This window comes from Streptomyces sp. NPDC045026 (assembly GCF_056432625.1).
In genome coordinates this window covers 220525-332519 of record NZ_JBWKIS010000002.1, presented here as the reverse complement: position 1 = coordinate 332519, position 111995 = coordinate 220525, and the positions used below count along the sequence as shown (strand labels likewise).

The window sequence follows — 111995 nt, the reverse complement described above, 5'->3', positions numbered from 1 at the left end:
TGGGAGACCGTCGACGAGCTGCGCGCCTGGCTCGACACGCACAACCGCCGCACCGGCGACGAGGCCCTCCTGCTGCGGGTGCTCAAGCTGTCCGAGGAGGTCGGCGAGGTCGCCGAGGCGGTCATCGGCGCGATGGGCCAGAACCCGCGCAAGGGCGAGAGCCACTCCTGGCAGGACGTCGAGTCGGAGCTCTGCGACGTCGTGGTCACCGCCCTCGTCGCCCTGCGCACCCTCACCCCGAACGCCCCCGAGGTGCTGGCGGCGCATCTGCGTCGGGTGGCGGAGAGGTCACTCACCTCATGACCGTCCGGCTGAACGACAGCTGCGGCGGCGTACCGCACCCGGACTTCCCCGCGGAGGGCCGGGGTTAGGCTCGATGTGGATCGCGGTCCGGACGGTCGCGATCACGGATCAGGCGGCCGGGGTCAGGGACCACCGGCACGGAAACGGGGGCCCGGCATGGGCAGGTTCGACGGTGGCGCGGTCATCGCGGTCAGCAGTAACGAGACGTACTCCTTCACCAAGCCGAACCGGGAGAGCATCACGCTGCTCGGCGGGCTCGGTGTGGAGGGTGATGTGCACGCGGGCGTCACGGTCAAGCACCGTTCCCGCGTCGCGAAGGATCCGACGCAGCCGAATCTGCGGCAGGTCCACCTCATGCACGAGGAGCTGTTCGCCGAAGTCGCCGAGCAGGGCCACGAGGTCGCTCCCGGCGACCTCGGGGAGAACGTCACGACGACCGGCATCGACCTGCTCGCGCTGCCCGCGGGCACGCTCCTGCACCTGGGCGAGGGCGGCGCGGTCGTCGAGGTCACGGGCCTGCGCAACCCCTGCCTGCAGATCGACCTCTTCCAGGACGGACTGCTCAAGCGGGTCGTCGGGCGCGACGAGAACGGGGCGGTCGTCCGCAAGGGCGGGATCATGAGCGTGGTGCGGACCGGCGGCGTCGTGCGCCCCGGCGACGCGATCCGCGTGGTGCTTCCGGCCGAGCCGCACGTCGCCCTGGAAGCCGTCTGATGACGCTCGAGCCGGAGATCCCCGTCGTCGCCCCCTACGAAGCAGCGTGGCCGGAGCGGGGCCGCGAGCTGTGCGCCGAACTCGGCGCGGCGCTCGGCCCGTTGGCGCTGCGGGTGGAACACATCGGCAGCACGTCGATCCCGGGGATGGCGGCGAAGCCGGTCTACGACCTCCAGGTGAGCGTCGCCGGCCTGGACGAGGCGGAGGCGGCTTTCGCGGGGCCCCTCGCGGAGCTGGGCTTCCGGCTCTCCCCCTACCGCCGGGACCACGTGCCGGCGGGCCTGGACGACCACCCGTCGCGCTGGGCCAAGCGCTTCTGGTCCCGCCGCGGCACGTCCGCCGAGCCGGTCAACCTGCACGTACGTCTCGCCGGCTCCCCCAACGAACGCCTCGCCCTGCTCTTTCGCGACTGGTTCCGCACCCACCCGGAGGCGGTCCCGGCCTACGCCCACTTCAAGTACGCCCTCGCCTCCCGGGTCTCCGACACGGGCACGTACGCCGATGTGAAGGACCCGGTGGTCGACCTGGTGGTGGCGGTCGCGGAGACGTGGGCGGCGGAGACGGGGTGGACGCCGGAGCCTGCGGCCTGACCCAACTCCCCCTGGCTGACTGGTGACTTCCCGGTGAACGGATACCATCGCGGGCACCGCACCGGGATGTCCGAGGAATGGGGAGTCGACCGTGGAGCAACCGCCGCGTCTGGGCGTCGCGATCGTGACGATGGGCAACAGGCCCAGGGAGGTCGACGCCCTCCTGGCGGCGGTGGCGAAGCAGGACGTGGCACCGGCGCGGGTCGTCCTCATCGGCAACGGCTCCCCGCTGCCCGACTTCACCGGGTCCGGCCTGCCCTTCACCGTCACGACCGTCGAACTCGACGACAACCTCGGCTGCCCCGGCGGCCGCAACGTCGCTCTGGAGCGGCTGCGTGACTTCGGCGACGTGGACGTGGCGGTGGAACTCGACGACGACGGGCTCCTCGTCGACGCGGACGTCTTCCGGACGGTCCGCGACCTGTACGCCGGTGACCCGCGGCTCGGCATCGTCGGCTTCCGCATCGCGGACGAACACGGCGAGACGCAGCGCCGCCACGTGCCGCGGCTGCGCGCGAAGGACCCGATGCGGGGCGGTGAGGTGACGGCGTTCCTCGGCGGCGGCCACGCGTTCTCGATGCGGATGCTCGCCGAGACCGGCGACTGGCCCGCCGACTTCTTCTTCACGCACGAGGAGACCGACCTCGCCTGGCGGGCCCTGGACGCCGGCTGGAAGGTCGTCTACGAGCCGTCGCTCCTGCTCCAGCACCCCAAGACGTCGCCCGCCCGGCACGCGGTCTATCACCGCATGACGGCCCGCAACCGCGTCTGGCTGGCCCGGCGCCGGCTCCCACTCCCCCTGATCCCGCTCTATCTCGGCACCTGGACCCTCCTCACCCTCGCCCGCACCCGGTCCGCCGGGGGCCTGCGCGCCTGGGCCGGGGGCTTCGCCGAAGGCGTGCGCACGCCGTGCGGGGACCGGCGGCCGATGCGCTGGCGCACCGCGTGGCACATGACGCGACTGGGGCGGCCGCCGGTGATCTGAGCCGGGACGGAGCGGCGGGGCGGGACGTGGTGCGTCGCGGGGCCGACAGGCGCACCCTGGTAATAGCAGTCCCGGAGGTGATCGCGATGTCGGCACAGACCGCTGTCGGATGGCATGTAGAGCTGGAATTCGAGGAAGACACACATCGCACGCGTGCCGCCGCGCTCGTCCGGCTCCCCGACGGGAGCGAGGTACGGGCCCATGGTTACGCGAGCCGCCACCCCTCCGACGCGAACCAGCCGCGGGTCGGCGAGGAGGTCGCGGGTGCGAGGGCGCTCAACGAGCTGGCGATGAAGATGCTGACGAAGGCACACGACGAGATCGACGAGGCATCGGGACGGACGTCGCACACGTTGCGGTGAGCTGATTGTCCCCAGAGCCTCCCCGAGCAGGGAAACCACCCACGGCAGTCGAGGAGTTCGCGCAGGTCAGGGACCTGGCAGGCAGACGAGTCGGGCTGTACGCCGGGTTTTGTCGCCCGGTCGCCTCGCGGCGGCCGGGGAGACGGCCATCCATCTAGGACCGGCGTTGCCGCCGGCCTCGTGCGGTCTACCCGCGGACTCGGGCGGGCAGCCCTCGAACGTCCGCGCAGAGCCGCCTCTTCTTGCGAGGAAGCGGCTCCTTTTGACCTTGCTCCAGGTGGGGTTTACCTAGCCGCCTGAGTCACCTCAGGCGCTGGTGGTCTCTTACACCACCGTTTCACCCTTACCGAGGGCCTTGCGGTCCCCGGCGGTCTGTTTTCTGTGGCACTGTCCCGCGGGTCACCCCGGGTGGCCGTTAGCCACCACCTTGCCCTGTGGAGCCCGGACGTTCCTCGGGAAAACCCCGGTGAAAGGGTCCTCACGCGGCCGTCCGCCCGGCTCGTCTGCCGTGCCGACCATGCTACCCGGCGCTCAGGCCGGGGCGAACTGAACCTTCGCCGCCCCCGGGTCGGCCTGCGTCAGCCGTACCCGCAGCCGCTCCCCCAGCGGCAGCGGAGCCGTACCGCCCTCGATGCGGGCGACGACCGCCGGGTCGGTCAACTGGACGGTGCCGACGGCCGGTTCGTGGTCCTTCACATCGACGACGCACGCCTCGAAGATGTCGCCGATCCGGTCCTTGAGGAGCGCCGCCTCGACGATGTCGACGCAGCCGCGCTCGACGGCGTTGGCCCGGCGCGTGCCCTCCGCCATCTCCTTCGGCAGGGCGGGCAGCGCGGCGAGCACCCACTCCGGGGGCGCGGTGCCCGCGCTCGCGGCCAGGCACAGTTCGGAGGCGTAGCGGTCGGAAAGGCGGCGCAGCGGGGCCGTGCAGTGGGCGTAGGGCGCGGCGACGGCGGCGTGGACGGTGAGGTCGGGGAGCGTGCCGCCGCTGAACACGGTGTAGCCGGCGCCGCGCAGGAGCGTCGTGCACTCCTGGAGGAAGGCCGCGTGGTGCGGCTTCTTCGGGTCGAGCGAGCGGATGAGCTGGGCGTACGGGACGTGGTGCGGCCAGTCGATGTGCAGGGCGCGGGCCGTGCGGCGCAGGCGGCCGACAGCACCGTCGGGAGCGGCCGGCAGGGTGCGCAGGATGCCGGTGCCCGCGGCGAGCATGAGGTCGGCGGCGGCCATGCCGGTGAGCAGGGAGATCTGGGCATTCCAGCCGTCGGCGGGGAGCGGAGCGCGGTAGCCGAGCTCGTAGCGGCCGTCGCGTTCGGTGATCTCTTGTTCGGGGACGTTGAGGGAGATGCCGCCGCGCTCGGTCTCCAGCTGTTCGCGCAGGCGTCCGATCTCGCGCAGGAGCGCTACGGGGTCCTCGGCGGTGCCGTCGTCGATGGCCCGCTGCACGCCCTCGTAGTCGAGCTTCGCGCGGCTGCGTACGGCGGCGCGGGCCACGTGGGTGGCGACGGTGCGCCCTTCGGCGTCGAGGTCGAGCGTCCACAGGACGGCGGGGCAGGTCTGGCCGGGGAGCAGGCTGGCGGCGCCCTCGCTGAGCACGGTGGGGTGCAGCGGGACCTTCTCGTCGGGGAAGTAGAGCGTGGTGACGCGGCGGTGGGCCTCGGCGTCGAGGGGGCCGCCGGGCGTGACGTACGCGGCGACGTCGGCGATGGCGTAGCGGACCCGGTAGCCGCCGTCGCGGCGCGAGAGGTGCATCGCCTGGTCGAGGTCGACGGCGGCCGGCGGGTCGATCGTGAAGAAGGGGATGTCGGTGGCGTCCGCCCGGCCGGTGGGTGACGGTGGGTGCGGGGCCGTCGCGGCCCGTTCCGCCTCCGCGAGGGCGTCGGCCGGGAAGGCCCCGGGGACGTCCAGGGTCGTACGCAGTTCACGTAGTGCGGCACACAGCTGGGCCTCGGCTGCGCCGCTCACACGGAGATGACGGCGGGGCATGCACCGAGCGTAGGACGGGGCGGGGACGTCGGCACCCCGTGATCCGCGGCACCGCGTGCTCCGCGGCACCCCATGACCGCGGCACCCCGTGTTCCCGGGCGCCCCGTGTTCCCCGCACCCCGGGTCCTCCGGCACCCCATGACCCCGGCGCCCCGTGACCGCGACACACGGTGATCCGCGGCGCCCCGTGCTCCGCGACACCCTGTGTTCCCGGGCGCCCCATGTTCCCCGGCACCCCATGACCGCGGCACCCCATGACCGCGGCACCCCTTGTTCCCGGGCGCCCCATGACCGCGGCACCCCGTGTTCCCCGGCACCCCCTCCCCTTCCGTACGCTTTCGCTGGGGCCGCACCCCCGAATCCGCATCACTGTCCCGAGGAGTCCGATCGTGCTCGTGCTGCTGCCGCCGTCCGAAGGCAAGGCCCCGTCGGGCCGCGGCGCCCCGCTGAAGCCTGAGGCGCTCTCCCTGCCGGGACTCGCCGGGGCGCGGCAGGCCGTGTTCGACGAGCTGGTCGAGCTGTGTGCCGCCGACGAGGACAAGGCGCGCGAGGTGCTCGGCCTCAGCGAGGGGTTGCGCGGGGAGATCGCGAAGAACGTGGAGCTGCCCACCGCGGGTGCGCGCCCCGCCGGTGAGATCTACACGGGTGTCCTCTACGACGCGCTCGGCCTCGCCACCCTGGACGCGGCGGCGAAGCGCCGGGCGGCGCGTTCGCTGCTGGTCTTCTCCGGTCTGTGGGGCGCGGTGCGGGTGAGCGACCGGATTCCCTCGTACCGCTGCTCGATGGGTGTGAAGCTGCCGGGGCTCGGGGCGCTCGGCGCGCACTGGCGCAAGCCGATGGCCGAGGTCCTTCCGGAGGCGGCCGGGGACGGACTCGTGCTCGATCTGAGGTCGTCCGCGTACGCGGGCGCGTGGAAGCCGAAGGGTGAGGTCGCGGGGCGTACGGCGACGGTGCGGGTGCTGCACGCGCAGACGGATCCCGTGACCGGCGTGGAGAAGCGTTCGGTCGTGTCGCACTTCAACAAGGCGACGAAGGGCCGGATCGTGCGCACGCTCCTGGAGACCGGCACCACGCCCGCGGACCCCGCCGAGCTGATCGAGGCGCTGCGGGATCTCGGCCATGTGGTGGAGGCGCAGGCGCCCGCGAAGGCGGGAACGGCGTGGGCGCTCGACGTAGTGGTCACCCAGATCCACTGAGTACCGACCAGATCCACTGGGCACCAACTCATACGCATTGCAGCATGCGCAACGCCCTTTGCGCATGCTGCACACCGCGGGGCAGGATGGTCCCATGACTGATTCCTCCGTGCTCGATCTCGCCCCCGTCGTACCCGTCGTCGTCGTGGAGGACGTCGCCGACGCCGTGCCGCTCGCGCGGGCGCTCGTCGCGGGCGGCCTGCGGGCGATCGAGGTGACGCTGCGGACGCCGGCCGCGCTCGACGCGATCCGCGCCATCGCGGACGAGGTGCCGGACGCCGTCGTCGGCGCGGGCACGGTCATCTCGCCGCAGAACGTCGCCGACTCCGTCGCGGCCGGTGCGCGCTTCCTGGTCAGCCCCGGCTGGACGGACTCGCTGCTCGACTCGATGAAGAGGTCCGGGGTGCCGTTCCTGCCGGGCGTCTCCACGACGTCGGAGGTCGTGGCGCTCCTGGAGCGCGGGGTGAGCGAGATGAAGTTCTTCCCCGCGGAGGCCGCGGGCGGTGTGCCGTATCTGAAGTCGCTGGCGGGTCCGCTGCCGCAGGCGCGGTTCTGCCCGACCGGCGGGATCTCGGTGACCTCGGCCCCGTCCTACCTCGCGCTGAAGAACGTGGGCTGCGTGGGCGGCAGTTGGATGTTGCCGGCGGACGCGGTGGCGGCGAAGGACTGGGGCCGGATCGAGGAACTGGCCCGCGAGGCGTCGGCTCTCCAAGGCGCCGGCCCCGGTAAATCCAGCCCGTCCGGCGCTTGAGGACCGGGGCCCGGGGCAGAGCCCCGCGACGTCAGCGCAGGTGCGCCGTCTCGTTCAAGAGCCGCACGCTCGCGTTGCCGTCGCCGTAGTACGCGACCGCCGACAGCGACGCCGCCGAGAGTTCCATCCGGAACAGTGACTCCGGCGGCGCGCCGAGCGCGAGCCGTACGAACGTCTTGATCGGCGTGACGTGCGTGACGAGGAGGACCGTGCGTCCCGCGTACTGCCCGACGAGCCGGTCCCGCGTCGTGGCGACCCGACGGGCGACCGCCGCGAAGCTCTCGCCGCCGCCGGTCGGTTCGGCCTTCGACGAGGCCAGCCAGGCGTTCATGTCGTCCGGGTAGCGCTCGCGGACCTCCCCGAAGGTCAGCCCCTCCCACGCCCCGAAGTCCGTCTCGCGCAGGCCCTCTTCGATGGTCACGTCGAGCCCGAGGCGGGCGGCGACGGTCCGCGCCGTCTCCTGGCACCGCTTGAGCGGCGACGAGACGATCGCCTGAACGGTGCCGCGCGCGGCGAGCGCCGTGGCGACCCGCTCGGCCTGCGCGCGCCCCGCCGCCGACAGCTCGGGATCGCTGCCGCCGGAGCCGGAGAACCGCTTCTCGGGCGTGAGCGCGGTCTCCCCGTGCCGCAGGAGTACGAAGGTGGCGGGCGCCCCGAGATCGGGAGCCGCCGACCAGCCCTGAGACGCGGTGCCCGCCACGTTCTGAGCGGCCCGCGTGTCCGTGCTGCCCCGCGTGCCCGTGTCGCCCCGTGCGTCCGTGCTGCCCCGCGTGCCCGCGAGTGCGGCCCGCGCCTTCGCCGCCCCGGCCGCCGCGTCCCCGGGCGGAGCCCCCCGGTCCACCTGGGGACGCGGCGCATCGAGCTCGGCGGTCGAGCGCGAGGCCTCCCACTGCTTGCCCCGCTTGCCCGCGTCCATCGCCTCGTTGGCGAGCCGGTCCGCGTGCTTGTTCCGCTCGCGCGGGATCCACTCGTACGTCACCTGCGACGCCGGGAGCACGGTCGCCGCCTCGGCGGCGAGCGGCCGCATGTCGGGGTGCTTGATCTTCCAGCGGCCCGACATCTGCTCGACGACGAGCTTGGAGTCCATCCGGACGTGCACCGACGCCGTCGGGTCGAGGGCGTGGGCGGCGCGCAGGCCCGCCACGAGCCCCCGGTACTCGGCGACGTTGTTCGTGGCGATGCCGATGTACTCGGCGGCCTCCGCCAGGGTCTCCCCCGTCGCCGCGTCGATGACGACCGAGCCGTAGCCCGCCGGCCCCGGGTTGCCCCGGGAACCGCCGTCGGCCTCGACGATGAACTCCCGCACCACGAAGGCTCCTACAGGCCGGACTCGGACGTGCGCACCAGGATCCGGTGGCAGTTCTCGCAGCGCACCACGGAGTCGGACGCCGCGGCCCGCACCTCGTTCAGCTCGGTGATGTTCAGCTCCAGCTGGCAGCCCTCGCAGCGGCGCTGGTAGAGGCGGGCCGCACCGACGCCGCCCTCCTTGATCCGGAGCTTGTCGTAGAGCTTCAGCAGGTCGGCGGGGACGGTACCGGAGATGACCTCGCGCTCCTTGGTGACCGAGGCGGCCTCGCCGTCGATCTCCTCGAAGGAGGCGTCGCGGCGGGCCGTCGCGTCGTCGATCTTGCCCTGGACGGAGGCTACCCGGCCGGTCAGCTCCTCGAAGCGCTCCTGCGCGGACTCGCGGCGCTCCATGACCTCGAGGACGACGTCCTCCAGGTCGCCCTGGCGCTTGGCCAGCGAGGCGATCTCGCGCTGGAGGTTCTCCAGGTCCTTGGGGGACGTGACGGCGCCGGAGTCCAGGCGCTGCTGGTCGCGGGCGGCGCGCTGGCGGACCTGGTCGACGTCCTGCTCGGCCTTGGTCTGCTCGCGGGCGCAGTCGCTCTCCTCCGTCTGCGCGGCGACGTGCAGGTCGCGCAGCTGCGTGAGGTCCTTGTTCAGCGACTCGATCTCGGCGTGCTCGGGCAGCGACTTGCGCTTGTGCGCGAGCTGCGACAGTCGTACGTCCAGGGCCTGGACGTCGAGAAGTCGGATCTGGTCGGCGGGCGCGGCGTTCAGTTGGGGGCTCCAGTTGGGATCGGTGCGGCGTTGGACGCCGCGTGGGCGGTCCAGGGGTCGGTGACCGTCTTCGAGACGTGGACGCGAAGTCCCCATCCGTTGCGGTCGGAGATCTCGTCGAGCTGGGCGGCCGCCAGCTCGCACCAGGGCTGCTCGGTGGCCCAGTGGGCGGCGTCGAGCAGCGCGAGGGGGCTCTGTTCGCGGGCCTCCGAGGCGGGGTGGTGGCGCAGGTCCGCGGTGAGGAAGGCGTCGACGCCCGCGGCGCGCACGTCGGCGAAGAGGCTGTCGCCGGAGCCGCCGCTGACGGCGATCGTGCGGATCGTCGCGTCGAGGTCGCCGGAGATGCGGATGCCCTGCGCGGTGGCGGGCAGCCGGTCGGCGGCCAGGCCGGCCAGTTCGCGCAGGGTGACGGGGTGTTCGAGTTCGCAGATCCGGCCGAGTCCGCGGCGGCCCGCGGGGTCGGTCGGGTCCGGTACGAGGGGGCCGGTGACGCGGAAGTCGAGGGCGCCCGCGAGTGCGTCGGAGACGCCCGGGTCGGCGCTGTCGGCGTTCGTGTGCGCGACGTGCAGAGCGATGTCGTTCTTGATCAGCGTGTGGACGACGCGGCCCTTGAAGGTGGTGGCGACGACGGTCGTCGTGCCGCGCAGATAGAGCGGGTGGTGCGTGACCAGCAGGTCCGCGCCCAGCTTCACCGCCTCGTCGACGGTCTCCTGAACCGGGTCCACGGCGAACAGGACCCGAAGGACCTCGGCGTCGGGGTCGCCGGCGACCGTGCCGACCGCGTCCCACGACTCGGCCCGCTCGGGGGGCCACAGCTTCTCGAGCGCGGCGATGACTTCAGACAGACGGGGCACGGTGAAAGGCTACCTTCCCTCCATGCCCCGTCGGCCCTGGCGCACATTCGGCCGCGGCCGGCAGCGGTACGGGCTCACGTACCGCTACCGGCCGGGGACGGTCGGCTACTTGGCGAGGTGGACGGCGGACCACTCGACGAGGTGAGCGACGGACTACTTGACGAGGTAGCCGTGCAGGTCGTCGAGGACCAGGTTCGCGGCGGTGACACCGAGCCCCAGGTACCAGGTCTCGTCCGGGACGTCCTTGGCCTGTCCGTTCTTCACGGCGCCGAGCTTCTTCCACAGCGGGTTGTCCTCGGCGGTGGCGCGGTCGGTCTTCTTCGCGTCGCCGTAGACGCCGGTGAAGATCCAGTCGGCGTCGGCCTGGTCGATCTTCTCCGGGCTGACCTCCGTGGCGAGGTCCACGACCTGCTGGTTCTTGGGGCGCGGGATGCCGGCGTCGTCGAGGATCGTGCCGATGAAGGACGCCTTCGCGTAGAGGCGGATCATGCCGGGCATGTAGCGCAGCATCGTGACGGTGGGCTTCTTCTCGCCGATGTCGTCGCCGAGCTTCTTCGCCTTCTTCTCGTACGCGGCGAGGTTCGCCTTGGCCTCGGCGGTCTTGTCGAGGGCGGACGCGTTGAGGAGGTAGTTCTCCTTCCACGTGAAGCCGGGGCGGATGGAGAACACCGTCGGGGCGATCTTGGAGAGCTGCGGGTAGAGCTTGGCGGCGCGCAGCTCGCTGCCGAGAATCAGGTCGGGGTGGAGATTGGCGATCGCCTCCAGGTTGAGGGAGTTGATCGTGCCGACGTCCTTGGGGGTGCCCGCCGTCTTCTTCAGGTAGGACGGGACGCCGTCGTCGCCCTCGGTGGGGGCGTAGCCGACGGGCTTGACGCCCAGCGACGCGACATTGTCGAGCTCGCCCACGTCGAGGACCACGACCCTCTTGGGCTGCGCCTTGAGTTCGGTCTTGCCCATGGCGTGCTCGATGGTGCGCGGGAACTGGCCGGCCTTGGCGGTCGTGCCCATCTTGGCGGTCTGCGAGGCCGCCTTGGCGAAGTCCTCGCCGCCCTGGGCGACGGCCTTGGAGCCGCTGCCGTTGTCGGACTTGCCTGAGCCGGCGGAGGAGCCGGAGCCCGAGTCGCCCGACCCGCAGGCCGCGAGCGACAGGGCGGCGGCCACGGCGAGGGCTACGGCGGCGGTGCCGCGGGTGCGAGGGCTTGTTCGCAGGGCCATGGGTGTTCCAGCTCCGAACTTCGTGGCGTCAGGCCGCCGTAAATATGGTTAGGCAAACCTAACACCAGGCACTTCCGGACGTGCCAGCACATCCGACCCACCCCTTTCAGGCAGATACGGACATGGCCACCCTTTGGTGTGAAGCCTGAGCCGCGAGTGCCACGGCAGCGCGTGCGAAAACTAGCTTCGGCTCGGACGAACCGGAGGTGAGTGATCCCCATGACGGCCTTGGCGATCGAGCCCACGACGGAGACGGAGAGCGGACCGGGCCCGGCGCGCGGACCGGCCCCGAAAAGCGGACACGAACCGGAGAACGGACAGGACCCGGAGCCGTGCGCGGCCGCGCACGCGGACCGGGACCAGGAGAACGGGCAGGCGCCCGAGCGCGGACCCGCCACGGATGACGGGCGGCCCCCGGAGCGCGGACCCGACACCGAGCCCGACACCGAGTACGGGCACGCCCCGGACCACCGACCCGCCGCCAACCACCGGCAGGCCCCCGACCACGGACCCGCCACCCATCATGGGCAGGCCCCGAACACCGATCCCGGACCCGGCACCGGTCCGCGGCCGGACGGCACCCCAGGACCGGACAGCGCGCAGGCCCCGGAGAGTGGCCCCGCTCCCGCTCCCCCAACGCCCCCTCCCCCCGCGCCCGCTCCCCCCACACCCCGCCCCGCGCCCGCCTCCGTCACCCCCCGCACCCCCCGCCCCGCGTGCGTCATCACCGCCGACGGGGCCTACGCCGCGCGGCTCGCGTCCGACGGGACGTCCTGGTTTCCGGAGCGGTGGACCTTGGACGGGCCGGAGCCGTACGCGGTGCCGTTGCCCGGGAACCAGCCGGAGGAGCCGGGGACCGAGGTCGTCCCCATGGGCGACGGGCGCGTCCTCATCCGGCGCGCGGTGGACGGCCGCCACTCGTTCTCCTTGCTGTACCCGACGGGTCCGCGAACGGGCGAGGTGCCTCTCGGGGCCGTGAGCGGGGGGCAGTTGACGCTGCTTCCGCCGGCGCCGGGCGGCAGATGCGCGTACGCCATCACCGTGGGCGAGCGGTCGACGGGTGTGTGGATGGTCGCGGGCGGGGCGTTCGGGCCCGAGTTCGTGGCCGAGGTCCCGGGGCGCTGTTCGGGCGGGGTGTGGCTGGACCGCGCGGGCCGGATGCTGGCGCTGGACCGCTCCCTCGACGGGGGTCCCGTCAAGGCGGTCGCGGTGGACCTGGGGCGGGGCGGCGAGGTCACGCCGCTGCTCCAGATCGCGGAGTCCAGCGCGGACAGGCTGGTGCTCGCCGATCCGGACAGCGGGCTGCTCCTGATCCGCTCGGACGCACCGTCGCCCGGCCATGAACGTCTGGGCTGGGGCGTGTTGGGCTCGACACTGCCGGTGCGCTTCCCCGAGTGCCTGCGTCTGACGGACTGCGCGATGACGCCGTTCGCGATCCAGCCGGGGCAGACCCTGATGCCGGAGAGCTGTGCGGTGGCGCTGCGGGTCGACGGCGCCGCGGGCACCTGGCTGGGCCTGTGGCGGCCCGCCGACCGCCGACTGCATCACCTCGCGCCCCCGCAGGGCTGGTTGGCGGGGGCGGGCCTGTGGACGCGCGACGGTGAGCTGCAACTCCCGTACGTCACCGAGTCGGTGCCCTGCGGGATCGCGCGCGCGTCGGTACCGGACCCCGACGATCATCCGGCCGAGCAGGCCCCGCAGACAGTGCCCGAGCCGCCCTCGGCGGCCCGTCCCGTGCCGCTCCAGCAGGCTCCTCTTGCCGGTCTCATGCGACGCGCGACAACCGCCGGGACAAGGGCGGCACCCGCCGGTTAGACTCGCCCGGCTGTTTGAAGGATCTTGTTACGGGGTGAGTTTTCGATGGCCGACACGATGAACGCGGAGATGACCACGGCGGAGTCCAGGGAGGCGGCGGACAGGTCCGCCGGTCCCGGCCGGCACCGTGGTGGTGTGTCCTCGCGGGACGAGAATGCGGCGCCGCACGGCCGGCACCGCAAGGTGCAGTCCGAGCAGGGCTGAACGGCATGACGGAGGGGCCCGGAACCGTATGGTTCCGGGCCCCTTCGCCATGGGTTCAGGCGTGTTTGAGGCCGAGCACCTCGGCCGCGGCGAACGTCTCGTTCGGCGGCCGGTCCGCGTAGTGCGGGGTGAGCAGCGCGTCCAGCTCCTCGTAACTGAAGGCGTCCTTCTCGGTGTCGAACTTGGCGGAGACCTTGGGGCGTTCGACGACGGCGACCAGGCCGCCGTGCACGACGAGCAGCTGGCCGTTGACGTTCCCGGCGGCCGGGGACGCGAGGTAGCCGACGAGCGGGGCCACGTGTTCGGGGGCCAGCGGGTCGAGCTCGCCCGCTCCGGGCTCCGCGAAGCCGGCGAAGACGTCCTCGGTCATACGGGTGCGGGCGCGCGGGCAGATGACGTTGGCCGTGACGCCGTACTTGCCGAGGGCGAGGGCCGAGGAGGTCGTCAGGCCGACGATGCCGCCCTTGGCCGCCGCGTAGTTGGGCTGTCCGGCCGAGCCGGCGAGGAAGGCCTCGGACGAGGTGTTGACGATGCGGCCGTAGACGGGTGCGCCCGCCTCCTTCGAGCGGGCGCGCCAGTGGACGGATGCGAAGTGGCTGGTGTTGAAGTGCCCCTTGAGGTGGACGCGGATGACCGAGTCCCACTCGTCCTCGCTCATCGAGAAGATCATGCGGTCGCGCAGGATGCCCGCGTTGTTGACGAGGATGTCGAGTTTTCCGTACGTGTCGACGGCCAACTGGACGAGCTCGCGGGCCTGTTCGTGGTCGGCGACGTCCCCGAGGTGGGCGACGGCCTGCCCGCCCGCGGCCCGGATCTCGGCGGCGACCTCCTCGGCCGGGGTGGCGTCGGCGCCGCCCGAGCCGTCGCGGCCCGGCTGCCCGAAGTCGTTCACGACGACGCTCGCGCCGAGCCGGGCGAGTTCGAGCGCCTCCGCCCGGCCGAGGCCGCGACCCGCGCCGGTGACGATCGCGGACAGGCCTTCGAGTGGCTGTGACATCAAAGTCCTCTCAGAGCACGGAGGTTCAGATTTCGATGCAGGTGCGCAGTGCCGCGCCCGTCCGCATCTGGTCAAGGGCTTCGTTGATCTCCGCGAGCGGTACGCGGTGCGTGATGAGGCTCTCCAGGTCGATGCGGCCGGCCCGCCACAGGGAGATGGCCCGCTCGTAGGAGGTCAGGACGTCGCCGCCGCCGTACATGGACGGCAGGATCTTCTTCTCGTCGAAGAACAGCTCGAACATGTTCAGCTGGAGGAAGTCGTCGAGGGCGCCCGCGCCGACGACGCACAGGGTGCCGCCGCGCCGCGTCGTCTCGTAGGCGGTGCGGGCCGTGGCGGACTTGCCGACGACCTCGAAGACGTAGTCGAAGCCCTCGCCCGCGGTGACGCGCTGCTTGGCGTCGGCGAGTTCGTCCGGGGACACGGCCTCGGTGGCGCCGAACCTCAGGGCTGCCTCGCGGCGTGAGGCGACGGGGTCCACGGCGACGATCTGCGCGGCACCCTTGAGCCGGGCGCCCTGGATCGCGGAGATGCCGACGCCGCCGCAGCCGATGACGGCGACGGACGAACCGGCCGCCACGTCCGCGGTGTTGATGGCGGCACCGAGCCCGGTGGTGACGCCGCAGCCGATGAGGGCCGCTATGTCGAAGGGCACGTCGTCGGGGATCGGCACGGCGCAGCCCGCGTCGACGACGACCTCCTCGGTGAAGGTGCCGGTGCCGGCGAAGCCGAAGACGTCACCACCGGGGCGCTTGAAGTTGGGGGTGCCCGCGTTCATGAAGCCGGCGAGGCAGAGCTGGGTCTGGCCGCGTTTGCACGCCGGACAGGCGCCGCAGGCCGGGAGCCAGCAGACGAGGACGCGGTCGCCGGGCTTGACGTTCGTGACGCCGTCGCCGACGTCGAGGATCTCGCCGGCGCCCTCGTGACCGGGGATGAAGGGGGCGGGCTGCGGCAGCACGCCGTTCATCGCGGACACGTCGGAGTGGCACAGTCCGGTGGCCCTGACCCGGATCTTCACCTTCCCCGGACCGAAGCCCACCGCCTCGACGTCGTCGAGTACCTCGAGTTTGTCCTGGCCTATCTCGTGCAGTACGGCTGCGCGCATGGCGTGCGGCTCCTCTCCCGATGGGTCCCGAAGGGCCTCGAAGGGCCCGGAGGTGTCAGGCGTGTTCGACGATGGTGTCGGCGAGTACGGGCGCCTCGTCCCGCTCGACGGCGGTGACCGTGACCTGGATCCGGCCCTTGGAGCGCCACATCCGGATCCGCAGCGTCTCGCCCGGGAAGACGACCCCGGTGAACCGCGTCGCGTAGGACCGCACGCGGGACACGTCGCCGTCGAGGAGCGTGTCGACGACGGCCTTGAGCGTCATGCCGTACGAGCACAGACCGTGCAGGATGGGCCGGTCGAAGCCGGCGAGCTTGGCGAACTCCGGGTCGGCGTGCAGGGGGTTCCAGTCGCCGGAGAGCCGGTACAGGAGTGCCTGGTCCTCGCGGACGGGGCGGTCGACGGTGCGGTCGGGTTCGCCGGTGGGCGCCTCGACGCGGGTGGACGGGCCGCGGTCGCCGCCGAAGCCGCCCTCGCCGCGGACGAAGATCTGCGCGTCGCTGGTCCACAACGGACCGTCGGCGTCGGCGACTTCTGTGCGCAGGACGAGGATGGCGGCCTTGCCCTTGTCGTAGACGGCGGCGACGCGTGAGGTGGAGGTCGCGCTGCCCTTGACGGGGATGGGGCGGTGCAGTTCGACGCCCTGGCCGCCGTGCAGGACGTGGGCGAGGTTGACGTCGATGCCGGGGGCCGAGAGGCCGCCGACGACGCCCATGCCGGCGCCCGCGACGGTGGCGAAGCTGGGCAGGACGTGCAGCCGGGACTCGAGGGTGTAGCGCAGCTCGTCGGGGTCGGTGGCGGGGGTGCCGGCGCCGAGACCCAGGTGGTAGAGCTGGATGTCCTTGTGGTCCCAGGTGATCTCGGCGGACCGGGGTTCGGCGGCTACGGCCTTGGCGGCGTCGATCGGCATCAGACTCAAGACTCCTTGTGCGGGGAAGACCTCGGTGCGGCCGTCCGCACCGTCGGTCGCACCGAGGTCGTTGCTGGGCCGGAGGAACCCCCGGCTGGGGGAACCCTGGTGGAACGCCACGCGCCCGTTCTAGAACGCGTTCCAGTCCGGCGATCCCATGTATAGCCAAGACCACGGCAGTTGGGAAGACTCCTGACGCCATGTCAGATACGGCGGGCTGCAGCACGGACGGGCGGCCGTGACATTTGTACTGCCCGGCTCCGTACAACCGGCATCTGCCGCGCCCGGCCCCCGGCCCGTAGCGTCCTTGCCATGACGATGACAGACGGGACACCGGTGGCCGTGTCCTTCACGGGGGCGGTCAAGACATTCGGCGCGGTGCGCGCCGTGGACGGGGTCGATCTGGAGATACGGCGCGGCGAGACCGTCGCGCTGCTCGGCCGCAACGGCGCGGGCAAGTCCTCCACGATCGCCCTCCTGCTCGGCCTGGACACCCCGGACGAGGGCACGGTCTCGCTCTTCGGCACCACGCCGGAGGAGGCGGTGCGCGCCGGGCAGGTCGGCGCGATGCTCCAGGAGGGCCGCGCGGTCCCCCGGGTCACGGTCCGCGAGCTGGTCTCCTTCGTGGCGGGCCGCTACCCGGCGCCGATGCCCGTCGCCGACGCGCTCGCGCTGGCCGGCATCCAGGACCTCGCGCAGCGGCGCGTCGACAAGCTGTCCGGCGGCCAGACCCAGCGGGTCCGGTTCGCCGTGGCCCTCGCCGGGAACCCGGCCCTGCTCGTGCTCGACGAGCCGACGGCCGCGCTCGACGTCGAGGCGCGACACGCGTTCTGGGCGTCGATGAGGGCGTACGCGCGGCGCGGTCACACGGTGCTCTTCTCCACGCACTACCTGGAGGAGGCCGACGCCCACGCCGACCGGATCGTGGTGATCGACCACGGCCGGATCGTCGCCGACGGCACCGGTGAGGAGCTGAAGCGGGCCGCGGGCGGCAGCCTCGTCTCGTTCGACCTGGCCGGGCGCGGCACGGAGGGCCTGTCGCTGCTGCCGGGGGTGACGGCGGTCGAGGTCCGCGGGGACCGGGCCAGGCTGCGTACGGACGACTCGGACGCGACGGTGATCGCGCTGGCCGAACTGAGCGCGATCCGGGGCCTGCAGGTCGCCCCGGCCTCACTCGACGACGCGTTCATGGCGCTGACCAGCGGCTCCGACGACCGCACGGAGAACACTTCCGGCAGCGGTTCCGACGACCGTACCGGCAGCGGTTCCGACACGGATCTGGAGACGGTTCGATGATCGACTACCTGAGGCTCGAAGTGCGCAGGACCCTGCGCGACACCATGTTCGTGATCTTCGGTGTCGGGATGCCGGTGATGATGTACCTGCTGTTCACCAACCTCGGCGAGAACGACCCGGACTGGAAGACGGTCTCCATGGTCGGCATGGCCGCGTACGGCGCGGTGGGCTCGGCCCTCAGCACCGGCGGCGGGGTCGCCGAGGACAAGACGATCGGGTGGCTGCGGCAGCTGCGGGTCACCCCGATGACGCCGCGCGAGGTGGTGGCGGGCCGGGCCCTGACCGGGTCGGTGACGGTCCTGCCGTCGATCGCGGCGGTGCTCCTCGCGGGCGGTCTGGTCAACGGGGTGCGGCTGGACGTGTGGCAGTGGGCGGCGATCGCCGTGCTGCTGTGGCTCGGCTCGATCCCCTTCACGCTGCTCGGTCTCGGCAACGGCTACCGGCTGACCGCGCAGACCACGGGTGTCGCGAACATGGTGTGCAATCTGGGGCTCTCCGTCCTCGGCGGCCTGTGGTTCCCGATCGCGCTCTTCCCCGGCTGGCTGCGGTCCGTGTCGTCGTACACGCCGACGAACCGCTTCGCGCAGCTCGGCACGGCCGTCGCCGACGGACACGCGCCGACGGCCGCCGCGGTCGGGGTGCTCGCCGCCTGGCTGCTGGCCTTCGGTTCGTACGCTGTGGTCTCGTACCGCAGGGCCGCGCGGACCGTCTGAACGACGGACCGCCTGAACGGGGAGCAGGGGAACCATGTCCTGGATGCACCGAGTCACCTGCCAAACGCACGAGCTGCGGGACGCCCGCAAGCAGTGGAAGGCCGACCGGGACGTATGGAAGGCGGAGTGGCGGGCCGGGCGCAAGGCGGGCCCGCCGGCGGAGACCATGGGGCCGCCGCCCAGCGGGTTCACGCTGCTGCCCTGGCTCCTGATGGGGCTCGGCGCGTTCTCGAACCTCCTCCAGGGCAAGACGGCCAACCCCTGGATCGGCGCCATCGGCCTGTTCGTCTTCAACTCCCTCTACATCGCCGTCGTGTTCAGCTCGTTCGACAAGCGGCGGCGCGAGGGCCGCTTCACCCGCCTGGCGCTGATCGCGATGGGCCTGCTCACCTGCGGGCTCGCCCTCACCTACGGCGGCAGCTGGCTGGCGTTCTTCCCGCTGTTCGGCCTCGCGGTGGGATCTGTCGTCCGGGGCCGCCGCCTCGGCCAGGTCGGCCTCGGCCTGAGCGTGCTCGGCGGGGGCGTCTCCTGGCTCAAGGAGGGCATGGGCTGGGACGCGATCAACATCGCGTACGGCACGTTCCTGTCGACGATGGTGACCGCCGCGATCCTCTCCCTGTCCGAGGCGGTACGTGAACTGCGGGCGGCCCGCGAGGAGTTGGCGCACCGGGCGGTGGAGCAGGAGCGGCTGCGGTTCTCCCGCGACCTGCATGACCTGCTCGGGCACACGCTGTCCGTGATCGTGGTGAAGTCGGAGGCGGCCCGCCGGCTCGCGCACCGCGACCTCGACGCGGCGCTCACGCAGGTGTCCGACATCGAGTCCGTCGGCCGGCAGGCGCTCACCGAGATCCGCGAGGCGGTCACCGGCTACCGGGAGGGCAGCCTCTCCACCGAGCTCGACCGGGCCCGCTCGGCGCTCACCGCGGCCGGAATCGAGCCCGTCGTGCGCCAGTCGGGCCCGCCGCTCGCCGCGCAGACGGAGGCGCTGCTGGGCTGGGTGGTACGGGAGGCGGTCACGAACGCGGTGCGCCACAGCGGGGCGGCACGCTGCGAGATCTCCGTGGACGGCACCCCGGAGCGCGTACGGCTCAGGGTGTACGACAACGGGCGCGGCGCCGCCGCCGAGCCGCCGGAGCCGGGCATCGGCGGCACGGGCCTGCGGGGCCTGACCGAACGCCTCGGAGCGGCGGGCGGCTCCCTGGAGGCGGGCCCGGCGGCGCGCGGCTTCACGGTGACGGCCATGCTGCCCGTCCTGCGGGACGGCGTGGAGCAGGACGAGGCGCGGGAGCCGGACCCCGTACGGGAGGCGGAACGCGCGGGGTGACGGCGCTCGGGGCGCTCCGCCCTGGGCCCGTGAACGAGATCTCACGCTACGGGTGCCGGATGGCCCGGAGATGTGGCGCGCAGCCGCTCGCACTCGGGGCGAGGACGCGAAATGCGGCTTGGTCAAGGCCCCGAGGACTTCCCCGCCGAGACGGCTACCGGGTCGTGAGCCACGCTGCGAGCCCACTCCCCGTCGTCGTGGCGAGGGCTGCCACCAGCCATCCTGGGACACGCTGAATCGTCAAGTGCACTCCGCCGCAGCGAAGTTCGAACCGGGTCTTGCTGTCGAGTCATGTCATGCCGGGCCGCGATGGCGTGTCATGCGTATGCGCGTCCGCCCCGTGGAATCGCCTTGCTGGCGCCGGAGTGTGCGTCTGATCATGGCCCTGTTGCTGAAGATGATCGACAACAGTGGGGTGACTCGATGGACGCCTTCTTCGATACGGGTCCGTTGGAGGGGCGGCTGGTGCGGCTGGAGCCCTTGGGCGTCGAACATGTTCCAGGGCTGGTGGAAGCGGCTCAGGAGGGTCGGGAACGATACGTGCTGACCAGTGTTCCTGCAGATGAGGGGGAAGCGCGGGAGTACGTCGCGAGGATGCTCACGGGGCGGGAGACGAACTCGGTGGTGGCCTTCGCCACGATCGACTGCTGCACGGGACGGGTGGTGGGCTCCACGCGATTCTGTAACTTCGAGAACTGGCGCTGGCAGGAGAAGTACCGGCGGCGTTCGCCCGCCATACCGGACGCGGTCGAGATCGGCGGCACCTGGCTCGCCCGGGATGCGCAGCGGACCGGGATCAATCGGGAAGCAAAGCTGCTGATGCTTGAGGTCGCCTTCGAGCGGTGGCAGGTTCACCGGGTCCGTTTCCGTACCGATGCCCGTAACGAGCGTTCGCGGGCTGCCATCACTGCGCTGGGCGCACAACTCGACGGGGTCCTCCGGGCAGAGACCGCTGGGTATGACGGGGCGATCCGAGACAGCGCAACGTACTCGATGCTCGCCTCGGAGTGGCCGGACATCCGCAAGGCGCTCGAAGCCTCCCTGCACCGCTGAGACAGACCTCGATTTATGCGTGACCTGCGGAAAATCGCAGTAGGGGAACAGCAAAGCGGCCCCAGGACCTTGGTCATCGGTGCCGGGGCCGCTTGTTCTGTTCAGCCCTTGGACGGAACGACGAATCCTCGTACCGGCCTGGGCTCCGGATTACGCGACGCCGGTTGCTGCGCACGCTTCCACGCTGCGACCAGTTCCGCGTATCGCGGGTTGATCCACTCGGACATGCGTCACCTCCACCGTCAGGTTACGGGCGGCTGGGGGTACGGCATGGGACGGATGGTGCGCTGAGTTGCCCGTCATCACCCCTCGACAGTAGGTAGCGGCGATCGCAGCTAGAAGTGACTGCGAGTACGGGTAAGTGACTGCGTCAAACAGGCCGGGGGACGCTATGGACCAGCACCCGCGAACAACCCTGACCGGCGGTCAGGGAACGTCCGGGCGGACGCGTGCGGGCATCATTTCGGGATACGTCTTCCGTACCATCCGCGAGCAGTTGGGGCACACACAGGACGCGCTCGCCGAAGCCTTCGTCGTCTCCCCCGACGCGGTCGCAGGCTGGGAATCGGGGCGGCGCCCGCTGACGTCGGTGCCGGTCGGGCAGATGCTTGTGCACCGCCACCGGCTCACGCGCATGGGCACAGCTCCCGCTCTGCTGGCTGCGCTTGAGCGGGCGATGGAGGCCGACGTACTGCTGGCCAGCGCCCTGGACGAGGACGCGCCCACAGAGACCAGTCCCCTCGGCGCCTGAGTGATGCCGCGCGACTTGGTCGAGGTACTGGCCTGGCCGCTGAACGGCGTCGCTCCTACCCCGCTGCGGGACCTCCCCGATCCGCCCCGCCCACGCCGCGGACCGGTACCGGCCGCACCCGAGTTACCCAAGGGTGAACGCGCACGGTTCTTCACACGCATGTGGCAGACCGCCGAACGGGCTCGCGGTGGCGACTTCCTGCTCCGCCGACAGGCCCTGTACCTCGCCGGCTACGACGACGCCGCCGACACGTCCGAGTGGTTGGCCCAGCAACAGCGGACCGAGCGGCCCGACGACTGGCTCACAGGTTGGCTCAACTCCCGCTCTGCGGCGGCGGTCGCTGCGCGCCCAGGTGACCGCGACAGAATGGGCTACTTCATCACTCGCACCCTCGGCGACGACGACGCGGCCGAGGCGGCGAACCTGAACTACTGGGCGTACTGGATCGGCGAGGCTCCGCACATCCAGCTCAGTGACGACTTCATCGCCTCACCCAATCCCGGTCCATGGCAGGGAGACCGACTCCTTCACCACCTGATTCGGGGGCTGACTCCGCAACACGGCTTCTTCGATCTCAACGTTCACACCCTGTGGACGCTGCTGGCCGTCCGCCCGAATCTGCTGCGCGGGAAGTCGTCGGCAGGACAGGCCCTGCGCGACAGGCTGCCGGTGATGTTGGATGACAGACAGCTCTCGGCGCAGGCGCGACGGGAGTTGGAGGGCATCCGCTACGCAATCCGCCTCACCGAGGCGTGAAAGGGGACACCGTGGCTGACCAGGACCTGACGGCGGTAGCGCATTTCCTGTACGAGGCGGGGACGCTGAAGACCGCACGTCGCACGGGCTGGTGGATGGCCGGGGTACGCGACCCCGAGAGTGTTGCCGAGCACGCGTGGCGCACGTCGATCATCGCCTCGGTTATCGCGACTCTCGAAGGCGCAGACCCTGCACGCGCCGCGCACATGGCGGTGTGGCACGACTCGCAGGAGACGCGTACAGGGGACATCAACCACCTCGGCAAGAAGTACGCGACGCCGGGCGACCCCGAGGCAGTGACCGCGGACCAGACGGCCGGCATGCCCGAGGTCCTGGCGGCGGCGGTGCGCGCGGTCGTTGCCGAGTACGAGGCGAAGGAATCACCCGAGGCCATCTGTGCCCGAGACGCCGACAAGCTGGAGTGCATGCTCCAGGGCTTGGAGTACAAGGCTCAGGGCAACACCAGCGCACAGCGGTGGATCGACAACTCCCGTGCCCGCATCGTCACGGAGTCAGGGCAGCGTCTGGCCGACGAGCTCCTGGCCCAAACTCCGCTGGAGTGGCTGCGCGCAGCTATGGGTGAGAAAGGCTGAGGCAGCAACGACGGAGAGCCCCCTACCACCCGAAGGCGTGAGGGAGCGTTGTTCGTTGCTCTCGTATGTCCCGAACCCCCGCCGCGCCCCCTCAACAGCCCACCACCCCTACCCTGTTCCCCGTGAACGAGATGCCCAGCGACTACCGGCCCGCCAAGTCCGTCCGCGTGCTCCTCGCCGAGGATCAGGGCATGATGCGGGGCGCTCTCGCGCTGCTGCTCGGGCTTGAGGAGGACATCGAGGTTGTCGCGCAGGTGGCGACTGGGGACGCGATCGTCGGTGCGGCCCTGGAGTCGCGGCCGGACGTGGCGCTGCTCGACATCGAACTGCCGGGCCGCAGCGGCCTGGACGCGGCGGCGGACCTGCGTGCGGAGTGCCCGGACTGCCGGGTCCTGATCCTGACGACGTTCGGCAGGCCGGGGTATCTGCGCCGGGCGATGGAGGCGGGTGCGGCCGGATTTCTGGTGAAGGACGGTCCGGTGGAGGATCTCGCGGAGGCCGTGCGGCGGGTCCTGCGTGGTGAGACCGTCATCGACCCGGCGCTCGCCGCCGCCGCGCTGAGCGCGGGCCCGAACCCGCTGACGGCCCGCGAGTGCGATGTCCTGAAGGCGTCGGTGGACGGTGCGACGGTCTCCGACATCGCGGGCAAACTGCATCTGTCGGAGTCGACGGTGCGCAACTATCTGTCCTCGGCCATCGGCAAGACAGGGACCCGTAACCGCATGGAGGCCATGCGGGAGGCGCGGCAGCAAGGGTGGCTCTGAACGCTCCTGCGCCACGGGCTCCGCCCCGGACCCGCTCCTCAATCTCCCCCAGACTCCGTCCGGGGGGACCCCCAGGGGCTTGATTTCCCGCCCCGCGGCATCCACGTCACCAGCAGAACCACCGCCACCAGCAGGATTCCCGCACCCCACTGGAACGCGGCCGCGTACCCGCGCGTGAGGTCCTCGGGCCCGACTCCCCCGGCGGACCGGCCGGCCGCCACGGTGGACAGGATCGCGAGGCCGAGCGAACCGCCCAGCGTCCGCGAGGTGTTGACGAGTCCGGACACCAGACCGGCGTCCCCGGGCGCGGCGCCCGAGGTGGCGAGCGAGGCGAGGGGTGTCATCGCGAGTCCGGCGCCCGCCATCATCACCATGCCCGGCAGCATGATCCCGGTGACGTAACTGCCGTGCGGGCCCATCGTCGACTGCCAGATGAACCCGGCGGCCGTGATGAGGACGCCGGACACTGCGACGGCCCGCGCGCCGGCGCGGCGCATCAGGCGCGGGGCGATCTTGGATCCGGCGACGACGGCGAGCGAGCTGGGCACCAGGGCGAGGCCGGCCTCGATCGGGCTGTAGCCGAGGACGTTCTGCGCGTACAGGGTCATGAAGAACCACATCGCGAAGCTGCCCATGCCGCACACGAACATCGCCGCGTTGGCCGCGGCGACCGCACGGACGCGGAACAGGCCGAGCGGCATCAGTGGGAGGCGTGTGCGTGCCTCGACGGCGAGGAACGTCGCGATCAGCGCCAGGGCGATGCCAAGGGGCACGAGGGTCGCGGCGGCGCCCCAGCCCTCCGCCTCGGTCTGCACGACGCCGTAGGCGAGGGTCGCGGTGCCCGCCGTGACGAGGACCGCGCCCGGCAGGTCGAGGCGCCGCTCGCCGCCCGCCTTCGACTCCTGGATCCAGCGGGCGGCGGCCGCGAGCACCAGGGCGCCCAGAGGGACGTTGATCAGCAGCACCCAGCGCCAGTCGAGGCTCTCGGTGAGCACGCCGCCGACGAGGCCGCCGGCCGCGCCGCCGCCCGCCCCGACGGCGGTCCACGTCGCTATGGCCCGCGCGCGGGCGGCGCCCTCCGGGACGGCGGACGTCAGGATGGTGAGTGTCGACGGCGCGAGGACCGCGGCGCCGAGTCCCTGGACGGCGCGCGCGGCGAGGAGCTGCCAGCCCTCCTGCGCGACGCCGCCCGCGAGCGAGGCGAGCGTGAAGAGCCCGAGCCCCACGAGGAACATCCGCTTGCGCCCGAACAGGTCACCGGCCCGCCCGCCGAGCAGCATGAACCCGGCGAACGCGATCGAGTAGGCGTTGACCACCCATTGCAGCCCGGTGGCGCTGAGCCCCAGGTCCGCACGCATGGACGGCAGGGCGACGTTGACGACGGAGACGTCGAGGACGACGAGGAACTGTCCGGCGCAGGCAGCGGCCACGACGAGCCAGGTGGGCGGCGCGGCCTTGCGGGCTATCGCGATGTCGGCAGGGGCTTCAAGCATGAGTGTCATGGTCGCAGGCGGGGGACGGGCCGTACATCCGGATTTCGGCGCACCGGTCCTCATACGGAGGACCTAGGGCCGCCGCAGCATGGTGACCACCGCCGCGCCGCCGAGTCCGATGTTGTGGGCGAGTCCCACGCGGGCGTCCGTGACCTGGCGCGCCCCGGCCTCGCCCCTCAACTGCCAGGTGAGTTCCGCCGCTTGGGCGATGCCGGTGGCGCCGAGCGGGTGGCCCTTGGAGATGAGGCCGCCCGACGGGTTCACGACCCAGCGTCCGCCGTACGTCGTCGCGCCCTCCTCGACGAGCTTTCCGGAGGCGCCGGGCGCGCACATGCCGAGCGCCTCGTAGGTGAGCAGTTCGTTGACGGAGAAGCAGTCGTGCAGCTCGATCACGTCGACGTCCTCGATGCCGAGCCCGGACGTCTCGTAGACGCGGGTGGCGGCGGCGCGTGACATGGGCTGGCCGACGACGTCGATGCAGGAGCCGGAGGCGAAGGACTCCCCCGTGTCGGTCGTCATCGCCTGGGCTGCGATCTCGACGGCCTTGTCGCCCAGGTCGTGCAGCTCCACGAACCGCTCCGACACGACGACGGCCGCCGCCGCGCCGTCCGAGGTGGGTGAGCACTGGAGCTTGGTGAGCGGCGCGTGGATGGTCTTCGCGGCGAGGATCTCGTCGACGGTGTACGGGTCCTGGAACTGGGCGTACGGGTTGTTCACGGAGTGCCGGTGGTTCTTGGCCCCGACGGCGGCGAGCTGGGCCTCGGTCGTGCCGTACTTCTCCATGTGCTCGCGGGCCGCGTCGCCGAAGACCTGGGCGGTGGGCGGGGACATCTCGAAGCCGTGCTTCGCGGCCATGATCCCGTAGTGGCGGGCGACCGGTGAGGTCTTGAAGTCTCCGCTGTCGGCTCCCCCGCCGAGCGCGCCGCGCTGCATCTTCTCGAAGCCGAGCGCCAGCACGCAGTCGTTGATGCCGCCCTCGACGAACTGCCGGGCGAGCATCAGCGCGCTCGAACCCGTCGCGCAGTTGTTGTTGACGTTGTAGACGGGGACGCCGGTCAGGCCGAGTTCGTAGACCGCGCGCTGCCCGGCCGTGGAGGCCTGGAAGCAGTAGCCGACGGGGACCTGCTCCACGTCCTCGTATCCCACACCGGCGTCCGCGAGGGCGGCCGCGCCCGCCTCCTTCGCCATGTCCCAGTATTGCCAGTCACGACTCTCGGGCTTCTCGAACTTGGTCATTCCGACGCCGACTATGTACGACCTCATGGCTGTGGAACCCTCCTGCCACTAACTGACGATGCGTCAGATAGTGGCAGGAGCGGCCTCATGAGGGAAGGGCTTCCCCGGCTTCCCGGACGGCGGGCCCTAGCGGAAGGCCGCGTGACCCGTGAGCGCCTGGCCGAGCGCGAGCGTGTGCATCTCGGTCGTGCCCTCGTAAGTGAGCACGGACTCCAGGTTGTTGGCGTGGCGGATCACCGGGTACTCCAGCGAGATGCCGTTGGCGCCGAGGATCGTGCGGGCGGTGCGGCAGATCTCAATGGCCTCGCGGACGTTGTTCAGCTTGCCGAAGCTGATCTGCGCGGGGTGGACACCGGCGGGCGAGTCCTTGAGGTCGGCCAGGCGCAGCGCCGTCAGCGTCGCCTTGTGGAGTTCGAGCGCCATGTCGACGAGCTTTTGCTGCGTGAGCTGGAACGCGGCGATCGGCTTGCCGAACTGCTCGCGCTGGCCCGCGTACGTGGCGGCTGCCTGCCAGGCCGAGCGCGCGGCGCCGGTGACGCCCCAGACGATGCCGTAGCGCGCCTCGTTCAGGCAGGTCAGCGGCGCGCCGACGCCCCGCGCCTCGGGAAGCACGGCGGACGCGGGCAGCCGTACGCCGTCCAGGACCAGCTCACTCGTCACGCTCGCCCGCAGCGACATCTTGTGCTTGATCAGCGGGGCCGAGAAGCCGGGGGTGTCGGTGGGCACGACGAAACCACGCACCCCGTCCTCGGTCTGCGCCCATACGACGGCGACGGCCGCGACCGAGCCGTTCGTGATCCACATCTTGCGGCCGTCGAGGACCCAGTCGTCCCCGTCGCGCCGGGCCCGCGTCGTCATGGATGACGGGTCGGAGCCGTGGTCGGGCTCGGTCAGGCCGAAGCAGCCGATGGCCTCGCCCGCCGCCATGCGCGGCAGCCACTCCTGCTTCTGCTCCTCGGAGCCGAAGCGGTGGATCGCGAACATGGCCAGCGAACCCTGCACGGACACGAAGGAGCGCAGGCCCGAGTCCGTCGCCTCCAGCTCGCGGCACGCGATGCCGTACGCGCGGGCCGACATGCCGGCGCACCCGTAGCCCTCCAGGTGCATGCCGAGCAGGCCCATCTTGCCGAATTCGCGGGCGAGTTCGGGCAGGTTCGGCAGCTCCCCGCTCTCGAACCACTCGGCGATGTGCGGCTCGACCTTGTCGTCGAGGTACTGGCGGACCGTGTCGCGTACGGCCCGCTCCTCGTCGGTCAGGAGCGATTCGAGGTTCAGCGGGTCGACGGGGTCGAGGGCGGCGAACGGCATGATCAGGCTCCTTGAGGGTGGTCGAGCAGGCGGTCGATGGCGGACTCGTCGTAGCCGAGTTCGGTGAGTACGTCCCGGCTGTGCAGGCCGAGGGTGGGCGGGGCGGTGCGCACCGCGGGGCGCTCGCCGCGGAAGGTGACGGGGAAGGCGACCTGCTGGAGCGGGCCCACGTCCGGGTGGTCGACCTTCTGGACCATGCCGAGCGCCTCGGTCTGCGGGCAGTCGTAGACCTCGTCGAGGGTGCGGATCGGCGCGACGGGGACGCCGCGCGGCTTCAGCAGGGCGCACCAGTTGGCCACGCTTTCGTCGACGAGGACGGACTCCAGTTTGGCGTTGAGGGCCGTGCGGTGCGTGACGCGGGCGCGGTTGGTGGCGAAGCGCGGGTCGTCGGCCCACTCCGGGTGGCCGAGCGCCTCGCTCAGCTTGCGGAAGAGGCCGTCGCTGCCGACGGCGATCACGAAGTGGCCGTCGGACGCCGGGTAGGCCTGGTACGGGACGAGGCTCGGGTGGCCGGAGCCGAGGCGGGTGGGGCGCTCCCCGGTGGCGAAGTAGCCGGTCGCCCAGTTGATGTGCAGGGCGAGCTGGGACTCGTACAGGGAGGTCGTGACGTACTGGCCGTGGCCCGTGCGCTCGCGTTCCACGAGTGCCGCGTTGACGCCGATCAGGCCGAAGAGGGCGGCGCCGAGGTCGCCCATCGCGTAGCCGGCCTTGACGGGCGGCCCGTCGGGTTCGCCGGTCAGGGACATCAGGCCGGCCGACGCCTGGGCCACCATGTCGTAGCCGGGCTCGTCGCGCAGCGGGCCCGTGTCGCCGAACGCGGAGATGTGCAGGATGACCAGCCGCGGGTAGCGCTCGCTGAGTTCGCGGTAGTCGAAGACGCGGGCGAGCGAGCTGCCGGGGCGGAAGTTCTCCACCATCACGTCCGCGTCGGCGAGCATGCGGTGGACGGCCTCCTGCCCCTCGGGGGACTTGAGGTCGAGGGTGACGGAGCGCTTGTTGCGGTTGGCGGCCAGGTAGTAGGTCGCGTCGGGGCCGTTGAAGGGCGGGCCCCAGGCGCGCGTCGGGTCGCCGCCGTCGGGGTGCTCGACCTTGATGACGTCGGCGCCGAGGTCGGCGAGCGACATGGTGACGTAGGGCCCGGCGAGGATCTTGGACAGGTCCACGACCTTCATACCGGCCAGCGGTGCGGCGGGGCGGGGCTGCTCAGGCATGTGCGGCGGACTCCTTCACCGTGATCTCCATGGGTGCGACCTGTCCACCCTCGGCCAGTTCGGCCAGGTGGTCCAGTGCGGCGCGGGGCGGGGTGTCCGGGTCGTCGAGGAGCGCCGTGCACGTGCGGGCGACGAGGAGCGCGCGGCCGTTGCCGGTGGTCTCCGTCTCGTGGGCGGCCTGGTCGTACAGGAGGGTCTCCATGACGGCGCGCGTGAGCTCGTCCGCGTACCGGCCGATCCTCATCTCCTGTTCGTCGGCGGGGAGTTCGAGGAGCGCGTCGCCCTTCTTGCGCAGCACCTCCCAGCGGTCCCGCGTCTCGGCGCGGTCGCCGTACGTGTCGGCGAGGGTGCGGTGGGCGGCCTGGCGGCGCATGCAGCGCAGCACGTCGAGCGCGATGACGTTCGAGGAGCCCTCCCAGATGGAGCCGAGGTGGGCGTCGCGCACGAGCCGGGGGTTGACCCAGTCCTCGATGTAGCCGTTGCCACCGCGGATCTCCATGGCCTCGCCGGTGACGGAGCGGGCGCGCTTGCACAGCGTGTGCTTGGCGAGCGGGGTGAGGACGCGGACGAGCTCGCGGGCGGTCCCGTCGCCGTCGTCGGCGGCCGTGAGCTCGGCCGCGGCCTCCAGGACGAGCGCGAGCGCCCCCTCCGTGTCGATGATCATCGGCAGGAGCGTGGCCCGCATCAGGGGCTGCTCGAAGAGCGGCTTGCCGAAGACGTGGCGTACGTGGGTGTGGTCCACGGCCTCGCGGACGGCGCGGCGCATCAGGGCGGTGGCGCGCATGGCGTTGGACAGCCGGGAGACATTGAGCATCTCGGCCATCTGCCGGAATCCGTTGGTGAGTTGGCCGACGGGGGTCGCGTACGCCTCGTCGAGGGTGACCTCGCCGCTCGCGATGGACTTCGAGCCGAGCTTGTCCTTGAGCCGGTCGATGCGGATCGCGTTGCGGGTGCCGTCGGGGCGCAGGCGTGGGACGAGGAACATGCCGAGGCCGCGGGTGCCCTCGCCCTGGCCGGGGACGCGGGCGAGGGTGAGGATCACATCGGCGCCCGGATTGGACGCGAACCACTTCTTGCCGGTGAGCGTCCAGTGCTCGCCCCGGTCGGTGGCGACGGTCTCCGTCAGGCCGACGTCCGTGCCGCCCTGCCTCTCCGTCATGAACATCGCGCCCGTGGCGCGCAGTTCGGGGTCGGTGGAGGCGAGCGCGGCGATCTCGGCCGCGTACCGCTCGGGGTCGAACAGGCGCAGGATGCGGGCGGCCGAGTCCGTCATGGACAGCGGGCACGCCATGCCGAACTCGGACTGCACGTAGAGGTAGGACAGGGCGTACTTGACGGTGTGCGGGACCTTGGACGGCCAGCCGTGGACGCCGGGGCGGTGCGACATCGCGGCGAGCCCGAACTCCTCGTAGGCGATCGCGGCGGCGCGGTCGTGGGCCGGGTGGTACTCGATCTCGTCGACGCGTTCGCCGCCGGGGGCGTACTGGACCAGGCGGGGCGGGTTGGCGTCGGCGAGTGCGGCCTGCCGGTCGAGGTCGCCGGCCGCGAGCGCGCCGAGTTCGACCAGGAGCGGCTCGACGCGGGAGCGGTCGTCGACGGACAGGACGCGGTCGAGGAAGGGGCGCAGCGCGGGGTCGCGGTCGGCGTAGTTCATGGTGGATCTCTCCGGGTCAGGCGTGGGAGGCGGTGCGGGTGGTGGCGGCAGCCGGCTGTGGCACGGCGGCGATACGGGCGAGCAGCGGCAGGACACCGGCGAGGGTCACGAGGGTGTAGCCGAGGCCGAGCGCGACGACGGGCCAGATCGATCCGGTGGCGCCCAGCAGGTACTGGGAGACGATCGGCGCGGTCCCGGCGAACAGCGTCGTGCAGAGCTGGTACGAGAGGGACATGCCGGTGTAGCGGACCTCGACGGGGAAGACCCGGGCGAGGATGCCGGCGAGCGCCGCGTAGTACATGGCGTGCGGGAAGGTGGCGAGGCCCATGCCGAGGACGGCCAGCCAGAAGTTGCCGGTCCCGACGAGGACGAACATCAGGGGCAGCACGACGAATTCGGGCAGCAGCATCCACAGCACGGCTTTGCGCAGCGGCCACTTGCTCGCGAGGACGGCGCCGAAGGGCTGCACGATCACCTGCACGACCAGCGCGAGCGAGATGACGGTCAGGAACGAGGTGCGGTCGAAGCCGAGGTCGGAGGTGGCCCAGGACAGGGCGAAGGTCGTCTTGACGTAGGTGATCGCGACCCCGGCCGTGCCGGCGAGCATCCCGAGCAGGACCAGCATCGGCGAACGGGTCAGGACGTCCTTGATGGGCAGCTTGGACGTCTGCTTGCGCTCCAGGGCGGCGGCCATCTCGGGGGTCTCGGCGAGCCGCAGGCGAATGAACAGGCCGACGGCGACGAGCACGGCGGAGAAGAGGAACGGGACGCGCCAGCCCCAGGACTCGAAGGCGGCGTCCGGGAGTTGGGCGATGCCGAGGAAGGCGAGCGTGGCGAGGAGGTTGCCGACCGGGGACCCCTGCTGGGCGAACGCCCCGTACAGGAGCTTGCGCTTGGGCGGGGCGTACTCGGTGGCGATGAGGACGGCGCCGCCCCACTCCCCGCCCATCGCGACGCCCTGGATCATGCGCAGCAGGACGAGGAGGACGGGCGCGGCGGCGCCGATCTGCGCGTAGCCGGGGAGCAGGCCGACGCAGAAGGTGGCGGCGCCCATCATGGTGAGCGTGGTGACGAGGGCCTTCTTGCGGCCGTAGCGGTCGCCGAAGTGGCCGAAGATCACGCCGCCGAGGGGGCGGGCCAGGAAGCCGACCCAGAAGGTGGCGAAGGCGGCGAGGGTGCCTACGGCGGGCGAGGCCTCGGCGAAGAAGACCTTGCCGAGGACCAGAGCGGATGCGGAGCCGTAGATGTAGAAGTCGAACCACTCGATGGTGGTGCCGACGAACGCGGTGACACCGGCGCGGCGGGCGTCACGGGCCTGTGTTGCGCTGACCCCGGGGACCGGGGCGTCGTGCTGCATGACGAGCGTCCTCTCGTAGCGGCATCCCGCTGGGAGGGGACGGGCCAGAGGGGGCGGGCCGGAGGGGGGCGGGGCCACCGAGCGGCCGGTGCCTGTCCACGCTCCACGCTCCACGCCCGGCACTCATCGCTCCGTCGCGAGACGTGGATCACTCTGCACCCGCTCATTAGGATGTGTCCAAGACCAATACCGGAGTCCAGTAAGACGTCATCCGTCAAAATTTCGGGGGATCATCCGGATCCGGTGGCATCGGGCGCGTCCGGGGGCGTCGGCAGGACCGCCTCCGCCACGCGCAGGACCGCCTGGAGGGGCGCCGACCGGTTTCCGGTGCGCCAGCCGAGGGCGATGGGAAGCACCGGCACGTCGTCCCCGACCAGCGGGCGGAACACGACGTGTTCCAGATGGATGGCGCGCGCGGACGCCACGACGACGGCGAGCCCGACGCCCGCGCCGACGAGGGCGAGCATGTTGTACGAGTCCGGCGCCTCCTGCGCGATCCGGGGCGCGAACCCGGCGTCGTGGCAGGCCTGCACCATGGCCTCCCTGACGGCGGAGCCGCGGGCGACGGGGAACGTCACGAACTGCTCGTGAGCCAGCTCGGAGAAGTGCACCTCGTCCTGCCGGGCCAGCGGATGGCTGTCGGGCAGCGCGAGCACGAGGCGCTCCATCCGCACGACGCGCGCGGTGATCCCGCGCCGCACGGGGAGCGCCACGAACCCCACGTCGAGCGACCCGTCCGCGATCCTGCCGAGCGCCTCACCGGTGTACGTCTGCCCCTCCAACACGAGCTCGATGCCGGGGAGTTCGGAGGTGACGGCGCGGGTCAGCAGCGGCAGCGCGGAGTAGCTGCTGGCCCCGGCGAAACCGACGGTGACCCGGCCCACTTCCCCGAGGTGCGCGGCCTGCACGGTCCTGCGCACGGCCGACGCCTCGGCGAGCAGATGCCGGGCGGGCCCGAGCAGCGCGTGCCCGGCCGCGGTGAGCCGCACGGTCCGGGTGGTCCGGTCGAACAGCTTGACGCCCAGGTCCCGTTCGAGCAGCTTGATCTGCTGGCTGAGCGGCGACTGCGCGATGTGCAGCCGCTCGGCGGCCCGCCCGAAGTGCAGTTCCTCGGCGACGGCGACGAATCCTGAGAGGTGTCTGAGCTCCACGCGGCGACCATACGGCCCGCCCCGCGGCCCTCAGTCCCGAGGCAGCCCCAGAATTCGCTCAGCCACCACGTTCAGCTGCACCTGTGTCGTACCGCCGGCGATCGTCAGGCAGCGCGACATCAGGAACCCGTGCAGCGCCCGCTCCCCCGCCCCCTCCCGCAGGGCGCCCTCGGGGCCGAGGAGCTCCAGCGCGAGTTCGGCGACCTTCTGCTGATGCGGCGTCTGCACCAGCTTCCGTACGGAGGCCCCCGGGCCGGGCTCCGCGCCGGCCACCTGCCGCATCGTCGTCCGCAGCCCGATGCAGCCCAGGGCGTGCGCCTCCGCGGCGAGCGCGCCGATCCGCGCCCGGTACGCGCCGTCGAGCGTTCCGGCGCGGTCGATCAGCGCCTCCAGGCCCGTGTCGAAGGTCAACTGGTCGGCCATGTGGACCCGTTCGTTGCCGAGCGTGTTCCGCGCGACGCGCCAGCCGTCGTCCACCTGCCCCACCACGGCGTCCGCGGGGAGCAGCACGTCGTCGAAGTACACCTCGTTGAAGAGCGAGTCCCCGGTGATCTCTTTCAGGGGCCGTACGTCGATGCCCTCGGTCCGCTTCATGTCGACGACGAAATAGGTGAGGCCCTTGTGCTTGGGAGCGTCCGGGTTCGTGCGGGCGAGCAGGATCCCGTGGTCGGCCCACTGGGCCGCGCTCGTCCACACCTTCTGCCCGTTGACCCGCCAGCGCCCGTCCTCGGTGCGCTCGGCCCTCGTCCGCAGCGAGGCCAGGTCGGAACCGGCGCCGGGTTCGGAGAACAGCTGGCACCACAGGACGTCGCCCAGGAGCGTGGGCAGCAGGTAGCGGTCCCGCTGCTGCGGGGTGCCGTAGGCGAGGAGCGAGGGGACGACCCAGGTCCCGATGCCGAGGTCGCTGACGCGGACGCCCGCGGCGGCGAGTTCCTGCTGTACGGCGAGCTGCTGGACGGGGCCCGCGCCGAGGCCGTACGGCTCGGGCAGGTGCGGCGCCGCGTAACCGGTGGGTGCGAGGGCGCGGCGGGCCGCGGCCGGGTCGAGGCCGCGCATCCCCTCGACGGCCTCGCGGGCCCGCGCCCGGAACGCCTCCGCCTCGGCGGGCAGTTCCAGGCGCAGTTCGCGCCGCGCCCCGCCCTCCGCCAGCCGCACCGCCCGCAGCCGGTGCGCGTCCCCGGCGCCGAGCAGCTGCCGCGCGACGACGGCCCGCCGCAGATACAGATGCGCGTCGTGCTCCCACGTGAACCCGATCCCGCCGAGAACCTGCACGCAGTCCTTGGCGCAGGAGTACGCGGCGTCGAGCGCGGCCCCGGTAGCGAGGGAGACGGCCAGCTCACGTGCCGCGCCGCCGTCCGGCCCCGCGTCACCGTCCCCCGCCGCCCGCGCCGCGTCCCACACCAGGGCCCGCGCCTGCTCGACCCGGACCAGCATGTCCGCGCACAGGTGCTTGACGCCCTGGAACTGTCCGATCGGCCGCCCGAACTGCTCCCGCACCTTCGCGTACTCCGCCGCCGTGTGCAGCGCCCATGCCGCGACGCCGCACGCGTCGGCCGCGAGGACGACGGAGGCCAGGTCACGGGCGGTGGCCGTGTCGACGGCGAGGATCCGGTCGCCCGGCACGAGGGCGCCCCGGGCGGTGATCTCCGCGGTGGGGCGGGTGGGGTCGGCGCTCTCGTGGACGCGGCTGCTGAGTCCGGCGGTGCCCGCGTCGACGGCGGCCCATACGGTCCCGGTCGCGGACTCGGCGGCCAGGAGGAGCAGGTCGGCGTCGCCGCCGGACAGGACGGGCGGCGCCACCCCGTCGAGGACGAGCCCGTCGGACACGGTGACGGCGGTGAGCGTTCCCGTACCGAGAGCGGCGGCGCCGATGCGGTCGCCGGACGCGAGGGACGCGGCGAGGCCGGCGGCCCCCGCGCGCCGCAGGATCAGCGAGGCGGCGGCGTTCGCCACGAAGGGGCCGGGCAGCGCGGCCCGCCCCGTCTCTTCGAGGACGACCGCGAGGTCGACGAGGTCGCCGCCCCCGCCGCCGTACTCCTCGGGCAGATGGAGGCCGAGCAGCCCCTGTCCGGCGAGGCCGTCCCAGTGGGCGGGGCGGCCCGCGGGGGCCGCGGTGGCGTCGAGCAGTTTGCGCACTTCCTCGGGCGGTACGGCGCGTGCGAGCCAGCCGCGCACGGCGTCCGACAGCTCCTCTTGCTCCTGCGTGATCGCGATGCCCATGCGGCGCACGGTAGAACACGTTGCAATATGACGGAAGGTCAGATGCGGATCCCGCGACCCCCCGGCATGTAATCAAAAGGTAAAGACCGTCAAGACTTCCCCTTGTACGACGCCCGTCGGAATAGTCGCCCCAGGTAACGGGTTCAAGTTGCACGTACCCGACGCGCGAAACCCGCCGCCCGCGCGACGCCTGAAATCTCTGCCTCCGGAGGCCCTACGCAATGACGCAGACGACCCAACAGCCGACCGCGCAACGCGGAATACGCGGAGTCGTCCCCGTACTCGCCTTCGCCGGTATCACCGTCGCGGTGATGCAGACGCTTCTCGTACCGGTCATCAAGGACCTCCCGGTCCTGCTCGGCACAGCCCCCTCCAACGCGACCTGGGTCCTGACCTCGACCCTCCTCGCGGGCGCCGTCTCCACTCCGATCATGGGCCGCCTCGGCGACCTCTACGGCAAGCGCCGGATGCTCCTCGCGAGCCTCGCGATCATGGTCGTCGGCTCGCTCGTCGCGGGCTTCACCAGCGATCTCCTCGTGATGATCGTGGGACGCGCCCTGCAGGGCTTCGCCATGGGCGCCATCCCCCTCGGCATCGGCCTGATGCGCGACGAGCTGCCGCGCGAGAAGCTCGGGTCCGCGATGGCCCTGATGAGCTCCTCCATCGGCGTCGGCGGCGGACTCGCCCTCCCGCTGGCGGCCCTCGTGGCCCAGCACGCCGACTGGCACGCCCTCTTCTTCGGCGCGGCGGGCCTCGGCGTCGTCGCCATCCTGCTCACCCTGATCTTCGTCCCGGAGAGCCCGGTCAAGGCCGAGGGCAGCTTCGACGTCCTCGGCGCGATCGGCCTGTCGGCCGGACTCGTCCTCCTGCTGCTGCCGATCACCAAGGGCAGCGACTGGGGCTGGACCGACCCGATGACGCTCGGCCTGTTCGGCGCGGCCTTCGTCGTGCTCGTGCTGTGGGGCGTCATGGAGCTGAAGCTCAAGGCCCCGCTCGTGGACCTGCGCACCACCGCCCGGCGCGAGGTGCTCCTCACCAACCTCGCCTCGATCATGGTCGGTGTCGCGTTCTACGCGATCTCGCTCGTCCTCCCGCAGCTCCTCCAGCTGCCGAAGGCCACCGGCTACGGCCTCGGCCAGTCGATGGTCGTCGCGGGCCTGTGCGTGGCCCCGCTCGGCCTCACGATGATGTTCACGGCCCCCGTGTACGCGCGCCTGTCGGCGAAGTACGGCCCGAAGACCACCCTGATACTCGGCATGCTGATCATCGCGGTCGGCTACGGCGCCGGCCTCGGCCTGATGAGCGCCGCCTGGCAGACCATCGTCATCTCGGTGGTCGTGGGCGCCGGCATCGGACTCGCGTACTCCTCGCTGCCCGCCCTGATCATCGGTGCCGTCGACGCGTCCGAGACGGGCGCGGCCAACGGTCTCAACACCCTGATGCGGTCCATCGGCACCTCGGTGTCGAGCGCCGTGATCGGCATGGTCCTCGCCAACACGGCGAACCACGTCGGCGGCGCGGCCGTGCCGACCATGCACGGCTTCCACGTCTCGTTCCTGATCGCCACGGCCGCGGTCGCCATGGGCGTCCTGCTCGCCGCCTTCCTGCCGAAGCAGCGGCAGGCGACCAAGCCGCAGCTGCGCGCCAGCAGCGAGGAGGACGCCGCACTGGAGCGCGCCGAGGAGGTTCTCGGAGGATTCCGCGGCCAGGTGCTCGACGCGGCGGGCCTGCCCGTCTCCCGGGCCAAGGTCACGCTGATCGACCGGCGCGGCCGTCAGGCGGGCGCCGCGCTCACCGACCACGAGGGCCGTTACGCGCTCGAGGTCCCGGACGGCGGCTCGTACGTGCTGGCCGCCACCGCCGCCGGGCACGCGCCGCGGGCCTCCGCGGCGACGCACCACGGCGAGGACCGGCCGGTCGACGTCGACCTGGCCCTTGAGCTCATCGCGCGGGAGAGTCGAACCGCGGCTCAACACTGAGCAGTTCGGAGACATCGGAGCCGACCGGCAGCTCCTTCGGGGACGCGCCGCGGGTGAAGAGGCGGGCAGCACGCTCGCCCTCGACCGCGGCGCGTTCGCCGTTCACCCGCAGCCAGGACCCCTCGCGCAGGCCCAGCACCGGCACGTCGTTCTCCTCCAGGAACTCCGCGAGGCGCTCCTCGCGGGTCTCGCCCTTGTGCGTGGACCCCGGGTCCGGGTCCAGGTAGTGCGGGTTGATCTGGAACGGGACGAGGCCGAGCGCCTCGAACGACGGGGGCTGCACGATCGGCATGTCGTTGCTCGTCCGCAGGCTGGGCGCCGCCATGTTCGTGCCGGCGCTCGCGCCCATGTAGGGCAGGCCGGCGCCGACCGCCCTGATCAGGGCGTCGCGAAGGCCGGTGCGGTAGAGCGCGCTCAGCAGCCGGAAGGAGTTGCCGCCTCCGATGAACACGGCGTCGGCCGCGGCGAGTTCGACCACCGGGTCGTCGCCCTCATGGACACCGCGCACACTGACCCCGGAATCTTCGAGCGCGCCGCGCACCCGGTCCGTGTACGTGTCGTGGTCCGCGAGCGCGTACGGCACGAAGGCGAGGCGGGCCTTCGGGGGCAGGAAGCCGGTGACGGTGTCCAGGGCGTGGGCGAGGTAACCGCGGCCGTACTGGGTGGAGTTGGAGAGCAGCAGCAGGTTCAAGGGAGTAACTCCTCAGGGGCGGTTCAGGACTTCAGGACCGACCGTCGGGACGGGCGGCTTCAGGGCTGGGTGGCGCGCGGCTTGCGCGTGCGCTGCGGCGGGTGGGTGAGCCGCTTCTCCAGGAGGTTCGCCGCCTTGCGCAGGGCGTCGAGCCGGCCCTCGGGCCCGTCCGCGAAGCGCTCCTTGGCGCCGCCGAGGCTGAGGCTGCCGTAAGGCTCGCGGCCCAGGAAGACCGGCACCGCGACGGTCGCGATCCCCGCGTCGTACTCACCGACCGTCCAGGCGTATCCCTGGCCGCGCACCTGCACCAGCTCCCGCTCCAGCTCGTCGGGGTCGGTGACCGTGCGGTCGGTGAAGCGGGCCATGGGGCGGCCGCGGAAGAGGCGGTGGCGCTGCTCGTCGGGCAGGAACGCGTAGAACGACTTGGCCGTGGCTCCGGCGTGCGCCGGATACAGCTCGCCGACCAGCGGGTAGTAGCGCAGCGGCCCCGACTCGCCCTCGACGGCGGCGACGCAGCGCATGTGGAAGCTGTCCGGCAGACAGAACAGGACGGTGTCGCCGGTCGCCCTGCCCAGCTCCTCCAGGACGGGCGCGGCGAGCAGTTCGAGCGAGCCCGAGCGCTCCCAGAGCCGGCCGAGCCGGAGCACGGCCGGCCCGATGCGGTAGCGCCGGGTGGCCGGGTCGGAGACCAGGAAGCCGCGGCCCGCGAGCGTCGAGAGCAGCCGCTGGGCGACCGAGGTGTCCCAGCCGAACTCGGCCGCCACCTCGGTCACGCCCCAGTCGGGCCGCGTCCGCTCGAAGGCGAGCAGCACCAGCAGGGCGCGGTCGACGGTCTGCAGCGCGCCGGCGGGCGTCTTGCGGTCCAGCGGTATCTCACTCATCCCGCCCCTCCTCTCTCAAGATCCCCGACGGATCTCTGTATCTCGTCTCTCTGTATCTCGTCAGCCATCTCACCATTCAGACCTGAATTGCAGATAACGGGAAACAGTTGCCGACAACGCTAGCCGATCCCGACTCTGCTGTCAGCACCATCCGACCTGGAGTGAGTGTCGGGAGCGAGAGAGGCCGCCCAATGCTGAAGTACGTCCTTGACATCGTCGAACTCCTCGACGACCCGAACGCCGACGGCAAACGTGCCGTGGAGTACCTCGACTCGGTCGCGGGCCCGCAGGGCTGTGGCGCCGAGGTCACCACCGTCACCGGCGAGCGCGGCTCGACCGACTTCGTGCTGGTACGCATCCCGGGCAGCACGGGACGTACGAGCGGCGGCTCGTCCCGCACGCTCGGCGTGGTCGGCCGGCTCGGCGGCGTCGGCGCCCGGCCCGAGATGACCGGCCTGGTCTCCGACGCGGACGGCGCCGCCGCCGCACTCGCCACCGCGGCCAAGCTGCTCGACATGCGCCGCAAGGGCGACGTGCTGCCCGGCGACGTCATCGTCGCCACGCACATCTGCCCGGACGCGCCCACCGCGCCGCACGACCCGGTCCCCTTCATGGACTCCCCGGTCGACATCGCCACGATGAACCGGCACGAGGTCACCGGCGAGATGGAGGCCGTGCTCTCCATCGACACCACCAAGGGCAACCGGATCATCAACCACAAGGGCCTGGCCCTGTCCCCCACCGTCAAGGAGGGGTGGGTGCTGCGGGTCAGCGAGGCGCTCGGCGAGCTGCTCGCGGTCGTCACGGGTGAGCCCTTGGTCACATACCCGGTGACCACACAGGACATCACGCCGTACGGTAACGGTGCACATCACATCAATTCGATCCTCCAGCCGGCCACGGCGACCCCCGCTCCGGTCGTCGGCCTCGCGGTCACCTCGGCCGCCGCGGTCCCCGGCTGCCAGACCGGCGCGAGCCATGAGACCGACATCGCCAGTGCCGCACGCTTCGCCGTCGAGACGGCCAAGGCGTACGGCGGCGGCCGCCTCGACTTCCACGACGAGGCGGAGTTCGACAACCTCGTGAGCCGCTACGGCTCCCTGTCCCACCTTCAGACGCTCGGCCGTGAGAGCCGTGAGCCCCGGGAGTCCTCATGACCGCCACCGCAGAGAAGCCGGGCAAGAACCTGGGCAGCGACGACTACTCGCTGACCCGCGTCCCGCGCGACCAGCGCCTCGGCTTCTGGACGATGCTGCTCCAGTGGCTCGCCCAGTCGGGCTCCATCTCGCAGTTCACGCTGGGCGCCACCATCGGCGTCGGCATGACCTTCGGGAACGCGTTCCTCGCCTTCACGCTCGGCGCGGTCATCCTCGAAGTGGTGATCTTCGCGATCGGCCTGGCCGGCATGCGCGAGGGACTCGCGACCCCGATGCTCACCCGCTGGATCGGCTTCGGGCGCAACGGCTCCGCGCTCGTCAGCTTCGTCATCGCGGTCAGCCTCGTCGGCTGGTTCGGCGTGCAGAACACGATCTTCGGCAACAGCGTGTCCGCGCTCGTCGGCGGCCCGTCGTGGGTGTGGTGCGTCGCCGCGGGCCTCGCCATCACCGTCCTGGTCATCTTCGGCTTCCGCTACATGGCGCTCTTCGCGAAGATCGTCACGCCGCTGTTCTTCGCCCTGGTCGCCTGGTCGGTCACGAACGCCCTGATGGACCACTCCATCGGCGACCTGATCAGCTCCCCGGCGCCGGGTGAGACGATCCCGCTCGCCGTCGCGGCCACCGCCATCGCGGGCGGCTACATGACCGGCGCGATCGTCTCCCCCGAGATGACCCGCTACAACCGCAAGGGCTCGCACGTCTTCCTGCAGAGCGCCTCGTCGATGATCCTCTCCGAGTACATCGTCGGCCTCACGGGCGTGCTGCTCGGCCACCTGGTGAAGTCCAGCGAGGTGTCGCACATCGTGCTCTCCACCTCGGGCGCCTTCGGTGTGATCGTGGTCCTGATGTCCACCGCGAAGATCAACGACTGGAACCTGTACGGCTCCTCGCTCGGCGTCGTCAACTTCTTCCAGGTCGTCTTCGGCAAGCGCCTGCACCGCGGCGCCGTCACCATCGCGCTCGGCCTCGCGGGCACCCTGCTCTCGGCCGTCGGCATCATGACCCACTTCACCGAGTTCCTGTCCGTGCTCGGCGTCGCCATCCCGCCCATCGGCGGCATCATCGTGGCCGAATACTGGGTCGTACGGCGCCAGCGCAAGCCGCTCGACGAGACCCGCGAAGCCGGGACCCTGCCCGCGACGTCGCCGACCTGGGTGCCCCTGTCGATCGTGATCTGGATCGCGGCGTTCTGCGTCGGCAAGTACGTGACCGTCGGCATCCCGGCGCTCAACTCGCTCGCCACCGCCTTCCTCCTGTACTCCGTCCTCGGCCTCCTCGGCCTCGTGCGGCCGTACGGCACCTCCACCCTCGGCGACGAGGACACCACCGTCCCCGCCGCCCCCGAAGCGACCCCTGTGGGAGCGGCATGAACACCCCCGGCGCCCTGACCCCCGCGTCCGAAGAGGCCCAGGCCGAGGTGGTCGGGCTGTGCGCGGAGCTGATCCGCTTCGACACCTCCAACCCGACGAGCGACGAGCGCGCCTGCGCCGACTGGGTCGTGGACCGCCTCGCCGAGGCCGGCATCGAATCGACCCTCGTCGAGAGCGCGCCGGGCCGGGCGAACGTCATCGCCCGCATCCCCGGCGCGGACAGCACCCGCGGCGCCCTCCTCGTGCACGGCCACCTCGACGTCGTGCCCGCCGACGCCGCCGAGTGGCAGGTGCCGCCCTTCTCCGGCGAGATCCGCGACGGCTACCTGTGGGGCCGCGGCGCGATCGACATGAAGGACACGGTGGCCGTGATGCTGGCCACCGCCCGCCACTTCGCCCGCACCGGCACCCGCCCCTCACGGGAGATCGTCCTCGCGTTCCTCGCCGACGAGGAGGCGGGCGGCAAGTTCGGCGCGCACTGGCTCGTCGAGCACCACCCGGAACTCTTCGCGGGCGTCACCGAGGCGATCGGCGAGGGCGGCGGATTCTCGTACGCGATCGGCGACACCCAGCGCCTCTACCCCATCGAGAACGCCCAGCGCGGCATGGCCTGGATGGAGCTCACGGCGACCGGCCGGGCCGGCCACGGCTCGTCCCCCAACGACGAGAACGCGGTCACCGACCTCGCCGAGTCCCTCACCCGCATCGGCCGCCACACGTTCCCGATCCGTCTGATCGAGCCCGTACGGGCGCTGCTGGCCGAGGCCGCCGCACTCAAGGGCGTGAAGATCGACTTCGAGGCCGAGGACCTCGACGCCGAACTCGCCAAACTGGGCCCGGTCGCCGACTTCATGCAGGTGGTGCTCCGCAACTCCGCGAACCCCACCATGTTCACGGCCGGCTACCAGACGAACGTCATCCCCGGTAAGGCCACCGCCCGCGTCGACGGCCGCTTCCTGCCCGGCCACGAGCAGGAACTCGTCGACACCATCGACGAGTTGCTCCTGCCGTCCGTGCGGCGCGAGTGGGTCAACCACGACATCGCCATGGAGACGGCCTTCGACGGCCCGCTCGTCGACGCCATGTGCGAGGCCGTGCGCGCCGAGGACCCCGACGGCCACCCGGTCCCGTACTGCAACCCGGGCGGCACCGACGCCAAGGCCTTCACCAAGCTGGACATCCGCTGCTTCGGCTTCAAGGGCCTCAAGCTGCCGCACGACCTGGACTACGGCCGCCTCTTCCACGGCGTCGACGAGCGCGTCCCGCTGGAGGGCCTGCGCTTCGGCGTCCGCGTCATGACTCGCCTCTGGCAGAGCTGCTGAGGCCCCCGGCCCTTCCCCCGTACGCCCCCGATGCAGCCGGCAGCGGGGGCGTACGGCAGCATGGGCGGACCACATCTGCGTACGACCTACGGGGGACCCCATGAGCGCGGCGCCCAAGCCGGAGATCCTTGCCGCCTTCGAGGCCGCCAAGGGGTTCATGCCTCTCGGTGAAGGTCTTGCGCTCTACGCGGCCGCCGCCGAGGCCGCCGCGCTCGGCCTTCCGCTCCTGGAGGTCGGCACGTACTGCGGGCGCTCCACGATCCTGCTCGCCGACGCGGCCCGCCAGGCCGGGGTGAGCGCGCTCACCGTGGACCACCACCGCGGCAGCGAGGAGCAGCAGCCGGGCTGGGACTACCACGACCCGGAGACCGTGGACCCGGTCGTCGGCCGCATGGACACCCTCCCCACGTTCCGGCGCACGCTGCACGCGGCCGGTCTGGAGGACCACGTCGTCGCCCTCGTCGGCCGCTCCCCGCAGGTCGCCGCCGTCTGGGGCGGCCCGCTCGGCCTCGTCTTCATCGACGGCGGCCACACCGACGAGCACGCCACCGCCGACTACGAGGGCTGGGCCCCGCACGTCGCCGAGGGCGGCCTGCTCCTCATCCACGACGTCTTCCCGGTCAAGATCGACGAGTGGACGGGCCAGGCCCCGTACCGCGTCTACCTCAGGGCCCTGGAATCCGGCGCGTTCACCGAGGTCTCGGCGACACAATCCCTGCGCGTCCTGCGCCGAACGGGCACCGGGATCTGAAGAAGGACCGTTAGGCTCACTCACGTGTCATACGTAGGTCCGGACAGCGACGGTTTCTTCGACGGCGACGGGGACGGCCCCCGGCGGCCGCGCCGGTTCAGCGGCGGTCCGCTGACCGTGGCGCTCGCCGCGCTCGTGCCCACGGCTCTCGCCGGGTGGCTCATCTGGCAGGTGGCGGGCGGTCCGGGCGAGAGCGAGCCCGCGAAGACCCTGCCCGCCGCGAGCCGGTCGTCGTCGGCGGGCGCGGACACCACGGCCCCCTCCCCATCGAAGTCCGGCGACGACGGGAAGAAGGGCGGCGGGTCGCCGAGCGCCACCGCGTCGAAGTCGAAACCGCCCGCCTCCTCGGCCAAGCCCGCCGGATCCGGCCCCCTCAAGGGCAAGGTCGTCGTCATCGACCCAGGTCACAATCCGGGCAACTTCCGGCACACCGCGGAGATCAACCGTCTCGTCGACATCGGGACGAACCGCAAGGAATGCGACACGACCGGCACGTCCACCAACGCCGGTTACACCGAAGCCCAGTTCACCCTCGACGTCTCGCGCCGGCTGCGCACCCTGCTCCAACAGCAGGGCGCCACCGTCGAGTTGACCCACAACGGCGACCGCGCCTGGGGCCCGTGCGTGGACGAGCGCGCCCGGATCGGCAACAAGGCGCACGCGGACGCCGTGATCTCCGTGCACGCCGACGGCTCCGCGGCGGGCAACCGCGGCTTCCATGTGATCCTTCCCGCATCCGTGAACTCCGGTTCCGCGAACACCACGGCGATCGCCGGCCCGTCGCGCGACCTGGGCGAACGCGTCGCGGGCAACTTCCTGCGCGCCACGGGCTCGGCCCCCTCGAACTACATCGGCGACGGCACCGGCCTCGACGTGCGCAAGGACCTGGGAGGCCTCAACCTCTCGACCGTGCCGAAGGTGTTCATCGAGTGCGGCAACATGCGCGACGCCAAGGACGCGGCCCTGCTGACGAGCGGCGCGTGGCGGCAGAAGGCGGCGCAGGGGATGTCTGAGGGAATCGTGAGTTTCCTGCGCGGGTAGTTCTCACCCTGCGGATCTCGGCAGACACCCCCACCGGGCGGACGATAGTGTCTCCCTACGATGTGGGGCCACCCCCGCGCTTCGCACGGCACAGCAGCGACAGCGACGCCTCCGCCGACGACCGGACGACTGACGAAGGACCGACCTGAAGTGAATATCCGCTCCCTCACTCGAGGCGACGGCGTGGTGATCGGAGCAGCGGTGTTGCTGTTCATCGCCTCGTTCCTCGACATCTATTCGATCGACGGGAACTCCAGCAACGAAAGCCTCCCGAACGCCTGGGAGAGCGCGCCGCTCCTGTTCAGCGTCTTCCTCGCGGGCGTCATCGCCGCGGTGCTGATCGTCGTCGCCCGGGGGCTGCCCAGCGTGCCGAAGGTGGCCGGCCTCGACCTCGGCCAGTTCGGCATCGCGCTCGCGGTCTTCGCGGCGTGGAGCGCTCTGGGGAACATCTTCGACCCGGCGGGTGGCTGGAACAACATCGGCACGTTCCCGGACAACGCGTTCGGTGCCGGTACGGGCGCCATCCTCGGCCTGATCGCCGCCCTCGTGCTCGCGGGTGCCGCCGTCGCCACGCCCCTCGTGCCCGCGCTGAAGGCGGCCCTCGTCGGCGCCCCGCGTCCGCAGGCCCCGCAGCCGTACGGCGCGCAGCCCGCCGGTGCCTACGGCTACCCGGGCGCCCAGCAGCCGGGCCAGCCCTACGGTGCCCAGCCCGGTCAGCCGGGCGGCCAGCCCGGTCAGCCCTACGGTGCCGCCCAGCCGCAGCAGCAGGCGGCGCCCGCCGCGCAGGCCCCGGCCGGCGACTTCTCGCCGTTCTGGTTCGCGGTGCCGGTGCCGCGTCCCCTGTACGCCGAGGACGGCTCCCCGACGCCGATCGCCGAGCTGGCGCCCGGCACGTGGTACCTCGCGGTGGAGCAGCGTGGCCCTGGGCTCGTCGCCCAGACCCAGGACGGTCGCCGTGGTGTTCTGCAGGACACGACGGGGATCCAGCGCGGCTGACGTCGCCCGGCCTTCTCCCTCACGGCCCCTCACCCGTCTTCCGGGTGAGGGGCCGTTGTCGTACAGTCGCCCCCGGACCATGACCTGACACTGCGTCAGAAAGGGGCGGGACCATGCGACTCGGACTCGCGCTCGGCTACTGGGGCCGCGGTCCCGATCCGCGCCACCTCGAACTCGCCCAGGAGGCCGAGCGGTTGGGGTACGACTCGGTGTGGACGGCCGAGTCCTGGGGCAGCGATGCGTTCACGCCGCTGACGTGGATCGCGGCGCACACCTCGCGCATCCGTCTGGGTACGGCGATCGCGCAGATGGCGGCCCGCTCCCCCACGACGACGGCGATGCACGCGCTCACCCTCGACCATCTGTCCGGCGGCCGCATGATGCTGGGGCTCGGCCTGTCGGGGCCGCAGGTGGTGGAGGGCTGGTACGGGCGGCCGTTCCCGAAGTCCCCCCTCACGGCGACCCGCGAGTACGTCGACGTGGTGCGGCAGGTCCTGCGGCGCGAGGGCCCGGTCGAGGTGGACGGCCGCTTCCACGCGCACCCATACCGTGGCGAGGACGCCACCGGCCTCGGCAAGCCGCTGAAGCCGATCACGCACCCTCTGCGCGCCGATCTGCCGATCCTGCTCGGCGCCGAGGGCCCGAAGAACATCGCGCAGACGACCCGCATCGCGGACGGCTGGCTCCCGCTGTACTGGTCGCCGACGCGCACGGACGCGTACGAGGCCTCCCTCGCGGACCTCCCCGAGGACTTCGTGATCGCGCCGATGGCCCGCGTCACGGTCTGCGACGACGTCGCCGAGGGGCTGCTGCCGGTGAAGGCGATGCTGGGCTTCTACATCGGCGGCATGGGCCACGCCAAGCGCAACTTCCACGCGGACCTGATGGCGCGCATGGGGTACGCGGACGAGGCCCGCCGGGTCCAGGAGCTCTTCCTCGCGGGACGGCGCGAGGAGGCCGTACTGGCCGTGCCGGACGCCTTCGCCGACGAGATCTCGCTGGTCGGCCCGCGCGCCCGCATCGCCGAACGCCTCGAACTGTGGCGCAAGGGCCCGGTCACCGACCTGCTCGTCCTGGCCCCGGACCCGCAGACGCTGCGGGTCCTTGCCGAGCTCAACTCGTAGCACGGGCAAGCCCAGTTGACGGGGCGTGACCTACGACCGCACTACGACCCCGAGGTCAGTTCCTTGGTCGACGGCACCTTGTCCTTCACCTCGGCGCCCGCGCTCTTGCCCGCGTCCTTCACCGAGTTGATGACATCGTCGAAGGAGTTGACGGCGCCGTCCGTACCGTCGCCCTTGCGCAGCTTCTTCGGCAGGTCCTTCAGCTTGTCGATGCCCGCCGTGAGCGGCGCGACGGCCTTGGAGAGCAGCGGGTCGCCCTTCGCGTTCTTCACGGCCGCCTTCAGCCTGTTGTACGCGAACGCGCCCGCGACACCCGCCTTGACGAGGGCGAGTTTGCGCCCGTGGGCGCCCTTCTTGAACTTGCCCTTGCGGTACGGCTTCACGATCCACTGGTAGGTCGCGCCGGCCGCGAGCCCCGCGTTGGCGACGAAGCGCGTCTTGGCGAACTTCTGCTTCTCGGCGGAGCTGGTGGGGCTCGGTTCCGCCACATCCGCGGCCACGGATACCGACGCCTTGGCCTTGGCCTTCGTCGTGTCGTTGCTGCTGCACGCCGTCCCGCCCACGAGGAGCGCGGAGCTGACGGTCAGCGCCACGACGGCGCGGCGTATGGGCAGGGTGGAACCGGTCACGACGAACCTCCAGGTCACGGTGCTGCTGCTCCCTGGCAGCGTCCCCCGGCCCCTGCGCCTGCGCTACTCGGGCGAGCCCGTACGGGTTTCACCCGCTCCGGAGCGGTAACCAGTGCTTCATGTCTCCCAGCCAAGCAACGCGAGGCACCAACCAAGCCGCGACGATCGTGATGGTCGTCGCAGACATCCTGGCCGCCATCCTCGGCCTGTGGATCCTGATGTACCTGCTGGAAGCCAACCGCGCCAACGACCTGGTGCAGTTCATCCACGACGCGGCCCGGTGGCTCGCCGGCTGGTCGCACGACCTGTTCACGTTCGACGACGAATGGGCGCGGGTGGTCGCGGGCTACGGCCTGGCGGCGCTGGTGTACCTGTTCGTCGGGCACTTCGTCGCGGGCCGGCTGCGCCGCTACTGAGCGGGGCTGCCCTCGCAGCAGTCCGGTTCGAAGCCCGCCGGCAGGCGGCCGCCGAACACCGAGCAGGTGGCCTCGTCGCCGCCGAGCGCGGCGACGGCGAGCAGCACCGAACCGGCTGTCCACGCGGTCAGTTCCAACGGCCAGATCGCCCGGTCGTCGAAGACGTAGCCGGTCCAGTACAGGCCCGACTCCGGGTCGCGCAGGTGCTGGATCGACTGGAGGATCTCCAGAGCGCGGTCGGACTCGCCCACCGCCCACAGGGCGAGGGCGAGTTCGGCGCTCTCGCCGCCGGTGACCCACGGGTTGGGGACGACGCAGCGCACGCCGAGCCCGGGGACGACGAAGCGGTCCCAGGACCCCTGGATGCGCTCCTCGGCCTCGGCGCCGATGAGGGCGCCGCCGAGGACGGGGTAGTACCAGTCCATCGAGTAGCGGTCCTTGTCGAGGAACCGCTCGGGGTGGCGGCGGATCGCGTGCCGCAGACTGCCGGCCGCCAACTCCCAGTCGGGTTGCGGCTCTTCGCGCTCTTCGGCGATCGCGAGGGCGCAGCGCAGCGCGTGGTGCACGGACGAACTGCCGGTCAGGAGCGCCTCGTCGACGGGTGTCCCGTCCGGCTCGCGCTTCCAGCCGATCTGCCCGCCGGGCTGCTGGAGCCGCAGCACGAACTCCATGGCCGCGTACACGGTGGGCCATATCCGGTCGAGGAAGGCGTCGTCGCCGGTGGAGAGGTAGTGGTGCCAGGCGCCCACGGCGACGTAGGCGACGAAGTTGGTCTCGCGGCCGTGGTCGGTGATGTCAGCGGCGTCCCCGTCGGCGTAGGCCGCGTACCAGGAGCCGTCCTCATTCTGGTGGCGTGCGAGCCAGTCGTAGGCGCGTTCGGCGGCTTCGTGCTCACCGGCCGCGTCGAGGGCCATGGCGGCCTCGGTGTGGTCCCACGGGTCGAGGTGGTGGCCGCGGAACCAGGGTATGGCGCCGTCCTCGCGCTGCACGGCGAGGAGTCCTCGGACGGTCACGGCGGCCTGCTCGGCGGTCAGTACGCCGGGCAGGACGAGGTGTTCGGTCTTCTCCGGGCTCGTCACGCCTCGGCCTTGGGCAGGTGCGGCTTGGTGGCGTACGCGACGAAGCTCTTGCCGACGACCGGGTTGAGGAGCTGCTCGGTGACCCGGGTGAGCGCCGGCTTCTTCATGATGTCCCAGACCAGGAGCTTGTGGTACGCCCGCACGGGCAGCGCCTTGTCGTTGTCGACGCCGAACGCGCACTTCAGCCACCAGTACGGCGAGTGCAGGGCGTGCGCGTGGTGGGTGCCGTACGGCTTGAGGCCCGCCTCACGCATCTTGCCGAGGAGTTCGTCCGCCTTGTAGATGCGGATGTGGCCGCCCTCGACCTCGTGGTAGGCGTCGCTGAGGGTCCAGCAGACCTTCTCGGGGCCGTAGCGGGGCACGGTCACGGCGATGCGGCCGCCGGGCTTGAGGACGCGGACCATCTCGGCGAGCACGCCCTTGTCGTCGGGGATGTGCTCCATCACCTCGGAGATGATCACGACGTCGAACGAGGCGTCCGGGAAGGGGAGGTTGAGGGCGTCGCCCTCCATGGCGGTAGCCGTGGCGCCGGCGGGTGCCTCACCGGCCTCCTTCATCGCGGCGAACCACTTGGCGACCTCGCGGATCTCCTCGCCGTTCTGGTCGAGGGCGACCACCTGGGCCCCGCGCCGGTAGCACTCGAACGCGTGCCGCCCGGCTCCGCAGCCGAGGTCGAGTACGCGGTCGCCTGCGGCGAGCGGGAAGCGGGTGAAGTCGACGGTCAGCACGTGGCCCTGCTTTCGCGGTCGGATCCTGCACGTTCGAGAGGGGTGGTGGCCGCGGCGCCGAGGGGCCGGCCGGCCGAGCGGGCGATGGACTCGCGGTAGAGCTCGGCGGTGCCGAGCGCCGCGCGGGCCCAGGTGAAGTTCCCGAGGACGCGTTCGCGCCCGGCGGCGCCGAGCCGCGCCCGCAGCTGCGGGTCGTCCAGGAGTCTGCTGAGCGCGGTGGCCAGGGCGCCCGCGTCACCGGTGGGCACGGCGAGGCAGGTCTCCCCGTCGGGCCCGGCGACCTCGGGGATCGCTCCGCCGGTGGTGGCGACCAGGGGGGTGCCGGTGGCCATGGCCTCCGCGGCGGGCAGCGAGAAGCCCTCGTACAGGGAGGGCACGCAGGCGACCTCGGCCGACCGTACGAGGTCGACGAGTTCGGCGTCGGTGATGCCCTTGACGAAGGTCACGGCGCCTTCGAGGCCGTACTTCTCGATGGCCGCGGCGACGGGCCCGTCCTCGGCGCGCTTGCCGACGACGACGAGGTGGGCGGCCGGGTTCTCGGTGCGGACCTTGGCGAGCGCCTCGACGAGGAAGACGAGTCCCTTGAGGGGGACGTCGGCGCTGGACGTCGTCACGATGCGGCCCGGCACCTCGGCGACCGAGGGGTCCGGCGAGAAGAGGTCGGTGTCGGCGCCGATGTGCACGACGCGGATCCGGTCCTGGCGCACGCCGAGGTGGTCGACGATCTCCTGGCGCGAGGTCCCGGAGACGGTGAGCACGGTCGGCAGGCGACGGGCGACGCGCTTCTGCATCCGCGTGAACGCGTACCAGCGCCGCACGGAGGCACGCCGCTTCCAGTCGGGCGCGGCGTCGATCTCCAGCTGCCGGTCGACGGTGATGGGGTGGTGGATCGTGGTGACGAGGGGGGCGCCGAGCGCGGCGGGCCCGCCCAACAGGCCGTAACCCAGGGTCTGGTTGTCGTGCACGACGTCGAACTCGCCGCGCCGCGCCCGCAGATGGCGCCTGGCGCGCAGCGAGAACGTGAGGGGTTCGGGGAAGCCGCCGGTCCACATGGTGCCGACCTCGAGCGCGTCCACCCAGTCGCGGTACTCGTCGCGCTTGGGGGTGCGGAACGGGTCGGGGCTGCGGTACAGGTCGAGGCTGGGCAGCTCGGTGAGCCTGAGCCCCTCCAGGTCCTCGCCCTCGTCGAGGACGGGGTAGGGCTGGGAGCCGATGACCTCGACCTGGTGCCCGAGCCGGGCGAGTTCGCGGGACAGATGGCGTACGTAGACGCCCTGCCCGCCGCAGAACGGGTTCCCCTTGTACGTAAGGAGAGCGATACGCAACGGACGGTCACCATCGGCGGAGGACCCGGCCCGGGGGCCCGCCTCCACGGCCTCAGCGGTCACTCGTGGCCCCCTTCTCGCGGCACGTTCACGCGAGACTACGCGTGGGCGGTAATCTAGAACAAGTTTCAGAGTTGCCAGCTCTTTGATGCTTCAAGGAGCACAGAATCTACCGGCAGGTAGCCTCGCTGTAACGCTCGGATCAGGTGATTCGCGCCACGACGAAGCCCCCGCTCCCCTGCCATGATGAGCCTCTCGAAAGCACCGGATTACGGCTTGACAGCCACGGAACGGGACACATGACAGCGGAAGCGAAGACAGCACATCCGGCGTCGCCGCCCCTCACCGAGCGCCAGGAGGCGCGCCGCCGCCGCATCCTGCACGCGAGCGCCCAGCTGGCCAGCCGCGGCGGGTTCGACGCCGTGCAGATGCGCGAGGTCGCCGAGTCCTCACAGGTCGCGCTCGGCACGCTGTACCGGTACTTCCCGTCCAAGGTGCATCTCCTCGTGGCGACGATGCAGGACCAGCTCCAGCACATGCACGCGACGGTCCGCAAGCGCCCGCCCTCGTCCGACCTGCCCTCGGAGCGGGTCGCGGAGACCCTCATGCGGGCCTTCCGCGCCCTCCAGCGCGAGCCGCACCTGGCGGATGCGATGGTGCGCGCCCTGACCTTCGCCGACCGCAGCGTGAGCCCCGAGGTCGACCAGGTCTCCCGCCAGACGACGGCGATCATCCTGGACGCGATGGAGCTCGACGACCCGACCCCGCAGCAGCTCTCCGCGGTCCGCGTCATCGAGCACACCTGGCACTCGGCGCTCATCACCTGGCTGTCGGGGCGCGCCTCGATCGCGCAGGTGAAGATAGACATCGAGACGGTGTGCCGACTGATCGACCTCACGACGCCGGACGCGAAGAAATAGGCGGCGCGGCGGAATACGGGCCCCGGCCGCGAGCGGAGCCGGGGCACGCAGAAGACCTACGAGACGGGTTCCCTGCGCCGGCATGGTCCGGATCAGGTGTTGGGGGTCGCCGTCCGGCTCTGCTACTGCCTTCCGGCCTCTCAGCCCTACCGTCGACGTCGGCCACGGCGGATGCCGTTTGCATCACGCCACAGTCGGCTACTCCGGTGAGACTCCCTCACTCGCCTCATAGGCCAATACCAGGATAGACCGCCCATGTCGTGATGCAACCCTCCAAAGGGGACTTTTTCAATCCTCCGGCGGAAAGACCGGCTCCCCGCTGCCCAGCAGCGTGATCATGACGGCTTCCACGGGGCAGCCCTCCGCCGCCGCCAGGATCTTCTCGTTGGCGTCGGCCTCCGCCTCGACCGGCCGGGACTGCCTGCCGGAGTCGAGACGGAAGGCGTCCGGAGCGTGGTGCACGCATTGGGCCGAGCCGATGCAGACGCCCCGGTCGACCTCTACGTGCCAGCGGTCCCCCATCACGCCTCCCAGCCGGCCGGCAGGTGGATCATCTTGTGCTCCAGGTACGCGCTGTACCCCTCGGGCCCGAACTCCCGGCCCAGACCGGAGTTCTTGTAGCCGCCGAAGGGGCCGAGCATGTCGAGACTGAAGGTGTTCACGCTGTACGTGCCGGTGCGCACCTGCCGTGCGACGTCGATGCCGTGCGCGACGTCGGCCGTCCACACGCTGCCGCTGAGCCCGTAGTCGGAGTCGTTGGCGATCTTCACCGCCTCGGCCTCGTCGCCGTACGGGAGCAGGCAGATGACCGGGCCGAAGATCTCCTCGCGGGCGACGCGCATCGAGTTGTCGACGTCGCCGAAGAGGGTCGGCTCGACGTACCAGCCCCGGTCGAACCCGGCCGGGCGGCCGCCGCCGGTGAGGATCTTGGCACCCTCCTCCTGGCCGATGCGGATGTAGTCGAGCGAGCGGCGCTGCTGGCGCTCGGCGACCAGCGGGCCGATCTGGGTCGCCGGGTCGAGCGGGTCGCCGACGACGAGCGCGGCCGCCGCCTCCGTGAGGGCTCCGGCGAACTCGTCGTAGCGCGAGCGGGGCAGGAGGATGCGGGTCTGGGCGACGCAGGCCTGTCCGTTGTTCATCCACGCGGACTGGACGAGGCCGGGGACGGTCGTCGCGAGGTCCGCGTCCGGCAGGACGACGGCCGCGGACTTGCCGCCGAGTTCGAGGGTGACGTGGGTGAGGTTGCGCGAGGCGACCTCCATGACGCGCCGGCCCGCGGCCACGGATCCGGTGAAGGAGACCTTGTCGACGCCGGGGTGCCCGACGAGGTACTCGCTCACCTCGCGGTCGGCGGGAAGGATGGACAGGACGCCCTCCGGCAGGCCCGCCTCCTTCGCGATCTCGCCGAGCAGATACGCGTCGAGCGGCGACTCCGGCGACGGCTTGAGGACGACGGTACAGCCGGCGAGCAGCGCGGGCGCGAGCTTCGCCGCGGCCACGAACTGCGGGACGTTCCACGGGACCACGGCCGCCACGACGCCGACCGGCTCGCGCCGCACCAGGATCTTCCCGAGCGCGCCGTCGCGTGTCTCCTCGTACGTGAAGTTCTTCGCGACGGTGATCGCGGAGTCCCACACCATCATCGCGCCGAGGGCCTGCGCGAGGACGCTCCATGAGTACGGGGAGCCGTTCTCGGAGGAGATGAGGCGGGCGATCTCCTCGTGCCGTACGGCGATCGCGTCCTTGATGCGGGTGACGACCGCGATCCGCTCGTCGAGCGGGAGCCGCGGCCAGGGCCCCTCGTCGAACGCCCGGCGCGCGGTGGCGACCGCCCGGTCGACATCGGCGGGCGCGGCGTGCGGCACGCGCCCGAAGACCTCGCCGGTGTGCGGGGAGATCACCTCGATGACGTCCGTGCCGGACGGCTGCGTCAACTCCCCGCCGATGTAGAGCTGTCCGTGTTCCACGAACTCGTGCTCAAGCCGTTCCCCATGCCCGGTCATGACCGACCGCCTCTCGCGGGACGTTTTCTGACACTGCATCAGAACCTATGGAAACTGATACCAGTTCCAGTTCGAGGAGTCCACGGATCGGCACGGCGACCGTCGGGCGACAAGTCGACCCGGGCGACCATTGGAACAAGTTCTATTACAGTGGCGGGAGTTCGAGGTCGTCGTACGAGAGGTGGGGCCCGATGACGCAGGTGACCGACCACGGTGGAGGCGTCCGGTCCCTTCGGGTGCCCATCCCCGACAATCCGCTCGGCTTCACCCTCGTCCACCTCCTCGACACCGACCGCGGGCCCGTCCTCATCGACACGGGCTGGGACGATCCGGAGTCGTGGGACGCGCTCACCGAGGGCCTCGTCGCCTGCGGTACGAGCGTCGGTGAGGTGACGGGAGTCCTGATCACCCATCACCACCCCGACCACCACGGCCTGTCGGCCAAGGTGCGCGAGGCGTCCGGTGCCTGGATCGCCATGCACGAGGCGGACGTCTCGGTGGTGCGCCGCACCCGGGAGAACCCGCCGGAACGCTGGTACACGTTCATGGCCGCCAAGCTCGCCGCGGCCGGCGCCCCCGAGGAGCACATGGCGCCGCTGATCGCCGCCCGCGACTCGGGCAAGGCCCGCGGCCTCCCGGGCCTCGCCCCGGCGCTCCCCGACCGCACGATCACCCCCGGCGACCTGCTCGACCTGCCGGGCCGCCGCCTGCGCGCGATCTGGACGCCGGGGCACACCCCGGGCCATGTCTGCCTGCACCTGGAGGAGGACCACCCCGCCGGGCTCGCGGGCAACGGCCGCCTCTTCTCCGGCGACCATCTGCTCCCCGGCATCACCCCGCACATCGGCCTCTACGAGGACCCTGACGACGCCACCGTCACCGACCCGCTCGGCGACTACCTGGACTCACTGGAACGCGTCGGCCGCCTGGCCCCCGCCGAGGTGCTCCCGGCCCACCAGCACACGTTCACCGACGCCCCCGGCCGCGTACGGGAGCTGCTCGACCACCACGAGGAGCGCCTGACCGGCCTGCTCACCCTGCTCGCCACCCCGCTCACCCCCTGGCAGCTCGCCGAGCGGATGGAGTGGAACCGGCCCTGGGAACAGATCCCCTACGGGTCGCGCACCATCGCGGTCTCGGAGGCCGAGGCCCACCTGCGCCGACTGGTGAAACTGGGCCGCGCGGAGGCAGTCGCCGGGAGCGACCCGGTGACGTATGCACCGGTCTGACCTACGCACTTGACCTACGCTTTACCGGCGTTGCGCGATCTTTACCGGGTGTGCGAAACAGCCTGCCCTGCGGGCCTTCCGCCGCATGGTCGGCGGGTGCCAACAGGCGTAATGTCTGGCATCTCAGAACTGGACCGACAAGGGGGCGGCCACCGATGGCGCCGGACGAGGCCGTGGTCGGCTGTACGGGGAAGCTGGTCATCGCCACGCGCGGAGCCGAAGGCCCGGGCGAGGTACTGGTGCGGGTGCGGGGCGGCAGCGAGACGTTTCTCGCGTGGTCCGACGAACCCATGGAGCGCGGGTCGACGGTCCTGGTGATCGAGTCCCGCGGCACCCGCCAGGTCGTCGTCATGGCCTGGAGCGATCCGTCGCTCGACGACGAGCGGACCGACGGCTCCGGCGACACGGGTGACGCCCGCTAAGGAGACTGAAGGATGTTCGGATATCGCGTTCCCGCTCCCGATGAGGCGATGCTGATCTCGGGTGGCAGGCGGGGACTTGGGGGAGCGCCGTTCCGGGTCGTGACGGGCCACGGAAAATTCGTCCTGCCCATCTTCCGCAAGACCCGCTTTCTGTCCTTGGCCATGTCCGAGGCCGAGGTCGTCGAGAAGTGCGTGACCCGGCAGGGCATCGCCCTGACCGTGCGCGCCGTCATCGCGTTCAAGGTCGGCAACGACACGGAGTCCATCGTCAACGCCGGCCAGCGCTTCCTGTCCGACCAGGACCAGATGTCGGTCCTGACCGGCCGGATCTTCGCCGGTCACCTGCGCTCCATCATCGGCTCGATGACGGTCGAGGAGATCGTCACGGAGCGGCAGAAGCTCGCCGCCGAGGTGCTCGACACCTCGAAGGCCGAGATGGCGAAGATCGGGCTGATCGTGGACTCGCTCCAGATCCAGTCCATCGACGACGGTGACACCGGCTACATCGACGCGATGTCCGCCCCGCACAAGGCGGCCATCCAGCGGCAGGCCCAGATCGCCCAGGCGGCGGCCACCCAGGCATCGACCCAGGCGCAGCAGGAGGCTCAGCGCAACCAGGCCGAGTACGCCCGGCACACCGCCGTCGTCCAGGCCGAGTACAAGGCCGAGGTGGACCGCGCGCAGGCGGCGGCCGCCCAGGCCGGGCCGCTGGCGCAGGCGCACGCCGAGCAGGAGGTCCTCACGGCGCGCACCGAGCTGGCCGAGCGGGCCGCCGCACTGCGCCAGCAGCAGCTGGTGGCCGAGGTCGTGAAGCCCGCGGAGGCGGACGCCGAGCGGATCCGCGTGATGGCCATCGCCGAGGCCGAGCGCATGAAGATCCAGGCCGCCGCGGCGGCCTCGTACGACCGGGTCGCGCTCGACCGGATGCTCATCGACCAGCTGCCGCAGATCGTGAAGGAGGCGGCCGGCGGCCTCAAGGGCGCCAACGTGAACGTGCTCAACGGCGCGGACGGCCTCGGTGAGATCGCGGCCGGACTCGTCGGCCAGGGGCTGACCATCCTCGACTCGGTCCGCCGCAACCTGGGCACGCCCGACGGCGACGCGAAGAAGAGCGGCGGCGAGCTGGAGGTCCAGCGGTACCTGGGAACCGCGGACGGCGGCGACGGCCCGAAGCGCTCGGGCGACGACGGGCCGGTCGACATCCGCTGAGCACTGTCGTCATCAGCTGGGCGCACTCGTCCCGAAGGGCCGGAGCAGGCATCGTCTGCCCCGGCCCTTCGGCCGTCCCGGGGGAGGCCTTCTACGGGCCGGTACAGTGGGCAGGTCGTCATCATGCGCGCACGGGGGGAAGCCGGTGCGAATCCGGCGCTGACCCTTCCCCAAGCTCTCGGCTCCGCTCGAGCAGGGGAGACCCCAATCCGTGAACCACACACGTGGTGAGCCGGACTGCCCCGTGCGGCGCGTGACCGGCTCGTGTCACCGGCAGCCGCCGGTGACCGGCACCGTCGAGGCATACGGAGCCGGAGCCGCCCGGTGCCCGCGTGTGCCGTGCCGCCCGGCTCCCCGCAGGGAGAGGCACCCGCCCCACCATGAACATTCGCCGCAGCGCCGCGCTCGTGGCGGCCACCGCCGTCATCGGCATGGCCACCGCCCCGGCCGCCCTCGCGGACGGCTCCAAGCCCTCCGCGTCCCCCTCGGTGGCGATCCCCTCCGGGCTCTACGGGAAGACCGACCCGACGTACGACGGTGTCTGGCGGCAGTCGGTCGCGCTGGTCGCGCAGGACACCGTCGGTGTGAAGCCCGCCGACAAGGCCGTGGACTGGCTGACCGGACAGCAGTGCACGAACGGCGGGTTCGCCGCCTTCCGCGCCGAGCCGGGCAAGGACTGCGACAAGAAAACGCCCGTCGACAGCAACAGCACGGCCGCCGCGGTGCAGGCCCTCGTCGCGGTCGGTGGCCGCGAGGGCGAGGTCACCCGCGGCGTGGACTGGCTGAAGAAGGCGCAGAACGGCGACGGCGGCTGGGGCTACAACGTCGGCATGGACAGCGACGCCAACTCGACCGCCGTCGTGATCGGCGCGCTCGTCACCGCCGGTGAGAAGCCCGCCGACGTGAAGTCGGGCCGCGGCAAGACCGGCCAGGACGCCTTGGCCGCGCTCGCGCTCCCCTGCTCGGACGGCAAGGACGGCGGCGCGCTCGCCTATCAGCCCGACAAGAAGGGCAAGCTCGCCGCCAACGCGGACGCCACCGCGGCGGGCGTGCTCGGCGCGCTCGGGACCGGCATGGCGCCCGGCAAGGGCAAGGCCCCGGACAGCTACGTCTGCCAGGACGGCAAGACGGCCGGCGACCTCGCGCACAACGCCGCCGTCTACCTCCAGGGCCAGCTCAGCACCCGCCTGTACCTGAAGGCCGTCACCCCGGGCAGCACCAAGTCGCAGCCCGACTACGGCAACACCGCCGACGCGGTCACCTCGATCGCGGCTGCCCAGGGCGTCAAGTACACGAAGGACCCCTACGTCTGGCTGGAGAAGAACGCCGGGGACTGGGCCGAGCAGTCCGGTCCGGCCGCCTACGCCCAGCTGATCTTCGCCGCGCACGCGACGGGCAACGACCCGCGTGACTTCGGCGGCACGGACCTGGTCAAGGCCCTGAACGCGACGGGCCCCGCTCCTTCCTCCACGAAGGCCGCCACGGCCGACGAGAAGAAGAAGGACGACGGCGGCATCAGCGTCTGGTACGTCGTCGCCGTCGCGGCCGTCGCCGGTATCGGCATCGGCTTCCTGTTCAGCGGCCGCAAGAAGCAGCAGCTGTGACCACCTACCGCCGCCGAAGCCTGGCCGTTCTCATATCGGGCGTGCTGTGCGCGCTCATCGCGGGGGCGAGCCAGGCGCAGGCCACCGGCTACCGCTACTGGTCGTTCTGGGACCGCGACGGTTCGGCCTGGGTGTACGCGTCGCAGGGGCCGTCGACGGCCCGCCCGTCGGACGGCGATGTGCAGGGGTTCCGGTTCTCCGTGAGCGAGGACTCGCAGGACTCGGCGAAGCCGCGCGGGGCTGCTTCCTTCGACACCATCTGCGCGACTACCGCAGCGAAGGACGGCGAGAAGCGGGTCGCGCTCGTCGTCGACTTCGGCGCGGCGCAGGACGCGCCGTCCGGCGAGACGCCGCCGAAGCCGCGTACGGCGTGTGCGCGCGTCGCGGACGACGCGACCAGCGCGGAGGCGCTCGCCGCCGTCGCGAAGCCGCTGCGCTACAACAACCAGGCACTGCTGTGCTCCATCGCCGGCTTCCCGAAGACGGGGTGCGGCGAGCAGGTGTCCGCCTCCAAGGACACGGGCACGGCAAAGGCCGAGAAGCCGCACGAGACCGTGGCGGAGACCGGCGGTGGCGGTCCCACTGTCGGTCTGATCGCGGGCGGCGCCGTCGTCGTCGTACTCGGCGCGGCCGCGGCCTGGCAGGCCCGCCGCCGGCGCGGCTGAGGCAGCCGCGGCTGACGCAGGCACCTGACACGGACACGGACACGACCATTCGATGAGCAGCACCGGCGCAGATGCACCCCACCCCGCCCCGCGTACGCGCCTCGCGCGCGACCCGGGGGCGGGGCCGTCTGCGCGCCGTCGTCCGCTCGCCGCTCCCCGGGCCCACCGCTCGAACGCGCTGCACCCCGGCGCCTGGTGGCTCTGGGCGCTCGGGCTCGGCACGGCGGCGTCCCGGACGACGAATCCGCTGCTGCTCGCGCTGCTCATCGGGGTGGCCGGGTATGTGGTGGCCGCGCGGCGCACGTCGGCGCCGTGGGCGCGCTCGTACGGGGCGTTCGTGAAGCTGGGGCTCGCGGTGATCGGGATCCGGCTGGTGTTCGCGGTGTTCCTGGGGTCGCCGATCCCGGGCACGCATGTGCTCGTCACGCTGCCCGAAGTGCCGCTGCCCGAGTGGGCGCAGGGGGTGCGGATCGGGGGCCGGGTCACGGTCGAGGGCCTGGTGTTCGCGCTGTACGACGGCCTGAAGCTGGCCGCGCTGCTGATCTGCGTGGGCGCCGCGAACGCCCTCGCGAGCCCGGCCCGCCTCCTCAAGTCCCTGCCGGGCGCGCTGTACGAGGCCGGGGTCGCCGTCGTCGTCGCGATGACGTTCGCGCCGAACCTGATCGCCGATGTGCGGCGACTGCGCGCCGCGCGCCGGCTGCGCGGCCGCCCCGACAAGGGGCTGCGGGGCCTGGCACAGGTCGGCCTGCCGGTTCTCGAGGGCGCGCTGGAGCGGTCGGTGGCGCTGGCCGCCGCGATGGACGCGCGCGGGTACGGGCGTACGGCCGAGGTCCCGGCCGCCGTGCGCCGGGCCACCGCGGTGCTGACGCTGGGCGGCCTGGTCGGGGTGTGCGCGGGAACGTACGGGCTGCTGACCGCGGACGGCGCGCGGTACGGGCTGCCCGTGCTGCTCGCCGGGGTGGCGGCCGCGCTCGGCGGGCTCTGGCTCGGCGGGCGCCGCTCGGTCCGCACCCGGTACCGGCCCGACGTGTGGGGTGTGCGGGCGTGGCTCGTCGCCGCGTCGGGCGCGGCCGTCGCCGCCGTGCTGATCCGGGCCGGTTCCTACGATCCCTCCGCCCTGGCGCCCGGCGTCGTGCCGCTGGCCGCGCCGACGCTGCCGCTGTGGCCCGCGGCCGGGGTGCTGCTCGGACTGCTCCCCGCGTTCGTGGCGCCCGCGCCGCCGCTCGCCGAAACGCCCTCGAAGGAGGCTTCATGATCCGGTTCGAGGACGTCTCGGTGACGTACGACGGGGCCGTGACACCCACGGTCCGCAACATCGAACTCGACGTTCCCGAGGGCGAGTTGGTCCTGCTCGTGGGCCCTTCGGGCGTCGGCAAGTCGACGCTGCTCGGCGCCGTGAGCGGGCTCGTGCCGCACTTCACCGGGGGCACGCTGAGCGGGCGCGTCACGGTGGCCGGGCGCGACACCCGTACACACAAGCCGCGCGAACTCGCCGACGTGGTGGGCACGGTGGGGCAGGACCCGCTCTCCCACTTCGTCACCGACACGGTCGAGGACGAGCTCGCGTACGGCATGGAGTCGCTCGGGCTCGCGCCCGACGTGATGCGGCGCCGCGTCGAGGAGACCCTCGACCTGCTGGGCCTCGCCGACCTGCGCGACCGTCCCATCGCGACGCTGTCCGGCGGGCAGCAGCAGCGCGTCGCCATCGGCTCGGTCCTCACCCCGCACCCGCGGGTCCTGGTCCTCGACGAGCCGACGTCCGCGCTCGACCCGGCCGCCGCGGAGGAGGTCCTCGCGGTGCTGCAGCGCCTCGTGCACGACCTCGGCACGACGGTCCTGATGGCCGAGCACCGCCTGGAGCGGGTCGTGCAGTACGCGGACCAGGTCGCGCTCCTCGCAGGACCCGGCGCACCTCTGCTGCTCGGCGCCCCCGCCGAGATCATGGCCGTATCGCCGGTGTTCCCGCCGGTGGTGGACCTCGGCCGCGTCGCGGGCTGGTCACCGCTGCCGCTGACGGTGCGGGACGCGCGGCGCAGGTCCGGGGAGCTGCGGGAGCGCCTGGCGGGGCACGAGCCGCGCGAGCCTCATGAGCAGCCGCAGACCACTGCCTCCCCCGCCTCGCGCCGGTCCCCGCTGCGCCGCACCCGCAAGCAGCCCGAGGTGGCCGCCGTCGCCGAGGTCGCGGGGCTCGCGGTGCGGCGGGGGCGCGTCGAGGCGCTGCGCCACGTCGACCTCACGGTCGGGCCCGGCGAGATCGTCGCCCTGATGGGCCGCAACGGCGCCGGCAAGTCCACTCTCCTGTCCACCCTGGTCGGCCTGGTCCGCCCGTCGTCCGGGACGGCCCTGGTGGGCGGGGCGGTCCCGCACCGCACGGGCCCGCGCGAGCTGATCCGCCGCGTCGGCCTGGTCCCGCAGGAACCGCGGGACCTCCTGTACGCGGACACGGTGGCCGCCGAGTGCGCCGCCGCGGACCACGACGCGGGCGCGGATCCGGGCACTTGCCGCGCCCTGGTCACGCGGCTCCTGCCGGGCATCGCGGACGACACCCACCCCCGTGACCTCTCGGAGGGCCAGCGCCTCACCCTCGCCCTGTCGATCGTGCTGACGGCCCGCCCCCCGCTGCTCCTGCTCGACGAGCCGACGCGCGGCCTCGACTACGCGGCGAAGGCCCGCCTGGTCACGCTCCTGCGCGTCCTCGCGGCCGAGGGGCACGCCGTCGTCCTGGCCACGCACGACGTGGAACTGGCCGCCGAGCTGTCCCACCGCGTCGCCGTCCTCGCCGACGGCGAGATCGTGGCGAACGGCCCCACCCCCGAGGTGGTCGTGGCCTCCCCCGCCTTCTCCCCTCAGGTCGCCAAGGTCCTGGCCCCGGGGAAGTGGCTCACGGTGGCCCAGGTCCGCGAGGCCCTGGAGTCCGCGGGCGGGCCGGAGGAAAGAGAATGAAGGCCGGAGGAAAGGGCATGAAGACCGCACCCGAGACCGGGCGCCTCGACCGCCAGGCCCGCGCCGTGCGCCTCGGCCCCCGCTCCGTGGTGGCCCTGCTCCTCGTCAGCGCCGTGGGGGTGGCGGCCTTCGGGTGGCCGCTGCTCGCGGGCCCTTCGTCGCAGGTCAGCGCCCATGCGCAGGACGCGCCCTGGCTGTTCGCGGGGCTGCTCGTCCTGCTGGTGGGCGTCGTGGTGGCCGCCGTGTCGGAGGGCGGGGTCGGACCCAAGGCGGTGGCGATGCTCGGGGTGCTTGCCGCGACGGGCGCGGCACTGCGGCCGATCGGGGCCGGGACCGCGGGGATCGAGCCGATGTTCTTCCTGATGGTGCTGAGCGGGCGGGTGCTCGGGCCGGGCTTCGGGTTCGTACTCGGGTCCGTGACCATGTTCGCGTCCGCGCTGCTCACCGGCGGGGTCGGTCCGTGGATGCCGTTCCAGATGCTGTCGATGGGCTGGTTCACGATGGGCGCGGGGCTGCTCCCCGGCGCGATGGGGGTCCCCCCTGCTCGAGCGAAGCCGAGAGCTTGGGGGAGGCTGCGCGGCCGCGCCGAGGTGCTGATGCTGGCGGCATACGGATTCCTGGCCGCGTTCGCGTACGGCACGGTCATGAACCTGGCCGGCTGGCCGTTCCTGGACTCGCTGTCGTCAAGCGTCGCCTTCCAGGCGGGCGCCCCGCTGCACGAGAACCTGGTCCGCTTCCTCGCCTACTGCCTGGCCACGTCGCTGGGCTGGGACCTGGGCCGGGCGGCCCTGACCGCCGTCCTCACCGTCACCGTCGGCCCGGCTCTCCTGAGGGCGCTGCGGCGGGCCACGCGCCGCGCCGCGTTCGAGGCCCCGGTCACATTCGGGGGCACCGAGCCGTAGGCCTTCACGCGCGCTGGTCACCGAAACCTGCCCGCGCCGTAAGCACCCCCACATGACCCACGTCACCTACGAGGTGCGGCCCTGTGGCGCCTGGACCCACTGGCAGTCCGCCGGCTCGTACTGAGCCCGGTCGACCCCCAGCCGGACCTGAGAAGGCGGCATCCTCCCCCCGTGGGAGGGTGCCGCCTTCGTCATGCGTTCCGGGCGGCCCCGGAGCAGGCCCCGCTACAGCCGCTGGATGATGGTGCCCGTCGCCAGCCCGCCGCCCGCGCACATCGTGATCAGCGCGAACTCCTTGTCCTGGCGCTCCAGTTCATGCAGGGCGGTGGTGATGAGCCGGGCACCGGTCGCGCCGACGGGGTGGCCGAGGGCGATGGCTCCGCCGTTCACGTTGACCTTCGCCAGGTCCTGCTCGAAGACCTGGGCCCAGCTGAGTACGACGGACGCGAACGCCTCGTTGATCTCGACGAGGTCGATGTCCTTGAGCGACATGCCCGCCTTGCCGAGCACGGCGCGCGTGGCGTCGATCGGGCCGTCCAGATGGAAGTGCGGGTCGGCGCCGACGAGCGCCTGGGCGACGATCCGGGCGCGCGGCTTGAGCTTCAGGGCACGGGCCATCCGCTTGGACGCCCACATGATCGCCGAGGCGCCGTCGGATATCTGCGAGGAGTTGCCCGCGGTGTGCACGGCGGTCGGCATGACCGGTTTGAGCCCGGCCAGGCCCTCCATGGTCGTGTCACGCAGGCCCTCGTCCCGGTCCACGAGCCGCCACATGCCCTGCCCGGCGGCCTGCTCGTCCTCGTTCGTGGGCACCTGCACGGCGAACGTCTCGCGCTTGAAGCGCTCCTCGGCCCACGCGATCGCGGCGCGCTCCTGCGAGATGAGCCCGAGCGAGTCGACGTTCTCGCGGGTCAGTCCGCGGTGGCGCGCGATGCGCTCGGCGGCCTCGAACTGGTTGGGCAGGTCGACGTTCCACTCCTCGGGGAACGGCTTGCCGGGACCGTGCTTGGAACCGGATCCGAGCGGCACCCGCGACATCGCCTCGACCCCGCAGCTGATGCCGATGTCGATGACACCGGCGGCGATCATGTTGGCGGTCATGTGCGAGGCCTGCTGCGAGGAGCCGCACTGACAGTCGACGGTCGTCGCCGCCGTCTCGTAGGGCAGACCCATGGTGAGCCACGCCGTGCGCGCCGGATTCATGGACTGTTCGCCCGCGTGGGTCACCGTGCCACCCACGATCTGCTCGACGCAGTCGGCGTGGATGCCGGTCCTGCCGAGCAGTTCCCGGTACGTCTCGCCGAGGAGATACGCGGGATGAAGATTGGCGAGCGCGCCTCCGCGCCTGCCGATGGGGGTACGTACGGCTTCGACGATGACGGGTTCCGCGGCCATGAGCTCGTCCTCTCCACACATTCCCGGACCGAACCAGAAGACGTAAGAACTAGAACGCGTACCAGTTCTCTGTGCAGTCTCGACGGTGCTACTCCCGGTACGCAAGGGTCGTGCACGTACCGCGCGCGCAATCGGGCGTACCACGGGTCTTGCCACTTGTAGAACCCGTTACTACCGTGCCGACAAGCTGACGCCCCGTCAGACCGTCACCGGGAGTTGCCCATGCCGTGCCCAGCGCTGCCCGAAGGGTTCGACTTCACCGACCCCGACCTTCTTCAACACCGTGTCCCCTTCCCCGAGTTCGCCCAGCTCCGGCAGACGGAACCGGTCCGGTGGATCACCCAGCCGACCGGCATCTCCGGCTTCGGCGACGCGGGCTACTGGGCCGTGACCCGGCACGCGGACGTCAAGTACGTCTCCACGCGCCCGGAGCTGTTCTCCTCGAACCTCAACACCGCCGTCATCCGCTTCAACGAGTCGATCAGCCGCGACCAGATCGAGGTCCAGAAGCTGATCATGCTCAACATGGACCCGCCGGAGCACACCCGGGTGCGGCAGATCGTCCAGCGCGGCTTCACCCCCCGCGCCATCCGCTCGCTCGAGGACGCCCTGCGCAACCGTGCGGGCTCCATAGTCGAGACGGCGCTCGCGAACGCCGCGCCCGACGGCTCCTTCGACTTCGTCACGAACGTCGCTGTCGAACTCCCGCTCCAGGCCATAGCCGAGCTGATCGGCGTCCCCCAGGACGACCGCACCAAGATCTTCGACTGGTCCAACAAGATGGCCTCGTACGACGACCCGGAGTACGCGATCACCGAGGAGGTCGGTGCCGAGGCGGCCATGGAGATCGTCAGTTACGCGATGAACCTGGCCGCCGCCCGCAAGGAGTGCCCGGCCAAGGACATCGTGAGCCAGCTGGTGGCGGCGGAGGACGAGGGGAACCTGTCCTCGGACGAGTTCGGCTTCTTCGTGATCCTGCTCGCCGTGGCCGGCAACGAGACGACGCGCAACGCCATCACTCACGGCATGCACGCCTTCCTCACGCACCCCGACCAGTGGGAGCTGTTCAAGCGGGAGCGCCCGAAGACGACTGCGGAGGAGATCGTCCGCTGGGCGACTCCCGTGGTCTCCTTCCAGCGCACCGCCACCCAGGACACCGAGCTCGGCGGCGCGCAGATCAAGAAGGGCGACCGGGTCGGCATCTTCTACTCGTCGGCCAACCACGACCCCGAGGTCTTCGACTGCCCCGACGCGTTCGACATCACCCGCGACCCGAACCCGCACCTCGGATTCGGCGGCGGAGGCCCGCACTTCTGCCTCGGCAAGTCGCTGGCCACGCTCGAGATCAACCTCATCTTCAACGCCGTGGCCGACGCCATGCCCGACCTGCGCCTGACCGGCGACCCGCGCAGGCTCCGCTCGGCCTGGCTCAACGGCGTCAAGGAACTCCAGGTCAGCACCCGCTGACCGCGGGCGCCCGCACACCGGCCCAGGGAGGCAGGGGCCATCCCCCTACGCCACGCCCCTGCCTCCCTGCACACCCGTCACACCTGCGCCGCGCTACGCGCCCGGTTCGGGGCACTCCGACGGTGAGGGGCTGGGGGACGGGGACGGCGACGGGGACTCGCCCGGGTCGGGTGACGGGGACGCGGACGGGGACGTCGTGTCCGTGGGGCAGTCCGACGGCGGGGTGGGGCTGCCGGGGTCGGTAGGGGTGCCCGGGTCCTGCGACGACGGGGGCTCGCTCGGGTCGGGGGACTGCGTCGGCGGGTCCGTGGGGTCACCGCTCGGGCCGGGGCTGGGGTCCGGGCTGCCGCCGTCCGAGGGCCCGGACGGGGTCGGATCGGGCCCGATGACGATCCCGCCGCCCTTGCCTCCGTCCTTGCCGGGGCCTTTGCCGCCGCCGACCGGGCTGGTCGCCGGGGTGTCGCCGCCCGCGCCGGGGCTCTTCGGGATCACGCCCTTGCCGTCGGGCACGGTGTGCACGCCCTCGCGGTAGAACTCCATCCAGTACAGGACCAGTTGGAGATAGTCGCGCGAGTAGTTGTAACTGAGGACGGCGCGTTCGAGGCCGGCCGTACGGCTGACGTCACGGCTGCCGGCGCACAGGTAGTGGCCCGCCGCCAGGGCCGCGTCGAAGATGTTGTTGGGGTTCTTGTCCCCGTCGCCGTTGCCGTCGGCGCCCCAGCGCCGCCAGGTCCCCGGCAGGAACTGCATCGGGCCGACCGCCCGGTCGTAGACCGTGTCACCGTCCCACGCCCCGCCGTCCGAGTCCCGGATCAGGGCGAACCCCTGACCGTTGAGGGCGGGTCCGGTGATGCGGCCGAGGGTCGTACCGTGCGCGTCGACGGCGCCGCCGCGGGCCTGGCCCGACTCGACCTTGCCGATGGCGGCGAGCAGCTCCCAGGGCAGTCGGCAGCCCGCGTCGGTACGGGCGATCGCCGACTCGGCCCTGCGATAGGCGGCCAGGACGGTCGCCGGGATGCCGGACTGGGCGCGGATCTGGGCGGGCGGGTAGACGTGCGTGGGCGCGTCCGGGGTGTTCAGGGGCGGCAGTTCGGTGTGGTACGAGTCGTCGCCCTGCGAGTTCACGGACGGCAGCGGCGCCTCGGCCGACGCGGGGCGCTCCGCGCTGTCACCGTCCCGGCCGCCCCCGCCCAACTCCTCGACGATTCCCGGGGCTTGGGACGCGGTGAGCAGGGCCACCGCCGCAGCCGCCACGGCGGTGCCGCGCAGTCCGCGGCGGGTGCGGGCGTCGCGGGGGCGCAGGCGGGCGAGGAGGTGCGGTCCGCGCTTCACGGGGTTCACGGGGTTCACGGGTCGGACTCCTTGTCTCACGTGGTGGCGGGGCACGTCCTCGGCGGCCTGGCGGTCTAGCTGCCGAAGGTGTCGATGGCCGAGACCAGCCAGCGGCCGTCCCGGAGCACGAGGTCGACTGCGAGCATCGCGCCCGCGTAGCTCGCGGCGTCCTTCGCCTTCGCCGCGGTACTCGTACTGCTCTGGTCGGCGAAGACGAGGACGCGGGCACGGTTGCCGTCGATGCGCTCGACGGCGCTGTCCGTGACGGTGGTGGTCACGACCGTCTTCTGCTTCTTCGCCTGCGCTAGCACGGGGGCGAGCAGCCTGCGGTGCTGTTCGACGGCCTTGCCGGTGAGGAGGGTGGCGACGGCCTTCTCCTCGGCGCCCGGGTTGGCGTGGTCGTACGAGAACAGGGCGTTCACCGCTTCGGACGCCTGCCCCTTGACCTCGCTGGTGCGGGCCGGGTCGGTGAGCGCGGTGTTGCGGCTCGCCTCGTCGTCCCGCAGCCCGCGCGCCTCGGCGTACGCCCAGCCGGCGAAGGCACCGAAGAGGAGAGTGAGAGCGCACAGGACGAGGAGCAGGGGGGCGGGGCGACGGGGGCGACGAGAGGGGAGATCGGTGGTGGTGCGCTTGGGGCGGGGGCGGCGCGGGGAGTCCGCCGCCGTGGCGTTCGGGCGGGGGCGCGGCGAGGGGTCTACGGCCGCGTTCTTGGGGCGGGGGCGGGGCCGGACGAGCGGGATCACGTTCTTCGGGGCGGGGGGCGCCTTCGGGACGACGGTGGCCGTGGTGGTCGCATCGGCGTCGGACCGCACGGGCGTCGACGCCGGGGAGGCGGACCGGTCCCGTTCCGGCCGGGACGGCTTCGTCGCCAGGCGGCGCTGGCGGTTGAGGTGGTGGCGCGTGGTCGACATCTGGTGGGCCTCTCCCCTGGTCAGTCCGTCGTCGCGGTGTCGCCGACCGGCGCCTGGCCGAGGGCGCTGAGCTTCCAGTGGCCGCCGGTCCGGATGAGTTCGCCGAGCATGCGGCTGTCCTTGTCGGTCGCCTTCTGGCCCGAGGCCCGGACGGTGACGCGCAGGGCGATCATCACGCGGGCACGGCCCGCCCGTTGGTCGAGCTCTGTCACCGCCCCGGACAGCACCTTGGCCGTGCTGACAGTCTTCGCGGTCTTCACCTGTGCCGCGAACTCGTCGCGGCCCTTGACCAGTTGGCTGTGCAGGTCGCCAGTGGTCGAGGACTCCCACAGGTCGAGTCCGCTGCCGAGGCGGCGATGGTCCAGCGTGTTGAGGTTCTGCACGGCCTGCTCGCCCGCTTCCAGGACGTCGTCGCGGGAGGCGGAGTACGCGGCGGAGTCGTCGTGCGCCGCCCCGTACCAGGACCAGCCGGCCCATGCGGCGACACCGCCCGCGACAAGGGCGAGGGCGAGCGCCGAAACGAGCAGGGGCTGGGTGAACCGGGTCATGCGCGGTCCCTTCTTCGGGTCGGGGGCGATGGCTCAACGGGCCCTGATGTCGACGATCAGCCATACGTCGCCCCGCAGCCGGGCGGTCACGGAGAGCTGGGCCGCGGACGTCGTGGGCTTGCCCCCGCCGCGCCGGGCAGCCTGGTCGAGGAAGATGAGCAGATGCGCGGTGTCCCCGCGCAGGCTGACGGTGCCGATCCGTACGGCCTGCGTGGTGAGGGTGACACGTTGGGTGCGGACGTTGTCCTTGACCTGGGCGAAGAGCTGTTCGTACTGGTGCGCGGCGCGGCCCGAGAGCACTTCACGCGCGGAGCGCTCGGTGGCGTCGGTACCGCCGGGCGTGTACGAGAAGACCTTGGCGAGCGCGCTGCCGACGTCCCCGCCGACCCGAGTGGTCGCCTCGGCGTCGGTGAGCGCGCGGTTGGCCGCGGCGGGCGTGCTCCTCAACTCGTGGGCCTGGTAGAGGAATACGCCACCGACGAGGGCGAGCAGGACGGAGGCGACGGTGGTGCCGAGGAGGAACCGGCGGCGGGGCCGGACGGCGGGCCGCTGGGCGTCGGTACCGGTCTCCACATCGGCGTCGATATTGGTTCCCGCAGCGGCGTCGGAACCGGTCTCCGCGTCGGCATCGGTCCCCGGAGCGGCGTCGGGCGCCGGGGCCGGATCAAGGTCCGTCGACGCGAGCCCGCTGCCGGTCTTGAACTCCGTTTCAGCCTCCGGCAGTTCGTCCCCCTCCGCCCCTACCCGCACCACGCGTCCGATCCCCTCCCACATCATCCGGACACCTCCGTCACCGGTACCGCGTTCAGCGTCTTCACGCGCCAGGTGCCGTCCGAGGAGCGCGCGAGGAGCGCCTCCAGGCGTTTGCGGTCCGCCGACGGGGACTTGGCGTTCTTCGGCGTGGTCTCCACCCGGACCGTGGCGATGAGCTTCGCGGTGCCCGCGCGGTCGTCGAGCGCCGTGATCGCCGCGTCCGTGACCACGCCCCGCGAGGACGCCCCGGCAGCCGGTGTCAGACGGCCGAGCTGTGTGCGGAGCGGGCCCGTCGTGACCGCCTTCCAGGTGGTGATGCCCGAGCGGGCGCGCGTCATCGTCGACGCGTCCAGGGTCGTCAGCGTCACCACGGCCGCGCGCCCATCGGCCAGGGCCGCGTCGCGCGAGCGGGCGTATGCGAGGTCGTCGTCGTCCCGTGCCTGCGCGTACGACCAGGCGCCCGTCCCGCACAGAGCGAGGGCCGTGACGAGTCCCGCCCCCGCGAGGAATCGTCGCGGGCCGCGCCCCCACGCCCTCACGCGCCGCTCCCGGGCGTGAGGGCGAGCAGGTCCGCCATGCCGGGTGACGTACGGTCCGCCGCGTCGTCCACCGAAGGCAGGGACAGGGCCCCGGGCCGGGCCGGCTTCGGGACGCCTCCGCCGTCCGGCGCGTTCGCCGAGCCGCGTACGCCGATCCCGCTCGACGGGGGTGACGTGCAACGCGCGCCTTTGTTGAGCGTCGGCGCCGCGCTCAGGTCCGTGCCGAGACGGTAGCGCGTACCGGAGTAACCGGCCGTGCAGGGCAGGGGTTTGAAGAAGGTGACCGCCATGCCGAGGTTGACCTTCTTTCCGTCGACGGCCGATGCGCCCGCCGCGACGGCCGCGGGCAGCTTCACGAGGAGTTCCTCGGTGCCGTGCTGCCGGGTGACGGCGACCTCCGAGGTGGTGAGGAGGTTGGCCAGGACGACACCGATGTCCGGGTCCAGGTCACGTAGGAGTGCGCTGAGCTGGGTGGCGGCCTCCGGCGCGGCCATGATGAGGCGGCGCAGATCGGCGTCGGAGCCCTTGAGCGTGGCCGCGAGGTCCTTCGCGCCGGACGCGAAGTCCCGTATGGCCCGGCCCTCTTCGGCCTGGGTGCGCAGCACGACCTCGCCGTCGGCCATGAGTTTCGTGGTCTGCGGCAGGGCGCGGTCGGCGGCCCGGACGAAGTCGGAGCCGTTGTCCATGAGGATCTGGAGGTCGTCGCCGCGTCCTTCGAAGGCCTTGCCGAACTCGTCGACGACGGTGCGCAGCGAGTCGAGCGGCACGGATGCCGTCAGGTCGTCCACGCTCGACAGGACGTCCGTCACCGGACGCGGCACGCTCGTCGCGACCGGGGCGATCCGGGCCCCGTCCGCGAGATAGGGGCCGTCCGTACGGCCGGGGCGCAGGTCGATGTACTGCTCGCCGACGGCCGACAGACTCGCCACGACCGCCTTGGCGTCGTCGGGGATGCGGGGCGCGGACTTCTTGATGCGCAGTTCGGCCTGCACCCCGTCGGGAGTGAGCCCGATCGGTCCGACCCTGCCCACCGACACGCCCCGATAGGTGACGTCGGAATGTGTGAACAGACCTCCGGTGCGCGGCAGTTGTACCTTCACCGTGTAGTAGTCGGCGGCTCCGACGTAGCGGCCCAGATCGGCGTATCGGATGCCGAGGTAGCCGAGGACGAGGACGGCGACGACGAGGAACGCAAGGTTCTTGAGGCGGACCGCGAGGGTGATCACCGGCCACCACCCCCCGGCGTCACGGAGGGCAGCGGCAGCGGCGACTTCCGCGAGGAGGAGGACTGCGCTGTCGTCGACGGGGACGGGGACGGGTCGTCCCCGGTCAACGGTGGGATCAGCTGGGTGCCCGGCACGGCCGTCACGTCCAGATACGCATTGAGGTAGTCGCCCTTGACGCCGCGCAGCACCTCGTCCGTGAACGGATAGGTGAGCAGCACCTGGAGGGAGTCCGGCAGGTCCTTGCCGGCGTCGGCCAGCGCCTTGAGGGTGGGCGCGATGGCCTTGAGGTCGGCGACCATGTCGGCCTGGCCCGCGTCGATGGTGTCGACGGCGACTCCCTTGAGGCGGTCGAGGGAGCGCAGCATGGTCACCAGCGAACCCCGTTGCTTCTTGAGGGTCTTGAGCCCGGGTGAGAGCTTCGTCAGCACGGTCCCGACATCCTCCTTGCGGTGCGCGAGTGTCGCCGACAGCTGGTTGACGCCGTCGAGCGCCGCGGTGATGTCGCCGCGGTGGTCGTCGAGGTTCGTGACGAGGGTGTTGACGCGGCGCAGCGTCGAGCGGACTTCCGGTTCCCGGCCGCCGAGCGCCGAGTTGAGCTCGGTGGTGATCGTCTTGAGCTGGTTGACGCCGCCGCCGTTGAGGAGCAGCGACAGGGCGCCGAAGACCTCCTCGACCTCGGTGTTGCGGCCGGTGCGTGACAGGGGGATGCGGTCGCCGGCGTGCAGGGACCCGGTGCCGTTCCTCGGCGCGACGAGCTGCACGTACTTCTCGCCGAGCAGGCTGGACTGTTCCAGGCGGGCACCTGTGCCGGCGGGCAGCTCGACGTCGCCGTTGATGCGCAGGGTGACGCGCGCGGCCCAACTGCCGCCGCTTGCCAGACGGATGTCGGTGACGCGCCCCACGGCGACGTCGTTCACCTTGACCGCGGACTGCGGGACGAGGCTGAGCACGTCCTTCATGTCGGCGGTGATCGTGTAGGGATGGGGGCCGAGGTCGGCGCCGCCGGGCAGCGGCAGGTCCTCGATGCCGCCGAAGGACGGGGTGGGGACGGATATCACGCCGAGGGTCAGGCAGAAGGCGACCACGACCGTCAGGACGCAGCCGATCCCGGCGCCGGTGGCCGCTTTCCGCCGCCGGACGGCGGTCACCGGTCGCCCCCTGCGACGGGCAGCGGCAGCAGGGGCCCGCCCATGCTCAGCTCGTTCAGGTTCGCGCGCCCGTCCAGGGTGCGGGTGCGCGGGTTGTACGCGTTCACCACGTTCCCGGCGGCCAGTGGCGCGACGTCGAGGGCCTCGGCGAGCGACGCGCGCTGGTCGACGAGCGTCTGGGTGATCGGCACGAGCCGCTCGACGTTCTTCTTCAGCTCGCCCCGGTTGTCCTTGATGAACGCCTTCACCTGGCCGAGTGCCTTGCCGAGTTCCTTGAGCGCGGCGGCGAGGTCGTCCTTGTTGTCGGCGAAGTAGTTCGTGACGTCGTCGAGGTTCTCCTGTGCAGTGCGCACGCCGCCGTCCTTCTCCTTCAGCATCGTGGTGAACGTCTGGAGTTGGCTGAGCGTCGTGAACAGGTCGTCGCTGCTGCCGTTGAGCGTCTTGGCGGCCTTGCCGAACTGTTCGATGCTGTCGCCCATCGCCGCCCCGTTGCCCTTGAGATTCTTGGCGCCGGTGTCGAGCAGTCCGGAAAGGGCGCCCTGGGCGTTCGCGCCGCCGGGGCCGAGCGCCTTGCTCAGCTCGGTGACGCTGTCGTAGAGCTGGTCGATCTCGACGGGGGTGCGGTTGCGGGACGCGGGCAGCTTCGCGCCGTCACGCAGCGCGGGGCCCGTGGTGTAGGCGGGCGTGAGCTGCACGTACCGGTCGGCGACGACGCTGGGCGCGACCGCCACGGCCCGCGCCCCGGCCGGCACCTTCACCCCGTCGTCGATGTCGAGCGTGACCCGCACCTGGGTGCCCTCGGGATCCACGGAGGCGACCCGACCGACGCGTACGCCCAGGATCCGCAGGTCGGAGCCGGCGTAGATGCCGACGGCCCGCTCGAAGTAGGCGGTGATCCGGGTGCCGCCCGGCCCCGTGGCCCGTACGCCGACGATCCCGGCGGCCAGGAGCACGGCGAGCGCGAGTGTCCCGACGAGCAGTCTGCGGCGCGTACTCATCACTGGCCACCACCCTTGACGTCGTACTTTCCGTTCTTCGGGGGCATGCAGGAGGTCGCCGGCAGGGAGTCCTCGGGCAGGTAGTTGCGTGGCACGACGCCGCACAGATAGCTGTCGAACCAGCGGCCGTTGCCGAGGGTGTTGCCGATGAGCCGGTAGTAGGGGCCGACGAGGGCGAGGGTCTTGTCGAGCTTGCCCTGGTTCTTCGCCAGGACGTCCGTCACCCGGCCGAGGGCCTTCAGGGTCGGTCCGAGTTGTTTCTCGTTGTCGGTGACGAGTCCGCCGAGTTCCTTGCCGAGTGCCGAACTTCCGCTGAGCAGCGCCTTGATGGCGGCCCGCCGTCTGCGCAGCTCGCCGAGCAGGGAGCCGCCGTCGTCGATGAGCGTCTCGAAGCTGGACTTCTTCGTCTTGAGTGTTTTCGTCAACTTCTTGCTGCCCGAGAGGAGTTCGGCGAGCTGCGTGTCCCTCGACGACACGGTCCTGGACAGTGCGGACAGGCCCTTGACCGCCGCCCGCACATCGGGCGGCGAGTCCTTGAACGTGTCGGAGATCGTCTCGAAGCTCGCGGCGAGCTGCTTCGTGTCGATCTCGTCGATGGTGCTGCTGAGGTCCTGGAATGCCTGGGTGACGTCGTACGGGGATGTGGTGCGGGAGAGCGGGATGCGGGAGCCCGGGTCCTGGCGGGCCGAGCCGACCGGGTCGAGGGCGACGTACTTCTCACCGAGCAGGGTTTTGATGGCGATGGCGGCGGTGGTGCGGTCGCCGATCCAGGTGCCCTTGTCCTGGATGTCGAAGGTGACCTTCACCTTGTTCCCGTCGAGGGCGACGCCGGTGACCTCGCCGACCTTGACCCCCGCGATGCGCACCTCGTCGCCGGCACCGAGGCCGGCGGCTTCGCTGAAGTCGGCGGAGTAGGCGGTGCCGCCGCCGATGACGGGCAGGCTGCTCGCGTTGAACGCGGCGAGCGCGAGGAGGGCGAGCAACAGGAGGCCGACCACGGCCACGGCTACGGGGTTGCGCTCCTGGATCGGTTTCACCGAGGGCCACCTGACCTTCACTGGCATCCGCATCACTGGCACCTCGCAGCGGTGACGGCGATGCCGGTGGGCGGCTTCGATCCGTCGGACATGGTCAGGCCGCCGACCCTGGCCTCGCAGAGGTACAGGTTGAACCAGGAGCCGTACGACGACAGGCGTGACAGAGCGGTCAGCTTGGCGGGTGTCTTGTCGAGGAAGTTCTCGATCTGCGGAATGCCGTCCCCGAGGGAGGTGGAGAGGCGTCCCAGCTGGTGGATGTCACCCTTCAGGGGCGCCCGCGCGTCCTTCAGGAACCCGGCGGTGACGGTTGTCAGGTCCCCCATCGCCTCGATGGCGTGGCCGAGCGGCTTCCGGTCGTCGTTGAAGCCGGAGACGAGCTCCTGGAGGGTGGTGACGAGGTCGTCGAATTGGTCCTCGCGGTCGTTGATCGTGGTCAGGACGTCGGTGAGGTTCCCGACGACTTCTCCGATCACCTTGTCCTTGGCGGCGACGGTCGACGACAGCGAGCCGACGTGCTCGATGAGGCTGTTGACGGTGCCGCCCTCACCCTGGAGCACCTTCACGATGGATCCGGCAAGCTCGTTCACGTCTTTCGGGGACAGGCCCTCGAACAGCGGCTTGAACCCGTTGAACAGGAGCGTGAGGTCGAGGGCGGGAGTGGTGCGGGCGAGCGGGATCGTGCCGCCGGGGCCGAGGTCGCCGGACGCGGCGCCGGTGCCGCGACCAAGGGCGATGTAACGCTGGCCGACCATGTTGAGGTACTTCACGGCGGCGGTCGTGGTAAGCGGCAGGGGCCGGCCCTTCTCGACGGTGAAGGTGACCTGGGCGGTGCGCCGGTCGACGACGCGCACGTCCGTCACCTCCCCGACCTTCACCCCGGAGATCCGTACGCCGTCCCCGTCGATGAGGCCGGTGACATCGGTGAACAGGGCCTTGTAGGTGACGGTGTCGGTGCCGACGCCCGTGTTGGCGATGGAGAAGCCGAGCACGGTGGTGGCCAGGGCGGTGACGACGACGAAGACGAGCGACTTGACCAGCGGCCCGGCGAGGGACCGCCGCTTCATGTGCGCGAACTCCCCTGGTGTTCCACTCATTTGAGCTTCACCTCCGTCCCCCGGTACACGGGCCCGGCGAGCAGGCTCGACCAGTCGGGCAGGTCGTCGGGCGAGGTCTTGGCGCCCGGTGCGATGAGCTCGTTCACCAGGTCGTTCTCCTGCGGCGAGTTGGCGGGCCCCAGGTCCTGCTCCGCGGACGCGGTGGCAGTGACGGGCGCCTTGGCGGTCCCGGCGCCGAGATACGGCACCGGGTAGCAGTGCGGACCGCCGCCGGAGGTGTACGCGGGGGTGTCCCGCCCGGCGGCGTACCCGCCGCGCGAGGGAACGGTGGTGACGTCCACATGGATGCCGTGCTGGTCCGTGCCCTTGCCGAGGACCTTGTCCATGCGCGGCACGAAGTCGGCGAGGGTGCGCAGGGTGCACGGGAAGGACGGCGCGTACTCGGCGAGCAGCTGGAGTGTGGGACGGGAGGTGGCGGAGAGCCGGATGATGTTGTGCTGGTTGGCACGCAGGAAGGCGTCGAGGTCCTCGGCGGTCCGGGTCGTGGCCCCGTAGGTGCCGGCGAGTTCGCTCTCCTTCTCGGCGATCGTGCCGCTGGTGGTGGTGAAGTCGGTGAGCGCGTCGATGATGCCGGGCGCGGCATCGGCGTACACGTGGGAGACCTTCACGAGCTGCTTCAGATCTTCGTTCAAGGTGGGCAGGTTCGGGTTGAACTTGCGCAGATGCGCGTCGAGTTGAACAAGCGTGTCGCCGATGCGGTCGCCTCGCCCCTGCAGCGCCTGGGAGACTGCGGAGAGGGGCGCGGACAGCTTCTGCGGCTGTACGGCGGTGAGCATCGGCAGGACGTGGTCGAGCACCTGCTGCAACTCGATGGCGTTGGCGGACCGGTCCTGCGGAATGACGGCCCCGGCCGGCAGCATCCGGGTGCTGGGGCTCGAGGGCGGTACGAGGGCGACGTACCGCTCGCCGAACAGCGTGGTCGGCAGCATCTGGGCGCGGACGTCGTCGGGGACGTGATCCAGGGCGCCGGGTTCGAGCGCGAGGGTGAGGCGGGCGCCGTCGGCGGTGGCATCGATCCCGCGGACCTCGCCGAGCACGACGCCCCGCAACTTGACCTCGGCGCCGAGATGCATCTCGTTGCCCACGTTCCCGGTCTCGACGACGACCTGGTCGGAGTTGGTGAAGTCCTTGTTGTAGACGGCGACGGCGAGCCAGATGAGCAGCGCGGGCACGATCAGGAAGACGACACCCGCGAGTCTGCGGCGCAGGGTCCTCATGTCAGCCCGCCACCTTCACCGTCGTGGTCGCGCCCCACAGGGCGAGCGACAGGAAGAAGTCGGTGACGGAGATCAGGACGATGGCGTTGCGCACGGACCGTCCCACGGCGACGCCGACACCGGCGGGCCCGCCACTGGCGCGGAAGCCGTAGTAGCAGTGGGCGACGATGACCATGACGCTGAAGATCAGTACTTTCAGGACGGACAGCAGGACGTCCGTCGGCGAGAGGAAGAGATTGAAGTAGTGGTCGTACGTGCCCTGCGACTGGCCGTTGAAGACGACCGTGACCAGGCGCGAGGCGAAGTAGGAGGAGAGCAGCCCGACGGCGTAGAGCGGCACGATGGCGACGACCCCGGCGATGATGCGGGTGGTGACGAGATACGGCAGGGACCGCACGCCCATCCCTTCGAGCGCGTCGACCTCCTCGTTGATCCGCATGGCCCCGAGCTGCGCCGTGAACCCTGCGCCGACGGTCGCCGACAGTGCGAGACCGGCCACGAGCGGGGCGATTTCGCGGGTGTTGAAGTACGCGGACACGAACCCGGTGAACGCGGCGGTACCGATCTGGTCCAGGGCGGCGTAACCCTGGAGTCCGACGACGGTGCCCGTGGCGGCGGTCATCGCGATCATCACGCCGATGGTGCCGCCGATGACGCCGAGCCCGCCGGACCCGAAGGCGACCTCGGCGAGCAGCCGCTGCACTTCCTTCGTGTAGCGGCGCAGGGTACGCGGGGCCCACGCCAACGCCCGTATGTAGAAGATGAGTTGATTACCGGAGCGATCGAGCCATGCCAGTGGGGAAGCCATGGGGCGGCTCAGCCTCCCTTCGGCGGAACGATCTGGAGGTAGATCCCCGTCATCACCGTGTTCACGAAGAAGAGCAGGATGAAGGTGATGACGACGGACTGGTTGACGGCGTCCCCGACGCCCTTCGGCCCGCCGCGCGGGTTGAGCCCGCGGTAGGCGGCGACGATCCCGGCGATGAACCCGAAGATGAGGGCTTTCAGCTCGCTGATGTAGAGGTCGGGGAGCTGGGCGAGCGCGCTGAAGCTCTGCAGATACGCGCCCGGGGTCCCGTGCTGCATGACCACGTTGAAGAAGTAGCCGCCGAGCGTGCCGACGACGGACACCATGCCGTTGAGGAGCAGCGCGACCGACATGGTGGCGAGCACGCGCGGCACGACGAGCCGCTGCACCGGCGAGACGCCCATGACGGTCATGGCGTCCAGTTCCTCGCGGATCTTGCGCGAGCCCATGTCGGCGCAGATGGCGGAGCCGCCGGCCCCGGCGATGAGCAGCGCGACGATGAGCGGGCTGGCCTGCTGGATGACGGCCAGCACGCTGGCCCCGCCGGTGAAGGACTGCGCCCCCAACTGCTGGGTCAGCGACCCGACTTGGAGGGCGATGACCGCGCCGAACGGGATGGAGACGAGGGCGGCGGGCAGGATGGTGACACTGGCGATGAACCAGAACTGCTCGACGAATTCCCGGAACTGGAACGGCCGCCGGAACACGGCCCGCGCCACTTCGAGCCCGAGGGCGAACAGCTTGCCGGTCTGTCTGAGCGGCCCGAGCAGCGGATTGGCCTGCGCTCCGTTGGGGCGCGGGAAACTGCGCGCCCGACCACGACGATGCCGCACCCGGGACTCAGCCTTCTTCGGCAGACGGGTCTCCGTGCTCATACGGCACCCCCGGCCCGGGGCAGCACGGCAGTCGGCTCCAGCACTTCGCGGCCGTACGTGGCCCGGATCGCGTCCCGCGCCGACTCCGGCAAGGAGTCGAGCAGCCCGAGCACCCGCTCCCGGCGCCGCGCGACAGCACCTCGCGCCCCGAGTCCGGGTGACGGCTCAAGTTGCGGCACGATCTCACGCGGCGAAATGGTGGCCACACCCCCGTTCTGCTCGGCCTCAGCGGCCAGCGCTGCCGCGTCCTTCTCCTCCGACATCCCGATCGGCCCGGCCTTGCTGGCGGTGAGGAACTGCGCGACGACCGGTTCCTCACTGGTGAGGAGCACCTCGCGCGGCCCGAACGTCACGAGGTTGCGCCGGAAGAGCATCCCCATGTTGTCGGGCACGGTCGCGGCGATGTCGAGGTTGTGGGTGACGATGAGCATGGTCGCGTCGGTCGTCGTGTTCAGGTCGATGAGCAACTGCGAGATGAAGGCGGTCCGTACGGGGTCGAGCCCGGAGTCGGGTTCGTCGCAGAGGATGATCTGCGGATCGAGCACGAGGGCTCGCGCCAGCCCGGCCCGCTTCCGCATACCGCCGCTGATCTCCCCCGGCAGCTTCCCCTCCGAGCCCACCAACCCGACGGCGTCGATGCGCTCCATGACGATCCGCCGGATCTCCGACTCCTTCTTCTTCGTGTGCTCGCGCAGCGGGAAGGCGATGTTGTCGAAGAGGTTCATCGACCCGAACAGGGCGCCGTCCTGGAACATCAGCCCGAACAGCTTCCGGGCCTCCATCACATCCCGCTCGGGACTGCGCACCATGTCGACACCGTCGACCGTCACCCGCCCCCGCTCGGGCTTGAGCAGCCCGATCAGGGACTTGAGGAAGACGGTCTTGCCGGTACCGGACGGCCCGAGCATCACGCTGATCTCGCCGGCGGGCAGGGTGAGGCTGACGTCCTGCCAGATGTTCTGCTTGCCGAAGGACTTGGTCAGGCCCTCGACCTTCACTTCGATTCCCATGTCACCTCCAGCAAGCACTCGTTGCTCATGTGCACCGGGAGGCGCACGCTAAGTCGGCCGATACCGCCGGGACAAGCAGTACGACAGCTGATTCCGCACCGCGGTGAGTAATTTGTCAGCGGGTGACAAAGTCGCGGCGCAGCCTTGTTTCCAAGTGAGCAGAACCTGTGGGGGAGGCCACACGGATTTGACGTTACGGCCGAGTAACCTGACCCGGCAATAGCGGTTCACGAAGTTTCCACGGAACCTCGAACACCCCTATTGTTTTTGTCAGTTCCGTACGAATTGGGTCGGCCGTTTTGTTCGTGGGTTATGAAAAAGGCCAGGGGCGGGGTTACTTCACGGCCGCATGCCAGTACTGCGACAGCAGTGCTCCCTCGTTGGGTGCCACGCTCTTCGGGTCGGTGAACACCGCGACGTGCGTGGACGCGCTCTTCAGTACGACGTTGTTCTTGCCGGAGGCGGCGGGGATCCCGGACTTCAGGTCGACCGCGAAGTCGAGGGCGCCGAGCAGGCCGCAGCCGTTGGCACCGGGGACGGTGTACGTCGCGTCGCCCTGGTCGGCGTCGTCCGCGTTGATGCGCCCGAGAACACCCGTCGGGTTGGCCGTGCCGTCCGGGTCGAACCGGCCCTGGGAGACGGCCGGCGCGGTCACGTTCTGCGGGCGCAGCACGATCGGGTCGGACGCGGAGCCGATGTAGCAGGAGTCACCGAGGAGCGGGTTGTCCAGCTTGATGCGGACCGGGAGCGTAATGATCGGCTTGCCCTGCTGGACACCGTTGAGCAGCTGGAAGTCGGTCGGAGTGTTCACCGATTCGACGGTGGCGGTCACCCGGTTCAGGGTGTTGTCGGTCAGCTGCTTGCAGATGTCACTCACCAGCGGAATGTCGCTCGGACACATCAACCCGAGCAGCCCGCCGGGCAGTTCGGCCGGGTCCGCGACGAGCGCGCCGCCCGGGGGCGAGACCACCGTGGAGGTGCCGCCGGGGTGCGTGACGACGCCGGCCTGGAGGTCGGTGCGGCCCGTCGGAACCTGGGAGTTGCCCAGCTTGATGGAGCCGCTCGCCGAGCTGGAGGCGATACAGATCGCCACGTCGGTCTGGCCGTCGGCGGCGAGCATGGCGGGGTTGTCGACGGGGCAGCGGGTGAACGGGGCCCAGGCGCCGCCCAGTTCGGTGGCGGCCGACGACGGTGCCACGGCGGCGAGCGTGGCCAGAGCTGTCACGGCGAGCAGCGTTGCGGGTCTGCGGATACGCATGGTGAATTCCCTTCGCGGAGGTCGAAGGTGCGCGGGGAGAGGTAGTGGGTCCATCCGGACGTTACTGACGGGAAACCCCCTGCGGCAATGGGCTCGTTGACGGGAATTCAGCTACTCGCGCGTTTGTAGCGGGCTGAGCAATACACGGACCGAACTGCTCACCGAGTGAGTATTTTCGCGCCCGCCGCCCGAAGTCCTCATCCGGCGACAAGAAGCAGCGACCCGATTGAGCAACGGCCGACAAGAAACGCAGCGAATTCTCTCACCAGCAAGGAATCTCACGACACTCCATTGCGGGCCGCGGTTACTTGCTCGTAACGTCCCTTCCTAGGCGACGGACAGCCGCTCCCTCACATCGGCTGCGTCCGCACGGAGTTGAGCCGTAGCCCGCCCTGGTTCCCGCCGGGCGGCGCATTCCATCTCGTACGCCACCCATCCCTTGGAGGGATTCATCGTGCGCAGAATCGCCCGAAACACTGCTCTCGCCGTTGCCGCCGCAGGCGCGGCCCTCGGACTGTCCGTCACGCAGGCCTCGGCCGGGGCGCTGGCCACCTTCACCGTCTCCGGCGGCACCTCCTACACGGCCCACGCGGTCAACCCGACCCTGTCCGTGCCGGCCACCACGCTCACGTGTGACTCGTCGGACGCTTCGGGCACCCTCAAGAACGGCAGCGGGCTCGACGGCGCCGGCATCGGAACCGTCGGCAACATCTCCTTCACCAACTGCAACGTGGGCGGCATCGGCTTCGACGTGACGCCCAGCACGCTGCCGTGGTCGATCAATCTCGACAGCATGAACGGCACCGACGAGGCCGACGGCACCATCTCCGGGATCAAGGCCAGCATCAGCGGCATCGGCTGCTCCGCGTCGTTCTCCGGCAGCGTGACGGGTCACTACACGAACAGCACCCACACCCTGCACGTCACCGGTGGCGGCACCCTGGCGGCGGACCCCGGCGCCAGCTGCCTCGGCCTGATCAACCCGGGTGACCCCGCGGACTTCGTCGGCGACTACGTCCTGGACCAGACCCCGGTCGTCTCCTCGCCGTGAAGCCCTGAGCTCGCCCCCATGCAGCCCGCCGCCGGTCGGTCACCGGCGGCGGGCCCGGCCGCGTCCAGGGAACGGCACGCACCAGCGGAGGTCAGCAGATGAGAGTGCAAGGGCGGCAGGGCGGACGGTCAGGTGTCGCGCGCACACTGCGGATGGCGCCGGTCGCCGCCGTGGTACTCGCCGCGGGCCTGCTGTCAGGTCCTGGCTCGCAGGCGGACGAAGGTCAGCCGACCGTGGAGATCGCCTACGACTGCGCGGTCCCCGACCACCCGTCCTCGAATGCGTCGGGTACGCCCGACAGCACGGACGCCACGCCCTCCGCGGGCACGACCCTGCGCGCGTCCGTCCGGATCGGCACCCAACTGCCGTCGTCCGCCGAGCCGGGCCGCCCGATCAGACCGGGTGACGTGACGGTGGAGACCGACCTGCCGTTCGCCGGCCTGGCCTCCCTCCTCCCCCAGGGGACGGACGGCTTGGCCGGCGACGCGTCACTCGGCGTCCGGATTCGCCAGGGCGCGGAGTCGGCCGACGCCACCTGGTCCGCGCTGACGGCCAGCGCCTCCACCCCACCGCCCACCGACACCCTGCGCCTCGGCCACACCGGCCCGGCCCCCACGATCACCGTGAGCGAACCGGGCTACGTCGACCTCTACGCCACCGAACTCTCCCTGAGACTGACCCCGTTGACGAAGGGGGTACCCAGCACCGAAGCCGCGCTCACGCTCGACTGCGCCCCCGCCGAGAAGGACCCGGCGCGCACCCGCCTCGCCCACATCAGCGTGCCGGACGGCACGGGCCCGACCGGCACCCCCTCGGCGAGCGCCCCCGACGGCATCGGCGCGCCACGCGAGGGCCTCACCGTCACCCCGCCGGACAGCGGCACCACAGGCGCGGACACCTGCCCGCCACCGCCGCCCACCGGAGTACCGGACCTCAGTCAGCTGCCGGAGCCCCTGCCCGGAACGGTGCTCGGCCCCTTGCTGCCCCACCCGGGCGTTCCCGCGTGCGCGTACGCGGTGGGCCTGAGCACCGTACGCAAACAGAACAGCTCCATGATCATCAATGATCCGGCCAAGGAACCGGGCCTGATGAACATTCGCGCGGCCATGCAGACGCAGTTCAGGGCGTCCGGGCCGTTCTACACCCGGATCGACAGTCTGGGCGAACTCGACCTGCCCGACGCCGAATCGACCTTCCTCTCCTTCGGCTTCACACCCGTCACCGCCAAGGCCTCCTTCAAGAACGAGCCGATCACCATCTCCACCGGCACCATCGGCACCTCCCCCAACGCGATGCCGTTCGCCGTCGCGACGTTCTTCCAGTCGCTGCGCGTCCACGACGTGAAGATCAACGGCACACCCCTGGACGTCGGTCCCAACTGCCACACGGAGCGCTACCGGGCGACGTTGCGCGGCGACTTCACCTCGACGACCGGCCGTTACATCAACGTCCTCTCGGGCGGCATCCTCAAAGGAACGGTCGACATCCCGGCGTTCACCGGCTGCGGAGCGAACGGTGAGAATCTCGACCGCCTGTTCACGGCCGGGATCAGCGGCCCCGGCAACGACATCATCATGAACCAGGCCCCGACCTGCATCCCGGGCCCTCCGCGTGCCCAGTGCCCGCCCGTCATCCCGCCCCTGCCCGGAGGCAAGACCTCCTGAGAACGTTCGCTTCCGGACAACCCTCTCCCAAGTGGTGTACGTCACACGCAAGTTGCTCTAGCTTCAGGAGTTCCCAAAGGTATGCACCTGACGGCCACCGCAAGGGCCACATGGGCCACACCATGGGCCCGTGCGGTACCCGTCCCCCACCGGGCGCCCGTACACCGAGGACCGTGCCATGCCCCAGCACGTACAACCACCGGACGTGAACGAGCCGTTGGGCCCGCTGCCCAGGGAGTTCGCCGCCATCATGCGGCCCGAACTCCCCGGTCTCATCAAAGAGATCAGAGTCGAGGTGACCCGCGCCTACCCCGAGTACGCGCAACTCCTCAGCGGACCGAACGCCGCCGCCATCCGCCAAGGCGTGGATCTCGCACTCTCCGCCTTCGTGGACCGTGTCGCCGACCCCGGCGCCACCTCGGACCAGCGCGACGAACTCCTCCGTAAATTCGGTCGAGTCGAAGCCTATGAGGGTCGCGACCTGGAGACCCTGCAGGGCGCCTACCGGCTCGGCGCCCGCGTGGCACTGCGCCGCACCAAGACCATCGGCCGCCGCTACGACCTCTCCCCCGCCCTGCTCCTCGCCTTCGCCGACGCGCTCTTCGCGTACGTCGACGAGCTGGGAGCGCTCTCACGGGAGGGCTATCTGGAGGTGCAGGCGAGATCGGGCTCGGCGTTCGAGGTCGTGCGAAGACGGTTGCTGCATCTGCTGCTCGCCGGCACTCCTCTGCATCACGCCACCATCAACGAGCTGTGCGAGCAGGCTGGTTGGCCCCTCCCCGAGGAGGCCACCCTCATCGCGCTGCGGGCTCCCGCCCCCGACCACATCCAGGCCGGCCTGGACCCCGACGTCCTCGCCGACCTCGGCATCCCGCAGCCCCACATGCTCATCCCGGGCCCGCTCACGGCAGAGCGCCGCGCCATGCTGGAGTCCGCCATCGGTACCGCCCCGCTCGCGATCGGCCTCACGTTACCGACCGCGCAGGCCTCGGACTCACTGCGCTGGGCGCGCAGAGCGTTACAGCTCGTGGACGATGACATCGTTGCCGACGCCCAAGTCATCGACAGTGCGGACCACTTGGTGACGATGTGGCTGCTCTCCGACCCAGCCCTGACCGCGCAGATCGCGACCCGCGAACTCGCCCCGCTGGCCCCCGTCTCCGGCAAGCGCCGCGCCCGCCTCGTGGAGACCCTGCACGCCTGGCTCACCACCCGCGGCACCGCGGACCAGGTGGGCGACGTCCTCGGCGTCCACGCCCAGACCATCCGCTACCGGCTGCGCAACCTGGAGGCCCACTTCGACACCCAACTGGCCGACCCGGAACGCCGGTTCGCCATGGAGGTGGCGCTGCGCGCGCAGCATCTCCAGGGCGGCGGCGTGTCCGAACTGAACTGACTTCCCTACGAGTTCACATACCCGGCGACGAACAGGCGGAACGCCTCCGGCGTGAACGTGAGGCTCGGGCCCGCCGTGTTCTTGGAGTCCCGAACGGCGACAGCGGCGCAGGAGGTTCCGGCGACCTCCACGCACTCGCCGCCCTGGTCACCGCTGTACGAGGACTTGACCCAGGCGAGAGCCCCCAGCGGCGCGCACTCCACGCACGAGCCGCCCTGGTCACCGCTGTAGCTGGACTTACGCCACTGGATGCTCGCCATAACGCTCCTCCATCACCTGCCGGATCAGCTCGGCCGAGCCCGGGATGGACAGGGCGGCCGCCTGCAAGTGATCGTAACGGAGCGAACAGTCTTTGACGGTGGTCGGGTTGGCGGTCGGATGCCCTTGCCCGTAGCCCTCGGTGTAAACGATGGACGGGTCGCTCGGAAAGCGGAAGAGATCATACGGGCCCTGCAATCCAGCGTGCTCCCCGACGCTGAAGGACAGCACCTGAATGTTCACCGCAGGATCGTGCTCGTAAGCCAACAGGTGCGCGAGTTGGCCCCGCATCACCTCACGACCACCGATCTCCTGACGCAGCGCTGCCTCACCGAGGACGAACCACAGCTGCGGCGGCTCCTCCTTCTCCAGGATGCGCTGGCGGGCCAGTCGGACCTCGGTACGGTCGTCCAGGTTCGTCCGGTCCATCGTGCCGAGCACCGCCCGCGCGTACGCCCTGGTCTGCAACAGGCCGTGAACCATGCTGGAGTGGAACGAGCAGATCCCCTCCGCCCGCGCCTCCAACTCCGCAACTTGCTGGAACCACACCGGCAGTTGAGACCGCAGCACCAACCCGACGAGCCGCGACAGCAAACCATCCGCGCCCAGCGCCGCGTCGCACCGTTCGCTGAACTCCGGCGTCGGCAGCTTTCTCGCCGTCTCGATCTGGCCCACCAGGGACCCGGTGTAATTGACGATGCCCCCGAGCTGCTTCTGGGTCAGGCCGGCGGCCTCCCGGTGACGGCGCAGCTCATAGCCGTAGTAGTCGAGCGGCGACGCGCTCGGGTCGAGGACGTTGATGTGGACCACGCACAGCCCCCTCAACTCGGCCCACGCGTGGGCCAGTTGTATCCGGTCGATTGCACAGCGTAGTCAAGGCTCGTCACGCTCGTCCCATGAACGAGCAAACCGAGCAGCACGCGTACACGCTGCACCTCACCGTCGGCACCCACTCCGCCCGCCACGTACGCCGCATCGTCCGCGCTCTGTGCGAGGACTGGGCGATTCCGGCGGACCTGGGCCACGACATGGCGCTCGGCGTCACGGAGCTGCTGTCCAACGTCGTACGCCATGTGCCCGGCGCGCGAGCCGAGGTGCGGCTGCTCCACGACCCGGGCACCGGGCACCTGCGGGCGGAGGTGAGCGACGAGGGTGCTGCGCTCCCGCCGGAAGCACCGCACTCGGCCGACCCGTTCGCCGAGTCGGGCCGCGGCCTCGCCATCGTCTCGGCGGTCGCGACGAAGTGGGGTGTTCAGCCCTTGGCGGTCGGCAAGACCGTCTGGTTCGAATGCGTCGCCTCGTCCGCCTGACCGGTGGCCGCCGCCGTCACCGTCCGCGCCCGGGGCCGGGGCCCCTGGAGCATGTACGTCAGCAGGAAGCCGAGACCGACCACCGTCGCCCCGCCCACCGCGTCGAGCACCCAGTGGTTGCCGGTGGCAATGATCGCGGAGATCGTGCACAGGGGGTGGACGAGACCGATGGCCTTGATCCACCACCTCCGCGCGAACACGACGATCACGAGCCCGCACCACAGGGACCAGCCGAAGTGCAGCGAGGGCATGGCCGCGTACTGGTTGGTGAGCGCGGTCAGCGTGCCGTAGTCCGGCTTGGAGAAGTCCTGTACGCCGTGCACCGTGTCGATGAAGCCGAGCGCGGGCATCAGACGCGGCGGCGCCAGCGGATAGAACCAGAAGCCGATCAGGGCGAGCACCGTGGCGAAGCCGAGCGCCGAGCGGGCCCAGCGGTACTGGGCGGGCCTGCGGACGTAGAGGATGGCGAGGACGGTCAGCGGCACGATGAAGTGGAACGACTCGTAGTAGAAGTTGAAGAACGACTTGAGCCACGGGACCTGCGCCACCGCGTGGTTGACCCAGTGCTCGATGTCGATGTGGAGGAACTTCTCCAGGGAGTGGACCTGCGTGCCGTGCGCCTCGGCGGTGGCCCGGCCCCCGGAGTTCGTACCGCCCGTGGCGGCGAGCCTGACCTGCTGGTACGCGTAGTAGCCGACGCGGATCAGGAGCAGTTCGAGCAGCAGGTTCGGGCGGGTCAGGACCCGGCGCCAGAACGGCATGAGCGGGACCCGTGACCAGCGCGACGGGACGGGCTTCGCGTACTCGGTGGGGACGGGCGCGCGGTACTCGGGCGCGGTGCGGGACAGGAACGGGACGAGCGTGGCCGCGGCGACCGCGGCGATCAGCACAACGTTGTCGCGCAGCGGATCCGCGATCGCCGTTCCCGGCAGCAGCATCCGCGCGGGGAGCGTCATCACGAGGATGACCGCGACCGGCCAGACGTATCGGTCCGACGCCTTCTTGCCGACGCGGCCGACCAGCGCGAGCAGCACCCACAGGAGCTGGTGCTGCCAGGTCGTCGGTGACACGGCGACGGCGACGCAGCCGGTGAGGGCGACGGCGAGGAGGAGCTGTCCGTCCTGCGCGTAGCGCACCGCGCGCCTCAGCCCGACGACCGCGACGGCGGCGCCCAGGAGCAGGAAGAGCCCGATCTCCAGGGGGCCCTCCAGGCCGAAGCGCAGGAGCGCGCCGTGCAGCGACTGATTGGCGAGCCCGTCGGGGCTCGAACCGAGGCCCGCTCCCGCCAGGTGGTGCACCCAGTACGTCCACGAGTCGTGTGGCATCGCGGCCCACGCGAGGAGCGTGCACGCCGCGAACGTGACGCCCGAGGACACGGCGGCGCGCCGGCGTCCGGTGAACCACAGGAGGGGTGCGAAGAGGAGGACGGTCGGCTGGAGGGCGGCGCCGATGCCGATGAGGAGCCCCGAGCTCCGCTCGCCGCGGGCGGCGAAGCAGCCGAGCAGGACGAGGAGGACGGGGATGATGCTGGTCTGGCCGAGATGCAGGGTGTTGCGCACCGGCAGCGACAGCATCAGGAGGCTGACCGCGACCGGGGCGGCGAGGAGCGAGGTGCGCCGGGTGACGGGCTTGGGGAGGGCGCGCGCGGCGACGAGACCGAGGACGACGACGAGTCCGAGCGTCCCGAAGGTCCAGGCCCAGCCCAGCGCCTGCTCGGCGCCCCGCGCGAGCGGCTTCAGCACCAGTCCCCCGAACGGGGTACCGGTGAACCGGTCGGCGTCGTAGAGCGATCCCTTCACGTGGAGGACGCCTTCGGGACCGATCCAGGTCTCCAGGTCCGTGAGCCGCTCCCCGCTCGGGGTGCTCAGCACGGCTACGACCTGCCGCACCGCGAGCACCGCGGCGATCAGCCAGAGGCCCGCCCGGACCATCCCCAACCGCGCTGTCGCGGCTCCCGCCCCCAAGGCTTTGCCCGGTCCATGCTCCACGTTTGCCACGCGCCGTCGGCCCTCCCGCCATACGTACTGTCCCAAGAGGCTTGCACCACCCCCGCGGTGAGACGCAGGCAACCCCCGCTTCACCTGAGTGTCCACCGGTTTTTGACCGGATGACGATGATGCGGGGTCTGCATGGTTGCGGTCGAGGGCCGCGACATAGGTCACAGATTTGTCCGTTTGCGCAGCGCCGGGGCCGGGGCGTCGTGCCTGGCCGGACCCCCTTTTGCCACGATGTGCGACGACTCGAACACTACCCGTAATGATCGCGAATGCCCCTATGGTCGATTTCTGGCCGCCCCGCCGTGGGCGGCTTCGTCCGTCCCCACGCGGACATGTCCCTGTCCCCGTTGAAAGCAGGCGAGCAGACCCTTGTCGAGTGCTCTAACCGTCGCCCCCAGGACCAACGCCCCCGCGAAGGGCGCCTCCCCCGAGGTCACCGTCACCGACCCCGTGCTGGTCAAGCGCGCGGTGAAGGCGGCGGCGCTCGGCAATGCGATGGAGTGGTTCGACTTCGGTGTCTACAGCTACATCGCCGTCACCCTCGGCAAGGTCTTCTTCCCTTCGGGCAACCCCACGGCCCAGCTCCTCGCGACGTTCGGCGCCTTCGCCGCGGCGTTCCTCGTGCGTCCGATCGGCGGCATGGTCTTCGGACCGCTCGGCGACCGCGTCGGCCGGCAGAAGATCCTCGCCGTCACCATGATCATGATGGCGGCGGGCACGTTCGCGATCGGCCTGATCCCGTCGTACGCGACGATCGGCGTCTGGGCGCCCATCCTGCTGCTCCTGGCCCGTCTGGTGCAGGGCTTCTCGACCGGCGGTGAGTACGGCGGCGCGTCCACCTTCATCGCCGAGTACGCGCCCGACAAGAAGCGCGGCTTCTTCGGCAGTTGGCTGGAATTCGGCACGCTCGCCGGATACATCGGCGGCGCGGGCCTCGTCACGCTGATGACGGCGCTGCTCTCCTCGGACGACCTGCTCTCCTGGGGCTGGCGCATCCCGTTCCTGATCGCGGGCCCGATGGGCATCATCGGCCTCTATCTGCGCATGCGGCTGGAAGAGACCCCGGCGTTCGCGGCCGAGCTGAAGAACGCGCACGAGTCGGAGAAGGCCCGGCCCAAGGTGAAGGTGCGCGACATGATCACCGGCCAGTGGAAGGCGCTGCTCCTGTGCGTCGGCCTGGTCCTCGTCTTCAACGTCACCGACTACATGCTGCTCTCGTACATGCCGAGCTACCTCACCAGTGAGCTCCACTACGACGAGACGCACGGCCTCATCGTGGTCCTGGCCGTGATGGCGCTGATGATGATCGTCCAGCCGTTCGCGGGTGCGCTCTCCGACCGCGTCGGCCGCCGCCCGGTGATCGCCGCGGGCTGCATCGGCTTCCTCGCACTGTCCGTCCCGGCCCTGCTCCTGATCCGCAACGGCTCCCTGTGGGCCATCGCCCTCGGCATGGGCGCACTCGGCCTGCTCCTGGTCTGCTTCACGTCGGCGATGCCGTCCGCGCTGCCCGCGCTCTTCCCGACCCGGGTGCGCTACGGCTCGCTGTCGATCGGCTTCAACGTCTCCGTCTCCCTCTTCGGCGGCACGACCCCGCTGGTCGTCACCGCCCTCATCGGGGCGACCGGGAACATGATGATGCCCGCCTACTACATGATGGCCGCGGCCGTCATCGGCGGTATCGCGGTGTGGTTCATGACCGAGTCGGCGCGCCGCCCGCTGCCGGGCTCGCCGCCCGCGGTCGAGCCCGACGACCTGCCGCAGCCCAAGACCGCCACAGCCGCGTAACACCCGGAACCGCGCTCCCCCGCGCCCCGTCTGCTCCAACGCCGCACACGGCACGGACACACAGGGCACGACATCGGGGGCCGGCATGAGCACCGCACAACCACTGACCATGAGGGCCAGGGCGCTACTGACCGCCCTGGCCCTCATGGCGTTCCAGATCGCCGCGCTCGTGTCACCGGCGTACGCGTGCGGATGCGGGGCAATGGTGCCGCCCGCGGGCACGGACCTCACCGTGTACGACGAGACGTCCGCGGTGCGCTGGGACGGGCACAGCGAGCAGATCGTGATGAGCCTGTCGGTGAGCGGCAACGTGCGCGACGCCGCCTGGATCATGCCCGTACCGCACCGCGCGTCGGTCGAGCTCGGCGACCCGGGGATCTTCTCGCAGCTGAGCGACGTGACGGCGCCCGTCGAGCGCACCCGGCACCACTTCTGGCCCGGCTCCGACGACTGGCCCTTCGACGGCGGGAGCGGCGACGGCGCCGCGGCCGGCGCCCCCGCGCCCGGCGGCCCGGTCGAGGTGGTCGGCCGCGAGCACCTCGGGCCGTTCGACGTCGCCCGCCTCACCGCGACCGACCCCGCCGCACTCGCCGGCTGGCTCGACGAGAACGGCTTCCAGCTCCCCGACCGCCTCGACAGCGCGCTGCGCCCGTACGTCGACCAGGGCTGGGAGTACGTGGCGATCCGCCTCGCGCCCGCCGACGGCGACAGCGTGCTCGGCGGCGCCCTCGACCCGCTCCACCTCACCTTCGCCAGCGACCGCCTCGTCTACCCGATGCGCCTGTCGAAGCTCGCCCGCACCGAACAGCACCTGCGCCTGTACGTGCTCTCCGCCCACCGCATGGAGCCGCGCTCCAGCATCGGAGGCGACGCCCCGAAGGTCACGTACGCGGGCCGGATCCCGGCCAGGACCGGCGGGCCACTGCCCGAATTCGCCGACGGCGAGCGGTACTTGACCGCACTCACCCAGGACTTCCCGCAGCCGTCGCGCATCTACGACGACCACGAACTGCGGCGCACCGCGAGCGACGCCACGCACCGGAGCGTCGTGTGGGACGACGAACTCCTCACCGCCGGGGGCGTCCCGGTGTGGCTGCTCACCGTTGCGCTGCCCGTGGCCCTGCTCCTACTGGTGGCCGCCGTCCTCCGGTTCCGCCGGCACTCCCGTCGGCCGGTGCAGCCCCCGCCGCCGGTTCAGCCCCCGCCGCCGGTGCACGCCCCGCCGCCGCCCGGCTGAATCACGCGCGGCCCGCCGCCCCGTGCGCCCATCATGGGGCCATGGCTGAGCATGCACCCGAAGACCAGTGGACCGCCGTCGACGACTACCTGACCGGACTCCTCGCCCCCGCCGACGAGGCCCTGACGACGGCCCTCGCCGACAGTGAGGCGGCGGGCCTCCCGCACATCGCCGTCGCCCCGAACCAGGGCAAGTTCCTCCACCTGATCGCACAGATCCAGGGCGCGCGCCGCGTCCTGGAGATCGGCACGCTCGGCGGGTACAGCACGATCTGGCTGGCCCGCGCCCTGCCCGCCGACGGCGTCCTCGTCACCCTCGAGTACGACCCCCGGCACGCCGAGGTGGCCCGCGGCAACCTCGCCCGCGCCGGCCTCGACAAGATCGCCGAGGTGCGGGTCGGCGCCGCCCTCGACTCCCTGCCGGGCGTCGCGGCCGATCATCCCGACCCCTTCGACCTCGTCTTCATCGACGCCGACAAGGCCAACAACGCGCACTACGTCGAGTGGGCGCTGCGCCTGACCCGCCCCGGCAGCGTCATCATCGTCGACAACGTGGTCCGCGGCGGCCGCGTGACGGACGACTCCGGCGCGGCCCCCGACATCCGCGGCACGCGCGCCGCGCTCCAGCTGATCGCCGACCACCCGAGGCTGGACGGCACGGCGGTCCAGACGGTGGGCGTCAAGGGCTACGACGGCTTCGCGCTGGCGCGCGTACTCCCGTAATAACCGCCGAACTTCACTTCCTGACGATCTCTCACATCTCGTGATAGAAGCCCACGTTCACACTGCGGGACTCGTTGCGGTCCTGGACCACGACCTCACCTGACGCACCCGGCGCGAGAGCGGCAGCCCCTCCGTAGACGAGGGGCTGCGGCTGCCCGCCGGTCAGCGTGAGACGCACGTCGGACGACGGCTCGTCGTGCGAGCCGCGCAGCCAGAACACGGACCAGGCGCCGTCCTGGCCGCAGCGGAACTCGAGATGGACGCGCGAGACGAACAGCCAGTCGTCGGGCGTCGCGAGCCGGCACACGTTCCGGTCACGCCCCACGCGCAGCACGGCTCCCGGCTCGCTCGGCGCGTCGGCCATCAGCATCCCGGCCGTCGCACCCGCGTCCGCCCCCGCGACGGAGGCCATGGTCAGCTCCAGCACCCGCACAGCTCCTTCGGTCCTTCGCGGCCCGTCCGTACCGGGTCCGCCGACGCCGCATCCTAAGTTGTCCCCTGCCCGCGCGGGATGCCCTCTGGGACAATGGCCCCATGACCGAACGCAAACCACCCGCCGTCAGCTTCGAGTCATGGGTCGACAAGCAGATCCGCGACGCCGAGCGCGCAGGAGACTTCTCCCACCTCGCCGGAGCCGGGAAGCCGTTGCCGAGCACGGCCGACACGACGTACGACGAGAACTGGTGGATCAAGCAGAAGATGGCCCGCGAGGGTTTCTCCGTGCTGCCCCCGTCGCTCGCCCTGCGCAAGGAGGCCGAGGACGCGCTCGCCGAGGCGGCGCAGGCATCCTCCGAACGGATCGTCCGCAAGATCATCACGGACATCAACGACAAGATCCGCGACATGATGTTCAAGCCCCCGCCGGGCCCACCGCTCGGCCTGAAGCCGTACGACGTCGAGGAAATCGTCCGCGACTGGCACGAGCGGCGCGGGGCACACGGGGCCTGACGCCGATCTCACGCGGCGGTGCGCGAGGATGGGCGCATGAGCGTAGTCAAGATCAACGTGCTGACCGTTCCCGCCGAGCAGCGGGAAACCCTCGAGAAGCGCTTCGCGTCCCGCGCCGGCGCCGTGGAGAACTCCGACGGCTTCGAGTGGTTCGAGCTTCTCCGCCCCATCGAGGGCACGGACGACTACCTGGTGTACACGCGGTGGCGCGACGAGGAGTCGTTCACGGCGTGGATGGAGGGCTCCATGAAGGAGGCCCACCAGGGCGGCGCGGACCGGCCGAAGCCTGCCTCGACCGGTTCCTCGGTGTGGTCCTTCGAGGTCGTGCAGCAGGCGGCGCCCAAGTCGTAGTCCGCCGGACGCCTCCTAGGGGGCGTCCGCCGCGCCGTCCTCGGTGAGCACCAACCAGCGCCGCCCGTCGATGAGTTCGCGGGCGGCGTCCAGGTGGCCGGCGTGGCAGGCGGTCTCCGTGATGACGTGGAGCAGGACGTCCCGGTGGGTGTGCAGGTGCGGCGGCCCGAAGAGGTGGTGCGGCCACCAGGCCAGGGGCGCGTCCGCGGGCGTGGTCGTGATGATCCCGTCCGCGTGGTCCGTCTCGCGGCGGTACCGCTCCAGGACGTCGGCCGCCGGCAGCTCCGGGTCGACCTGCCAGGCGTCCTCGATGGCGTCGAGGCTGCCGATGACTGCCTGGTCACCCGTCAGGACGGCCTGGAACCAGAAGCGTTCGACGTCGAGCGCCAGATGCTGGACCAGTCCCAGACACGTCCAGCCGGACGGCAGCACGGGCCGCCGCAGCGCCTCGGGGCCGAGCCCGTCGATGATGCCCAGGATGTGGCGGCGCTGTCCGCGCAGGGCGTCGAGCAGCGCCTTGATCTCGCCGGTCTCTGGGCTGGTTTCGGGGCTGGTTTCGGGACTGGTCCCAAAAGGGGTCTCGTCGGTCACAGCGGTCTCGTCGGTCACAGCCACAGAGCATGTCCGAACCCCGGGTGCCTGTACAGGTCTAAACCCCCTTGCGCCCGGCGCCGGGCCTCCCCCGACAATGCCCCCATGAACTCGCCGTGGACCGTCGCCCCTGAGCCGTTCGACTCCGCCGTCGCCGCCGAGTTGTGGCGCGCGTACTACACGGAGGTCAGCGACCGCTGGTACCTCCTGCACGAGGGGCACACCACCGACCCCGACGAGCTGGAGCGCGAGGTCGCGGCCGACACGGGGGCCTATCTCGCGGCGCCGGGCGGGGTGTTGCTGGTCGCGCGGTACCGGGGCGAGCCCGCCGGGACCGCGGGCGTGCGGATGACGGACGCCTCGACCGGCGAGCTGAAGCGGGTGTTCGTGCGGCCCGAAATGCGCGGGAAGGGCGGCGGGTCCGTGCTGCTCGCGGAGGTGGAGAGCGCCGCGCGCGGTCTCGGCGCCGAGCGGGTCCTGCTCGACACCCGGAACGACCTGGTGGAGGCCCGGATGCTGTACGCGCGGCACGGCTACGAGGAGACGGCCCCGCACAACGACGACGTGTACGCCGAGCACTGGTTCACCAAGAAGCTCGTGCGGGACGACGTGTGAGCGGCGTCAGGCGCCGCCGGTCGCCAGGCCGTCGTGCGGGCGCTCCGCGTCCGACCCGCACAGCTCCGCGTTGAGTTCCTCCACCAGTTTCACCAGGTCCGTCGGCCGGTTCGGGCCCCACCAGTCCCCCAGCAGTTCGGCGAGCGACTCCTCGCGGGACGCGGACAGCCGCGCGGCGACCTCGCGGCCATCCTCCGTGAGGACGAGGTCGAGGCCCTCGCGCGTGGCGAGGCGCCGTTCCTCCACCTGCCGGGCCGCCGCGATGATCACGGGCAGCGGTACGGCGCTGCGTTCGGCGAGCGCCGACGGCTCCGCCCACCCGTACCGCTTGATGCGCAGCAGGAGCCAGCTCGTGGCGGGCAACAGGTCGTAGCCGGCCCGTTCGGTGATCTTCTCGTAGATCTCGCGGCGCCCCTCCCGGGTGCCGAGCACCGACAGGGCCCTGGCGCATTCGTCGTGCGATGAGCGCTGTACGGGGTTGCTGGCCAGGGTCTCCGTCCCGTCCGGCGCGGTGACCGAGCCGCGCAGCTTGTCCTCGCGCAGGAACCAGGCCAGTACGAAGGCGACGAGGGCGACCGGGGCGGCGTAGAGGAAGACGTCCGTGATGGACGACGCGAAGGCGTGCAGGACCGGTCCGCGTACGGCGGGCGGCAGGCTGCCGATGCCTCGGGGGTCCGACTGGAGCGCGTTCACGTCGACGCGAGGGGGCAGGCTGCGGCCGGCGAGGGCGTCCGTGAGTTTGTCGCCCAGGCGGCTCGCGAAGATCGTGCCGAAGATCGCGACGCCGAAGGAGGCGCCGATGGAGCGGAAGAACGTCGCGCCGGAGGTGGCGACGCCCAGGTCCTCGTAGGAGACGGCGTTCTGCACGATCAGGACGAGGACCTGCATGACGAGTCCGAGGCCGAGGCCGAAGACGAAGAAGTAGGCGCTCATCTCGCCCGTCGAGCTGTTCTCGTCGAGCTGGTGCAGGAGGAGCAGACCGAGGGTGGTGACTCCGGTGCCGACGATGGGGAAGACCTTCCAGCGGCCCGTACGGCTGACTATCTGGCCGGACGCCGTCGAGGAGAGCAGCAGTCCGATGACCATCGGCAGCATGTGCACGCCCGACAGCGTCGGCGAGATGCCCTGGACGACCTGGAGGAAGGTCGGCAGATACGTCATGGCGCCGAACATGGCGAAGCCGACGACGAAGCTGATCACCGCGGAGAGCGTGAACGTGCGGATGCGGAACAGCTTCAGCGGCAGGACCGGTTCTGCGGCCCACCGCTCGACCTGGACGAACGCGACCGCGAGGACCACACCGAGTACGACGAGGCCGATGATCTGCGGCGAGCCCCAGGCCCAGGTGGTGCCGCCGAGCGAGGCGACGAGGACCAGACAGGTCGCCACGGCGGCGATCAGGAAGGTGCCGAGGTAGTCGATCGTGTGCTTGGCGGAACGCACGGGGATGTGGAGCGTGGTGGCGATGACGACGAGCGCGACGACGCCGATCGGCAGGTTGACGTAGAAGACCCAGCGCCAGCTGAGGTGTTCGGTGAACAGCCCGCCGAGCAGCGGACCCAGCACGCTCGTCGTGCCGAAGACCGCGCCGAACAGGCCCTGGTACCTGCCCCGGTCCCGGGGCGGGACGATGTCGCCGACGATCGCCATGGACAGGACCATCAGGCCGCCGCCGCCCAGTCCCTGGAGGGCGCGGAAGCCGATCAGCTGCGGCATGTTCTGCGCCATGCCGCAGAGCGCCGAGCTGATCAGGAAGATCACGATGGCTGTCTGGAAGAGCTTCTTGCGGCCGTACTGGTCGCCGAGCTTGCCCCACAGGGGCGTGGCGGCCGTCGACGCCAGCAGGTACGCGGTCACGACCCACGAGAGGTGTTCCAGGCCGCCGAGGTCGCTCACGATGGTCGGCAGCGCCGTCGAGACGATGGTCTGGTCGAGCGCCGCGAGGAGCATGCCGAGCAGCAGCGCGCCGATCGAGACCATCACGCTTCGGGGGGCGTGGCCGCCGCCGATCGTGGATCCGGTGCGGTCACCGCCGGGGCCTGCCGTCAGGTCCGTGCGGGGAAGGCCCCCGCCAGCGTCCTGGGTCATGGACACCTCCTGAGGCCCCGCGCCGGACACGGCCGGCCGGGGCTCTGCCATGTACCAGAATGGTGGTTCAGTCCCGTTTTGGCCTGTTGAGGCCGGGGCGTTCAGGAGGGGCGCGGCGGCGCGGGGCCCGGCGGACGGCGCGGCCCGGGGCTCACCGATACAGATGCAGGGTGTGGGGCCGGCCGATACGGGGGTGCGGGCTAGCCGACGTGCAGCAGGATCTCGCCCGCGGCGCCCGCCTCGACCCGCACCTGCGTCAGGTCGTCCACGACCACCGTGGGGCCGTGCGCGCCCGCGCGGGGGCCGACGCCGACGACGCGCATCCCGGCGGCGCGGCCGGCCGCGATCCCGGCCTCCGAGTCCTCGAAGACGATGCAGTCCGCCGGGTCGATGCCCAGCTCGGCGGCGCCCTTGAGGAACCCTTCGGGGTCGGGCTTGCTGGCGCCGACGCTCTCGGCGGTGATGCGCAGGTCTGGCTGAGTGAGGCCGGCGGCGGCCATGCGTCGGGTGGACAGGGCCACGTCGGCCGAGGTCACCAGGGCGTGGGCGAGGCCGCCGTCGCGCAGGGAGGCCAGGAACGCGGCGGCGCCCGGCACGGGGACGACGCCGTCGACGTCGGCGGTCTCCTCGGCGAGCATGCGCGCGTTCTCGGCGTGGTTCTCGGCCATGGGGCGGTCGGGCAGGAGGAGCGCCATGGACGCGTAGCCCTGACGGCCGTGGACCACCTTCATGACCTCGTCGGCGTCGAGTCCGTGGAGGGCCGCCCAGCGGTGCCAGCAGCGCTCGACCACCGCGTCGGAGTTGACCAGCGTGCCGTCCATGTCGAGCAGAAGGGCGCGGGCGGACAGAACAGTGGTGGCCGTCATCGGCAGGGTCCTCCAGGCGTAGGAACAAGGCGGCCCCGCCCACCGGTCAGGGTGAGTGGGCGGGAGCCACTTTGTTCCTCAACTGTACAAAACACTGCCGCGACTACGCCAGCGGCCCTGGTCAGGGCCGGATGCACGGCTTATGCCACCGCTTCGTAGAGGCTCCAGACGCCCATGCCGAGCATCAGAACGGCGGCGATCTTCGTGATGAGCGCCAGCGGCACCCGCTTCATCAGGGCCTTGCCGCCGACTATGCCGAGGCCGCCGACGGCCCACAGGGCGAGGACGGCGCCGAGGCCGACGGAGAGCGGGTCGTCGTAGCGGGCGGCGAGGTTCGCGGTCATGATCTGCGTCAGGTCACCGAACTCCGCGACCAGGATGAGCATGAAGCCCGCGCCGGAGACCTTCCAGAAGCTCTGGTCCTTGGGCTTTCGGACCTCCTCCTCCTCCTCGTCCTTCTTCATCAGGAGGACGGCCGCGCCGCCGAGGAACAGCACACCGGTCAGGGCGTGCACGAGCTGCTGCGGCAGCAGGGTCAGGACACTGCCCGCCGCGACGGCGAGCGCGACGTGGACGGCGAAGGCGGCGGCGACGCCGGCGAAGACGTACGAGGCGCGGTAGCGCGTGCCGAGGACGAGTCCGGCGAGCGCGGTCTTGTCGGGGAGTTCGGCAAGGAAGACGATGCCGAAGACGACCGCCATCACGCTGATGCTGATCAAGATTCCTCAATCGGTCGGGCTGCCCCGCCGAGAGCTACGCAGTCCTTCACGACACCTCGGCACGGCAGCGCTCAGGTGCGTACACAGGTGTGCACGCAGTTGAATCACTGCTTTGCCGAAGGTCTCGCTGGCCGGACCGGGTGTACGGGTCCTGCCTCCGGGCGCCGGCTCAGAACGAGCTGAGCAGTATGTCGACGGTCCGGCGAAGAGCTACTCCCCTTCTGCGCCGTCCATCCTACGCGAACTGCTGAGCGAATCGGCATGACCCGCGTCACGTCCGGACGCGCCGCCCCGGTACCACCGGCCCGCACCCCAAGTCACGCCCGCCCCCCGGAAGTCACGTCCGCCCCCTTGATGTGTACGCGTCGTTGACGCGACCCTGTCACTCGGCGCACATCTCCCGGAAACCCCGGAGCGCCAGCATGGCCGGGCCCGCTCGGCCAACTTCCCCCCACTTCAAGGGAGTTCACATGCGCATGCTCTACGCGCGTCGACGCGCCGCCGCACTCGGCGCCGTCACCGCCGTCGTCTCCGCTCTCACCCTGCTGAACGGCCCGGCGGCACAGGCCGCTCCCCCCACCCCGGTCAGCGGCGCCACCGCCCGCACGTACCTCGGCGAGCTCACGGTCAAGGCCGAGGGCTCCTCCGACGGCTACAGCCGCGACCTCTTCCCGCACTGGATCACCCAGTCCGGCGCCTGCAACACCCGCGAGGTCGTCCTCAAGCGCGACGGCACGAACGTCTCGCAGGACTCCAGCTGCGCGGCCACGTCCGGCAGTTGGTACTCCGAGTACGACGGCGCGACCTGGAGCGCGGCGGCCGACGTCGACATCGACCACATCGTCCCGCTCTCCGAGGCCTGGAAGTCCGGCGCCAACGCCTGGACGACCGCCCAGCGTCAGGGCTTCGCCAACGACCTCACGCGGCCCCAGCTCATCGCCGTCACGGACAACGTCAACCAGTCCAAGGGCGACCAGGACCCGGCCAAGTGGATGCCGTCGCGCGCCGCGTACAAGTGCACCTATGTCCGCATGTGGGTGCAGGTGAAGCACTACTACAACCTCACGGTGGACTCCGCCGAGAAGAGCGCGCTGACGTCCTACCTCAGCGGCTGCTGAACTCTCGTGCCGCGGATCTGAATCCCGGCCTGCCGGAACCTCCCCGCCGGCCTCCGTCGTTCCGTACCGTACGGGGCGACTGAGGAGGCTGATCACGTGGCACGGCTGCGACTTGGACCGCTGCTGAGATACGTGGACGAGTCGTCGGCGACCGTCTGGGTCGAGGCGAGCCGTCCGTGCACCGCCCAAGTGCGCTGCGCGGACGGCTCGTCCGGCCGTGCCCGCACGTTCCAGATCTGCGGCCACCACTACGCGCTGGTCCCGGTGACCGGCCTCACGCCGGGCAGCGCGACGGCCTACGAGGTGCTGCTCGACGGCGTCCGGGTCTGGCCGCTCGCCGACTCGCCCTTTCCGCCGAGCGCGATCCGCACGCCCTCGTACGACGACGCGGCCCGCCCCATACGCATCGCGTTCGGCTCCTGCCGGTGGGCCGCGCCGCCCGCCGACGACCACGACCCGGTGGGCCCGGACGCCCTGGACACGCTGGCCACCGAACTCGCCGCCGCGCCCGACGCCGAGCGCCCGGACGTCCTGCTCCTGCTGGGCGACCAGGTCTACGCGGACGAGACCTCACCGGCGACCCGCCGCTATCTCGCCGCCCGCCGCGACCTGCGCGACGCCCCGGGGAACCAGGTCGCGGACTACGAGGAGTACACCCGGCTCTACTACGAGTCCTGGCTCGACCCCGATGTGCGCTGGCTGCTGTCCACCGTCCCCTCCTGCATGATCTTCGACGACCACGACGTCGTGGACGACTGGAACACCAGCGCCTCCTGGCTCGCGGAGATACGGGCCACCGCCTGGTGGAACGAGCGGATCCTCAGCGGCCTCATGTCGTACTGGGTCCATCAGCACCTGGGCAATCTGGCGCCCGCCGAACTGGCCGCCGACCCCCTGTACGCGGCGGTGCGCGCGGACCCCGACGGGACGGACGTGCTCAGGGAGTTCGCCGCCCGCGCCGACGCCGACGCGACGTCCGTCCGCTGGAGCTACCGGCGCGACTTCGGCCGCGTACGCCTGCTGATGGTCGACACGCGGGCCGCCCGGGTCCTGGCCGAGGCGGACCGGTCGATGCTCGACCCGTCGGAGGCGGCGTGGCTGCGGGAGCAGGCGCTGGAGTCCCCCGGCGCGTACGACCATCTCCTCGTCGGGACGTCACTTCCCTGGCTGCTGCCGCATCTCGTGCACGACGCCGAGGGGTGGAACGCCGCGCTGTGCCGGGGTGAGCGCGGTGCGCGGTGGGCCCGGTTCGGCGAAAAGCTGCGCAGGCGGGCCGATTTGGAGCACTGGGCCGCGTTCCCCGCGTCGTTCGACGCGCTGACGGCGCTGATCGCCGAGGCGGGCGGCGGCGAGGGCGCGCCGGCGACGGTGTGCGTGCTCTCCGGCGACGTCCACCACGCATACGTCGCCGAACCCGCCTGGCCCGACGACGCACCGGCTCCGGCCGCGCGCGTCCTCCAGCTGACCTGCTCGCCGGTGCACAACTCCATCCCCGGCTCGATAAAGATCGGGTTCCGCTTCGGCTGGAGCCGGTTCGGCCGCGCCCTCGGACGGCGCTTCGCCCGGCACGGCCGCCTCGCCGCTCCCGCGGTCTCCTGGCGGAAGACGGGCGGGCCCTGGTTCGGCAACCAGTTGATGACGCTGACGCTGCGCGGGCGCGCGGCGCGCCTGCGGCTCCAGCAGGCGCAGGCGGTGCCGGGCGGGAAGGCCAGGCTGCGGGACGCGGCGGACAGCGTGCTGAGTGAATGACCGTACTGGGTGGATGTCGTGAATGACCGTGCGTGACCAGGCCTGTCGCCCACGGGGCCGCCGGGTGAAGATACGGCGCACACCCGGACTCCGCTCTTCCCTTGACGGGGCGACCCGGCATGATGAGCGGACGTTCCGCTGCCAGCAGCCCCACATGCCCCTGGAGTCCCTCTTTGTCCGCAGTGTGCTCGGCGCCGGCCGCAGCGATAGTCGGGGCGGGCCCGCGCGGTACCAGCGTCCTCGAACGGCTCTGTGCCTCCGCCGGTGAGCTCCTCCCGCCCGGCGCCCGCCTCACCGTCCACGTCGTCGATCCGGCGCCGCCGGGAGCCGGCAGCGTCTGGCGGACCTCGCAGGCACCCGAACTCCTGATGAACACCGTCGCCTCACAGGTCACGCTGTTCACCGACGACAGCGTGGACTGCTCGGGCCCGATACGCCGGGGGCCGAGCCTGCACGAGTGGACCCAGCGCCAGGGCCTCCCCCTCGGCCCCGACGACTACCCGTCCCGCGCGCTCTACGGCCAGTACCTGGAGTGGGTGTTCAGCGAAACCGTGGGCTGCGCCCCCGACGCCGTACGCGTCGAGGTGCACCGGGCGCGAGCCGTGCGCCTCGACGACGCGGACGACGGCCGCCAGACCCTCGTACTCGACGACGGGCGGGAGCTGACCGGCCTCTCCGTCGTCGTCCTCGCCCAGGGGCATCTGCCCGCGACCGCGAGCCCCGCAGAGACGCGCCTCACCGAGTACGCGCGCCGGCACGCCCTGCGCCACGTCCCGCCCGCCAACCCGGCCGACCTGGACCTCTCCGCCGTCGCCCCGGGTGAAACCGTCCTGCTGCGGGGCCTCGGCCTCAACTTCTTCGACCACATGGCACTGCTCACCGAGGGGCGCGGCGGCCGCTACCGCCGCACGTCCGCAGGGGAGTTGCGGTACAAGCCCTCGGGCCGCGAGCCGCGCCTGTACGCCGGGTCGCGCCGCGGCATCCCGTACCAGGCGCGCGGCGACAACGCCAAGGGCCCGTACGAGCGCCACGAACCGGCCGTCCTCACCCCCGAGGCCATCGCCCGCTTCCGCGAGCGCGCGGACTCGGGGGACGCGCCGGACTTCCTCGGCGAGATCTGGCCGCTCGTCGCGAAGGAGGTGGAGACGGTCTACTACGAGACGCTGCTGCGCCGCGCGGGTGCGGGGGACGCCGGTTTCCGCGAAGGCTTCCTCGCTGCGCCGCACCAGAGCTCCGAAGAGGCCGACGTCCTGCACGAGTTCGGGATTCCGGAGAGTGTCCGCTGGTCCTGGGACCGCATCTCCCGGCCGCACGCCGAGCTCTCCTTCGGCTCGCCGGCCGAGTGGCGGACCTGGCTCCTGGCCCATCTGCGCGAGGACGCGGCGCACGCCGCCCTCGGCAACGTGGACGGTCCCGTGAAGGCGGCCCTGGACGTGCTGCGCGACCTGCGCAACGAGCTGCGCCAGGCCGTCGACCACGGCGGGATCGGCGGCGGCTCGCGCCGCGACCACCTCGACCGCTGGTACACCCCGCTCAACGCCTTCCTGTCGATCGGCCCGCCCAGGCGACGCATCGAGGAAATGACCGCGCTCGTCGAGGCCGGCGTCCTGACGGTGGTCGGACCGCGCCTCGACGTGCGGGCCGAGGACGGCGCGTTCGTCGCGCACTCGCCCGATGTGCCCGGTTCATCCGTGAGAGCCACCACACTCGTCGAGGCGCGGCTGCCGGAGACGGACGTGGCGCGCACCGGCGACCAACTGCTCGCCGGGCTCCTGAAGACCGGCCATGTCCGGCCGCACACCCTCGACGGCTACGTGACGGGCGGGGTCGACGTGACACCGCGTCCGTACCGTCTGATTGACCGTCAAGGCAGGCCGCACGCAAGGCGGTTCGCGGTCGGCGTGCCCACGGAGGGGGTGCACTGGGTGACCGCGGCGGGGGCCCGTCCGGGTGTGGACTCGGTGACTTTGTCGGACGCGGACGCGGTTGCCCGAGCGGCCCTGAGGGCCGCCGCACAGGACCGCCCGGAACCCGGCACGGAGCGCCGTTCGCGGCCAGATGTTGAACTTGCAAGCGTTGATTAGGGTCCCCTAACCTGTGGCCTCCATCGGTTCGTCCCCAACCGACACAAGGAGTCCCCCCATGACTGGACGTCTCAACAGCGCCCAGCCCTACGCCCTCGGCCTCTTCCGCATCATCGTGGGCCTGCTCTTCGCCTGCCACGGCGCCGCCTCGCTCTTCGGCGTCCTCGGCGGAGCGATGGGCGGCGGCACCGTCCCCACCGGCACCTGGCCCGGCTGGTACGCGGCCGTCATCCAGCTCGTCGGCGGCGCCCTCGTCACCCTCGGCCTCGGCACCCGCACCGCGGCCTTCATAGCCTCCGGCTCGATGGCCTACGCCTACTTCAAGGTCCACCAGCCGGAGGCCCTGTGGCCGCTCCAGAACGGCGGCGAACCGTCCGCGATGTTCTGCTGGGCCATGCTGCTCCTGGTCTTCACCGGCTCCGGAGCGCTCGGCATCGACCGGCTCTTCACCGCACGCGACGAGAACAAGGCGGAGACCCCGGCCGCCTCGGCGTCGAACTCCGAGCGGGAGCCTGCGACGGCGTGAGGGCTTGACGGCCTGACCGCGTGATGGCCTGACCGCGGCATGGCCTGACCGCGGCATGGCCTGACCGCGGCATGGCCTGACCGCGGCATGGCCTGACCGCGGCATGGAGGGGCGCCGGCGCGTGCCGGCGCCCCTCCATGCCGCACACCTCCCCCTCACCTCCCCCGGTGACCCCGCGGCTCGGACGACACCGGCTCGAACGGCACCGTGAAGCACGCGATCCGGGCGCCCGCTCCGCCCGGCATCCCGTGCAGCACCACGGACCGCGCCTCGCCAGGCCTGAACTCCCAGCTCTGCCGCGAGGTCGCCGCCCCCGCGCCCTGCGCGTCGGTGGTGAAACCGAGCCAGACCTCGTTCGCCGGGTTCGCATAGGCCGGATCCATCGACGGACGCACCGGATCCTCACGGTGCTGGTAGTGCCCGCCCGCCGCGGCCGGATCCCCGCCGCACTCCCCCTGGTGCACATGCGCGCCGTACGCGCGCCCCGCGACCAGCCCCTCGACCCGCACGCTCACGCTCACCCGACCGTGCCCGCCGCGCTGAACGACCTCGATCCGCGCCCCGGCGGGCACGAGCTTCATGTCGTACGTCAGCGCGGGCGACGCCACGAAGGCGTTCGGGGGCGAGAACCGCGCCGCCACCCGCACCCCGTATCCACCGGGATCGGCCGTCCCACCACCCGCGGTCCCGCCGGCCGCCTTCCCGCTGCCACCCGCCGTCCCACCACCCGAGGCGAGTACGGCCGCCGTCACAGCCCCCGCCACGATTCTTGCCACCACCACTTGCTCCTCCACTTGCTGCTCAAGCTCCCACTCACCCGCTCCCGGGCCCTGTCGATCCGTCGTTCGTACGGGGTTACCGGGGCGTACCGCGCGCGCGACGCGGCACCTGGGTGAACGTGACCTGGAGAACACCTGAGCCCCTGGTGACCCTCCAGCAACAACCGAGGCGTACGCTGTACAGCTGTCATCAGCCGCCCCTGCCGCTCCCCGGGACACCGCGGCATCAGTCGCTGACCGGGGAATTCACGCATAAGGATCACGGGGAGTCGCGGTGCTGGAGAGTGTGGGGTCACTGACCGGCGGTCCGTGGATCTACGCGGTGGTGGCCCTCTCGGTACTGCTCGACGTGTTCCTGCCCGTACTACCGAGCGGCGTCCTGATCATCACCGCGGCCACCGCTGCCGCGGCCGGCACGGGGGCGACAGCGGGACAGGTGCCGCCGGAGGTGCCGTCCATCCTGGCGCTGATCCTCTCGGCGGCCACGGCGTCGGTACTGGGCGACCTGGTCGCGTACCGCATCGCATGGCGCGGCGGCGAACGTCTCGACCGCGCGATCGCCCGCTCCCGCCGCCTGACCAGCGCGCAGGAACGTCTCGGCGGGGCGCTGGCGCGCTCCAGCGGGGGCATCCTCGTGGTCATCGCCCGCTTCGCCCCGGCGGGCCGCTCGATCGTCTCGTTCGCGGCGGGCACGGCTCATCGCCGGGTCCGCGAATTCCTGCCGTGGTCCGCCCTCGCGGGCGTGGCCTGGGCGGGCTACAGCGTGGCCCTCGGCTACTTCGGCGGCCAGTGGCTCGGCGCGAGCTGGCTGGCCACGGGGGTGTCACTGCTCGCGCTGTTCGGGGCGGGGGCGGGTGCGGCATTCCTGATGCGACGCCCGACACCGGAACAGGCGAGCTGACCCGACGCCCACCCGGGACCTGACCCGACGCCCACGCGGGACCTGACCTCACCCCACACGGGACCCGACCGGACAGCCCCTAGACTGCCGGCTCCTCGGTCAACTGGCGTCCCTGGCCACGGATTTCGAGCCCCTCGAGCAATTCGGCGGTCGCCTGGGCCACGACGTCGACGGCCCGGTCGAACACCTCCTTGTTGTGCGCGGCGGGCGCCCGGAAGCCGGACACCTTGCGCACGTACTGCAGGGCTGCGGCCCGGATCTCCTCCTCGGTGGCCTCTTCGGGGAGGACGGGCGGGCGAAGGGTCTTGATGCTGCGGCACATGCCTCCAGTCTCGCGCGCTCCCCCGCCCTCGCGCACGCCTTCACAAAGAACGCGTGTTCGAAACACACGTACGAATGAACACGCCCGTCATGGCTCGCCTCAGTAAATCGAACAGGCGTAGCATTGCCGCGTGGCAGCGACCTATGACTTCCCGAGTGACCTCCTGGCAGGCCAGGAGGAGCTGCACCAGATCAGGGCGGAGCTCCTGACCCTCCTGAAGCGGCTTCCCTGGTCGGTGGACCCTCTCGACGGGTTCAACGACGACCACGGCTGGCGCAAGCGCGAGCGCCCCGCATCCCCCGGCTGGACCCCGGACGAGCAGGCCGAGGTCGAAAAGCTCCGTCAGCGGGAGCGCGAGCTGGCGGTCTTCGTGACGTGTCACCGCTACTGGAAGGACGTATCGGCCCCGGACACCGTGGACGCCCGCATGCACCTCAAGCGCGCCCACGAAGGCGACACCTCGAGCCCGGAGTGAGGGAACCCCAGAACCCCACCCACTCCCCCAGGTGACGCTCAGACCGCCTTGCGCATCGCGGCGGCCCACTCCACCACGAGAGCCTCGTACTCCACCCGCTCCTCGGCGCTCAGCCGCCCCCCGGCGCGCAGCCAAAGGGCGCGTATCTGCTCGTTCACATCGGCGGCAGGCCGCACGGTCGCGGGTTCGGAAGTCGTGGCCATAGCGTGAAGCTTACGTCCATGCACGTGAAGGTCACGTGAAACCCCCTTGGAGTGACGGAAGTTACGGCGATCCGCACGCCCCGCTACGTCAACACACCCGCCCCACACGGACATTCCGCCCTTCCCCGCACCCACATAACGGAAGGCTTCTTCACGTTCTCTTCACATGACGCATAATGCCCTTTCTGTACACGCACCACCCCAGGGGGGACTACGCCATGCGCACGCGCACGACCGTCGCCGCACTCGTCGGCACCGCACTTCTCACACTCACGGGCTGCGGAGCCGAAACGGTCGGCAACAAACCAGCAGCGCCTCGCACCACACCCGGAACCCCCACCCCGGCCACCACCACCGCCGCCACCCCGAGCAAGGCCACCGCCCCCGAGAAGGCGAGCCTGCCGAACATGACCGGCAAGGGCCTCCAGTACGCCCAGGACGAGGCACAGGCCGCCGGTTTCTACGGGCTCACCTCCCACGACGCACTCGGCCGAGGCCGCATGCAGGCGTTCGACCGCAACTGGAAGGTGTGCTCACAAACCCCGGCGGCCGGCGAACACGCCACGGACACGAAGATCGACTTCGCCACGGTCAAGCTGGAGCAGGAGTGCCCGTCGAAGGACGCGGGCCGGCCACGGGCGGCCGGATCGACGATGCCCGACTTCAAGGGCAAGTCCGTGAAGGCGGCGCGCGAGGCCCTCGACAGCGGCTACAGCATCACGGTGAACGACGGATCAGGCCAGGACCGCATCATCTTCATGGAGTCCAACTGGCAGATCTGCACCCAGACCCCGGCCCCAGGCACCGAACTCGACGGCCGGCCGGTGAAGTTCGACGCAGTGAAGTTCAACGAGCCCTGCTGACACCGGCCCGGACCGCTCGGGGACGGTCCGCCGGCGTGATGCCCCCGACGTGATCGAGCTCCCGCTGCCGCCGGCCCTGCACGTCGAAGACCCCGGCCGAGACCGGCAGGGGGTCTTCTCCCAGGTGGGCGCGGACGGTTTCGAACCGATCATGGACGACGCCGTGAAGTGCCACCGCAGTGGCGGCCCAGTACCTCGCGGGGAAGCGAAGGCCGGCCGCCTCCCCGGCCGAGCCGCGCCCGGCGGTGTGCAGGGGACGGGCGGGGGAGAGGATGCGACGCTGGAGTGAGGGGCCCCCGAGTGGAGGTCCGAATACGTCTCATCCGATCCGGGGCCCTCTCCCTCGGCCTGGCGACCATGTCCCGGTGCGGCTCGATGGATGCGACGCAAAATCGTGCGGTCGGTCTGTGAGCCCGCCGGCCGGAGCATCACTCACCGAGCGTCGCCAGGCGGCCTTACCGCGTGGATCCGGCCCGCCAGGACCAGGACCGCGCGACCAACCCGGAAGGCAGGTGCGTCCCATGCGCACGTCGACCCGTATCGCCGGTGCCCTCACCGGCCTGACCCTCACTCTCGGTGGCGCGGTCCTCGCCGCTCCCGCGGTCCGGGCGGACATCCCCGCCTGCACGCAGATGGCCCAACTGGCCGGTGCCACCGCTTCCGACTCCGTCGCAGCGGCCTGCAGCCGTGGCGTGGTCGGAGACCTGCAGAGTTGTGTGACCGGGCTGACCGGGGCCGGAGTGGCTGGCGGCGCCGCGACCGGTGCCTGCCGGGCGGCGGCCCACGAACCGCGTTAGGGCCTGCCCGGACACAACGCGGCCCCGGTGGGCAGTCGCGACGCCAAGGACATCGACGTCGCCCCGCTCCTAGCGACGCGCACGCGGCGTACCGATGCGGTCAGGTCGAGGTCGGTGACGTCATGCCTCTCCGGGGCCGGGCAGTCACCGCCCGCGTTTCACGCCCCTACGACGGCTACGCCTACGCGCTGCCTGACGGGACCACGTCGACGATCACTTGACCGGTCGGCGCACGACTGGGCAACCAGTCCGGCCGGTGCACCCGGCGCGGTGGGTATGAAGTGACGGCACCCGGTCCACCGTCGGGTGGATCGCCCGCGCCCGTCTCGACACCGCGGCACTCACGATGGTGGACGCCGACCGTCTCGAAGCCAAGGCCGTCACCGCTTCGAGACGGTCCGCCACCGCTTCGAGACGGTCCACGCTGTGGACACCGCGCTCGCCGCCGTCCTGAACGGCCTCGGCCATGTCGTCACACAGTGACCGCCGAGGTCGTTCGCATTTCCTGGCTGTATTGATTCGGATTTCCCAGCTGCATTGATCACGAGCCGATCGGCACAGGGCACCCGCCGGTCGGCTCCGCCGTGCTCCTCGACGACCCCGGGGATGACTCCGTCGTTCGGCCCATCAAGGGCACCGGCCGCAACGCCGAAAAGGACCAAGCGGAGTCGCCCCACCCTCGCGTTCCGGTACGCCTCCGCGCCCCAGGCCGCCCTGATGACGGCGGTCCCGTACCCCCGCCGACAGGCCCGGAGGAAATCCCGCATGCGCGTCTTCCTGCCCCTGACCGCCGTCACCACCGCCGCGCTCCTGCTCGTCACGGTCACCGGCACGACTCCCGCCGCAGCAGACCGGAACCCCGACGGCACACCACTGGTCAAGGTGTCCCACGGCGACCCGTACGCGAAGTGCACCATCGGAGCGAGGTCCCCCGACAGCATCGTCTACCCGGCCACCGAGGTCGAGCCGTACCTGTCCGTCGATCCACGCGACCCCAAGCGCGTGGTCACCGTGTTCCAGCAGGACCGCTGGAACGACGGCGGCGCCCGTGGCCTGGCGGCCGGCTGGACCACGGACGGCCACACCTTCCACCGGAGCACGCTGCCGTTCAGCCTGTGCGCCCCCGGCGGCGCGGACTACGAACGGGCCTCCGACCCCTGGGTGAGCACCGGACCGGACGGCACGGTCTACGCCGGCGGGGAGGGCGTCGACTTCACGAAGAGCACGCGCAGCGCCCTCCTGGCAGTCACGTCCCGCGACGGCGGCCGCACTTGGCGGAACCTCACCACCACGCACGTCGACGAGCAGCCGTTTTTCAACGACAAGCCCTCACTCACCGCCGACCCGATCCGCAAGGGCACCGCCTACCAGGTCTGGGACCGCCTCGACAACGACCCGCCCGGCCCCAGCTCCCTCGACGGCCCCGGCTACATCTCCCTCACCCGCGACGGCGGCCGCACCTGGAGCAAGGCCCGGCCGTTCGTCGACACCAGCACCGTGCCCAACACCCAGACCATCGGCCATCTGATCGTCGCCGACCGGTGCACCGGCACCCTGTACGACTTCTTCGACCGGATCACCTACTCCGACGACCTGAGCACCGTCGTCGACGCCCGCTACGAGGTGGTCACCTCGGCCGACGCCGGAGAGACCTGGAGCGCCCCGGTCACCGTGGCCCGGGACACCTCGGTACCGGAGGTCGACCCGAACGACCCCACCAAACTGCTGCGCGCCGCGGCCACCCTGCCGAGCCCGGCCGTCGACCCCAGGACAGGCACGCTGTACATGGCCTACGAAGGCTCGGACTTCTCCGGTGGAAAGTTCGACTCCGTCCAGCTTGTGCGGTCCACCGACGGCGGACGCACCTGGGGGACCCCGGAGCTGATCAGCCCCAAGGGCGTTCCGGCCTTCTCACCGTCGATGGCGGTCGCCGAGCGGGGCACGGTCGCGCTCACTTACTACGACCTGCGCTTCCTCAAGCCCGGCAACACCACCACCCTGCCCACCGCCTACCAACTGGCCACGCTGCAGCACGGAAACCCGAAGCTCCGTTCCGAACGACGGATCTCTCGGGTCTTCGACTGGCTGCAGGCGCCGTTCGCCGGGGGCTACTTCCTCGGCGACTACCAAGGACTGGTGGCAGACGGCAAGGGAGTACGGGCGGTGCTCACCGAGACCCACTCCGGCGCACCACAGAACCGTACGGACGTGTACACCAGCAGTCTCCGCACCCGTTGACCGACGCGAGCGCCGTCGGCGGACCGACCGCCGACGAGCGGCCTACGGCCGCGCAAACCTTGGCAGTTCGCTGCGCTCACGCGCGGGACCGCCCCGCGGCGCGTGGCTGCGGGGCGCCTTGTGGGGTTCAGTCGATCGTCTCCCCGTTGTGCATACCGCCCTTACAGAGGTTGTCCGTCAGATCGGCCGTTCCGCCGCCCTGCTTGCACTGAGAAGGGGTGACGAAGGATGGGGCACCCTGTGCGGGAGCGGTAGCGGTGGCAGCGATGGCGGTGGCGGCGCCTGTGAGGCCGAGTCCGGCGAGGGCTGCCGTGGCGATGACGGCGGCAAAAATTCGACGAATGCGCATTTGGTTCCCCTTTCACGGATTATCCCAGTTGGGGCACTAATCAGCTTAATCACCATGTGGGTGGCACGTCATGTTGCGCCATTCGGGTGACGGTGCTGTCGGGTGCGGCGAACTCGCCGAACTCGACCGCCACGGCGTCCCCGGCCACGGCCGCCGCCTGGTCGCCGCATGCAGCGACCTCGACGGCCCCTACCCGGACCGCCGCCTGTGGGGATGGGCCGGCCCACATACTCGGCTTCCGCGGCCACTTCTCCTCCAAGTCCCGCCGCTACTCGACCACCCTCGGCGAACTCCGCCAGAGCCGCGCCGACTTCCGCGCCGTTCAAGAACGGCGAATCCGCCCTCGCCGCATCGATCGCTCGGCACCTCCGACTCAACCGCGAAACCGCCCGCGAAGCCCTGCACGACCAACGAGCTCGTCTCCATCACGGAGGGCCGCTGCCGCCGTATCCCCGAGAGTGCCGTCCAGGACCACATCCGCGATCGCATCGAGGAGGCTGCCTGATGGCCACTCAGCACAAGCGGAATCCCAACGGCGCGGGCACGAACACCAAGCGCAAGGATGGGCGCTACCAGGCTGCGGTCCACATCTCCGCCAGCCTGACGGCACACCCGCGCCCGTAAGTTCACCTATGGCAAGCCCTGGGAGGAGTGCGACGCCAAGCGCCGTGAGCTTCTCGACAAGGTCGCGTCGGGCGTCCCCGCGCCCACGAAGTCGGCCAAACTCACGCACGTCGTGCAGGCCGCGCAGCGCGAGGCTGTCAGCCACATGGATCGGCTGCTCAGGAGGCGGCTCGACCGTGAGTGACCATGGGTGACTCGGAGGCCTTTCGCGCAGCGGTGAGCGCGCGTGCGGCTGCCATGCTGGACAGCAACACTTCGCCGTACGACCGGCGTTGGAGATCCTGGGCCTCGTCAGTGGCGGGTTGCCGCTGGACAACGGCGACGAAGCGCTGTACTCGCTCGCACTCATCTGGGGCGAGCTGACCGATCGGGTCGAGCTTCGGCCTGCGGAAACGGATCAAGCCGAGACGCACATGGTCACTGCCGCCCGTGAGTGGCTGACCGTCGAGGGCGACCGAGAGGCAGGGGCCCGGTACCTCGACCGTCGGCTTCACGAGATCCTTGGGTTCGAGCGTCCGGTTCTCCCACAGACTTAGTACACGATCTTGAAAACCGTCGTGGCGCGAGTCACCGTGGGTTCAAATCCCCCACCCACCGCGCAGGTTGAAGGCCCCTGACCAGGAACATCGGTCGGGGGCCTTCGTCGTGCGCGGTGCCCGTCGGTGACCGCGATTACCCGTGAGTCCCCGCTCTATCGGGCACGGATGGGGCACGAACGCGCATGGGCCTTGAGCTCGGCCCTCATCCTTATCAGGTCGATCACGAGGGTCTGTCAACGTCGGCCAACGGCCCTTGCGCCTTGGTCGATCGTTCACTGAGGTCCGGCGCTGACCGCTGCGGTTCGTGCTTGTTGGTGTCAGACGCTGGTGTCAGACGCCGCATGCAGTCTTGACAAGGCTTACTTCGCCGCTCTGCAGCACCCGTCCTACTCCTCCGGGTCCCACTCGCGGAGCAGGTCGAACAAACCTGCGTCTCCCTCGATCTGCAGGGAGTCCGCCGGGATACGGTCGTACACGAAGAGAACCAGCTCACTGGCCGTGCCGCGAACGGAGACACCAGCCGCGTTCGGGCCCTCGTCGGCAGCGGCGACAGGCGTCGTGCCGGGCGCGGAGATACGGGTGGAGCGTGCGCCGTCGCCGTCGACCGTGAGGCGCCAGGAGTGGCCCTCGGTGGCGTGGAAGTCGAAGGCAGTGGGCTTGTGCGGCCAGGCACCCGTCGTTGCGACACAGGTGGACAGGAACTCCTCGACACCGTCGAGTGCCACCTCATCCGGCAGCGGCTCCGGGGCACCCACAGTGACCTGGGCGTCGTAGGTGTGCACCGCGATCTGCTGGAGCTGGTGCCGGGCGACGGCGCCACAGGTCTGCGGCGACTGGGACGCACCCCACCACGTCCAGCAACCGCGATCCGGGCCGGCCTTCCGC

At 71.2% G+C, this 111995-nt stretch carries 108 protein-coding genes, 1 other RNA gene and 3 pseudogenes (2 of these 112 only partly in view); 58 read left to right on the top strand and 54 right to left on the bottom strand.

Features of this window, described 5'->3' with window-relative positions; genetic code table 11:
* The 5 genes from AC07EJ_RS05335 to AC07EJ_RS05315 all read left to right on the top strand — a co-directional run.
* Positions 1-303: the 3' portion of a MazG-like family protein gene (locus AC07EJ_RS05335; protein ID WP_389475890.1), read on the top strand. Its footprint begins 63 nt before the window's first position; only the last 303 of its 366 coding nucleotides appear in the window; its start codon lies off the left edge, out of view; its stop codon occupies positions 301-303.
* A gap of 156 nt (positions 304-459) precedes the next feature.
* Positions 460-1017, top strand: coding sequence for an MOSC domain-containing protein (locus AC07EJ_RS05330; RefSeq protein WP_389475892.1), 558 nt, complete (start codon positions 460-462; stop codon positions 1015-1017).
* A complete protein-coding gene (locus AC07EJ_RS05325; RefSeq protein WP_389475895.1) occupies positions 1017-1607 on the top strand; it encodes a GrpB family protein in 591 nt (196 codons plus the stop codon). The genes AC07EJ_RS05330 and AC07EJ_RS05325 overlap by 1 nt, the downstream gene beginning before the upstream one ends.
* Positions 1608-1737: 130 nt before the next feature.
* On the top strand, positions 1738-2592 hold the full coding sequence (locus AC07EJ_RS05320) for a glycosyltransferase family 2 protein (RefSeq protein ID WP_389476339.1): 855 nt from the start codon (positions 1738-1740) through the stop codon (positions 2590-2592).
* A gap of 86 nt (positions 2593-2678) precedes the next feature.
* A complete protein-coding gene (locus AC07EJ_RS05315) occupies positions 2679-2954 on the top strand; it encodes a DUF1876 domain-containing protein (RefSeq protein WP_100592570.1) in 276 nt (91 codons plus the stop codon).
* A gap of 82 nt (positions 2955-3036) precedes the next feature.
* Here the strand turns inward: AC07EJ_RS05315 and rnpB are convergent.
* Positions 3037-3456: RNase P RNA component class A (gene rnpB / locus AC07EJ_RS05310), an RNA gene on the bottom strand.
* 29 nt (positions 3457-3485) lie between these two features.
* Complete coding sequence (locus AC07EJ_RS05305) at positions 3486-4937, bottom strand: RNB domain-containing ribonuclease (protein WP_478883827.1); 1452 nt, start codon at positions 4935-4937, stop codon at positions 3486-3488.
* Between the two features lie 389 nt (positions 4938-5326).
* On the opposite strand from AC07EJ_RS05305, the gene yaaA reads away from it, so the two are divergent.
* Both yaaA and eda read left to right on the top strand, forming a co-directional pair.
* Positions 5327-6133 carry a peroxide stress protein YaaA gene (yaaA, locus tag AC07EJ_RS05300; protein ID WP_389475900.1) on the top strand — a complete coding sequence of 269 codons (807 nt, stop codon included), beginning with the start codon at positions 5327-5329 and terminating at the stop codon, positions 6131-6133.
* Positions 6134-6227: 94 nt separating this feature from the next.
* A complete protein-coding gene (gene eda, locus AC07EJ_RS05295) occupies positions 6228-6884 on the top strand; it encodes a bifunctional 4-hydroxy-2-oxoglutarate aldolase/2-dehydro-3-deoxy-phosphogluconate aldolase (RefSeq protein WP_389475902.1) in 657 nt (218 codons plus the stop codon).
* A 31-nt stretch (positions 6885-6915) separates the two neighbouring features.
* Here eda and AC07EJ_RS05290 read toward each other — a convergent pair whose 3' ends face one another.
* From AC07EJ_RS05290 to AC07EJ_RS05280, 3 genes are read right to left on the bottom strand one after another with little or no spacing between them, the layout of a single operon-like run.
* On the bottom strand, positions 6916-8190 hold the full coding sequence (locus AC07EJ_RS05290) for a bifunctional RNase H/acid phosphatase (RefSeq protein ID WP_478883928.1): 1275 nt from the start codon (positions 8188-8190) through the stop codon (positions 6916-6918).
* A gap of 11 nt (positions 8191-8201) precedes the next feature.
* The gene (locus AC07EJ_RS05285; protein WP_389476343.1) at positions 8202-8945 is read right to left on the bottom strand and encodes a zinc ribbon domain-containing protein; all 744 of its coding nucleotides are present in this window, start codon (positions 8943-8945) and stop codon (positions 8202-8204) included.
* On the bottom strand, positions 8942-9799 hold the full coding sequence (locus AC07EJ_RS05280) for a Nif3-like dinuclear metal center hexameric protein (RefSeq protein ID WP_478883826.1): 858 nt from the start codon (positions 9797-9799) through the stop codon (positions 8942-8944). Before AC07EJ_RS05280 ends, AC07EJ_RS05285 begins: the two co-directional genes overlap by 4 nt.
* Positions 9800-9821: 22 nt before the next feature.
* Between AC07EJ_RS05280 and AC07EJ_RS05275 the strand changes: the two genes are divergently transcribed.
* Positions 9822-9944 (top strand): hypothetical protein, encoded by a 123-nt coding sequence (locus tag AC07EJ_RS05275; protein ID WP_389475906.1) that lies wholly within the window; start codon positions 9822-9824, stop codon positions 9942-9944.
* Positions 9945-9952: 8 nt separating this feature from the next.
* Here the strand turns inward: AC07EJ_RS05275 and AC07EJ_RS05270 are convergent, their stop codons facing one another.
* Positions 9953-11014, bottom strand: a complete 1062-nt coding sequence (locus AC07EJ_RS05270; protein ID WP_389475908.1) for an ABC transporter substrate-binding protein — start codon at positions 11012-11014, stop codon at positions 9953-9955.
* Positions 11015-11242: 228 nt separating this feature from the next.
* Here AC07EJ_RS05270 and AC07EJ_RS05265 point away from each other — a divergent pair, with 228 nt between their 5' ends.
* Together AC07EJ_RS05265 and AC07EJ_RS05260 are read left to right on the top strand one after the other, a co-directional pair.
* On the top strand, positions 11243-12829 hold the full coding sequence (locus tag AC07EJ_RS05265) for a hypothetical protein (RefSeq protein ID WP_478883927.1): 1587 nt from the start codon (positions 11243-11245) through the stop codon (positions 12827-12829).
* Between the two features lie 45 nt (positions 12830-12874).
* Positions 12875-13033 carry a hypothetical protein gene (locus AC07EJ_RS05260; RefSeq protein ID WP_389475912.1) on the top strand — a complete coding sequence of 53 codons (159 nt, stop codon included), beginning with the start codon at positions 12875-12877 and terminating at the stop codon, positions 13031-13033.
* Positions 13034-13088: 55 nt separating this feature from the next.
* Here AC07EJ_RS05260 and AC07EJ_RS05255 read toward each other — a convergent pair whose 3' ends face one another.
* Genes AC07EJ_RS05255 through AC07EJ_RS05245 form a run of 3 tightly spaced genes read right to left on the bottom strand, consistent with a single transcriptional unit; the run spans position 13089 to position 16042 of the window.
* Positions 13089-14030, bottom strand: a complete 942-nt coding sequence (locus tag AC07EJ_RS05255) for a 3-oxoacyl-ACP reductase (protein WP_389475914.1) — start codon at positions 14028-14030, stop codon at positions 13089-13091.
* A gap of 25 nt (positions 14031-14055) precedes the next feature.
* Positions 14056-15132, bottom strand: a complete 1077-nt coding sequence (locus AC07EJ_RS05250) for a Zn-dependent alcohol dehydrogenase (RefSeq protein ID WP_389475916.1) — start codon at positions 15130-15132, stop codon at positions 14056-14058.
* Positions 15133-15187: 55 nt separating this feature from the next.
* A complete protein-coding gene (locus AC07EJ_RS05245; protein ID WP_478883825.1) occupies positions 15188-16042 on the bottom strand; it encodes a MaoC/PaaZ C-terminal domain-containing protein in 855 nt (284 codons plus the stop codon).
* 312 nt (positions 16043-16354) lie between these two features.
* Here AC07EJ_RS05245 and AC07EJ_RS05240 point away from each other — a divergent pair, with 312 nt between their 5' ends.
* The 7 genes and pseudogenes from AC07EJ_RS05240 to AC07EJ_RS05210 all read left to right on the top strand — a co-directional run bounded on the left by AC07EJ_RS05240 (position 16355) and on the right by AC07EJ_RS05210 (position 23292).
* Positions 16355-17338 carry an ABC transporter ATP-binding protein gene (locus AC07EJ_RS05240; RefSeq protein ID WP_389475920.1) on the top strand — a complete coding sequence of 328 codons (984 nt, stop codon included), beginning with the start codon at positions 16355-16357 and terminating at the stop codon, positions 17336-17338.
* Complete coding sequence (locus tag AC07EJ_RS05235) at positions 17335-18051, top strand: ABC transporter permease (RefSeq protein WP_389475922.1); 717 nt, start codon at positions 17335-17337, stop codon at positions 18049-18051. The genes AC07EJ_RS05240 and AC07EJ_RS05235 overlap by 4 nt, the downstream gene beginning before the upstream one ends.
* A 34-nt stretch (positions 18052-18085) precedes the next feature.
* A complete protein-coding gene (locus AC07EJ_RS05230; protein WP_389475924.1) occupies positions 18086-19375 on the top strand; it encodes a sensor histidine kinase in 1290 nt (429 codons plus the stop codon).
* 423 nt (positions 19376-19798) lie between these two features.
* Positions 19799-20428, top strand: a complete 630-nt coding sequence (locus AC07EJ_RS05225) for a GNAT family N-acetyltransferase (RefSeq protein ID WP_478883824.1) — start codon at positions 19799-19801, stop codon at positions 20426-20428.
* 391 nt (positions 20429-20819) lie between these two features.
* Positions 20820-21935: pseudogene (locus AC07EJ_RS05220) on the top strand (helix-turn-helix domain-containing protein).
* A gap of 11 nt (positions 21936-21946) precedes the next feature.
* Positions 21947-22528 (top strand): HD domain-containing protein, encoded by a 582-nt coding sequence (locus AC07EJ_RS05215; RefSeq protein WP_389475928.1) that lies wholly within the window; start codon positions 21947-21949, stop codon positions 22526-22528.
* A gap of 131 nt (positions 22529-22659) precedes the next feature.
* On the top strand, positions 22660-23292 hold the full coding sequence (locus tag AC07EJ_RS05210) for a response regulator (protein WP_393582787.1): 633 nt from the start codon (positions 22660-22662) through the stop codon (positions 23290-23292).
* Positions 23293-23330: 38 nt separating this feature from the next.
* On the opposite strand, the gene AC07EJ_RS05205 is transcribed toward AC07EJ_RS05210, so the two are convergent.
* From AC07EJ_RS05205 to AC07EJ_RS05170, 8 genes are all read right to left on the bottom strand, one after another.
* Positions 23331-24785 carry an MFS transporter gene (locus AC07EJ_RS05205; protein ID WP_389475930.1) on the bottom strand — a complete coding sequence of 485 codons (1455 nt, stop codon included), beginning with the start codon at positions 24783-24785 and terminating at the stop codon, positions 23331-23333.
* 72 nt (positions 24786-24857) lie between these two features.
* Positions 24858-26048 (bottom strand): lipid-transfer protein, encoded by a 1191-nt coding sequence (locus AC07EJ_RS05200; RefSeq protein WP_478883823.1) that lies wholly within the window; start codon positions 26046-26048, stop codon positions 24858-24860.
* Between the two features lie 99 nt (positions 26049-26147).
* Entirely contained in the window at positions 26148-27329 is a 1182-nt protein-coding gene (locus tag AC07EJ_RS05195) for an acyl-CoA dehydrogenase family protein (RefSeq protein ID WP_389475934.1), read from the bottom strand.
* 2 nt (positions 27330-27331) lie between these two features.
* Positions 27332-28540: a CaiB/BaiF CoA transferase family protein gene (locus AC07EJ_RS05190; protein ID WP_478883822.1), complete on the bottom strand. Its 1209-nt coding sequence runs from the start codon at positions 28538-28540 to the stop codon at positions 27332-27334.
* Positions 28533-30194, bottom strand: a complete 1662-nt coding sequence (locus AC07EJ_RS05185; protein WP_478883821.1) for an acyl-CoA dehydrogenase family protein — start codon at positions 30192-30194, stop codon at positions 28533-28535. Before AC07EJ_RS05185 ends, AC07EJ_RS05190 begins: the two co-directional genes overlap by 8 nt.
* 16 nt (positions 30195-30210) lie before the next feature.
* Positions 30211-31551 carry an MFS transporter gene (locus AC07EJ_RS05180; protein ID WP_389475940.1) on the bottom strand — a complete coding sequence of 447 codons (1341 nt, stop codon included), beginning with the start codon at positions 31549-31551 and terminating at the stop codon, positions 30211-30213.
* A 230-nt stretch (positions 31552-31781) separates the two neighbouring features.
* Positions 31782-32702, bottom strand: coding sequence for a LysR family transcriptional regulator (locus AC07EJ_RS05175; protein WP_362899673.1), 921 nt, complete (start codon positions 32700-32702; stop codon positions 31782-31784).
* Positions 32703-32732: 30 nt separating this feature from the next.
* Entirely contained in the window at positions 32733-34922 is a 2190-nt protein-coding gene (locus AC07EJ_RS05170) for an acyl-CoA dehydrogenase family protein (RefSeq protein ID WP_389475943.1), read from the bottom strand.
* Positions 34923-35143: 221 nt separating this feature from the next.
* Between AC07EJ_RS05170 and AC07EJ_RS05165 the strand changes: the two genes are divergently transcribed.
* Positions 35144-36901: an MFS transporter gene (locus tag AC07EJ_RS05165; RefSeq protein WP_389475945.1), complete on the top strand. Its 1758-nt coding sequence runs from the start codon at positions 35144-35146 to the stop codon at positions 36899-36901.
* Here AC07EJ_RS05165 and pepE read toward each other — a convergent pair.
* Together pepE and AC07EJ_RS05155 are read right to left on the bottom strand one after the other, a co-directional pair.
* The gene (gene pepE / locus AC07EJ_RS05160) at positions 36864-37592 is read right to left on the bottom strand and encodes a dipeptidase PepE (protein ID WP_478883820.1); all 729 of its coding nucleotides are present in this window, start codon (positions 37590-37592) and stop codon (positions 36864-36866) included. The two genes, AC07EJ_RS05165 and pepE, sit on opposite strands and share 38 nt — an antisense overlap.
* A 59-nt stretch (positions 37593-37651) precedes the next feature.
* Positions 37652-38473, bottom strand: a complete 822-nt coding sequence (locus AC07EJ_RS05155; protein ID WP_478883819.1) for an IclR family transcriptional regulator — start codon at positions 38471-38473, stop codon at positions 37652-37654.
* Positions 38474-38664: 191 nt separating this feature from the next.
* Here AC07EJ_RS05155 and AC07EJ_RS05150 point away from each other — a divergent pair, with 191 nt between their 5' ends.
* The 7 genes from AC07EJ_RS05150 to AC07EJ_RS05120 all read left to right on the top strand — a co-directional run bounded on the left by AC07EJ_RS05150 (position 38665) and on the right by AC07EJ_RS05120 (position 46234).
* Positions 38665-39630 carry a DUF1177 domain-containing protein gene (locus AC07EJ_RS05150; RefSeq protein WP_389475951.1) on the top strand — a complete coding sequence of 322 codons (966 nt, stop codon included), beginning with the start codon at positions 38665-38667 and terminating at the stop codon, positions 39628-39630.
* Positions 39627-41000 carry a cytosine permease gene (locus tag AC07EJ_RS05145; RefSeq protein WP_389475953.1) on the top strand — a complete coding sequence of 458 codons (1374 nt, stop codon included), beginning with the start codon at positions 39627-39629 and terminating at the stop codon, positions 40998-41000. The genes AC07EJ_RS05150 and AC07EJ_RS05145 overlap by 4 nt, the downstream gene beginning before the upstream one ends.
* The gene (locus AC07EJ_RS05140) at positions 40997-42322 is read left to right on the top strand and encodes a M20/M25/M40 family metallo-hydrolase (RefSeq protein ID WP_389475955.1); all 1326 of its coding nucleotides are present in this window, start codon (positions 40997-40999) and stop codon (positions 42320-42322) included. The genes AC07EJ_RS05145 and AC07EJ_RS05140 overlap by 4 nt, the downstream gene beginning before the upstream one ends.
* A 100-nt stretch (positions 42323-42422) precedes the next feature.
* Complete coding sequence (locus AC07EJ_RS05135; protein ID WP_389475957.1) at positions 42423-43073, top strand: class I SAM-dependent methyltransferase; 651 nt, start codon at positions 42423-42425, stop codon at positions 43071-43073.
* 24 nt (positions 43074-43097) lie between these two features.
* Positions 43098-44114, top strand: coding sequence for an N-acetylmuramoyl-L-alanine amidase (locus AC07EJ_RS05130; RefSeq protein ID WP_389475959.1), 1017 nt, complete (start codon positions 43098-43100; stop codon positions 44112-44114).
* A 150-nt stretch (positions 44115-44264) separates the two neighbouring features.
* Positions 44265-45110 carry a hypothetical protein gene (locus tag AC07EJ_RS05125; protein ID WP_478883818.1) on the top strand — a complete coding sequence of 282 codons (846 nt, stop codon included), beginning with the start codon at positions 44265-44267 and terminating at the stop codon, positions 45108-45110.
* 113 nt (positions 45111-45223) lie between these two features.
* A complete protein-coding gene (locus AC07EJ_RS05120; protein WP_389475963.1) occupies positions 45224-46234 on the top strand; it encodes an LLM class F420-dependent oxidoreductase in 1011 nt (336 codons plus the stop codon).
* A 41-nt stretch (positions 46235-46275) separates the two neighbouring features.
* Here AC07EJ_RS05120 and AC07EJ_RS05115 read toward each other — a convergent pair whose 3' ends face one another.
* Positions 46276-46863, bottom strand: coding sequence for a hypothetical protein (locus AC07EJ_RS05115; RefSeq protein WP_389475965.1), 588 nt, complete (start codon positions 46861-46863; stop codon positions 46276-46278).
* Between the two features lie 119 nt (positions 46864-46982).
* Between AC07EJ_RS05115 and AC07EJ_RS05110 the strand changes: the two genes are divergently transcribed.
* The gene (locus AC07EJ_RS05110; protein ID WP_389475967.1) at positions 46983-47279 is read left to right on the top strand and encodes a hypothetical protein; all 297 of its coding nucleotides are present in this window, start codon (positions 46983-46985) and stop codon (positions 47277-47279) included.
* Here the strand turns inward: AC07EJ_RS05110 and AC07EJ_RS05105 are convergent.
* Genes AC07EJ_RS05105 through AC07EJ_RS05095 form a run of 3 tightly spaced genes read right to left on the bottom strand, consistent with a single transcriptional unit; the run spans position 47273 to position 50474 of the window.
* Positions 47273-48358 (bottom strand): prenyltransferase/squalene oxidase repeat-containing protein, encoded by a 1086-nt coding sequence (locus AC07EJ_RS05105; RefSeq protein ID WP_389475969.1) that lies wholly within the window; start codon positions 48356-48358, stop codon positions 47273-47275. The two genes, AC07EJ_RS05110 and AC07EJ_RS05105, sit on opposite strands and share 7 nt — an antisense overlap.
* Entirely contained in the window at positions 48355-49086 is a 732-nt protein-coding gene (locus tag AC07EJ_RS05100) for a class I SAM-dependent methyltransferase (protein WP_326775988.1), read from the bottom strand. The genes AC07EJ_RS05105 and AC07EJ_RS05100 overlap by 4 nt, the downstream gene beginning before the upstream one ends.
* Positions 49080-50474, bottom strand: a complete 1395-nt coding sequence (locus AC07EJ_RS05095) for a glycosyltransferase family 4 protein (RefSeq protein WP_393582622.1) — start codon at positions 50472-50474, stop codon at positions 49080-49082. The genes AC07EJ_RS05100 and AC07EJ_RS05095 overlap by 7 nt, the downstream gene beginning before the upstream one ends.
* A gap of 236 nt (positions 50475-50710) precedes the next feature.
* Between AC07EJ_RS05095 and AC07EJ_RS05090 the strand changes: the two genes are divergently transcribed.
* On the top strand, positions 50711-51331 hold the full coding sequence (locus AC07EJ_RS05090; RefSeq protein WP_100592000.1) for a TetR family transcriptional regulator: 621 nt from the start codon (positions 50711-50713) through the stop codon (positions 51329-51331).
* 288 nt (positions 51332-51619) lie between these two features.
* Here the strand turns inward: AC07EJ_RS05090 and AC07EJ_RS05085 are convergent, their stop codons facing one another.
* Positions 51620-51853 (bottom strand): ferredoxin, encoded by a 234-nt coding sequence (locus AC07EJ_RS05085; protein ID WP_389475974.1) that lies wholly within the window; start codon positions 51851-51853, stop codon positions 51620-51622.
* Positions 51853-53334: an aldehyde dehydrogenase gene (locus AC07EJ_RS05080; protein WP_478883817.1), complete on the bottom strand. Its 1482-nt coding sequence runs from the start codon at positions 53332-53334 to the stop codon at positions 51853-51855. Before AC07EJ_RS05080 ends, AC07EJ_RS05085 begins: the two co-directional genes overlap by 1 nt.
* A gap of 191 nt (positions 53335-53525) precedes the next feature.
* Here AC07EJ_RS05080 and AC07EJ_RS05075 point away from each other — a divergent pair, with 191 nt between their 5' ends.
* The 8 genes from AC07EJ_RS05075 (at position 53526) to AC07EJ_RS05040 (ending at position 62308) form a co-directional block, all read left to right on the top strand.
* Positions 53526-54563 carry an MBL fold metallo-hydrolase gene (locus AC07EJ_RS05075; RefSeq protein WP_389475978.1) on the top strand — a complete coding sequence of 346 codons (1038 nt, stop codon included), beginning with the start codon at positions 53526-53528 and terminating at the stop codon, positions 54561-54563.
* 155 nt (positions 54564-54718) lie between these two features.
* A complete protein-coding gene (locus AC07EJ_RS05070) occupies positions 54719-54985 on the top strand; it encodes a hypothetical protein (RefSeq protein WP_100591996.1) in 267 nt (88 codons plus the stop codon).
* A 12-nt stretch (positions 54986-54997) separates the two neighbouring features.
* Positions 54998-56194 carry an SPFH domain-containing protein gene (locus tag AC07EJ_RS05065; RefSeq protein WP_389475980.1) on the top strand — a complete coding sequence of 399 codons (1197 nt, stop codon included), beginning with the start codon at positions 54998-55000 and terminating at the stop codon, positions 56192-56194.
* A 380-nt stretch (positions 56195-56574) separates the two neighbouring features.
* On the top strand, positions 56575-57798 hold the full coding sequence (locus AC07EJ_RS05060) for a prenyltransferase/squalene oxidase repeat-containing protein (RefSeq protein WP_478883816.1): 1224 nt from the start codon (positions 56575-56577) through the stop codon (positions 57796-57798).
* Complete coding sequence (locus AC07EJ_RS05055) at positions 57795-58463, top strand: SCO2322 family protein (RefSeq protein ID WP_478883815.1); 669 nt, start codon at positions 57795-57797, stop codon at positions 58461-58463. Before AC07EJ_RS05060 ends, AC07EJ_RS05055 begins: the two co-directional genes overlap by 4 nt.
* Before the next feature lie 52 nt (positions 58464-58515).
* On the top strand, positions 58516-59718 hold the full coding sequence (locus AC07EJ_RS05050; protein WP_389475986.1) for an energy-coupling factor transporter transmembrane component T: 1203 nt from the start codon (positions 58516-58518) through the stop codon (positions 59716-59718).
* Entirely contained in the window at positions 59715-61406 is a 1692-nt protein-coding gene (locus AC07EJ_RS05045; RefSeq protein WP_478883814.1) for an ABC transporter ATP-binding protein, read from the top strand. The genes AC07EJ_RS05050 and AC07EJ_RS05045 overlap by 4 nt, the downstream gene beginning before the upstream one ends.
* A 17-nt stretch (positions 61407-61423) precedes the next feature.
* Positions 61424-62308, top strand: coding sequence for an ECF transporter S component (locus AC07EJ_RS05040; RefSeq protein WP_478883813.1), 885 nt, complete (start codon positions 61424-61426; stop codon positions 62306-62308).
* A 225-nt stretch (positions 62309-62533) separates the two neighbouring features.
* On the opposite strand, the gene AC07EJ_RS05035 is transcribed toward AC07EJ_RS05040, so the two are convergent.
* A complete protein-coding gene (locus tag AC07EJ_RS05035; protein WP_389475992.1) occupies positions 62534-63703 on the bottom strand; it encodes a steroid 3-ketoacyl-CoA thiolase in 1170 nt (389 codons plus the stop codon).
* 222 nt (positions 63704-63925) lie between these two features.
* Here AC07EJ_RS05035 and AC07EJ_RS05030 point away from each other — a divergent pair, with 222 nt between their 5' ends.
* Positions 63926-65170, top strand: coding sequence for a cytochrome P450 (locus AC07EJ_RS05030; RefSeq protein WP_478883812.1), 1245 nt, complete (start codon positions 63926-63928; stop codon positions 65168-65170).
* 93 nt (positions 65171-65263) lie between these two features.
* Here the strand turns inward: AC07EJ_RS05030 and AC07EJ_RS05025 are convergent, their stop codons facing one another.
* From AC07EJ_RS05025 to AC07EJ_RS04955, 15 genes are all read right to left on the bottom strand, one after another.
* Positions 65264-66511, bottom strand: a complete 1248-nt coding sequence (locus AC07EJ_RS05025; RefSeq protein WP_393582789.1) for a lytic transglycosylase domain-containing protein — start codon at positions 66509-66511, stop codon at positions 65264-65266.
* 65 nt (positions 66512-66576) lie between these two features.
* Positions 66577-67413 (bottom strand): hypothetical protein, encoded by an 837-nt coding sequence (locus tag AC07EJ_RS05020; RefSeq protein WP_478883811.1) that lies wholly within the window; start codon positions 67411-67413, stop codon positions 66577-66579.
* Between the two features lie 20 nt (positions 67414-67433).
* Positions 67434-67961 (bottom strand): nuclear transport factor 2 family protein, encoded by a 528-nt coding sequence (locus AC07EJ_RS05015; protein WP_389475998.1) that lies wholly within the window; start codon positions 67959-67961, stop codon positions 67434-67436.
* Positions 67962-67994: 33 nt separating this feature from the next.
* Positions 67995-68738: a hypothetical protein gene (locus AC07EJ_RS05010; protein WP_478883810.1), complete on the bottom strand. Its 744-nt coding sequence runs from the start codon at positions 68736-68738 to the stop codon at positions 67995-67997.
* On the bottom strand, positions 68735-69253 hold the full coding sequence (locus AC07EJ_RS05005; protein ID WP_478883809.1) for a hypothetical protein: 519 nt from the start codon (positions 69251-69253) through the stop codon (positions 68735-68737). Before AC07EJ_RS05005 ends, AC07EJ_RS05010 begins: the two co-directional genes overlap by 4 nt.
* Positions 69250-70479, bottom strand: a complete 1230-nt coding sequence (locus tag AC07EJ_RS05000) for an MlaD family protein (protein ID WP_389476004.1) — start codon at positions 70477-70479, stop codon at positions 69250-69252. Before AC07EJ_RS05000 ends, AC07EJ_RS05005 begins: the two co-directional genes overlap by 4 nt.
* On the bottom strand, positions 70476-71585 hold the full coding sequence (locus tag AC07EJ_RS04995; protein ID WP_389476349.1) for an MCE family protein: 1110 nt from the start codon (positions 71583-71585) through the stop codon (positions 70476-70478). Before AC07EJ_RS04995 ends, AC07EJ_RS05000 begins: the two co-directional genes overlap by 4 nt.
* A gap of 38 nt (positions 71586-71623) precedes the next feature.
* On the bottom strand, positions 71624-72625 hold the full coding sequence (locus AC07EJ_RS04990; RefSeq protein ID WP_389476006.1) for an MCE family protein: 1002 nt from the start codon (positions 72623-72625) through the stop codon (positions 71624-71626).
* Complete coding sequence (locus AC07EJ_RS04985) at positions 72625-73689, bottom strand: MCE family protein (RefSeq protein ID WP_478883926.1); 1065 nt, start codon at positions 73687-73689, stop codon at positions 72625-72627. Before AC07EJ_RS04985 ends, AC07EJ_RS04990 begins: the two co-directional genes overlap by 1 nt.
* Positions 73690-73694: 5 nt before the next feature.
* The gene (locus tag AC07EJ_RS04980) at positions 73695-74756 is read right to left on the bottom strand and encodes an MCE family protein (RefSeq protein ID WP_393582640.1); all 1062 of its coding nucleotides are present in this window, start codon (positions 74754-74756) and stop codon (positions 73695-73697) included.
* On the bottom strand, positions 74753-75994 hold the full coding sequence (locus AC07EJ_RS04975) for an MCE family protein (protein ID WP_478883808.1): 1242 nt from the start codon (positions 75992-75994) through the stop codon (positions 74753-74755). The genes AC07EJ_RS04980 and AC07EJ_RS04975 overlap by 4 nt, the downstream gene beginning before the upstream one ends.
* 1 nt (position 75995) lies before the next feature.
* A complete protein-coding gene (locus tag AC07EJ_RS04970; protein ID WP_478883807.1) occupies positions 75996-76802 on the bottom strand; it encodes an MlaE family ABC transporter permease in 807 nt (268 codons plus the stop codon).
* Positions 76803-76810: 8 nt separating this feature from the next.
* On the bottom strand, positions 76811-77677 hold the full coding sequence (locus tag AC07EJ_RS04965; RefSeq protein WP_478883806.1) for an MlaE family ABC transporter permease: 867 nt from the start codon (positions 77675-77677) through the stop codon (positions 76811-76813).
* Entirely contained in the window at positions 77674-78687 is a 1014-nt protein-coding gene (locus AC07EJ_RS04960; RefSeq protein ID WP_389476015.1) for an ABC transporter ATP-binding protein, read from the bottom strand. The genes AC07EJ_RS04965 and AC07EJ_RS04960 overlap by 4 nt, the downstream gene beginning before the upstream one ends.
* A gap of 334 nt (positions 78688-79021) precedes the next feature.
* Positions 79022-79945 (bottom strand): hypothetical protein, encoded by a 924-nt coding sequence (locus AC07EJ_RS04955; RefSeq protein WP_389476017.1) that lies wholly within the window; start codon positions 79943-79945, stop codon positions 79022-79024.
* A 454-nt stretch (positions 79946-80399) separates the two neighbouring features.
* On the opposite strand from AC07EJ_RS04955, the gene AC07EJ_RS04950 reads away from it, so the two are divergent.
* The 3 genes from AC07EJ_RS04950 (at position 80400) to AC07EJ_RS04940 (ending at position 84056) form a co-directional block, all read left to right on the top strand.
* Positions 80400-80996: a hypothetical protein gene (locus AC07EJ_RS04950; protein ID WP_389476019.1), complete on the top strand. Its 597-nt coding sequence runs from the start codon at positions 80400-80402 to the stop codon at positions 80994-80996.
* Between the two features lie 152 nt (positions 80997-81148).
* Positions 81149-82660 (top strand): DUF6801 domain-containing protein, encoded by a 1512-nt coding sequence (locus AC07EJ_RS04945; protein WP_478883805.1) that lies wholly within the window; start codon positions 81149-81151, stop codon positions 82658-82660.
* Positions 82661-82838: 178 nt separating this feature from the next.
* Positions 82839-84056, top strand: coding sequence for a PucR-like N-terminal domain-containing protein (locus AC07EJ_RS04940; RefSeq protein WP_389476023.1), 1218 nt, complete (start codon positions 82839-82841; stop codon positions 84054-84056).
* Between the two features lie 5 nt (positions 84057-84061).
* On the opposite strand, the gene AC07EJ_RS04935 is transcribed toward AC07EJ_RS04940, so the two are convergent.
* Both AC07EJ_RS04935 and AC07EJ_RS04930 read right to left on the bottom strand, forming a co-directional pair.
* A complete protein-coding gene (locus AC07EJ_RS04935) occupies positions 84062-84316 on the bottom strand; it encodes a DUF397 domain-containing protein (RefSeq protein WP_389476025.1) in 255 nt (84 codons plus the stop codon).
* Positions 84294-85124, bottom strand: coding sequence for a helix-turn-helix domain-containing protein (locus AC07EJ_RS04930; RefSeq protein WP_478883804.1), 831 nt, complete (start codon positions 85122-85124; stop codon positions 84294-84296). The genes AC07EJ_RS04935 and AC07EJ_RS04930 overlap by 23 nt, the downstream gene beginning before the upstream one ends.
* An 86-nt stretch (positions 85125-85210) precedes the next feature.
* Here AC07EJ_RS04930 and AC07EJ_RS04925 point away from each other — a divergent pair, with 86 nt between their 5' ends.
* On the top strand, positions 85211-85624 hold the full coding sequence (locus AC07EJ_RS04925) for an ATP-binding protein (RefSeq protein WP_389476029.1): 414 nt from the start codon (positions 85211-85213) through the stop codon (positions 85622-85624).
* Here the strand turns inward: AC07EJ_RS04925 and AC07EJ_RS04920 are convergent.
* Positions 85567-87621 carry a bifunctional glycosyltransferase 87/phosphatase PAP2 family protein gene (locus AC07EJ_RS04920; protein ID WP_478883803.1) on the bottom strand — a complete coding sequence of 685 codons (2055 nt, stop codon included), beginning with the start codon at positions 87619-87621 and terminating at the stop codon, positions 85567-85569. The genes AC07EJ_RS04925 and AC07EJ_RS04920 overlap by 58 nt on opposite strands.
* A 369-nt stretch (positions 87622-87990) precedes the next feature.
* Between AC07EJ_RS04920 and proP the strand changes: the two genes are divergently transcribed.
* From proP to AC07EJ_RS04905, 3 genes are all read left to right on the top strand, one after another.
* Positions 87991-89406 (top strand): glycine betaine/L-proline transporter ProP, encoded by a 1416-nt coding sequence (proP, locus tag AC07EJ_RS04915; RefSeq protein ID WP_393582647.1) that lies wholly within the window; start codon positions 87991-87993, stop codon positions 89404-89406.
* An 85-nt stretch (positions 89407-89491) separates the two neighbouring features.
* Positions 89492-90643 carry a DUF2330 domain-containing protein gene (locus AC07EJ_RS04910; RefSeq protein WP_478883802.1) on the top strand — a complete coding sequence of 384 codons (1152 nt, stop codon included), beginning with the start codon at positions 89492-89494 and terminating at the stop codon, positions 90641-90643.
* Positions 90644-90684: 41 nt separating this feature from the next.
* Positions 90685-91365 carry an O-methyltransferase gene (locus AC07EJ_RS04905; protein ID WP_478883801.1) on the top strand — a complete coding sequence of 227 codons (681 nt, stop codon included), beginning with the start codon at positions 90685-90687 and terminating at the stop codon, positions 91363-91365.
* Between the two features lie 31 nt (positions 91366-91396).
* Here the strand turns inward: AC07EJ_RS04905 and AC07EJ_RS04900 are convergent, their stop codons facing one another.
* Positions 91397-91792 (bottom strand): hypothetical protein, encoded by a 396-nt coding sequence (locus AC07EJ_RS04900; protein ID WP_389476039.1) that lies wholly within the window; start codon positions 91790-91792, stop codon positions 91397-91399.
* 107 nt (positions 91793-91899) lie between these two features.
* On the opposite strand from AC07EJ_RS04900, the gene AC07EJ_RS04895 reads away from it, so the two are divergent.
* Positions 91900-92313 (top strand): DnaJ family domain-containing protein, encoded by a 414-nt coding sequence (locus AC07EJ_RS04895; RefSeq protein WP_393582652.1) that lies wholly within the window; start codon positions 91900-91902, stop codon positions 92311-92313.
* Between the two features lie 36 nt (positions 92314-92349).
* Positions 92350-92664 carry an antibiotic biosynthesis monooxygenase family protein gene (locus AC07EJ_RS04890; RefSeq protein ID WP_389476043.1) on the top strand — a complete coding sequence of 105 codons (315 nt, stop codon included), beginning with the start codon at positions 92350-92352 and terminating at the stop codon, positions 92662-92664.
* 15 nt (positions 92665-92679) lie between these two features.
* Here the strand turns inward: AC07EJ_RS04890 and AC07EJ_RS04885 are convergent, their stop codons facing one another.
* Positions 92680-93273 (bottom strand): DinB family protein, encoded by a 594-nt coding sequence (locus AC07EJ_RS04885; protein ID WP_393582654.1) that lies wholly within the window; start codon positions 93271-93273, stop codon positions 92680-92682.
* A gap of 87 nt (positions 93274-93360) precedes the next feature.
* Between AC07EJ_RS04885 and AC07EJ_RS04880 the strand changes: the two genes are divergently transcribed.
* Positions 93361-93870 (top strand): GNAT family N-acetyltransferase, encoded by a 510-nt coding sequence (locus AC07EJ_RS04880; protein WP_478883800.1) that lies wholly within the window; start codon positions 93361-93363, stop codon positions 93868-93870.
* A 6-nt stretch (positions 93871-93876) separates the two neighbouring features.
* Here the strand turns inward: AC07EJ_RS04880 and AC07EJ_RS04875 are convergent, their stop codons facing one another.
* The 3 genes from AC07EJ_RS04875 to AC07EJ_RS04865 form a co-directional block, all read right to left on the bottom strand.
* On the bottom strand, positions 93877-95958 hold the full coding sequence (locus AC07EJ_RS04875; protein WP_389476049.1) for a DHA2 family efflux MFS transporter permease subunit: 2082 nt from the start codon (positions 95956-95958) through the stop codon (positions 93877-93879).
* A gap of 200 nt (positions 95959-96158) precedes the next feature.
* On the bottom strand, positions 96159-96824 hold the full coding sequence (locus AC07EJ_RS04870) for an HAD-IA family hydrolase (RefSeq protein WP_389476051.1): 666 nt from the start codon (positions 96822-96824) through the stop codon (positions 96159-96161).
* A 140-nt stretch (positions 96825-96964) separates the two neighbouring features.
* A complete protein-coding gene (locus tag AC07EJ_RS04865; RefSeq protein ID WP_375985968.1) occupies positions 96965-97543 on the bottom strand; it encodes a TMEM165/GDT1 family protein in 579 nt (192 codons plus the stop codon).
* Positions 97544-98013: 470 nt separating this feature from the next.
* Between AC07EJ_RS04865 and AC07EJ_RS04860 the strand changes: the two genes are divergently transcribed.
* The 4 genes from AC07EJ_RS04860 (at position 98014) to AC07EJ_RS04845 (ending at position 103020) form a co-directional block, all read left to right on the top strand.
* Positions 98014-98661 (top strand): HNH endonuclease family protein, encoded by a 648-nt coding sequence (locus AC07EJ_RS04860; protein WP_389476055.1) that lies wholly within the window; start codon positions 98014-98016, stop codon positions 98659-98661.
* A gap of 96 nt (positions 98662-98757) precedes the next feature.
* Positions 98758-100410: an alkaline phosphatase D family protein gene (locus AC07EJ_RS04855; RefSeq protein WP_478883799.1), complete on the top strand. Its 1653-nt coding sequence runs from the start codon at positions 98758-98760 to the stop codon at positions 100408-100410.
* 122 nt (positions 100411-100532) lie between these two features.
* Positions 100533-102494: an FAD/NAD(P)-binding protein gene (locus AC07EJ_RS04850; protein ID WP_389476353.1), complete on the top strand. Its 1962-nt coding sequence runs from the start codon at positions 100533-100535 to the stop codon at positions 102492-102494.
* Positions 102495-102552: 58 nt separating this feature from the next.
* Positions 102553-103020, top strand: coding sequence for a DoxX family protein (locus tag AC07EJ_RS04845; protein WP_389476059.1), 468 nt, complete (start codon positions 102553-102555; stop codon positions 103018-103020).
* Between the two features lie 155 nt (positions 103021-103175).
* Here the strand turns inward: AC07EJ_RS04845 and AC07EJ_RS04840 are convergent, their stop codons facing one another.
* Complete coding sequence (locus tag AC07EJ_RS04840) at positions 103176-103799, bottom strand: superoxide dismutase family protein (RefSeq protein WP_389476061.1); 624 nt, start codon at positions 103797-103799, stop codon at positions 103176-103178.
* A gap of 274 nt (positions 103800-104073) precedes the next feature.
* Here AC07EJ_RS04840 and AC07EJ_RS04835 point away from each other — a divergent pair, with 274 nt between their 5' ends.
* Positions 104074-104700 carry a DedA family protein gene (locus AC07EJ_RS04835; RefSeq protein WP_389476063.1) on the top strand — a complete coding sequence of 209 codons (627 nt, stop codon included), beginning with the start codon at positions 104074-104076 and terminating at the stop codon, positions 104698-104700.
* Positions 104701-104779: 79 nt separating this feature from the next.
* Here the strand turns inward: AC07EJ_RS04835 and AC07EJ_RS04830 are convergent, their stop codons facing one another.
* Positions 104780-105022 (bottom strand): DUF2277 domain-containing protein, encoded by a 243-nt coding sequence (locus tag AC07EJ_RS04830; RefSeq protein ID WP_389476065.1) that lies wholly within the window; start codon positions 105020-105022, stop codon positions 104780-104782.
* A 130-nt stretch (positions 105023-105152) separates the two neighbouring features.
* Between AC07EJ_RS04830 and AC07EJ_RS04825 the strand changes: the two genes are divergently transcribed.
* A complete protein-coding gene (locus AC07EJ_RS04825; protein ID WP_389476067.1) occupies positions 105153-105497 on the top strand; it encodes a hypothetical protein in 345 nt (114 codons plus the stop codon).
* Positions 105498-105535: 38 nt separating this feature from the next.
* Here AC07EJ_RS04825 and AC07EJ_RS04820 read toward each other — a convergent pair whose 3' ends face one another.
* Positions 105536-105700, bottom strand: coding sequence for a hypothetical protein (locus tag AC07EJ_RS04820; protein ID WP_389476069.1), 165 nt, complete (start codon positions 105698-105700; stop codon positions 105536-105538).
* Between the two features lie 218 nt (positions 105701-105918).
* Here AC07EJ_RS04820 and AC07EJ_RS04815 point away from each other — a divergent pair, with 218 nt between their 5' ends.
* From AC07EJ_RS04815 to AC07EJ_RS04805, 3 genes are all read left to right on the top strand, one after another.
* Positions 105919-106563, top strand: a complete 645-nt coding sequence (locus AC07EJ_RS04815) for a PASTA domain-containing protein (protein ID WP_478883798.1) — start codon at positions 105919-105921, stop codon at positions 106561-106563.
* A gap of 521 nt (positions 106564-107084) precedes the next feature.
* Positions 107085-107360 (top strand): hypothetical protein, encoded by a 276-nt coding sequence (locus tag AC07EJ_RS04810; RefSeq protein ID WP_389476073.1) that lies wholly within the window; start codon positions 107085-107087, stop codon positions 107358-107360.
* A 765-nt stretch (positions 107361-108125) separates the two neighbouring features.
* Positions 108126-109598, top strand: a complete 1473-nt coding sequence (locus AC07EJ_RS04805) for a sialidase family protein (RefSeq protein ID WP_393582668.1) — start codon at positions 108126-108128, stop codon at positions 109596-109598.
* Positions 109599-109725: 127 nt separating this feature from the next.
* Here AC07EJ_RS04805 and AC07EJ_RS04800 read toward each other — a convergent pair whose 3' ends face one another.
* A complete protein-coding gene (locus AC07EJ_RS04800) occupies positions 109726-109947 on the bottom strand; it encodes a hypothetical protein (RefSeq protein ID WP_389476077.1) in 222 nt (73 codons plus the stop codon).
* A gap of 106 nt (positions 109948-110053) precedes the next feature.
* On the opposite strand from AC07EJ_RS04800, the pseudogene AC07EJ_RS04795 reads away from it, so the two are divergent.
* The 3 genes and pseudogenes from AC07EJ_RS04795 to AC07EJ_RS04785 all read left to right on the top strand — a co-directional run.
* Positions 110054-110364, top strand: a pseudogene (locus AC07EJ_RS04795) (replication initiator); the annotation flags it as partial.
* 87 nt (positions 110365-110451) lie between these two features.
* Positions 110452-110677: pseudogene (locus tag AC07EJ_RS04790) on the top strand (site-specific integrase); the annotation flags it as partial.
* Positions 110678-110843: 166 nt separating this feature from the next.
* Positions 110844-111107, top strand: coding sequence for a hypothetical protein (locus tag AC07EJ_RS04785; RefSeq protein WP_389476079.1), 264 nt, complete (start codon positions 110844-110846; stop codon positions 111105-111107).
* A gap of 389 nt (positions 111108-111496) precedes the next feature.
* On the opposite strand, the gene AC07EJ_RS04780 is transcribed toward AC07EJ_RS04785, so the two are convergent.
* Positions 111497-111995 carry the 3' portion of a maleylpyruvate isomerase family mycothiol-dependent enzyme gene (locus tag AC07EJ_RS04780; protein WP_389476081.1) on the bottom strand. The gene runs 299 nt beyond the window's last position, so 499 of the gene's 798 nt are visible here — the last part of the coding sequence; its start codon lies off the right edge, out of view; its stop codon occupies positions 111497-111499.

Coding starts and splice junctions, on each gene's coding strand:
- AC07EJ_RS05080 (WP_478883817.1), bottom strand. CDS start 53,334: ATGACCGGGCATGGGGAACGGCTTGAGCACGAGTTCGTGGAACACGGA.
- AC07EJ_RS04935 (WP_389476025.1), bottom strand. CDS start 84,316: ATGGCGAGCATCCAGTGGCGTAAGTCCAGCTACAGCGGTGACCAGGGC.
- AC07EJ_RS05145 (WP_389475953.1), top strand. CDS start 39,627: ATGACCGCCACCGCAGAGAAGCCGGGCAAGAACCTGGGCAGCGACGAC.
- AC07EJ_RS05305 (WP_478883827.1), bottom strand. CDS start 4,937: ATGCCCCGCCGTCATCTCCGTGTGAGCGGCGCAGCCGAGGCCCAGCTG.
- AC07EJ_RS04800 (WP_389476077.1), bottom strand. CDS start 109,947: ATGCGCATTCGTCGAATTTTTGCCGCCGTCATCGCCACGGCAGCCCTC.
- eda (WP_389475902.1), top strand. CDS start 6,228: ATGACTGATTCCTCCGTGCTCGATCTCGCCCCCGTCGTACCCGTCGTC.
- AC07EJ_RS05040 (WP_478883813.1), top strand. CDS start 61,424: ATGAAGACCGCACCCGAGACCGGGCGCCTCGACCGCCAGGCCCGCGCC.
- AC07EJ_RS04880 (WP_478883800.1), top strand. CDS start 93,361: ATGAACTCGCCGTGGACCGTCGCCCCTGAGCCGTTCGACTCCGCCGTC.
- AC07EJ_RS04975 (WP_478883808.1), bottom strand. CDS start 75,994: ATGAGGACCCTGCGCCGCAGACTCGCGGGTGTCGTCTTCCTGATCGTG.
- AC07EJ_RS05050 (WP_389475986.1), top strand. CDS start 58,516: ATGAGCAGCACCGGCGCAGATGCACCCCACCCCGCCCCGCGTACGCGC.
- AC07EJ_RS04925 (WP_389476029.1), top strand. CDS start 85,211: ATGAACGAGCAAACCGAGCAGCACGCGTACACGCTGCACCTCACCGTC.
- AC07EJ_RS05230 (WP_389475924.1), top strand. CDS start 18,086: ATGTCCTGGATGCACCGAGTCACCTGCCAAACGCACGAGCTGCGGGAC.
- AC07EJ_RS04805 (WP_393582668.1), top strand. CDS start 108,126: ATGCGCGTCTTCCTGCCCCTGACCGCCGTCACCACCGCCGCGCTCCTG.
- AC07EJ_RS04890 (WP_389476043.1), top strand. CDS start 92,350: ATGAGCGTAGTCAAGATCAACGTGCTGACCGTTCCCGCCGAGCAGCGG.
- AC07EJ_RS05225 (WP_478883824.1), top strand. CDS start 19,799: ATGGACGCCTTCTTCGATACGGGTCCGTTGGAGGGGCGGCTGGTGCGG.
- AC07EJ_RS04860 (WP_389476055.1), top strand. CDS start 98,014: ATGCGCATGCTCTACGCGCGTCGACGCGCCGCCGCACTCGGCGCCGTC.
- AC07EJ_RS05210 (WP_393582787.1), top strand. CDS start 22,660: ATGCCCAGCGACTACCGGCCCGCCAAGTCCGTCCGCGTGCTCCTCGCC.
- AC07EJ_RS05185 (WP_478883821.1), bottom strand. CDS start 30,194: ATGAACTACGCCGACCGCGACCCCGCGCTGCGCCCCTTCCTCGACCGC.
- AC07EJ_RS05275 (WP_389475906.1), top strand. CDS start 9,822: ATGCCCCGTCGGCCCTGGCGCACATTCGGCCGCGGCCGGCAGCGGTAC.
- AC07EJ_RS05120 (WP_389475963.1), top strand. CDS start 45,224: ATGCGACTCGGACTCGCGCTCGGCTACTGGGGCCGCGGTCCCGATCCG.
- AC07EJ_RS05235 (WP_389475922.1), top strand. CDS start 17,335: ATGATCGACTACCTGAGGCTCGAAGTGCGCAGGACCCTGCGCGACACC.
- AC07EJ_RS04940 (WP_389476023.1), top strand. CDS start 82,839: ATGCCCCAGCACGTACAACCACCGGACGTGAACGAGCCGTTGGGCCCG.
- AC07EJ_RS05035 (WP_389475992.1), bottom strand. CDS start 63,703: ATGGCCGCGGAACCCGTCATCGTCGAAGCCGTACGTACCCCCATCGGC.
- AC07EJ_RS05090 (WP_100592000.1), top strand. CDS start 50,711: ATGACAGCGGAAGCGAAGACAGCACATCCGGCGTCGCCGCCCCTCACC.
- AC07EJ_RS05060 (WP_478883816.1), top strand. CDS start 56,575: ATGAACATTCGCCGCAGCGCCGCGCTCGTGGCGGCCACCGCCGTCATC.
- AC07EJ_RS05155 (WP_478883819.1), bottom strand. CDS start 38,473: ATGAGTGAGATACCGCTGGACCGCAAGACGCCCGCCGGCGCGCTGCAG.
- AC07EJ_RS04850 (WP_389476353.1), top strand. CDS start 100,533: ATGAGCGGACGTTCCGCTGCCAGCAGCCCCACATGCCCCTGGAGTCCC.
- AC07EJ_RS05245 (WP_478883825.1), bottom strand. CDS start 16,042: ATGCCGATCGACGCCGCCAAGGCCGTAGCCGCCGAACCCCGGTCCGCC.
- AC07EJ_RS04820 (WP_389476069.1), bottom strand. CDS start 105,700: ATGGCCACGACTTCCGAACCCGCGACCGTGCGGCCTGCCGCCGATGTG.
- AC07EJ_RS04970 (WP_478883807.1), bottom strand. CDS start 76,802: ATGGCTTCCCCACTGGCATGGCTCGATCGCTCCGGTAATCAACTCATC.
- AC07EJ_RS04905 (WP_478883801.1), top strand. CDS start 90,685: ATGGCTGAGCATGCACCCGAAGACCAGTGGACCGCCGTCGACGACTAC.
- AC07EJ_RS04955 (WP_389476017.1), bottom strand. CDS start 79,945: ATGCGTATCCGCAGACCCGCAACGCTGCTCGCCGTGACAGCTCTGGCC.
- AC07EJ_RS05255 (WP_389475914.1), bottom strand. CDS start 14,030: ATGTCACAGCCACTCGAAGGCCTGTCCGCGATCGTCACCGGCGCGGGT.
- AC07EJ_RS04830 (WP_389476065.1), bottom strand. CDS start 105,022: ATGTGCCGCAGCATCAAGACCCTTCGCCCGCCCGTCCTCCCCGAAGAG.
- AC07EJ_RS05205 (WP_389475930.1), bottom strand. CDS start 24,785: ATGCTTGAAGCCCCTGCCGACATCGCGATAGCCCGCAAGGCCGCGCCG.
- AC07EJ_RS04845 (WP_389476059.1), top strand. CDS start 102,553: ATGACTGGACGTCTCAACAGCGCCCAGCCCTACGCCCTCGGCCTCTTC.
- AC07EJ_RS05260 (WP_389475912.1), top strand. CDS start 12,875: ATGGCCGACACGATGAACGCGGAGATGACCACGGCGGAGTCCAGGGAG.
- AC07EJ_RS05240 (WP_389475920.1), top strand. CDS start 16,355: ATGACGATGACAGACGGGACACCGGTGGCCGTGTCCTTCACGGGGGCG.
- AC07EJ_RS05075 (WP_389475978.1), top strand. CDS start 53,526: ATGACGCAGGTGACCGACCACGGTGGAGGCGTCCGGTCCCTTCGGGTG.
- AC07EJ_RS05135 (WP_389475957.1), top strand. CDS start 42,423: ATGAGCGCGGCGCCCAAGCCGGAGATCCTTGCCGCCTTCGAGGCCGCC.
- AC07EJ_RS05180 (WP_389475940.1), bottom strand. CDS start 31,551: ATGCAGCACGACGCCCCGGTCCCCGGGGTCAGCGCAACACAGGCCCGT.
- AC07EJ_RS04875 (WP_389476049.1), bottom strand. CDS start 95,958: ATGACCCAGGACGCTGGCGGGGGCCTTCCCCGCACGGACCTGACGGCA.
- AC07EJ_RS04870 (WP_389476051.1), bottom strand. CDS start 96,824: ATGACGGCCACCACTGTTCTGTCCGCCCGCGCCCTTCTGCTCGACATG.
- AC07EJ_RS05325 (WP_389475895.1), top strand. CDS start 1,017: ATGACGCTCGAGCCGGAGATCCCCGTCGTCGCCCCCTACGAAGCAGCG.
- AC07EJ_RS04910 (WP_478883802.1), top strand. CDS start 89,492: ATGAGCACCGCACAACCACTGACCATGAGGGCCAGGGCGCTACTGACC.
- AC07EJ_RS04810 (WP_389476073.1), top strand. CDS start 107,085: ATGCGCACGTCGACCCGTATCGCCGGTGCCCTCACCGGCCTGACCCTC.
- AC07EJ_RS05010 (WP_478883810.1), bottom strand. CDS start 68,738: ATGATGTGGGAGGGGATCGGACGCGTGGTGCGGGTAGGGGCGGAGGGG.
- AC07EJ_RS05190 (WP_478883822.1), bottom strand. CDS start 28,540: ATGCCTGAGCAGCCCCGCCCCGCCGCACCGCTGGCCGGTATGAAGGTC.
- AC07EJ_RS04965 (WP_478883806.1), bottom strand. CDS start 77,677: ATGAGCACGGAGACCCGTCTGCCGAAGAAGGCTGAGTCCCGGGTGCGG.
- AC07EJ_RS04895 (WP_393582652.1), top strand. CDS start 91,900: ATGACCGAACGCAAACCACCCGCCGTCAGCTTCGAGTCATGGGTCGAC.
- AC07EJ_RS05320 (WP_389476339.1), top strand. CDS start 1,738: ATGGGCAACAGGCCCAGGGAGGTCGACGCCCTCCTGGCGGCGGTGGCG.
- AC07EJ_RS05330 (WP_389475892.1), top strand. CDS start 460: ATGGGCAGGTTCGACGGTGGCGCGGTCATCGCGGTCAGCAGTAACGAG.
- AC07EJ_RS04985 (WP_478883926.1), bottom strand. CDS start 73,689: ATGCCAGTGAAGGTCAGGTGGCCCTCGGTGAAACCGATCCAGGAGCGC.
- AC07EJ_RS05085 (WP_389475974.1), bottom strand. CDS start 51,853: ATGGGGGACCGCTGGCACGTAGAGGTCGACCGGGGCGTCTGCATCGGC.
- AC07EJ_RS05195 (WP_389475934.1), bottom strand. CDS start 27,329: ATGCCGTTCGCCGCCCTCGACCCCGTCGACCCGCTGAACCTCGAATCG.
- AC07EJ_RS05110 (WP_389475967.1), top strand. CDS start 46,983: ATGTCTCCCAGCCAAGCAACGCGAGGCACCAACCAAGCCGCGACGATC.
- AC07EJ_RS05030 (WP_478883812.1), top strand. CDS start 63,926: ATGCCGTGCCCAGCGCTGCCCGAAGGGTTCGACTTCACCGACCCCGAC.
- AC07EJ_RS05270 (WP_389475908.1), bottom strand. CDS start 11,014: ATGGCCCTGCGAACAAGCCCTCGCACCCGCGGCACCGCCGCCGTAGCC.
- AC07EJ_RS05150 (WP_389475951.1), top strand. CDS start 38,665: ATGCTGAAGTACGTCCTTGACATCGTCGAACTCCTCGACGACCCGAAC.
- AC07EJ_RS05015 (WP_389475998.1), bottom strand. CDS start 67,961: ATGACCCGGTTCACCCAGCCCCTGCTCGTTTCGGCGCTCGCCCTCGCC.
- AC07EJ_RS05140 (WP_389475955.1), top strand. CDS start 40,997: ATGAACACCCCCGGCGCCCTGACCCCCGCGTCCGAAGAGGCCCAGGCC.
- AC07EJ_RS04945 (WP_478883805.1), top strand. CDS start 81,149: ATGGCGCCGGTCGCCGCCGTGGTACTCGCCGCGGGCCTGCTGTCAGGT.
- AC07EJ_RS04960 (WP_389476015.1), bottom strand. CDS start 78,687: ATGGGAATCGAAGTGAAGGTCGAGGGCCTGACCAAGTCCTTCGGCAAG.
- AC07EJ_RS04815 (WP_478883798.1), top strand. CDS start 105,919: ATGCGCACGCGCACGACCGTCGCCGCACTCGTCGGCACCGCACTTCTC.
- AC07EJ_RS05070 (WP_100591996.1), top strand. CDS start 54,719: ATGGCGCCGGACGAGGCCGTGGTCGGCTGTACGGGGAAGCTGGTCATC.
- AC07EJ_RS05165 (WP_389475945.1), top strand. CDS start 35,144: ATGACGCAGACGACCCAACAGCCGACCGCGCAACGCGGAATACGCGGA.
- AC07EJ_RS04990 (WP_389476006.1), bottom strand. CDS start 72,625: ATGAGTACGCGCCGCAGACTGCTCGTCGGGACACTCGCGCTCGCCGTG.
- AC07EJ_RS05200 (WP_478883823.1), bottom strand. CDS start 26,048: ATGAGGTCGTACATAGTCGGCGTCGGAATGACCAAGTTCGAGAAGCCC.
- AC07EJ_RS05045 (WP_478883814.1), top strand. CDS start 59,715: ATGATCCGGTTCGAGGACGTCTCGGTGACGTACGACGGGGCCGTGACA.
- AC07EJ_RS05065 (WP_389475980.1), top strand. CDS start 54,998: ATGTTCGGATATCGCGTTCCCGCTCCCGATGAGGCGATGCTGATCTCG.
- AC07EJ_RS04980 (WP_393582640.1), bottom strand. CDS start 74,756: ATGAGTGGAACACCAGGGGAGTTCGCGCACATGAAGCGGCGGTCCCTC.
- AC07EJ_RS05020 (WP_478883811.1), bottom strand. CDS start 67,413: ATGTCGACCACGCGCCACCACCTCAACCGCCAGCGCCGCCTGGCGACG.
- AC07EJ_RS05315 (WP_100592570.1), top strand. CDS start 2,679: ATGTCGGCACAGACCGCTGTCGGATGGCATGTAGAGCTGGAATTCGAG.
- AC07EJ_RS05170 (WP_389475943.1), bottom strand. CDS start 34,922: ATGGGCATCGCGATCACGCAGGAGCAAGAGGAGCTGTCGGACGCCGTG.
- AC07EJ_RS05250 (WP_389475916.1), bottom strand. CDS start 15,132: ATGCGCGCAGCCGTACTGCACGAGATAGGCCAGGACAAACTCGAGGTA.